105 protein-coding genes (2 of these 105 running past the window's edge) are annotated in these 115343 nt (G+C 56.5%); 51 read left to right on the forward strand and 54 right to left on the reverse strand.

Annotation, left to right across the window (positions count from 1 at the left end; all coding sequences use genetic code 11):
- The 15 genes from ABD735_RS13250 to glpD all read right to left on the reverse strand — a co-directional run.
- On the reverse strand, positions 1–430 hold the 5' end (the start) of the coding sequence (locus ABD735_RS13250) for an alginate O-acetyltransferase AlgX-related protein (protein WP_344807172.1). Its footprint begins 674 nt before the window's first position; the window shows 430 of its 1104 coding nt (coding positions 1–430); the start codon lies at positions 428–430; the stop codon falls past the left edge of the window.
- A 9-nt stretch (positions 431–439) separates the two neighbouring features.
- Positions 440–757, reverse strand: coding sequence for a hypothetical protein (locus ABD735_RS13255; protein WP_344807174.1), 318 nt, complete (start codon positions 755–757; stop codon positions 440–442).
- Between the two features lie 86 nt (positions 758–843).
- The gene (locus ABD735_RS13260; RefSeq protein ID WP_344807176.1) at positions 844–1860 is read right to left on the reverse strand and encodes an MBOAT family O-acyltransferase; all 1017 of its coding nucleotides are present in this window, start codon (positions 1858–1860) and stop codon (positions 844–846) included.
- Between the two features lie 18 nt (positions 1861–1878).
- Positions 1879–3267 (reverse strand): hypothetical protein, encoded by a 1389-nt coding sequence (locus tag ABD735_RS13265; protein ID WP_344807178.1) that lies wholly within the window; start codon positions 3265–3267, stop codon positions 1879–1881.
- On the reverse strand, positions 3264–4634 hold the full coding sequence (locus ABD735_RS13270; RefSeq protein ID WP_344807180.1) for an SEL1-like repeat protein: 1371 nt from the start codon (positions 4632–4634) through the stop codon (positions 3264–3266). Before ABD735_RS13270 ends, ABD735_RS13265 begins: the two co-directional genes overlap by 4 nt.
- Positions 4634–5860, reverse strand: a complete 1227-nt coding sequence (locus tag ABD735_RS13275; RefSeq protein WP_344807182.1) for a PilZ domain-containing protein — start codon at positions 5858–5860, stop codon at positions 4634–4636. The genes ABD735_RS13270 and ABD735_RS13275 overlap by 1 nt, the downstream gene beginning before the upstream one ends.
- Positions 5861–5870: 10 nt before the next feature.
- Entirely contained in the window at positions 5871–7403 is a 1533-nt protein-coding gene (locus tag ABD735_RS13280) for a glycosyltransferase family 2 protein (protein ID WP_344807184.1), read from the reverse strand.
- A gap of 39 nt (positions 7404–7442) precedes the next feature.
- Positions 7443–8753 carry a nucleotide sugar dehydrogenase gene (locus ABD735_RS13285; RefSeq protein ID WP_344807186.1) on the reverse strand — a complete coding sequence of 437 codons (1311 nt, stop codon included), beginning with the start codon at positions 8751–8753 and terminating at the stop codon, positions 7443–7445.
- A 535-nt stretch (positions 8754–9288) separates the two neighbouring features.
- Complete coding sequence (locus ABD735_RS13290; RefSeq protein WP_425548610.1) at positions 9289–11040, reverse strand: ABC transporter substrate-binding protein; 1752 nt, start codon at positions 11038–11040, stop codon at positions 9289–9291.
- A 68-nt stretch (positions 11041–11108) separates the two neighbouring features.
- The gene (locus ABD735_RS13295; RefSeq protein WP_344807188.1) at positions 11109–11399 is read right to left on the reverse strand and encodes a DUF2160 domain-containing protein; all 291 of its coding nucleotides are present in this window, start codon (positions 11397–11399) and stop codon (positions 11109–11111) included.
- Positions 11386–12192: a carbohydrate ABC transporter permease gene (locus ABD735_RS13300; protein ID WP_344807190.1), complete on the reverse strand. Its 807-nt coding sequence runs from the start codon at positions 12190–12192 to the stop codon at positions 11386–11388. Before ABD735_RS13300 ends, ABD735_RS13295 begins: the two co-directional genes overlap by 14 nt.
- Positions 12189–13076 carry a carbohydrate ABC transporter permease gene (locus ABD735_RS13305; RefSeq protein ID WP_344807192.1) on the reverse strand — a complete coding sequence of 296 codons (888 nt, stop codon included), beginning with the start codon at positions 13074–13076 and terminating at the stop codon, positions 12189–12191. The genes ABD735_RS13300 and ABD735_RS13305 overlap by 4 nt, the downstream gene beginning before the upstream one ends.
- Before the next feature lies 1 nt (position 13077).
- Positions 13078–14166, reverse strand: a complete 1089-nt coding sequence (locus ABD735_RS13310) for an ABC transporter ATP-binding protein (RefSeq protein ID WP_344807194.1) — start codon at positions 14164–14166, stop codon at positions 13078–13080.
- 4 nt (positions 14167–14170) lie between these two features.
- Complete coding sequence (locus tag ABD735_RS13315; RefSeq protein WP_344807196.1) at positions 14171–15370, reverse strand: ABC transporter ATP-binding protein; 1200 nt, start codon at positions 15368–15370, stop codon at positions 14171–14173.
- Positions 15371–15442: 72 nt separating this feature from the next.
- Positions 15443–17008, reverse strand: coding sequence for a glycerol-3-phosphate dehydrogenase (gene glpD, locus ABD735_RS13320; protein WP_344807198.1), 1566 nt, complete (start codon positions 17006–17008; stop codon positions 15443–15445).
- A 109-nt stretch (positions 17009–17117) separates the two neighbouring features.
- Here glpD and ABD735_RS13325 point away from each other — a divergent pair, with 109 nt between their 5' ends.
- The 3 genes from ABD735_RS13325 (at position 17118) to ABD735_RS13335 (ending at position 21345) form a co-directional block, all read left to right on the forward strand.
- The gene (locus ABD735_RS13325; protein WP_344807200.1) at positions 17118–19679 is read left to right on the forward strand and encodes an acyl-CoA dehydrogenase; all 2562 of its coding nucleotides are present in this window, start codon (positions 17118–17120) and stop codon (positions 19677–19679) included.
- A 33-nt stretch (positions 19680–19712) separates the two neighbouring features.
- Positions 19713–20150 carry a host attachment protein gene (locus tag ABD735_RS13330; protein WP_344807202.1) on the forward strand — a complete coding sequence of 146 codons (438 nt, stop codon included), beginning with the start codon at positions 19713–19715 and terminating at the stop codon, positions 20148–20150.
- An 85-nt stretch (positions 20151–20235) separates the two neighbouring features.
- The gene (locus ABD735_RS13335; protein WP_344807204.1) at positions 20236–21345 is read left to right on the forward strand and encodes an MBL fold metallo-hydrolase; all 1110 of its coding nucleotides are present in this window, start codon (positions 20236–20238) and stop codon (positions 21343–21345) included.
- Here the strand turns inward: ABD735_RS13335 and ABD735_RS13340 are convergent.
- On the reverse strand, positions 21328–22227 hold the full coding sequence (locus ABD735_RS13340; RefSeq protein WP_344807206.1) for a D-hexose-6-phosphate mutarotase: 900 nt from the start codon (positions 22225–22227) through the stop codon (positions 21328–21330). The two genes, ABD735_RS13335 and ABD735_RS13340, sit on opposite strands and share 18 nt — an antisense overlap.
- Before the next feature lie 18 nt (positions 22228–22245).
- A complete protein-coding gene (locus ABD735_RS13345) occupies positions 22246–23280 on the reverse strand; it encodes a GGDEF domain-containing protein (RefSeq protein ID WP_344807208.1) in 1035 nt (344 codons plus the stop codon).
- Positions 23281–23416: 136 nt separating this feature from the next.
- Between ABD735_RS13345 and ABD735_RS13350 the strand changes: the two genes are divergently transcribed.
- From ABD735_RS13350 to ABD735_RS13385, 8 genes are all read left to right on the forward strand, one after another.
- The gene (locus ABD735_RS13350) at positions 23417–24442 is read left to right on the forward strand and encodes a glycosyltransferase family protein (protein WP_344807210.1); all 1026 of its coding nucleotides are present in this window, start codon (positions 23417–23419) and stop codon (positions 24440–24442) included.
- Positions 24432–25184: a YrbL family protein gene (locus ABD735_RS13355; RefSeq protein ID WP_344807212.1), complete on the forward strand. Its 753-nt coding sequence runs from the start codon at positions 24432–24434 to the stop codon at positions 25182–25184. Before ABD735_RS13350 ends, ABD735_RS13355 begins: the two co-directional genes overlap by 11 nt.
- 2 nt (positions 25185–25186) lie before the next feature.
- Positions 25187–26278 (forward strand): glycosyltransferase, encoded by a 1092-nt coding sequence (locus tag ABD735_RS13360; protein ID WP_344807214.1) that lies wholly within the window; start codon positions 25187–25189, stop codon positions 26276–26278.
- A 195-nt stretch (positions 26279–26473) separates the two neighbouring features.
- Positions 26474–26965: a DUF2505 domain-containing protein gene (locus ABD735_RS13365; RefSeq protein ID WP_344807216.1), complete on the forward strand. Its 492-nt coding sequence runs from the start codon at positions 26474–26476 to the stop codon at positions 26963–26965.
- Between the two features lie 58 nt (positions 26966–27023).
- Entirely contained in the window at positions 27024–27950 is a 927-nt protein-coding gene (locus ABD735_RS13370) for an EamA family transporter (protein WP_344807218.1), read from the forward strand.
- A 31-nt stretch (positions 27951–27981) separates the two neighbouring features.
- Positions 27982–28527: an alkylphosphonate utilization protein gene (locus ABD735_RS13375; RefSeq protein WP_344807220.1), complete on the forward strand. Its 546-nt coding sequence runs from the start codon at positions 27982–27984 to the stop codon at positions 28525–28527.
- Between the two features lie 14 nt (positions 28528–28541).
- Positions 28542–32243, forward strand: coding sequence for a hydantoinase B/oxoprolinase family protein (locus ABD735_RS13380; RefSeq protein ID WP_344807222.1), 3702 nt, complete (start codon positions 28542–28544; stop codon positions 32241–32243).
- Positions 32244–33086: a glycosyltransferase family 25 protein gene (locus tag ABD735_RS13385; protein ID WP_344807224.1), complete on the forward strand. Its 843-nt coding sequence runs from the start codon at positions 32244–32246 to the stop codon at positions 33084–33086. It begins immediately after the preceding gene.
- Here ABD735_RS13385 and ABD735_RS13390 read toward each other — a convergent pair.
- Complete coding sequence (locus ABD735_RS13390; protein WP_344807226.1) at positions 33083–33988, reverse strand: hypothetical protein; 906 nt, start codon at positions 33986–33988, stop codon at positions 33083–33085. The genes ABD735_RS13385 and ABD735_RS13390 overlap by 4 nt on opposite strands.
- A complete protein-coding gene (locus ABD735_RS13395) occupies positions 33981–34250 on the reverse strand; it encodes an RNA recognition motif domain-containing protein (protein WP_344807228.1) in 270 nt (89 codons plus the stop codon). The genes ABD735_RS13390 and ABD735_RS13395 overlap by 8 nt, the downstream gene beginning before the upstream one ends.
- 296 nt (positions 34251–34546) lie before the next feature.
- Here ABD735_RS13395 and phoU point away from each other — a divergent pair, with 296 nt between their 5' ends.
- The 5 genes from phoU (at position 34547) to pstB (ending at position 40201) form a co-directional block, all read left to right on the forward strand.
- A complete protein-coding gene (gene phoU / locus ABD735_RS13400) occupies positions 34547–35272 on the forward strand; it encodes a phosphate signaling complex protein PhoU (protein WP_344807230.1) in 726 nt (241 codons plus the stop codon).
- Positions 35273–35437: 165 nt separating this feature from the next.
- Positions 35438–36490 carry a substrate-binding domain-containing protein gene (locus ABD735_RS13405; RefSeq protein ID WP_425548614.1) on the forward strand — a complete coding sequence of 351 codons (1053 nt, stop codon included), beginning with the start codon at positions 35438–35440 and terminating at the stop codon, positions 36488–36490.
- Positions 36491–36641: 151 nt separating this feature from the next.
- Positions 36642–38030: a phosphate ABC transporter permease subunit PstC gene (pstC, locus tag ABD735_RS13410; RefSeq protein ID WP_344807232.1), complete on the forward strand. Its 1389-nt coding sequence runs from the start codon at positions 36642–36644 to the stop codon at positions 38028–38030.
- Positions 38023–39300 carry a phosphate ABC transporter permease PstA gene (pstA, locus tag ABD735_RS13415; protein ID WP_344807233.1) on the forward strand — a complete coding sequence of 426 codons (1278 nt, stop codon included), beginning with the start codon at positions 38023–38025 and terminating at the stop codon, positions 39298–39300. The genes pstC and pstA overlap by 8 nt, the downstream gene beginning before the upstream one ends.
- A gap of 10 nt (positions 39301–39310) precedes the next feature.
- Positions 39311–40201: a phosphate ABC transporter ATP-binding protein PstB gene (gene pstB / locus ABD735_RS13420; protein ID WP_425548611.1), complete on the forward strand. Its 891-nt coding sequence runs from the start codon at positions 39311–39313 to the stop codon at positions 40199–40201.
- Positions 40202–40210: 9 nt separating this feature from the next.
- Here the strand turns inward: pstB and ABD735_RS13425 are convergent, their stop codons facing one another.
- The gene (locus ABD735_RS13425; RefSeq protein WP_344807234.1) at positions 40211–40708 is read right to left on the reverse strand and encodes a metalloregulator ArsR/SmtB family transcription factor; all 498 of its coding nucleotides are present in this window, start codon (positions 40706–40708) and stop codon (positions 40211–40213) included.
- A 64-nt stretch (positions 40709–40772) separates the two neighbouring features.
- Entirely contained in the window at positions 40773–42362 is a 1590-nt protein-coding gene (locus tag ABD735_RS13430) for a methyl-accepting chemotaxis protein (RefSeq protein ID WP_344807236.1), read from the reverse strand.
- Positions 42363–42453: 91 nt separating this feature from the next.
- On the opposite strand from ABD735_RS13430, the gene ABD735_RS13435 reads away from it, so the two are divergent.
- Genes ABD735_RS13435 through ABD735_RS13445 form a run of 3 tightly spaced genes read left to right on the forward strand, consistent with a single transcriptional unit; the run spans position 42454 to position 44983 of the window.
- Positions 42454–42933 carry a nucleoside deaminase gene (locus tag ABD735_RS13435; RefSeq protein ID WP_344807238.1) on the forward strand — a complete coding sequence of 160 codons (480 nt, stop codon included), beginning with the start codon at positions 42454–42456 and terminating at the stop codon, positions 42931–42933.
- Positions 42930–44153, forward strand: coding sequence for a hypothetical protein (locus ABD735_RS13440; protein WP_344807240.1), 1224 nt, complete (start codon positions 42930–42932; stop codon positions 44151–44153). The genes ABD735_RS13435 and ABD735_RS13440 overlap by 4 nt, the downstream gene beginning before the upstream one ends.
- Before the next feature lie 2 nt (positions 44154–44155).
- Positions 44156–44983 (forward strand): mechanosensitive ion channel family protein, encoded by an 828-nt coding sequence (locus ABD735_RS13445; protein WP_344807242.1) that lies wholly within the window; start codon positions 44156–44158, stop codon positions 44981–44983.
- Here the strand turns inward: ABD735_RS13445 and ABD735_RS13450 are convergent.
- Positions 44980–45462 (reverse strand): MgtC/SapB family protein, encoded by a 483-nt coding sequence (locus ABD735_RS13450; protein ID WP_344807244.1) that lies wholly within the window; start codon positions 45460–45462, stop codon positions 44980–44982. The genes ABD735_RS13445 and ABD735_RS13450 overlap by 4 nt on opposite strands.
- 64 nt (positions 45463–45526) lie before the next feature.
- Here ABD735_RS13450 and ABD735_RS13455 point away from each other — a divergent pair, with 64 nt between their 5' ends.
- The 4 genes from ABD735_RS13455 to proX all read left to right on the forward strand — a co-directional run bounded on the left by ABD735_RS13455 (position 45527) and on the right by proX (position 50167).
- Positions 45527–46585, forward strand: coding sequence for an NAD(P)-dependent alcohol dehydrogenase (locus tag ABD735_RS13455; protein ID WP_344807246.1), 1059 nt, complete (start codon positions 45527–45529; stop codon positions 46583–46585).
- 231 nt (positions 46586–46816) lie between these two features.
- The gene (gene proV / locus ABD735_RS13460; protein ID WP_344807248.1) at positions 46817–48007 is read left to right on the forward strand and encodes a glycine betaine/L-proline ABC transporter ATP-binding protein ProV; all 1191 of its coding nucleotides are present in this window, start codon (positions 46817–46819) and stop codon (positions 48005–48007) included.
- A 2-nt stretch (positions 48008–48009) separates the two neighbouring features.
- Positions 48010–49143: a glycine betaine/L-proline ABC transporter permease ProW gene (gene proW / locus ABD735_RS13465; RefSeq protein ID WP_344807250.1), complete on the forward strand. Its 1134-nt coding sequence runs from the start codon at positions 48010–48012 to the stop codon at positions 49141–49143.
- Between the two features lie 34 nt (positions 49144–49177).
- The gene (proX, locus tag ABD735_RS13470) at positions 49178–50167 is read left to right on the forward strand and encodes a glycine betaine/L-proline ABC transporter substrate-binding protein ProX (RefSeq protein WP_344807252.1); all 990 of its coding nucleotides are present in this window, start codon (positions 49178–49180) and stop codon (positions 50165–50167) included.
- Positions 50168–50224: 57 nt separating this feature from the next.
- On the opposite strand, the gene msrA is transcribed toward proX, so the two are convergent.
- Entirely contained in the window at positions 50225–51406 is a 1182-nt protein-coding gene (msrA, locus tag ABD735_RS13475; RefSeq protein ID WP_425548612.1) for a peptide-methionine (S)-S-oxide reductase MsrA, read from the reverse strand.
- Between the two features lie 213 nt (positions 51407–51619).
- On the opposite strand from msrA, the gene ABD735_RS13480 reads away from it, so the two are divergent.
- Both ABD735_RS13480 and ybaK read left to right on the forward strand, forming a co-directional pair.
- Complete coding sequence (locus tag ABD735_RS13480) at positions 51620–52075, forward strand: YaiI/YqxD family protein (RefSeq protein ID WP_344807254.1); 456 nt, start codon at positions 51620–51622, stop codon at positions 52073–52075.
- Complete coding sequence (gene ybaK, locus ABD735_RS13485) at positions 52072–52542, forward strand: Cys-tRNA(Pro) deacylase (protein ID WP_344807256.1); 471 nt, start codon at positions 52072–52074, stop codon at positions 52540–52542. The genes ABD735_RS13480 and ybaK overlap by 4 nt, the downstream gene beginning before the upstream one ends.
- 8 nt (positions 52543–52550) lie before the next feature.
- On the opposite strand, the gene ABD735_RS13490 is transcribed toward ybaK, so the two are convergent.
- On the reverse strand, positions 52551–53552 hold the full coding sequence (locus ABD735_RS13490) for a zinc-dependent alcohol dehydrogenase family protein (RefSeq protein WP_344807258.1): 1002 nt from the start codon (positions 53550–53552) through the stop codon (positions 52551–52553).
- A 251-nt stretch (positions 53553–53803) separates the two neighbouring features.
- On the opposite strand from ABD735_RS13490, the gene cynS reads away from it, so the two are divergent.
- The 3 genes from cynS to ABD735_RS13505 all read left to right on the forward strand — a co-directional run bounded on the left by cynS (position 53804) and on the right by ABD735_RS13505 (position 55554).
- Positions 53804–54244 (forward strand): cyanase, encoded by a 441-nt coding sequence (gene cynS, locus ABD735_RS13495; protein ID WP_344807260.1) that lies wholly within the window; start codon positions 53804–53806, stop codon positions 54242–54244.
- A gap of 117 nt (positions 54245–54361) precedes the next feature.
- Complete coding sequence (locus ABD735_RS13500) at positions 54362–54829, forward strand: GFA family protein (protein WP_344807262.1); 468 nt, start codon at positions 54362–54364, stop codon at positions 54827–54829.
- Positions 54830–54864: 35 nt separating this feature from the next.
- Positions 54865–55554 (forward strand): SDR family oxidoreductase, encoded by a 690-nt coding sequence (locus ABD735_RS13505; RefSeq protein ID WP_344807264.1) that lies wholly within the window; start codon positions 54865–54867, stop codon positions 55552–55554.
- A gap of 4 nt (positions 55555–55558) precedes the next feature.
- Here the strand turns inward: ABD735_RS13505 and ABD735_RS13510 are convergent, their stop codons facing one another.
- Positions 55559–57082, reverse strand: coding sequence for an ATP-dependent DNA helicase (locus ABD735_RS13510; RefSeq protein ID WP_344807266.1), 1524 nt, complete (start codon positions 57080–57082; stop codon positions 55559–55561).
- 104 nt (positions 57083–57186) lie between these two features.
- Positions 57187–58734 carry a ShlB/FhaC/HecB family hemolysin secretion/activation protein gene (locus tag ABD735_RS13515; RefSeq protein WP_344807268.1) on the reverse strand — a complete coding sequence of 516 codons (1548 nt, stop codon included), beginning with the start codon at positions 58732–58734 and terminating at the stop codon, positions 57187–57189.
- A gap of 119 nt (positions 58735–58853) precedes the next feature.
- Between ABD735_RS13515 and ABD735_RS13520 the strand changes: the two genes are divergently transcribed.
- The 4 genes from ABD735_RS13520 (at position 58854) to ABD735_RS13535 (ending at position 64635) form a co-directional block, all read left to right on the forward strand.
- Positions 58854–59906 carry a FecR family protein gene (locus tag ABD735_RS13520; RefSeq protein WP_344807270.1) on the forward strand — a complete coding sequence of 351 codons (1053 nt, stop codon included), beginning with the start codon at positions 58854–58856 and terminating at the stop codon, positions 59904–59906.
- Positions 59907–59972: 66 nt separating this feature from the next.
- On the forward strand, positions 59973–61241 hold the full coding sequence (locus tag ABD735_RS13525; protein WP_344807272.1) for a FecR domain-containing protein: 1269 nt from the start codon (positions 59973–59975) through the stop codon (positions 61239–61241).
- A gap of 24 nt (positions 61242–61265) precedes the next feature.
- Positions 61266–64016, forward strand: coding sequence for an EAL domain-containing protein (locus ABD735_RS13530; RefSeq protein WP_344807274.1), 2751 nt, complete (start codon positions 61266–61268; stop codon positions 64014–64016).
- Between the two features lie 88 nt (positions 64017–64104).
- A complete protein-coding gene (locus ABD735_RS13535) occupies positions 64105–64635 on the forward strand; it encodes a DUF4174 domain-containing protein (RefSeq protein WP_344807276.1) in 531 nt (176 codons plus the stop codon).
- Here ABD735_RS13535 and phnP read toward each other — a convergent pair whose 3' ends face one another.
- From phnP to ABD735_RS13610, 15 genes are all read right to left on the reverse strand, one after another.
- A complete protein-coding gene (phnP, locus tag ABD735_RS13540) occupies positions 64636–65430 on the reverse strand; it encodes a phosphonate metabolism protein PhnP (protein ID WP_344807278.1) in 795 nt (264 codons plus the stop codon).
- A complete protein-coding gene (gene phnN, locus ABD735_RS13545) occupies positions 65427–66095 on the reverse strand; it encodes a ribose 1,5-bisphosphokinase (protein ID WP_344807280.1) in 669 nt (222 codons plus the stop codon). Before phnN ends, phnP begins: the two co-directional genes overlap by 4 nt.
- The gene (locus ABD735_RS13550) at positions 66095–67297 is read right to left on the reverse strand and encodes an alpha-D-ribose 1-methylphosphonate 5-triphosphate diphosphatase (protein WP_344807282.1); all 1203 of its coding nucleotides are present in this window, start codon (positions 67295–67297) and stop codon (positions 66095–66097) included. The genes phnN and ABD735_RS13550 overlap by 1 nt, the downstream gene beginning before the upstream one ends.
- Positions 67294–68040, reverse strand: coding sequence for a phosphonate C-P lyase system protein PhnL (phnL, locus tag ABD735_RS13555; RefSeq protein ID WP_344807284.1), 747 nt, complete (start codon positions 68038–68040; stop codon positions 67294–67296). Before phnL ends, ABD735_RS13550 begins: the two co-directional genes overlap by 4 nt.
- Before the next feature lie 32 nt (positions 68041–68072).
- On the reverse strand, positions 68073–68888 hold the full coding sequence (phnK, locus tag ABD735_RS13560; protein WP_344807286.1) for a phosphonate C-P lyase system protein PhnK: 816 nt from the start codon (positions 68886–68888) through the stop codon (positions 68073–68075).
- Positions 68885–69757, reverse strand: a complete 873-nt coding sequence (locus ABD735_RS13565; RefSeq protein ID WP_344807288.1) for an alpha-D-ribose 1-methylphosphonate 5-phosphate C-P-lyase PhnJ — start codon at positions 69755–69757, stop codon at positions 68885–68887. The genes phnK and ABD735_RS13565 overlap by 4 nt, the downstream gene beginning before the upstream one ends.
- Entirely contained in the window at positions 69754–70956 is a 1203-nt protein-coding gene (locus tag ABD735_RS13570; protein ID WP_344807290.1) for a carbon-phosphorus lyase complex subunit, read from the reverse strand. Before ABD735_RS13570 ends, ABD735_RS13565 begins: the two co-directional genes overlap by 4 nt.
- A complete protein-coding gene (phnH, locus tag ABD735_RS13575) occupies positions 70941–71564 on the reverse strand; it encodes a phosphonate C-P lyase system protein PhnH (protein ID WP_344807292.1) in 624 nt (207 codons plus the stop codon). Before phnH ends, ABD735_RS13570 begins: the two co-directional genes overlap by 16 nt.
- Entirely contained in the window at positions 71561–72034 is a 474-nt protein-coding gene (gene phnG, locus ABD735_RS13580; RefSeq protein ID WP_344807294.1) for a phosphonate C-P lyase system protein PhnG, read from the reverse strand. The genes phnH and phnG overlap by 4 nt, the downstream gene beginning before the upstream one ends.
- Complete coding sequence (gene phnF / locus ABD735_RS13585; RefSeq protein WP_344807296.1) at positions 72024–72785, reverse strand: phosphonate metabolism transcriptional regulator PhnF; 762 nt, start codon at positions 72783–72785, stop codon at positions 72024–72026. The genes phnG and phnF overlap by 11 nt, the downstream gene beginning before the upstream one ends.
- Before the next feature lie 46 nt (positions 72786–72831).
- On the reverse strand, positions 72832–73629 hold the full coding sequence (phnE, locus tag ABD735_RS13590) for a phosphonate ABC transporter, permease protein PhnE (protein ID WP_344807298.1): 798 nt from the start codon (positions 73627–73629) through the stop codon (positions 72832–72834).
- A 13-nt stretch (positions 73630–73642) separates the two neighbouring features.
- Entirely contained in the window at positions 73643–74656 is a 1014-nt protein-coding gene (gene phnD / locus ABD735_RS13595) for a phosphonate ABC transporter substrate-binding protein (protein ID WP_344807300.1), read from the reverse strand.
- 50 nt (positions 74657–74706) lie between these two features.
- Complete coding sequence (gene phnC / locus ABD735_RS13600) at positions 74707–75534, reverse strand: phosphonate ABC transporter ATP-binding protein (RefSeq protein WP_344807302.1); 828 nt, start codon at positions 75532–75534, stop codon at positions 74707–74709.
- A 154-nt stretch (positions 75535–75688) separates the two neighbouring features.
- Positions 75689–76951 carry an aminoacetone oxidase family FAD-binding enzyme gene (locus ABD735_RS13605; RefSeq protein ID WP_344807304.1) on the reverse strand — a complete coding sequence of 421 codons (1263 nt, stop codon included), beginning with the start codon at positions 76949–76951 and terminating at the stop codon, positions 75689–75691.
- Positions 76952–76970: 19 nt separating this feature from the next.
- Positions 76971–78671: an FAD-dependent oxidoreductase gene (locus ABD735_RS13610; RefSeq protein WP_344807306.1), complete on the reverse strand. Its 1701-nt coding sequence runs from the start codon at positions 78669–78671 to the stop codon at positions 76971–76973.
- 125 nt (positions 78672–78796) lie between these two features.
- On the opposite strand from ABD735_RS13610, the gene ABD735_RS13615 reads away from it, so the two are divergent.
- From ABD735_RS13615 to ABD735_RS13625, 3 genes are all read left to right on the forward strand, one after another.
- Positions 78797–80302 carry a hypothetical protein gene (locus ABD735_RS13615; RefSeq protein ID WP_344807308.1) on the forward strand — a complete coding sequence of 502 codons (1506 nt, stop codon included), beginning with the start codon at positions 78797–78799 and terminating at the stop codon, positions 80300–80302.
- Between the two features lie 80 nt (positions 80303–80382).
- Complete coding sequence (gene wecB, locus ABD735_RS13620) at positions 80383–81513, forward strand: non-hydrolyzing UDP-N-acetylglucosamine 2-epimerase (protein WP_344807310.1); 1131 nt, start codon at positions 80383–80385, stop codon at positions 81511–81513.
- Entirely contained in the window at positions 81510–82616 is a 1107-nt protein-coding gene (locus ABD735_RS13625) for a glycosyltransferase family 4 protein (protein WP_344807312.1), read from the forward strand. Before wecB ends, ABD735_RS13625 begins: the two co-directional genes overlap by 4 nt.
- Positions 82617–82620: 4 nt before the next feature.
- Here the strand turns inward: ABD735_RS13625 and ABD735_RS13630 are convergent, their stop codons facing one another.
- Positions 82621–83598, reverse strand: a complete 978-nt coding sequence (locus tag ABD735_RS13630; RefSeq protein WP_344807313.1) for an SHOCT domain-containing protein — start codon at positions 83596–83598, stop codon at positions 82621–82623.
- Between the two features lie 186 nt (positions 83599–83784).
- On the opposite strand from ABD735_RS13630, the gene rluF reads away from it, so the two are divergent.
- Positions 83785–84552, forward strand: a complete 768-nt coding sequence (gene rluF / locus ABD735_RS13635; protein ID WP_344807315.1) for a 23S rRNA pseudouridine(2604) synthase RluF — start codon at positions 83785–83787, stop codon at positions 84550–84552.
- Positions 84549–86642: a diguanylate cyclase domain-containing protein gene (locus ABD735_RS13640; RefSeq protein ID WP_344807317.1), complete on the forward strand. Its 2094-nt coding sequence runs from the start codon at positions 84549–84551 to the stop codon at positions 86640–86642. Before rluF ends, ABD735_RS13640 begins: the two co-directional genes overlap by 4 nt.
- 6 nt (positions 86643–86648) lie before the next feature.
- On the opposite strand, the gene ABD735_RS13645 is transcribed toward ABD735_RS13640, so the two are convergent.
- The 4 genes from ABD735_RS13645 to ada all read right to left on the reverse strand — a co-directional run bounded on the left by ABD735_RS13645 (position 86649) and on the right by ada (position 91187).
- Positions 86649–87497, reverse strand: a complete 849-nt coding sequence (locus ABD735_RS13645; protein WP_344807320.1) for an ion transporter — start codon at positions 87495–87497, stop codon at positions 86649–86651.
- A 108-nt stretch (positions 87498–87605) separates the two neighbouring features.
- The gene (locus ABD735_RS13650) at positions 87606–88832 is read right to left on the reverse strand and encodes an RICIN domain-containing protein (RefSeq protein WP_344807321.1); all 1227 of its coding nucleotides are present in this window, start codon (positions 88830–88832) and stop codon (positions 87606–87608) included.
- Between the two features lie 62 nt (positions 88833–88894).
- Positions 88895–89833 carry a hypothetical protein gene (locus ABD735_RS13655; protein ID WP_344807323.1) on the reverse strand — a complete coding sequence of 313 codons (939 nt, stop codon included), beginning with the start codon at positions 89831–89833 and terminating at the stop codon, positions 88895–88897.
- A 277-nt stretch (positions 89834–90110) separates the two neighbouring features.
- A complete protein-coding gene (gene ada / locus ABD735_RS13660) occupies positions 90111–91187 on the reverse strand; it encodes a bifunctional DNA-binding transcriptional regulator/O6-methylguanine-DNA methyltransferase Ada (protein WP_344807325.1) in 1077 nt (358 codons plus the stop codon).
- Between the two features lie 160 nt (positions 91188–91347).
- Between ada and ABD735_RS13665 the strand changes: the two genes are divergently transcribed.
- Both ABD735_RS13665 and mtgA read left to right on the forward strand, forming a co-directional pair.
- Positions 91348–91806, forward strand: coding sequence for a GNAT family N-acetyltransferase (locus tag ABD735_RS13665; RefSeq protein WP_344807327.1), 459 nt, complete (start codon positions 91348–91350; stop codon positions 91804–91806).
- Positions 91803–92513, forward strand: coding sequence for a monofunctional biosynthetic peptidoglycan transglycosylase (gene mtgA, locus ABD735_RS13670; RefSeq protein WP_344807329.1), 711 nt, complete (start codon positions 91803–91805; stop codon positions 92511–92513). The genes ABD735_RS13665 and mtgA overlap by 4 nt, the downstream gene beginning before the upstream one ends.
- 147 nt (positions 92514–92660) lie before the next feature.
- Here the strand turns inward: mtgA and ABD735_RS13675 are convergent, their stop codons facing one another.
- The 5 genes from ABD735_RS13675 to ABD735_RS13695 form a co-directional block, all read right to left on the reverse strand.
- The gene (locus tag ABD735_RS13675; protein WP_344807331.1) at positions 92661–93581 is read right to left on the reverse strand and encodes a tetratricopeptide repeat protein; all 921 of its coding nucleotides are present in this window, start codon (positions 93579–93581) and stop codon (positions 92661–92663) included.
- Entirely contained in the window at positions 93581–93994 is a 414-nt protein-coding gene (locus ABD735_RS13680; RefSeq protein ID WP_344807333.1) for a hypothetical protein, read from the reverse strand. The genes ABD735_RS13675 and ABD735_RS13680 overlap by 1 nt, the downstream gene beginning before the upstream one ends.
- A gap of 15 nt (positions 93995–94009) precedes the next feature.
- Positions 94010–95317, reverse strand: a complete 1308-nt coding sequence (locus ABD735_RS13685; RefSeq protein ID WP_344807335.1) for an ATP-binding protein — start codon at positions 95315–95317, stop codon at positions 94010–94012.
- A 109-nt stretch (positions 95318–95426) separates the two neighbouring features.
- Positions 95427–95834: an NINE protein gene (locus ABD735_RS13690; RefSeq protein WP_344807337.1), complete on the reverse strand. Its 408-nt coding sequence runs from the start codon at positions 95832–95834 to the stop codon at positions 95427–95429.
- 66 nt (positions 95835–95900) lie between these two features.
- Entirely contained in the window at positions 95901–96773 is an 873-nt protein-coding gene (locus ABD735_RS13695; protein ID WP_344807339.1) for an AraC family transcriptional regulator, read from the reverse strand.
- 139 nt (positions 96774–96912) lie between these two features.
- Here ABD735_RS13695 and ABD735_RS13700 point away from each other — a divergent pair, with 139 nt between their 5' ends.
- The 7 genes from ABD735_RS13700 to ABD735_RS13730 all read left to right on the forward strand — a co-directional run bounded on the left by ABD735_RS13700 (position 96913) and on the right by ABD735_RS13730 (position 104046).
- On the forward strand, positions 96913–98406 hold the full coding sequence (locus ABD735_RS13700; RefSeq protein ID WP_344807413.1) for a CoA-acylating methylmalonate-semialdehyde dehydrogenase: 1494 nt from the start codon (positions 96913–96915) through the stop codon (positions 98404–98406).
- A gap of 15 nt (positions 98407–98421) precedes the next feature.
- Positions 98422–99588 carry an acyl-CoA dehydrogenase family protein gene (locus ABD735_RS13705; protein WP_344807341.1) on the forward strand — a complete coding sequence of 389 codons (1167 nt, stop codon included), beginning with the start codon at positions 98422–98424 and terminating at the stop codon, positions 99586–99588.
- Between the two features lie 47 nt (positions 99589–99635).
- Positions 99636–100415 (forward strand): enoyl-CoA hydratase, encoded by a 780-nt coding sequence (locus ABD735_RS13710; protein WP_344807343.1) that lies wholly within the window; start codon positions 99636–99638, stop codon positions 100413–100415.
- Between the two features lie 3 nt (positions 100416–100418).
- Entirely contained in the window at positions 100419–101507 is a 1089-nt protein-coding gene (locus ABD735_RS13715) for an enoyl-CoA hydratase/isomerase family protein (protein ID WP_344807345.1), read from the forward strand.
- Between the two features lie 28 nt (positions 101508–101535).
- Positions 101536–102435, forward strand: coding sequence for a 3-hydroxyisobutyrate dehydrogenase (gene mmsB, locus ABD735_RS13720; protein WP_344807347.1), 900 nt, complete (start codon positions 101536–101538; stop codon positions 102433–102435).
- Between the two features lie 109 nt (positions 102436–102544).
- Positions 102545–103015, forward strand: coding sequence for a transporter substrate-binding domain-containing protein (locus ABD735_RS13725; RefSeq protein WP_344807349.1), 471 nt, complete (start codon positions 102545–102547; stop codon positions 103013–103015).
- The gene (locus ABD735_RS13730; protein WP_344807351.1) at positions 103012–104046 is read left to right on the forward strand and encodes a cation diffusion facilitator family transporter; all 1035 of its coding nucleotides are present in this window, start codon (positions 103012–103014) and stop codon (positions 104044–104046) included. Before ABD735_RS13725 ends, ABD735_RS13730 begins: the two co-directional genes overlap by 4 nt.
- Here the strand turns inward: ABD735_RS13730 and ABD735_RS13735 are convergent.
- The gene (locus ABD735_RS13735) at positions 104021–105154 is read right to left on the reverse strand and encodes an acyl-CoA dehydrogenase family protein (RefSeq protein WP_344807353.1); all 1134 of its coding nucleotides are present in this window, start codon (positions 105152–105154) and stop codon (positions 104021–104023) included. The two genes, ABD735_RS13730 and ABD735_RS13735, sit on opposite strands and share 26 nt — an antisense overlap.
- Positions 105155–105334: 180 nt before the next feature.
- On the opposite strand from ABD735_RS13735, the gene ABD735_RS13740 reads away from it, so the two are divergent.
- Both ABD735_RS13740 and ABD735_RS13745 read left to right on the forward strand, forming a co-directional pair.
- On the forward strand, positions 105335–107374 hold the full coding sequence (locus tag ABD735_RS13740; protein ID WP_344807355.1) for a PhoX family protein: 2040 nt from the start codon (positions 105335–105337) through the stop codon (positions 107372–107374).
- Between the two features lie 162 nt (positions 107375–107536).
- Entirely contained in the window at positions 107537–108481 is a 945-nt protein-coding gene (locus tag ABD735_RS13745) for a CAP domain-containing protein (RefSeq protein WP_344807357.1), read from the forward strand.
- A 164-nt stretch (positions 108482–108645) separates the two neighbouring features.
- Here ABD735_RS13745 and ABD735_RS13750 read toward each other — a convergent pair whose 3' ends face one another.
- Positions 108646–109140: an Lrp/AsnC family transcriptional regulator gene (locus tag ABD735_RS13750; protein ID WP_344807359.1), complete on the reverse strand. Its 495-nt coding sequence runs from the start codon at positions 109138–109140 to the stop codon at positions 108646–108648.
- A 225-nt stretch (positions 109141–109365) separates the two neighbouring features.
- On the opposite strand from ABD735_RS13750, the gene leuA reads away from it, so the two are divergent.
- The gene (leuA, locus tag ABD735_RS13755; protein WP_344807361.1) at positions 109366–111072 is read left to right on the forward strand and encodes a 2-isopropylmalate synthase; all 1707 of its coding nucleotides are present in this window, start codon (positions 109366–109368) and stop codon (positions 111070–111072) included.
- Positions 111073–111091: 19 nt separating this feature from the next.
- On the opposite strand, the gene ABD735_RS13760 is transcribed toward leuA, so the two are convergent.
- Positions 111092–111601, reverse strand: a complete 510-nt coding sequence (locus ABD735_RS13760; protein ID WP_344807363.1) for a peroxiredoxin-like family protein — start codon at positions 111599–111601, stop codon at positions 111092–111094.
- A gap of 172 nt (positions 111602–111773) precedes the next feature.
- Here ABD735_RS13760 and ABD735_RS13765 point away from each other — a divergent pair, with 172 nt between their 5' ends.
- Both ABD735_RS13765 and ABD735_RS13770 read left to right on the forward strand, forming a co-directional pair.
- Positions 111774–114404 (forward strand): ExeM/NucH family extracellular endonuclease, encoded by a 2631-nt coding sequence (locus ABD735_RS13765; protein WP_344807365.1) that lies wholly within the window; start codon positions 111774–111776, stop codon positions 114402–114404.
- A 161-nt stretch (positions 114405–114565) separates the two neighbouring features.
- A protein-coding gene (locus ABD735_RS13770; protein ID WP_344807367.1) for a bifunctional metallophosphatase/5'-nucleotidase crosses the window boundary here: on the forward strand, positions 114566–115343 show its beginning. 1241 nt of this gene lie beyond the right edge of the window; 778 of the gene's 2019 nt are visible here — the first part of the coding sequence; its start codon is at positions 114566–114568; its stop codon lies off the right edge, out of view.

Here is a 115343-nt window from a genome sequence, read left to right on the forward strand (position 1 = left end):
AGACATCGACCTTCATCGGAACCGGCAGTAACACAAGCCGCTTGCCCTTTTGTCGGAGTGCCTCGGCAGCTTCTCTGACGGCTCGAAGCTCACGTTCTACTGCAGCATCGAGATCCTGGGGAAACAGATACTCCTGATTGGTAAACAACCAGCCTTCCTTGCCTATCATGACGCCGGAATGACCTTCTTCGAAGGCCCAGTAGCTCAGATTTGACCAGGCTTCGATGGCTGCTTGTCTGACGAAGAATTCCCCGTCGTAGGCCTTTTCAAATTTCCGTGACAGTTCCCCACTCAGGAAGAGTGAGGCTGCGTCTTTTTCCGTCGTGGCGAATCGCCAGAGCTGTGGTAGCGAATACACCACCATGCCGGTCATCATGATCAGAAAAAGAACGCCGTTGATCCTGCTTGCACTTTGCATGACTGGAAACATGGTCCTCTCCTAGAACTGGAAGTACAGAAATGGTGAAAAACTGCTTGCGGCGAGCTTCGTCACCGACAAACCGAAAGCTACCCAGAGCAGGACTGCCTGAGCGCCGCCGACGTGCTTCATGAAATACATCTCGGGCTTCAGACTATAGAAGCGCCTATTGATGACGCCTGCTACCACAATCCAGCCCAGGGCGATGAACACGAAAGCAAAGCTGGTCGCAGAGGTGTAGTAGAGGTAGTTGTCTATATTCCCAATGCCGTTCAGGCCAAGCGCGCCCGCATAAATTTCGATTGATTTGCCGAGGTCCCCGGTGCTGAACAGCGGCATTGCCATGACCACCATGACCACTGCGAGGACATTGCGACTGAGCTTGTAGGGCGCCTCGATATTGGTGACCCAGTTGTAATGGCGCTCTACATGATCAGGCCGAAGTAGAGACCGAAGAAGATGAACGAGAAGCTCGCGCCATGCCAGAAGCCGGACAGAAACATGGTGAGCAGGGAAGCTACTCCGGCACCCATCCATCCGGTCTTGATGAGAGGCACGAATACGTAGTCACGCAGGAAGCCCGAAAGGGTCATGTGCCACCGCTTCCAGAATTCGGTCATGCTCTGACACAGGAATGGCTGATTGAAGTTTTCGGCGAAGCGGAAGCCCATCATCATTCCCAGACCGATCGCCATGTCGCTATATCCCGAGAAGTCAAAGTAGAGCTGGAGTATGGAAACGGCACTGCCAAACCAGGCTTCGGCCATAGTGGGCTCACTGATCGCCAGGTAGTAAGCGCTGATGGGTGCGAGGGAATCCGCTATCAGCACCTTCTTGGAAAAACCGAGCATAAATCGGCATGCGCCGAGAGAGAACAGGTCGAAGGAATGAACTCGCGACCGGAGCTGGCTGGCAATGGCTTCGTAGCGAAGGATTGGGCCAGCTATGAGTTGAGGGAAGAGCGAGATAAAGGCTGCGAAATCGACAAAGCGATCGGTCGGTTCGGCATCCTTGCGATAGATATCGACTATATAGCTCAGCGCCTGGAATACGTAGAACGAGATCCCCAGCGGTAGAATGATGTTCTCCATCACGAAGGGATCGAGGCCGAACTCAGCCATCGCCGTGCCGATAACTTCCGCACCAAAGTTGGCGTACTTGAAATACCCCAGCGTAGCGATATTGCCGACTACGCCAACGGTGAGCCAGCGAAATGCCGCCTTCCGGTTGGTTTCGCGGAGGGCGTATATCTTCAGGCCAAACAGATAATTCCAGTAGGTGATGCCAACGAACAGAAACAGGAAGTCCGGGCGCCACCAGGCATAGAACATGTAGCTTCCGAGCACGATGACGTGGGAACGCCATGATGGCCTGACGAGGTAGTACAGGGCCAAAAACAGCGGCAGGTAGAGAAAGACGAATATATTTGATGTGAATATCATTTCGACGCCATCCCTTCGTTAATATTGGACATCAAGTCCGATTGCCAGGAGTGAGTCTGTGCCATCACTGGTCAGCGCGTTACCTGGGGTGAACACACTGGCAGTTACCAGCAGGCTGGTCGTCAGGTATTCCTGTCGAATGGCCCTGGGAAACATCGTCCAGTAGTATCTGAGCTCTACAATGTCGCCAATATCTTCGCCGTCAGCACTGGCGTAGCCGGCATCGATACTCGCAGAGACATCGATTGTTGTGCTGCGTCGCTGAAGGCTGAACCACGACAATTGCAACTGATTGCGTTCATTGATGGCCGCCTGTGCGAGCGCCCCGTAGAACAGCAGATTAGACATGCGCACGCCGAAGAAACCACCAGCGAGCCCGCTGTTGAAGTCACTCATGCGAGCCGAGCGGGATGATTGCAGATCATTCTGGAAAAATCCCTCGAATGGCTCGTCGGGCTTGTCTGTGACGGCTGCACGGATGGCCACTCTTGGTCGTAACGGCCAGTCAATAAAGCGCTGTCCAAGCTCTGCGAAAGCCATCCAGCCAAGGGTGTCCACTGTCTCATCTGTAACGCCTGGCTGGGTCAACTGTGCCTCGCCAGTCATCACTGCCGCTCCGACGTAGTAGTCATAAAGGGTTGGGCCAAGACTCTGCTGATCTGCCATGAGTTCCAGACCAACGGTGACACCGGTGAAGTCGACCTGATCCGTGGCATCGTCCCCGGAGGCGTCCGCGGAAGAATAATCATCCTGCACAATCAGTCGGCTACCGATCCATTGTCCATTCGCAAACTGATAGCGGTAGTGGCCCAGAAGGAACAGCAGATCCGCCTGCGACGGTGCCAGCTCATTATCCTTGGTGTTGTAACGGTATTGCTTCGACCCGAGTGTCAGCGAACCTTTCGCGAGCGTGTCATCGAGTTGCAGCCGCAACGATTCAAGGCTGTCGTCCCACCAGAATCCATAATCATCGGCCACTTGCTGGCGACCAGCTGACGCAGTCCAGTGCGGACGCCCGAACACGAAGTGTCGGGTGAGAAGAAATTCGCGAAGCTCTGCATAGCCGCCATCTGTCGAAACATCGGAGCGATTTTCATCGACCAGAAAGGGGGCTTCCGGATCGGTTCGGTAAGTGAGCCAGGGTCTCAGGCGCGCTGACCAGAGCGGTCGTTCACGGTCTGGTGAGACCCATTCGATAAAGGCCTCGTAGCGAGCCGTGCTGGAGACTCCGTCGAAGGTGGGTACGGTATCGTAGTCGGACAGTGCAGTATCCAGAGAGATCTGACTGTCATAGTCCCACTCACTGGCTTGGCTGTGCGATGAGACCAGAAACAGGCCTGCTGCGACGAGGGCGGCGCGGACCACGATCGGCCATCGACTGGCATGAACAGCGGAACGTGCGCTCATCTGAAGTGCCTCGACGGAAATCGCTCTTTCAGTTCGGCACGCAGGGAATCCAGGGAGGCCACCGCAGCATCATCGAGCTTCGGCCTGAGCTCGGCAATAAAGACTGACGCTTTAGCCTCTCCCAACTGCTGAGCAAATTCCGCGTAAGCAAAGGCCCTGGCGTGATCGATACAGATCGAGCGACCCTGCCGGTAAATCTGCGCAATTTTCTGAAAGGCTGCGCCGTTGCCGCGTGCCGCAACAGCTTCGTATTCCCGGATAGCCGCATACTGGTCCACCTCATCCAGACCACCCATGCTATAGAGGTCGCCCATGCCAACCCATGCCTCATCTGAGCCAGCCGCTTTCAGCTGTTCGAGGAGGTCACGCGCACTTTCCGGATCCAGCCTGTTCCAGGCCAGCGTAGTCATCAGCGTGGCCTTGAGCAGATCCGCCCGCACGGGATGGGTCTGTCTGACCTGTTCAATCAGTGCTGCAGTGTCGTCATAGCTGAATGCCTCGGGGAGGGCGAGCATGTATTCGATCCTGCTCAGCAATGCCTCACTTTCGCCCATGGCAATGGCTCGATCGAGCCACTGCACCACCAGAGGGCTGAAGCTTTCGTTCAAAGTCTGGAGCCGCTGCCCAATGCCGGCGACCACCTCCGATGGCAGGGTTTCGGCCTCTGGTTCGAGCTCTTGCACGAAGCTTTCGAAGCGCTCCTTGAGACCTTCACTTCGGCCAAGGAACTCGAAGTAGGCACTGAGGCCTCGCAGACTTTGTTGGGCAGCGCTGGCGTAGGCCTGCTCAGCCTCGTCGAGCAGGTTCCGGCGATCGGCAATGAGGCCGCGATAGTAGTCGCCCTGGCAGTCTTCGAGACAGCCCCGCATATATAGATCATGGAGTCGGTCTACAGCTTGCTCGGAAAATGGCTCCGGGAAAGTCGCGTAAACGTCGAGCGTATTGCGAACGCTGGAGAAAGATGCAAACCAGGGGTATTGAGGTAGCGCGCTTTTGAACCAGGCGGCCTTGGTCTCGATCATCGCAGGCCGTTTCATCAGCATGCGGGCGTAGTCTCCGAGTGCGAGCGAATAGCCTCCCTCGAATGCCAGCTGGTAATGCGTTGAAGCCGCTTCCAGATCCTGCCAGGTGTTCCGTCTGGCGTACTCGGCGGCCAGCATCACATGAGCCTCCGCCAGGCCAAATTCTGCCAGCGTCGTCAGCTCCTGCATGGCAGCCTTGCTCTCGCTAGTGTCTGCCCGCAGATACTCCCGATCCTGCGCGAGGGCGTCACGCAAGGCTGGTAGCCCTGCGGATGCCGGCGCCGAGAGCACTGCCAGCATAAGGACCAGGCGTGCAGATTGGCGAGGTGCGAGACGCCGGGCCATTACTGATTCACTCCATCCATGGTTGCAGAGACCTGCTTACCTAGCCTGCTGAAAAATTCGTAGAAGGGCACACCAGCGAGTATCTTGACATCCACAGGTTGCAGATATTCGTCTGCTGTCAGGGCTGGTTCAGGGCGAATGCGAAGCTTGACGGTGCCTTCCACCTGATCAACGTGGGTGCTGATAACCTCGCCTGATCTGGAGATGTCTGAATTGAACAACGACAGGCCTATGTGGTCGACCTGCTGCAGACGGGCCAGCTGGTCGAATCCGAAAGTGGCGTTGACGTAAGGGGCCTGATCCTTCGGAAGCAAGTGGATGAGCGGCTGCTCCTTGTAGGCAAAGCGATCCATCGGTGCTTCCGGGAAGTAGACGAGACAGTCACACGGGCTGCTGATCGTCGTTTCAATAAACGCTTTTCCAAGCAGCGTTTGTAGATTTTCACCGGACAACTCGTTGAGTGTCTGCAGATCTTCAGCAGTGTTGAAAGCTGTGTCGAGCTGGGTCGATACGACGGCAAGAGGTTCGCCGGTCGTGACTTCAGTGACGCCAGGGTCGATCAGAAAATTCACCTGTCCATTGGCTGGCATGCTCATCACGTAGGCTGAGCTATCGACATGGGCAGCCAGTGCGTCTGTCTGGAAGAAATAGAGAAACAGTTTCCAGAACAGTATGGACAGAACTGATAGGGCGATGGCGAGATAGAGCATGGTGCCAACGACTGCGCGTACACGTTCGCCAAACCGGCGCTCGAGTTCGACTTTCGTCTTTCGCTGTTTGATATGGTTTTCGCGCTGCATGACATTCAGGACGCCGTCTATGCTGACGAAATCTCCTGATAGCCATGACGACAGGAGGTATTTGAGGGTGTCCGACTTTTGTCTGTCCAGATCGACGAAAGCGATGCGAAGCAATTGCTTGCCGTGCTCGATAACCTTGCCCCCGACTTGCAGGTTCAGGCTGCAATGGCTCAGGTCCAGCCGCAGGGTGAGTTTGACGAGCGCGCCCTGAGTCATCATGGGTGCCACATTCGAAGCGGAAGAGGATTCGCCAGTTCCGCAGTCCAGGGCCATGCCCCCGAGTGAAAGGTCCACCAGCTTGCATTCGATTGTCTGCCCCTGGCTGCTGAGCAGCACACTGGCCGGCAATCTGGTTCTCACGTGCTGACGCTCGTCGATGGCTTCGTGCACCACGTTGAGCTTCGCCTCTGTTATTGGTGTAGCCATGTCTGCCACCTCATGTCGCTTGAATTGAAATGTCGAGTAACAGGGCAACTGCACCTGCAAAAATTGAAAAAGACGACAGCAGCATTGCCTTCGAAGACACCTTGTTCAGGCGCGCATCGAAACTGACTGTCGACTTGTTCAGCGTCGTTTTCTGCCTGGTCCAGCTCTGCTGATCAAGATGAAACATTGAATAGATCTTCATCGCGGAGCCGACGATCTGGTTGTAATAGAGCATCAGCGGGTAAATCGGTTCGACCGGGTGTCCTGAAAAGACGAACAACAAGGCGACAATCGTGCGCGAAATCGCGACCCAGAGGAGATACACGAGTAGAAACTGAATCGAATACAGCAGTCCGCCTGTCACGCTCACCGTCAGGCCAAGCAGGCAGGTCCACATCGACAGACGCTGGTCATAGAGCACATAGCTGGTGAACAGCCCGAGCCGGCGCAAGCCGAGAGCGCGTGTCGCGCGAAAATTCTGGCGCAGGGAGTTACCGTACCAGCGGTACATCAACTGGCGTGAAGCCTCGAAGAAACTGTCACTGGGCGGGTGCTCGATCGTCAATGTGAGACTGTCGGGGACGTAGAATGTGTCCCAGCCCTGACACATGAGGCTGAACCAGGATGACTTGTCGTCACCAGTCAGAAACTGGAAGCGTCCCAGGCGCCAGTGCTCCAGGAAATCGGCTTCGACGTCCTTGATGAAGTCGGGATGTGTGAGCACTGCTGACCTGAAAAAGGACAACCTGCCGGTCATTGTCAGGACGCGATGTGACAGCGCCATACTGCACATGTTGATATGGCGCTGAGCAAATCGCATCGAATGCCATTGCCTCATGACGCTACTGCCTTCAACTTCGCAGAATTCATTGGTAGTCAGGCCACCTACGTTTGGTAGCCGGGCAAAGCAACTGACAGCCTTGACGATGCACCCGGGTTCCATTCGGGTATCGCCATCGACCACACCAACCACAGCATCCGCAGCAGGCATACAGCGAGACAATGCCCGGAACGCGTGGGCAAGACCATCACGCTTGCCCGTACCCCGTGCGCGAACGAACTTGAGTGTCAGATGATCATGGCCTGCGGCGACGCTGCGAAAGATATCCTCGATAAGCCGCTCGTCTCCACGTTCCACGATTGAGGCAATAATCGTGATGGGCCGTGGAATACCGACACACTCTTCGAACACGGACCGATAAACGTCGTGAGTGGTGTGGACAGGTATGCGGAAGCTTGTGACCACCATGTAGAATTCGGAGGGCAGTGCATCGTCTCCGAGGGCGTCAGTCCGCCTGCGAAAACGGGGGAACGTGATATGCAGAAATATGAGCGCCCTCACGTAGTGAGTAATGGCATTCCCATATCGCCAGACACCGATGACCCCGAGCAGAAAAATGAACTTGCTCGAGTTCGAGTCGACATAGGCAGGGTCAACGGCAGCCGCCAGCAGGAGTATCGTGCCGAAGAGGCAGCCCCAGCCAAACAGCTGAACTGCCAGAGCACGACACCTGGCCGGTGGGCGAGGAGAGGTGAGTTCCATGAGGGATCCGATCTGCTCAGTATCGCGTCCGTCGAACCTCTACCAACATATCCCGAGCTTCTGGCTGCAGCTGACCTTGGTCATGAAGCCGACCAGGTCAATCACCTGCTTGCTGACATCCATAGAGTCTGCAACGGCCCTGAACTCTTCGCTGGCATTACCGAGTACGATCACGTCCGAACCATCCACAACTTCCTGTATGCTTGCCATGAGCATATTGGACACGTGGGGAATTCGCGTTTCGATATATTCCTTGTTGGCGCCGTGAACCCGAGCGTAGTCCACGTTCTTGTCGTAGATCTTGATCTCGTAGCCTTTGCCGAACAGCATTTCCACAAGCTCCACGACCGGACTTTCACGCAGGTCGTCAGTGCCAGCCTTGAAACTGATGCCGAGCACGCCGATGCGACGTTTGCCTGTACCTTCGATGATATTGAAGCCAGAGCTGATATGTGAGCTATTGCTGGGTAACAGCGACTCCAGTAGCGGCAGTTTCAGGTCCCTGTTTCGGCCGAGATACGTTAGCGCACGAACGTCCTTGGGCAGACATGAGCCACCAAATGCGAAGCCTGGACGCATGTAGTAGGGAGAAATGTTTAGTTTCTTGTCCTGACAGACCACTGTCATGACCTCTCGACCATCGACACCCAGCTTTTTCGCGACACTGCCGATTTCATTGGCGAAGGCCACCTTGGTAGCGTGCCAGGCATTGCAGGTATATTTGATCATCTCTGCGACTGAAATGGACTTTCGGATGATCGGCGTATCGAGGAAACCATAAATGCTTTCAAGCAGGTCACCAGAGCGCTGGTCAAACTCTCCGAGGACAGTGATTTCCGGCTCGTAAAAATCTTCGATGGCAGTGCTTTCGCGAAGGAATTCGGGGTTCATGGCCAGACCAAAATCCGGGCCTGCTTTTTTGCCGGAATACTGCTCGAGAATAGGCAGTACCAGGTCCATCACCGTGCCAGGTAACACAGTGCTGCGGATAACAACAAGGTGATAGCCGTCTTTTTCAGCCAGCACTTCTGCGATGTCTCGGCATACGGCCTCGAGATAATGCGTGGCGAGGCTGCCGTTTGGATTACTGGGTGTGCCAACACAGATAAAACTGACGGAGGTCTCGAGCACCGCATTTCTGACGTCGGTAGACGCCCTCAAGCGACCGTTCTCGACGCCCTCGGCTATCATTTCGCCGAGGCCGAGCTCAACGATAGGGGAGCGCCCATTATTGACCAGATCGACCTTCAGCTGACTCACATCGACGCCAATGATTCTGTGTCCGCTGTGTGCCAGGCATGCGCTGCACACTGCGCCTACATAACCTAAACCAAAAATGCTGATATCCATATTCTTCCCCTTCGACTGTTTGCAAGGCAACGAACCGGCTGGCTCGAAGGCATAGGACCTAGGAACTGCTACAACGACATCCTCGATCTGCGAAACCGGGCATTTTTGAATTTTTTTGGCCTCAGTACCGCAGGTCTGTCTGGCCCCAGCCTGAGTAAGACTGCGACGTAGTCGTTAACAATATGTTACAAATTGTGAAATATCGATATATTTTGTAATTTTTTGGGCAACTTTTGTAATTATTTCCAGAAAAGCAATTTCAGGGCCAATAAAAAACGGAGCTTTGATTATTAACGTATTAAATCGCAGGAATTTCTTAGGACTAGGCCGTTTGGGGATAAAAATTTATTTTTCAGCACCGTAGTAGTGCGTTATTTTTCAGGTGCACTGTTCGGGGTAGTGTCTGGCGGTTTTTTGATCAGGCTATTGCTAGAGGGTGTTAGGGGTCGATGTCCAGGCAAAAAAAAGCGCTCCAGGAAGGAGCGCTATCGTTGAGAAAAGCTCAGTGTGAAATCAGGCCCTCAGGGCGACTGATCTACTCGGTCCAGCTTTTCACCAGTTCGTCATAATTGACCGTGACAGGCTTGGGTTTTTCATTATCGAGCTTGGGCTTGGGTGCACCATCCTGCTTCAGCCAATGATCCGCACTCTTCTCTTCGTTCAGTTTTGGACCAAGTTCACCCTGGACACCGGCACGCTCCAGACGTGACAGGACCTTTTCCTGAGCTTCGCACAGCGCGTCCATGGCTTCCTGAGGCGTCTTTGCACCTGACGAAGCATCACCGATATTCTGCCACCAGAGCTGAGCCAGCTTGGGATAGTCAGGTACGTTCGTGCCAGTTGGAGACCACTGGACACGGGCAGGTGAGCGATAGAACTCGACCAGGCCGCCGAGTTTCGGGGCGCGCTCGGTAAAGCTCTCATCCTGAATGGTCGACTCTCGAACGAAGGTCAGGCCTACGTGTGACTTCTTAACGTCGACGGTCTTGGACGTCACGAACTGCGCGTAGAGCCAGGCTGCCTTGGCACGCTCGATCGGAGTTGACTTCATCAGGGTCCATGAGCCGGCATCCTGATAGCCAAGCTTCATGCCTTCCTGCCAGTATGCGCCGCGGGGTGAGGGGGCCATACGCCATTTTGGCGAGCCGTCCTCGTTCACTACAGGAATACCATCCTTGACCATGTCGGCGGTGAAAGCGGTATACCAGAAGATCTGCTGGGCGACATTACCCTGCGCAGGTACTGGACCGGCTTCACCAAACACCATGCCAGCGGCTTCGGGTGGCGCATACTTGTTCAGCCAGTCGATGTATTTCGCGATAGAGTAGACTGCGGCGGGCGAGTTGGTCGCGCCACCTCTGGCCATGCAGGAGCCGGTCGGTTGGCTCTTGTCGTTGACTCGAATCCCCCATTCGTCGACGGGGATGCCGTTGGGGATGCCCTTGTCGCCAGCACCTGCCATGGACAACCAGGCGTCAGTAAAGCGCCATCCCAGTGAGGGGTCCTTCTTGCCGTAATCCATGTGGCCATAGACTTTCTGCCCGTCGATCTCCCGACCTGTAAAAAATTCGGCGATATCTTCATAGGCTGACCAGTTAACCGGTACGCCAAGCTCGTAACCATACTTCTTCTTGAAGTCGGCCTTGTTCTTCTCGTCGTTGAACCAGTCATACCTGAACCAGTACAGGTTCGCGAATTGCTGGGTGGGAAGTTGATAGATCTTGTCATCTGGAGCCGTAGTGAACGAAATGCCCACAAAATCTTCAATGTCCAGCGTTGGCGAAGTGACGTCCTTACCTTCGCCCTTCATCCAGTCAGTCAGATTTCGAACCTGCTGGTAGCGCCAGTGGGTGCCTATCAGATCCGAGTCGTTGACGTAGGCATCGTAAATATTTTCACCAGACTGCATCTGGGTCTGCAGCTTCTCAACGACATCGCCTTCACCGATGAGGTCGTGAGTGATATTGATGCCCGTAATTTTTGTAAAGGCATCAGCGAGCACTTTGGATTCATATTCGTGTGTAGCGATGGTTTCAGAAACGACCTTGATGTCCATGCCCTTGAATGGCTTGGCGGCCTCGATAAACCACTGCATTTCCTTCTTCTGTTCTTCCTTGCTGAGCGAAGACAGCTCACCGATTTCCTTGTTGAGGAAATTCTCGGCGGCCTTCATATCGGCGATCGATGGCGTGGATAATGCCATGCAGATGGCCGCAGGGAGCAGTGCGCGTTTCAATATGCCCTTCTCCGGGCGTCCTTGGGGTTGTTGTGCATGTCGTTCTATCATTGTTGTTATACCTCTGACTTCCTCAGGAACGGGACGCCTGTGACATCCCGGGTTTGACTCTTTCAGTTCTACACATAAACGAATATCAGCACGGCTACGATGCCAGAAAGTCCTGTCGCCCACCAGAGATCAGCGGTCGTCGTCGCCAGCCAGCCAAGATGCACGAAGGCACTGGCCAGCAGTGAGAGGAACAGCCTGTCCCCCCTCGTGGTTTCAAAGCGGAGAATACCGACTCGCGGATTACCGCCTGGACTGAAATACTCCCACACGCTCATGGCAATGATGAGCAGGAGAATAACACCAAAAAATGTGGCCGTGGGCTGGGTCCACGCCATCCATGAGAGGTCAAACTCGTCCAAGTGCAAACCCCTTCGCTATGTAGTTGCGAACAAAGTAGATGACAAGCGCGCCAGGAATGATGGTCAGCGCACCGGCTGCTGCAAGCACGCCCCAGTCGAGTCCTGAGGCACTTACGGTTCGGGTCATCACAGCTGCTATCGGCTTGGCCTCGGTTACGGTGAGGGTACGGGCCAGCAGCAGTTCAACCCAGGAAAACATGAAGCAGAAGAAGGCCGCTACACCGATGCCAGAGCCGATGAGTGGCGTGAATATCTTTACGAAGAAGCGTGGAAACGAATATCCATCGATATAGGCGGTTTCATCGATCTCCTTGGGAATGCCCGACATGAAGCCTTCCAGTATCCAGACCGCCAGCGGAACGTTGAACAGGCAGTGAGCGAGTGCAACTGCGATGTGCGTGTCGATGAGGCCGAAGGCTGAATACAGCTGAAAGAACGGCAGGGCGAATACTGCCGGCGGTGCCATGCGATTAGTCAGCAGCCAGAAGAACAGATGCTTGTCGCCAAGGAAGCGATACCGCGAGAACGCATATGCTGCAGGCAGGGCAACAGCCACCGCAAGTATCGTATTCAGCACCACGTAGATGATCGAGTTGACATAGCCCATGTACCATGACGGGTCAGTCAGGATGTGCTTGTAGTTCGCCAATGTCGGCTCAGCCGGAAATAGCGTAAAACTGTACAGAATTTCCTGGTTGGTCTTGAAGCTCATATTGATGAGCCAGTAGATCGGCAGTAGCAGGAAGATAATGTAGAGCGTCGGCACCAGCCAGCGCAGCGATACCTTCTTCATGACTCATCCCCCTTGAGTGGCTTTTCAGCGTCGTAATTGGTCATGACGGTGTAGAACACCCATGACAGCAGCAGGATAATGAGGAAGTACACCAGTGACATCGCTGCAGCCGGGCCAAGGTCAAACTGGCCGATAGCCATCTTCACCAGATCAATGGAGAGGAAGGTGGTGGAGTTTCCTGGCCCGCCGCCCGTCAGTACGAAGGGCTCGGTGTAGATCATGAAGGAATCCATGAAGCGCAGCAGCACGGCGATCAATAACACGCGGTTCATTTTCGGTAGTTGTATGTAGCGAAAAACCTTCCAGCGTGAAGCGCCATCAATGCGCGCAGCCTGATAGTAGGCGTCCGGAATTGATGACAGGCCTGCGTAGCACAACAGTACGACCAGACTGGTCCAGTGCCAGACATCCATGACCACGATCGTGATCCAGGCGTCGAGCGCGTTGGTGGCGTAGTTGTAGTCGACGCCCAGGCTGGCGAGGGAGTAGCCCAGCAGGCCAATGTCGGCCCGACCGAACACCTGCCAGATAGTACCAACGACGTTCCATGGAATGAGCAGGGGCAGGGCCATGAGCACGAGACAGATCGGTACACCGATACCTTTCTTCGGCATACAGAGCGCTATCATGATACCTAGCGGTACTTCTATGGCGAGTATCAGGAAGGAAAACCCGAGATTGCGCAAGAGCGCATTGTGAAAGCGTTCGGATTGTAAAACATCACTGAACCACTCGGTGCCAGCCCAGAAGAACTGGTTGCCACCGAAGGTATCCTGAACAGAATAATTCACGACCGTCATCAGCGGAATCACTGCGCTCAGCGCGACGAGGATGACTACCGGAATAACGAGAAACCATGCTTTGTTATTGTAGGTTTGCTGCATATTAGCTGCCCTGCGCACTGACAATATGATTGTTCAGATAGACACCAACCTTCTCTGCGTTGAACAGCAGGTCGGCGTCAGCCGGAAGTGACTGGTCCTCTGGAACGAGGCTATTGATGATGGCGCCGCTGTCGTCCCCCTGCAGCGTTGCTCTCACGATTCTGAAGCGTCCAATGTCTTCGACTTCGCGAATCTGGACGGGCAGGCCCTGCCCCCGCTCGACCACACGAATGTATTCGGGCCGGATACCGAGCTCTACCTTGCCGGTCAGAGCCGGGTAGGACTGCGTGAGCATCGTCTCGTGCTGACCGAGCCTTGCACGATTGCCTTCGATGACCGTGGGCAGAATGTTCATGCCGGGTGACCCGATGAAATAGCCGACGAAGGTATGCGCTGGCTTCTCGAACAGCTCTTCAGGCGTGCCGATCTGAACGACTTCGCCTTCATACATGACGACGACCTTGTTGGCGAAGGTGAGCGCTTCGGTCTGATCGTGGGTCACATAGATCATGGTGTGACCGAACTGGGTATGCAGCTCGCGCAGCTTGCTTCTGAGCTGCCACTTGAGATGCGGATCGATCACCGTCAACGGCTCATCGAACAGAATGGCGTTGACGTCGTATCTCACCAGGCCTCGCCCCAGCGAAATTTTCTGTTTGTCATCGGCAGTCAGGTTTCGTGCCTTGCGATCGGCCTTACCTTGAAGCTCGAGGATATCGAGCATCTTATGAACCCGCGTTGCGATCTCATTTTTGGCCAGACCCCTATTGACGAGCGGAAAGGCCAGGTTTTCGCGAACCGTCATGGTGTCGTAGATGACCGGGAACTGGAACACCTGAGCGATGTCGCGCTGCTCCGGCGCCAGTCTCGTCACATCCTTGTCGTTGAACAGTATCTGACCGCGCGAAGGCACCAGCAGGCCGGATATGATGTTGAGCAATGTGGTCTTGCCACAGCCGGATGGGCCGAGCAGGGCGTAGGCGCCACCATCCTCCCAGACATGGTCGATCGATTTCAGTGCGAAATCCTGCGGACCTTTCGGGTCGGGATGATAGCTATGAGCGAGGTTCTTGAGCGTGATGCTGGCCATTGGATTAGTCCGGACTACTAGGCTGGATGGAGGACTGGCGGTCTGCTGTCCCGCGCGCGTGCAGAGCGGCATCTGGAGGGTCGAGAGGTGTCGAACCAGCCTGCCGGGTCTCGACGCCCGCAGCGACAAGAGCGCCATCCAGGCTGAAAATCAGCAACTTGCCGGTAGGAATACGCAATACCATTTCCGCGCCGGGGACGAGATGAACGATGCCGTGCAGCAGGGCTACCAGATGCTGACCACGGTAATCGCAGTGAACGAAGCTTTCAGAGCCGGTTATTTCGAACGTTTTAATAACCACCGGCAGTCTCAGAATAGCCTGCTCTGCAGTCTGGCCGGGGGTTTCGAAAGTGGCATGGTGCGGTCGAATGCCAAGACGATAATTGCCATCCTGCAGGCCCCCAGTGATCGTTCGTTCGGCGAGCTTCGTCAGTATGGCCTCATTGTCTCCGACGCTGACTGTCGATCCTTTGATGACGGCATCGAGCACGTTGAGCGGCGGTTCCGAAAAGGTCTGTGCGGTGATGAGATCTGCCGGGCGGTGGTACACATTGAGGGTCGGGCCGAACTGTGTCAGTCGTCCCTTGCTGAGTGTGGCGGTATTGCCGCCAAGCAGCAGCGCCTCCATCGGCTCCGTAGTGGCGTAGACGAACACGGCACCGGAAGCTGCAAACATGCGAGGCAGTTCGACCCTCAGCTCTTCACGAAGCTTGAAATCCAGGTTTGCCAGTGGTTCGTCGAGGAGGACGAGGTCCGCATCCTTCACCAGAGCGCGGGCGAGGGCTGTGCGTTGCTGCTGTCCTCCGGACAGTTCTTCCGGCTTGCGTTTGAGCATTGATTTGAGCTGAAGAAGCTCTGCGGCCTGTTCCACGCGCTTGTTGATTTCACTCGCATCCATGCCAGCAATGCGCAAGGGTGAGGCGATGTTGTCGTACACGCTAAGGCTGGGATAGTTGATGAATTGCTGGTAGACCATAGCGACCTTGCGCTTCTGGACCGGAACACCAATGACTGATTTGCCATCCATCATGATGTCACCAGAGGAGGGTCTATCGAGGCCGGCCATCAGACGCATCAGACTGGTCTTGCCAGCGAGCGTTGGTCCGAGTAGCACGTTGAGCGTACCGCGTTCCAGCGACATGCTGACATCACGAATATGATCTACGCGGTCAACGGTCTTGCACACCGAGTGCAGTTCGAGCATAAGCTTCTCCGCAAGACGGCAGCCTGCGCTGCCATCCATTTTATTGTTATTGCCAATGGTTCAGAACCATTGCTATCGGACGGCCTGTTCGCTCATGAAGCGTTCAAGCTCGTCAGATTGATCACCTGTCAACGAAAGCCCCAACTTGCTGCGTCGCCAAAGCACGTCATCGGCAACGCGTGCCCATTCGTGTCTCATGAGGTAAACCACCTCTGCGGCAGTCAAAATGCTGCCCGCACCAGCGTCACCGCCAAATTGCTGCCCCAGATCCTCAATACACACGGCGTCGCCCAACACCGTCGACACTCTCGTGCCATAGGCCCGAACGAGACGGCGGCACAATGACTCGACGAGGAACGGGTAGCGACGCTGGGTAAGCCTGACCTGTTCCTCATATCCCGTGGCGGGAAAATCCCCACCTGGCAACACGGCGTCGTGTGTCCAAGACGGGCCCTTGGCTCCGAGCACTTTTTCGATATCTTCCAGAGCTTCCTCGGCAAGACGTCGATACGTGGTCAGTTTCCCACCAAAAATGTTCAGAAGTCGAGCATCTTTTGTCTTTATTTTTTCTTTTTTGTTCGTATTCTTTCCATTTGTATCAGATTTTAACGGGGCAAGTCTAATAACGTAGTCTCGAGTGGCTTCCTGCGCTTTCGAGGCGCCGTCATCGAAAAGTGGGCGGACACCTGAGTAGGTCCATACAATCTGATCCTGGGTCACTGGCTCGCGAAAATACTCCGAGGCGGCACTGCACAGGTAGTCGATCTCCTCCTGACTGATCTTCACCTCGCCGAGATCCCCCTGGTAATCCTTGTCCGTGGTACCGATCAGGGTAAATTCGTTCTCGTATGGAATGGCGAAAATAATTCGATCGTCGGAGTTCTGGAAAATATAAGCCCTGTCGTGCTCGAAAAGTTTCTTCACCACGATGTGGCTGCCCTGAACCAGACGGACCTGTTGTCGACGACCGGGCGTCTGCACATTGAGTACACGGTCTACCCAGGGGCCAGCAGCATTCACTATCATTCTGGCGGTCACCGTCCGGGGCTCGGACTGATCTTTTTCCTGAAGCCGAATGTGCCACAGTGAGTCCTTCTGTTCCAGACCAATACACCGCGTGCGAGTCATAATTCTTGCGCCGCGTTCAGCCGCGTCTCGCGCATTCAGTACCACCAGCCTGGCATCGTTGACCCAGCAGTCAGAGTACTCGAAGGCACGCTGGAATTGTTTTTTGAGGGGTTTGCCGACTTCGTTGGAATCGAGTAGCAGGCTGCGCGTCGCTGGCAGCGCTTCTCGACCACCGATATGATCATAAAGAAATAGCCCGACCCGGAGCAGCCAAGCCGGTCGCAGACCTTCATGGTGGGGGAGAACGAAGCGCAGCGGCCAGATGATGTGGGGTGCGGAGCGCCAGAGCAGCTCGCGTTCCTTCAGTGCCTCGCGAACCAGGCGGAACTCGAAAAATTCCAGGTACCGCAGGCCACCGTGGATAAGCTTCGTAGACCAGGACGAGGTACCGCTTGCGAGATCATTCATTTCACACAGGCCTACCACATAGCCTCGGCCGGCTGCATCCCTGGCGATACCGCAGCCATTGATGCCGCCACCAATCACAAACACGTCGTAGTCGGGGTTCATTTGCTCTCCACTCACTGTATACGATCACCGGCTCATCCACAGGTCGAGCGTCGAGCGTAACCACCCTGACTCTTCCTCACCCCACCCAAATACTTCTGTGGAGATTTCTGTGACTGCGCTGCTACTGATCGTCGGTTTCTTATTCTTGACGCTGATACTCGCCTATTACGGTATCGGCGGTAAAGGCTGGGCTCTCTATCTCACAGCAATCATGGCCCTCCTGACTGTGACCGGGGCGCTCCACCCTGTACTGCTTATTCTGATGTGGATTCCGGTCATCGCTCTGGATCTGCTCGCATTGCTCCCGCCCTTACGCAAGAAGCTGCTGACCACGCCGATAATGCACGCCGTGAAACGGGTTCTGCCGCCACTTTCGCAGACTGAGCGTGAGGCTCTCGAAGCTGGCACGGTTTGCTGGGACGGTGAATTGTTCAGCGGCGTGCCGCAGTGGAAACGGCTCATGGATCTGCCCGCTCCCAAGCTGACCGCTGCCGAGCAGGCCTTTCTGGATGGACCGGTCGAGCAGCTCTGCGAGATGCTGGACGACTGGGAGATTACACAGAATCTCCACGATCTCACGCCAGAGACATGGGCTTTCATAAAGGAAAACAAGTTCTTCGGCATGATCATTCCGAAGCGCTACGGTGGCCTTGGATTCAGTGCCTTCGCGCACTCTCAGGTCGTCATGAAAATTGCGACCCGAAGCGTTACGGCCGGGGTTACGGTCATGGTGCCCAATTCTCTCGGGCCAGCTGAACTGTTGATGCATTATGGTACCAAGGATCAGCAGGACCATTATCTGCCACGCCTGGCGACGGGCGAAGAAGTGCCCTGTTTCGCGTTGACGGGCCCCAAGGCCGGTTCCGACGCAGGCGCGATCCCCGACAAGGGTATCGTCTGCAAGGGCATGCACAACGGAGAGGAGGTGCTTGGCTTCAGGCTTCGCTGGACCAAGCGCTATATTACCTTGTCGCCTGTCGCGACGGTGATCGGTCTGGCCTTCAAGGCCTACGATCCTGATAACCTGCTCGATCCTGAAATTCGCAGACATTGCCACGCCGACGAGGTCGTACCGCCCGGAGCTGACGACGACTACGCCGCAAGCGGGGTAGATTATGTGTCGACTGATGGCGCCCTGGGAGTCACCTGTGCTCTGATTCCGCGGTCTACCGAAGGGGTCAAGGTAGGCGCCCGTCATATGCCGATAGGCGCAGCCTTCATGAACGGACCGCTGTGGGGGGAGGATGTCTTCATTCCGCTGTCTTATGTCATTGGCGGCGAAGACTACATCGGCAAGGGCTGGATGATGCTGATGAACGCCTTGTCTGTCGGCCGGGCGATCTCGTTACCCTCGTTGGCCACTGGCGCGGGCAAGCTGGCCAGCCTGACGACTGGCGCTTATGCCAGGGTGCGTGAGCAGTTCGGTGTGCCCGTGGGGTATTTCGAAGGCGTGGAGGAAGCCATGGCGCCAATCGCCGGCCTGACCTACCTGATGGACAGCGCCCGCAAGACCACCTCCAACTATGTCGATCTGGGCGAGAAGCCAGCGGTGCTGTCGGCTATCCTGAAGTATCACAATACCGAAATGATGCGCAGTGTAATGGGCCACACCATGGATGTTCATGCCGGTCGGGCGGTCATCAAGGGGCCCCGGAATTATATCGCCAGCGTGTACAAGACGATTCCGATCAGCATCACGGTGGAGGGCGCCAATATTCTCACCAGAAGTCTGATGATCTTCGGGCAGGGTGCCATTCGCTGTCATCCATATCTGTTCGAGGAAATGGAAACGGCGACGGCAGGCAATGTCGAGGGCTTCGACGAGGCTTTTTTTGCCCATATGAATCGCAACGTGCAGCTGGTGGCCAGAGCGCTGGTTCATGGGCTCACTGGCGGAATGCTGAGTGAGACCAGAGGCTATGAAGCGACTGATCGTTTCTATCGTGATATCAACCGTTTTGCGGCAGGTTTTGCATTGATTGCCGACTTCAGCCTGCTGCTGCTCGGTGGTGAGCTGAAACGAAAAGAAAAACTGTCTGCGCGACTCGGCGATTGCCTCAGCCACCTCTATCTTGCCTCGACACTGCTCAAGCGCTATCAGGACGATGGCCGCCCAGTCGATGATCTGCCCCTTGTGGAATGGGGCATGGCGCATTGCATGTTCAGCTTCCAGACAGCCTTCTACGCGATTACCGGCAACTTTCCGAATCGCTTCATTGGTTGGACGGTGCGCCAGATGGTGTTCCCGTTTGGTCGTACCCAGAAGCGTCCGGACGACGAGTTGGAACATCGCGTGGTAGCCCTCATGCTAGAGCCGTCGGCTACGCGAAACCGCCTGGTAGACGGGGTCTACAGAAATGAGCGTCCCAATGATCCAACCGGTCGGGTAGAGCATGCCTTTCTACTCAAACTCAAGAGCAAGGACGAGGAAAAGAAAGTCCGCAAGGCCATCAAGTCAGGAGAGATCAATGCCGAGGTCAGTCTGGACGAACTGATACAGCAGGTTCTGGACAAGAAGGTGCTCACATCTGAAGAGGCCGCCCTTTACCGGGAGGCGCAGGCGGCAGCCGATGATGCGATCAAGGTCGATCATTTCTGGCCGGAGGAGGTTGACGACTTCGGGTCGTCCGAAACCGTATCAGGAACTGAAAAGGACAGCGCGCTCGTATAACCGACAGTAAGCGACGAAAACAAAGGAGTCAGTATGCAGACCACGAGATGGGTAGTTGTTGCCAATCGCGAGAAAGCCAAGATCTATCAGCGCAACAAACAGGCGACAGAGATGGAGCTCATCGAGGAACTGGATTGTCCGGATGCAAGATTGCATGAGCAGGAGCTCGCGAATGGTACTTTGGGAGAATCATTCGCGTCCGCCGGGGATGGTCAGCGAACCGTCCGGCCGGTACACACTGAGCATCAGAAGCTGCTTGTCGACTTCGCTGGCGACGTGGCCGAGAAACTGGAAAAAGGGCGCAAGGCACATCTGTTCGAGCATCTCGATGTCATTGCCGATCCCGGATTTCTCGGTGCGCTCCGCGATAAGCTGGCCTCGCCAACCCTGCAGCTCATCGAAAAGGAAGTGAGCAAGAACGTGGTTGACGCCGAGCCGAAGGCCCTGCGAAAGTACCTCGTGGATGCTTGACGCGGCGCCAGACAATTAGCAGATCGTCAGTGACCACAGCCATAGACTTTCTTGGTCCAGGCCGTCATTCAACCAGGAAGCCAATATGGTATTCAGTCGTGAGTCCTCAGTCCACGAGCCTGGCCAGAGCGGGCGTCGTTCGCCCATCTGGCTTCTCCTTGCCAGCGTTCTACTTGTGTCAGCCTGTACCGGAACGGATGAAATGAAGCCAGACGACCTCCCTCCGCATCACACCGCCAAAGGCTTCCGTAACCTTCATATCGAGGATCCCGACAAGACCTTTTTCTCCTTTCTCAGAATGCGCCTTTTCGGTGAAACGAAGTGGGCCGATCATGAGGAGACTGCGGATCAGGTGCCTGTACAGCCCCTGCCACCTGAGCGTCTGGAGGCGGGTCATGATGACACCAGAATCAGCTGGCTGGGACACTCGACCTTCCTCATTCAACGTGGCGGCATCAATATCCTGACCGATCCAGTGTTCAGTGACCGTGCGTCGCCATTGAGTTTCGCCGGGCCGGCACGCTACATAGCACATGTCATCGACTACAGTGAGCTGCCAAAAATCGATTACGTAGTCATCAGTCACAACCATTACGACCATCTGGACGAACGGGCCGTGAGTCAGCTTGCAGAGCGCACCAGCGACAGCACGGTTTTTCTCGTGCCGCTAGGTCTCGGCAGCTGGATGACCGATGCTGTTGTGGATGCCGACAAGGTTCGCGAAATGGATTGGTGGGAGCAGACTGATTTCGGCAAGCTCTCGATTCAGGCGCAGCCATCACAGCACTGGTCTGCACGATCGCTGTTCGACAAGATGGAAAGCCTGTGGGCGAGCTGGCTGATCGATTTCGATGGCCACACCATCTGGTTCGCCGGCGACACCGGCTATAACGACAAGCAATTCAAGGAGATCGCCGAGCGTAGCCCGCCTATCAGGCTTGCGCTCATTCCTATCGGAGCCTACTCACCGCGCTGGTTCATGAAGTACTACCACGTCAACCCCGAGGAGGCCGTGTTGATGCATCAGGATCTGAAAGCCCAGCAGAGCATTGGCATGCACTGGGGCACCTTTCCGCTGACCGCAGAACCGCCGATGGAGCCGCTGCAGCGCCTGAAGGACGCAAGAGCTGCCGCAGGTATAGACGCGGAGACCTTCGGCACCATGGCGGTAGGCGAATCAAGAATCGTCAGATGAGGTCGACGTGATGGTCAGCTGCAGGCTCGACTGTTCGCCAGGCGCCACGGTAAAGACATCGTCGAGCACCCGCGCAGTTTCGATACACACCATGCTTCGGTAGCTTTCTGGTCCGAATTGCGACAGCCGCTGACTCTTGTCGATCCACGGGTTCCACACCACGGTCGATCGACTACCGGGGGCGTTCAGTCTGATGCGCCGTCGCCAGCCTCTGTCGACCAGTGTCAGTTCAGGCGGGGTGTCCTGGTAGAGCCGGTCAGTCTCCTCGGAGAACGCTACCGAACCCGCCTGTTGATGTTGTGACCAGTTCGACAGGGCATCCACGTAATGGCAGCTGTCCAGACCATCGATATTGACTGCATCGATATCGCTCACCGGGAAATAGCTGTGTAAGGCCATACTGAGCGTGAAGGCAGTCCCGCCGGTGTTTTCGGTGATGAGTTCACAACTCAATTGGGTGCCGAAGCGATAACGAGCGCTCAACGCAATGCCATCTGGCGCCGATTCCAGGACCAGGCAGATCTCAGTGAATTCGTCGTGCTCATCGGCGCTCTGTAGTACCCAGTTGGCCGAGCGGGCGATACCATGGGCTTGAGTGGCTTGCCCTCCGATCAGGCCGGCAATGGACGCCTGAACTGCCGGCGGGTTCTTTCGAAGATCGCCGAACCATGGCCAGCAGACAGGTATGCCTTGGCGAAGAGGCTCTCCAGGCGCCCACACCAGGTCCGGATTGTGCCAGAGCACGGGCCGCTCGCCAGTTGGCTGAAACGACATGACCTGACCACCGAGCAGCGACACCAGCGCAGTGCACTCCCGCCGCCTGATTTGCAGGGCGGCGACACCATTGAAACTTGTTTTATTGATACTGAACAGATCAGACATTCAGACCCTCTGTCTTTGTTATGAATTGGCTTGCTCAATATCTTCGAACATGACGACCTGATTGCGTCCGCCGGCTTTGGCTGCATAGAGCGCCTTGTCTGCCCGCTGAATCCAGCGCTCTGCGTCATCGTTCGGACGCAGCAGGGAAGCGCCTATCGACACGGTTATTGGCGCATTATCTGCGGGAGATTTCAGCTCATCAGCAACAAGACGGCACAATACGGTGGCGACATGAAGCATGTTGTCGTGTTGCACATTGGCCAGTACGAGTACAAATTCCTCACCGCCATATCGAAACAGCCGATCTTCCTTGCGCAGTGACTCGCTCATCAATTCAGTAAAGTCCTTGAGCGCGGCATCCCCTGCATCATGACCGGCGGTATCGTTGACATGCTTGAAATGGTCGAGGTCGAGCAAAAGCAGACCGAAAGGTATGCCAAAGCGCTGATAATGGGCAAATACCAGCTCAAGCTCCTGGTCCAGCGCGCGCCGATTTCCAATGCCTGTGAGCGAGTCAGTCAGTGAAGTCTGCTCGAGCCAGCTCCGCTGCATATCGCTTCTGTATATGATGATGAAGGTAAAGCCGAACGTTGCCAAAGCGGACATGACGAAAGGAATGGTCTCATCATAAGTCGACAGCTCGCTCAGGAACAGTACCATGCCCATGGCTACGACGTTCAGCAAAAGTGCCCACTTGGCCCGCAGCATGCCGAAGTTGAACACCACCATCGCAAAGTACCAGTAGAGCCCCGGCGCACCGAGGCTCGGTATCATCACCACGAGGCCGCCGCTGACCATGAGTGCCAACACCACCGCAGGCGGTTCTATGTTGTCCGTCATCCAGGCGTAAATTGCCGCCCCCGTTACTGTCAGCATCAGGATGAGGTCGACGATGGCGACGAAAATATTCCCCGAAAAAAGGCGGAAAAGAATGATCGGCCCGATACCCACGAAGGCAAACACGCTCAGGCCCATGATGAGTGACAGCTTGTAGTTGCTCTGCAAACGCCGCTTGACGCCCTGGAATCGGCTGGTCTCTGTACCTGTTATCATTGTTTTTGCGAACTCTCCACGAGACGTGCTGACTATACAGTATAGCCGAGACGCCTGTTCTCACAGCCAAGCTGGTTGTCACCTGCCGCTTTACTGAGGCATCCTAGAGGCAATTCGGCCGTATAGATCTCATTGCATGCGAATTCTCCATATTGCTCATCAACAACTTCGAAAGTATGGGCACCTGCGGGTGAGCTGGGCTCAGAAACTGTATTTTGGTCTGATCCGCAATGGCTGGCTGGTGCAGTCTTTCAGCGAGCGTGACGTCGCAGCATTTGAAGCACCTTTTGGAATACGAGACCTTGGCCACAAGAAGGCCAACAAGCGTCTGCTGCAGACGATTGAGGCCTTCGAGCCGGACCTCATCATAATCGGCCACGCCGACATCATTACCAACGAAACGCTTGAGCAGGCCAGGGTATTGCGGCCAGGTCTCGTGATTGCAGGTTGTAATAACGATCCGTTGTTCGTGCCAGTAAATGCCGAGAAGATCAGGCACCGATGCAAGGTGGTAGATGCGATGTTCGTGTCTACCGGTGAACGTGAATTGCAGCAGTTTTCTGGAGATCGCGCGCGGCTCTGGCATATGCCCAACCCGGTCGACGAAGCGATCGATGTCTACGATGCTTCCAGCAGGAGCGCACTCGTCAACGATCTCGTGTTCTGCAGTAAGGAAACGGCGCATACCCAGCGCGGAGCGGTAGTGAAATATCTGCTGGATCATCTACCGGATGATTTCAGCTTTCTCACGCCGGGTAGTTTCGGTGAGCCTGGTGTGTGGGGGCGGGACTACGAACGAGTGCTGGCTGAAAGCAAGATGGGGCTGAACCTTAATCGCCAGGAGGGGCTGCACTGGTATTCCTCTGCACGCATGGCGCAGCTGGCCGGCAACGGGCTGCTCACCTTCACCCATGGCAGCGGCGATTTCCAGTCACTGTTTCCTGAAGAAACACTGGTGTATTTCAATTCGCGGGAAGAACTGCTGCAAAAGCTGATCGAGTTTCATCGGGATGACGCGAAAAGGCGTGACTGGGCAGCGCGGACCCGACAGTTTTTCCACGCGCATATCAACAGTAATCTCTACGCCAGCTACATTGTGGAAGCCGCCATGCAGCGCCCGCTGTCTCACGACTACGTCTGGCATGGTCAACATGAACGATAGCCCGACGCCGATGCCGAAACTCGATCTAGGCCCTGAAGACAATGCCTTTGCCCAGGGCGGCAACAGGCTGTGCTTCATTCATCCAGATGATCCCGTGAAATGTGTGAAGACGCTGCGCAAGGATCGGCTGCCCGAGCTCAAGCAGAAAGAGAAGGGTCTGAAGGGGCGACTGAGAAAACGCTCCTCTTTCGACGATAATCAGCAGGAGTACTCTACCTTCCTGCGTATCGCTGATCTCTACGGGCCCTCAGCCCTGAAGTTTATTCCACGCTGTTACGGCATGGTGGCTACCAATCACGGCCCAGGGTTGGTCACCGATCTCATTCGCGACTTCGATGGGGCTATCAGCATGACCTTGAAACAGTATGTCTGGATCCATGGCGACACCCCTCGGGTCAAGAACTGCATCGCTGCGTTTCAGCAGAGCTGGGAAAGTATCGGTCTGCCTTCTAGAAATCTGCTATTGCACAACATCGTGGTGCAGCTTTCAGCGCCAGATGTGATCTGTCGACTCGTGGTCATCGATGGTCTGGGATGGGCCGATGTACTGCCTTTTGGTTGGTGGTCCCGGACGCTGGCTCGTGCAAAAGCCGCCCGTAAGGCCGAGCGGCTGAACGAGGCCATAGAGGCGCTTCTCGACATCAGGCGTACCAACGGGGAATGGGGCTATCACGGCTGGATGGAGCCAGCACAGCGCTACGCTGGCGTCGGTGAAAGGCCGGCAAGCGAGCAGGAGAAGTGACAGTGAGTGGTCAGCAGGGTCGGATGCGCGTAGCTCAGGTATTGGCTGGAGCGCCTATCGGTGGCGCAGAAAATTTCTACACTCGCCTGGTATGTGCTCTGCAGACCGACGCCCAGCTGGATCAATGCGCCTTTACTCGCAGTAACGATTATAGGGAAGCGCAACTGGCTGCAGCTGGCGTGCCCGTGAGCCTGCATCGGCTCGGAGGCAAACTGGACCTGCTGGGGCATCGACAATATCGAAAGGCGCTGATCGACTGGCGCCCGGATATCGTCGCTACCTATATGAATCGCGCTTCAGGCCTGACGCCAAACAGCCGAAGTGGCTTCGACCCCAATGCCTCGCCAGATTCTGGTCAGGACTACACCCTGGTGGCGCGGCTTGGGCATTATTATGATCTCAAATACTATCGCCATTGCGACTACTGGATCGGTATCGCCAAGGGTATCTGCCAACATATGATTGATGGCGGGTTTCCGGCTGAACGGGTTTTTCATATTCCCAATTTCGTCGACGAGACATTGGTCCCGGCGCTGGATCGGCAGTCCCTCGATGCGGACGGTGGCCAGCCGGTTCTGCTGGCAGTGGGCCGGCTGCATGTGAACAAGGGTTTCGATACCCTGATCAGGGCACTGCAAGACGTGCCCGGAGTCATGCTCTGGTTGGCGGGCGACGGGCCTGAGCGCCTGTCGCTGGAAGCGCTGACCGCAGAGCTCAATCTGACTAATCGGGTACGCTTTCTCGGTTGGCGAAGAGACATCAATGCATTGATGCGAACGGCAGATGTCTTCGTATGCCCGTCCCGACACGAGGGGCTTGGTAGCATCATCGGTGAGGCCTGGTTCAACCGCGTACCCATTGCTGCCACGCGATCGCAAGGCCCATCAGAACTGATTGAACATGGCCGAACCGGATTGTTGAGTGATATCGATGATATTGATGCGCTGGCCAGCCATCTCAGACAGTTGTTCGAGCAGCCGGCTCTCCGTCAGACCCTGGTCGAAGCCGGGGCTGAGGAGTACGACAGGTACTATGCCAGGTCGATCGTCACGAAACAGTACAGTGAGTTATATCGCCGCCTCAGAGATCGTTAGAGAGTTGTGCCTAGCCAGAGCCATAGCCTGCCGGTGTCGACCTTGCCAGCGTTGTCGTCTTCAGCTGAATAGGTGACAGCCAGGTGTGCTTGCGCCAGCGCAGTCGCAACGGCACTATGTTCAGCCGCAACCAACAGCTTTGGTCTGGCGGCGAAGATAACCTCAGAAAAATGAAAAATCGAAAAGGAATGGATGATGAGTCAGTCGAGGAAAGCGGTTTACCCCTTCAGTGTTGAGACTGCGATGCAGTATTTCACGGATGCAGACTATACGCGCACTAAGTACGCGGCGCTTGGTGCAGAAGATGTGAATCTCAAGCCAGTCGAAAAGTCCGGCAGCACGGTCATCGTGTCCAATGAGCGTTCAGTGCCGGTTGAAGTACCGTCCTTCGCGAAGAAGTTCATCAGCCCCATGAGCAAGGTCTCGCAGAAAGATACCTATGAGACCAGTGGCCAGGGTTATCAGGGTAACTGGCGCATAGACATGAAAGGAGCGCCTGTAGTGGCCTCGGGTAAGATCAGTCTCATGCCGACCGCTGACGGCAAGGGTTGCGAGCATGAAGTCAGTGCGGATATCGACGTGTCGGTGCCGCTGGTAGGCAAGAAGATTGCAGCGGCGCTGATTGGCGACACACTGGATGCCATCGAAGCAGAGCTCGCTTACAACAAGGCGAATATTCCTGCCTGATGGCGGCGGTCAGGCTATTGACCGGCAATGAGAAGAGGTAAGGCCGAATAGGCAGCTCGTGGAAGACTGGATTCTGTTCACACTGATGGCTGCCTTTGCGCAGAATATTCGCTCTACGGTGCAGAAGGCACTCAGTGGCGGAATGGGCGTCTGGGGTGTGACCTTCACGCGCTTTGTGTACGCGCTGCCATTTGCCTGGCTGTACTGGTTCAGCCTCGACAGTCAGGCCAGTGTGGTGTGGTCGACAATGCCGGCGCTGTTCTGGCTCACCATCGCCACTGCGGGCTGCGCGCAGATTCTGGCGACCAAACTCCTGGTCCAGGTGTTCAGCCTTGGGCAATTTGCGGTTGGCACAGCCTATTCCAAGACTGAACCCATTCTCGCTGCCGTTGTGGGGTTTCTCCTGCTGGGCGACACGATGAACCTGCTTGGGCTGGTGTTGATCATGGTGACGGTAGCAGGTGTGATGATGCTGGCGACAGCACGGTCCTCATTATCGCTGGAGACTATCGTGGCAGCCCTCAGTCATCGTCCGGCGATGATCGGTCTGGCTTCAGGTCTGGCATTTGCCATCTGCACCGTGCTCTACCGTGCGGCCAGTCAGCAGCTGACTTCCCTGCAACCTGAGGGCGTCACCATCGCACCGATCGTAGCCGCCGGTACAGTGCTGGTGTCCGTTCTGAGCTTTCAAACCCTGCTCATGGGCACCTGGCTGTTCGTAATGAACCGGCGTGACCTTCTGGAAGCCTTTCGGCGCTGGCGGGTGGCCATCTGGAGCGGCATCGCTGGTTGCATCGCCAGCATTGGCTGGATCACTGCGGTGACCTTCGAGAATGCAGGCTATGTCAAGGCGCTGGGCCAGGTCGAACTGATCTTCAGTGTCGCCACCGGGTATTTCCTTTTCAGGGAAACCCCCAGTAGCAGAGAGTTGCTTGGTATAGTGGTCATTGCATCAGGCATTGTTCTGCTCGTCCTGGGCACCTGAGCCCTGAATCAACCCCAAGGAATCTGCGTTCATGACTACCCCTGTTCAGTGCGATCTGTGCTCTGCGTCAACGGATACAGCCGACTTCGAAGTGGCTGGCATGCCCGAGGGCAGCGATCGCCGTCTGACACTCTGTACATCATGCCGTTTGCAGATCGACGACCCTGACACGATCCAGCCAAATTACTGGCGTTTCCTGGGCGACACGATGTGGAGCCCGAGGGCGCCGGTACAGGTGGTCTCCTGGCGAATGCTCAAGCGCCTCGATGCGGAGCCATGGGCCCAGGATCTTCTCGACCTGCTGTATTTGGACGATGAGGTGAGGGGCTGGGCTGAGGCGGGCTCAGCGCTTGCTGAAGATTCGATCGTCGTGCACAAGGATTGTAATGGCAACGTGCTGTCTGCAGGGGACACCGTCATCATCACCAAGGATCTCGATGTCAAGGGCACCAGCTTCGTCGCCAAACGCGGCACAGCCGTAAGAAATATTTCGCTTACCGACAATCCCGAACATATCGAAGGTCGGGTCAATGGAACGCGTATCGTCATTCTTACCAGCTTCGTCAAGCTGAGCTGATCGGAGGTAGGCGCGTGGCGATAACATCTTCAACAGCGCTGGCACAGGACTGGCAGTTCTGGATCGACAGAGGCGGCACCTTTACGGATATTGTGGCCCGCAGACCCGATGGTCATATTCTGACACACAAGCTGCTGTCTGAAAGTCCCGGACAGTATGAGGATGCGGTCAGTACCGGTATACGACAGCTGCTTGATGTGCCGGCTGACGCGCCCATCCCGGAGCGTGCCATCAGTGAAATCAGAATGGGTACGACGGTCGCCACGAATGCGCTGCTGGAGAAGCAGTACGCACCGGCCGTGCTGGTCGTGACCAGGGGCTTTGCTGACCTGCTCGAAATTGGCTATCAGAATCGGCCACAGCTGTTTACGCTGGATATCGAACGCCCCGCCATGCTGTATTCCCAGGTCATAGAAGCCGACGAACGCCTGGCCGCCGATGGCACCGTGGTGCGGGCTCTGGATGAGGCTGGCCTGGCGGAGGACCTGGAGGCAGCTAGAAAGACTGGCATCGAGAGCTGCGCAATCGTATTCATGCACAGCTATCGCGACGCTGTCCACGAAGCTCGTGCTGCAGAACTTGCAGCGGCTACCGGCTTCAGCAATATTTCGGTCAGCAGTGAACTCGGGGCAGTCATGCGAATTGTCAGCCGTGGCGACACCACTGTCCTGGACGCGTGCCTGACACCAGTCGTGCAAAACTACATGCAGAAGCTGACGGCGCGTTTACCTGAGCGCCTGCGTGCGGCCGGTCGTCTCACCTTCATGCAGTCAAATGGCGGGCTGATCGGCGCGCGGGATTTTCGTGGCAAGGATGCGGTACTCTCGGGCCCAGCCGGTGGTGTGATTGCCATGACAGAACTGGGCCGAAGCGCAGGATATGAGCGGCTCATTGGCTTCGACATGGGCGGGACGTCCACAGACGTATGCCACTACCGGGGTGAGCTCGAACGCCAGACTGAAACCACTGTTGCAGGCTATCGGCTTCAAACGCCCATGCTGGCAGTGCATACGGTGGCCGCAGGTGGAGGATCGGTGCTGAAATTTGAATCCGGTCGCTTCGTTGTGGGCCCGGAGTCAGCTGGCGCTTCACCAGGACCCGCGGCCTATGGCAAAGACGGACCACTGACGATCACGGATTGTCAGGTGCTGCTCGGGCGTCTGCAGCCGGATATCTTTCCAAGCGTATTTGGCGCTGATGGTCAGCAGCCGATTGATGTCGACAAGGTGAAGACGGGCTTCCGGGCAATGGCGAGTCGCATGTGTGGCTCTTCAGCAGGCGAAGCGACAGGGCAGAGCGTGGAGTCGATCGCAGAAGGCTTTCTTGCGATAGCCATTGGACACATGGCTCACGCGATTGCGCACATCACTACGCAAAAAGGTCATGATGTCACAGACTACGCCTTGTTCAGTTTTGGTGGCGCAGGCGGTCAGCATGCCTGCCGGATCGCTGACACACTCGGCATCGGTGAAATACTGCTGCATCGCCACGCCGGTGTATTGTCCGCACTCGGGATGGGGCTGGCGGTACTTCGGGAAATCTCTACTTTTTCAGTCGGCGAGCGCTTGTCAAAACAGGCACTCGAAGCCTTGATCACGCGAACCGATGAGGCTCAGCTGCGCAACGAAGCTTTGCTGAAGCCGCAGCTTGAAGCCTCGCCGAGAGACAATGCGCTGGTTCACAAGGTGGCGCTGCAACTGCGCCTGGCGGGCAGCGATACCACGCTGGAGGTCCCCTTGGCTGACCTTGATGAAGTGAGGCTGGTATTCTGCCAGCGCTACCGTGCCCAGTTTGGTTTCGAACCCAGTCAGCCTGATCTCGTTATCGAAAACGTTCAGGTGGAAACCTGCTCTCAGACTGATACCGCCATGGCTTCAAGCCAGGAAGAAATAAAGACAAAGCCAGTTCCGCCTCCTGTACCACTCGATCGCCGTCAGGTGTTCTTCAACGGGCAGTATCACGACACGCCTTTCCATGAACGAGCCAATCTTTCTGCCGGCCAGAGGGTGGTCGGGCCTGCAGTGATTATCGAGCCTGCCAGCACAATAGTGGTCGAGCCGGGTTGGACCGCAGTATGCGTTGATGACGAGCTGCTACAACTCACGAGAGACAGCAGACCGCCGCGAGCTTCTGGGTCGGAATCGGCAGACGCTGACGTCCCGGCAGACCCTGTACGGCTGGAGCTATTCAATAACATTTTCATGTTCGTGGCCGAGCAGATGGGCATCGTCCTTCAGCACACGGCACTGTCGGTCAATATCAAGGAGCGACTGGACTTCTCCTGCGCCGTTTTCAATGCGCAGGGGGAGCTGGTCGCCAATGCCCCGCATATGCCAGTGCATCTTGGCAGCATGAGTCATAGCGTCAAACATCTGCTGCACAGTCTTGGGCCGGAGGGCGACAATAGCTTGCGGCCAGACACGGCCTTTGCCATGAACGATCCATACCAGGGGGGCACGCATCTACCAGACATTACCGTGGTCAAGCCCTTGTTTGCTGCTGATGGCAAGACGCTGATCTGCCTTCTGGCTGCGCGTGGTCATCACGCCGATGTAGGGGGTATTACGCCCGGTAGCATGCCTGCCTTTTCGCGGCATATCGATGAAGAGGGTGTCCTGCTCAGCCTGTTGCCTATCGTCAGAGCCGGGAGCTTTCAGACAGAAGCTATTCGATCAATATTCGAGCGCGGAGAGTGGCCCGCGCGAAATATCGAATGTACGCTGGCCGATCTGCAGGCGCAGCTGGCGGCCTGCGAACGTGGTGCCGGACTGATGCTCGATACGATCAGCCAGTACGGTCTCCAGGTCTGCGCTGCCTACATGGCGCACATCCAGAATAATGCGGAGGCTTCGGTGAGAGCGGCTATCAGCCGGCTTAAAGGTGGCGAATCCGTTCAGCATCTCGATAATGGAACCAGGGTCTGTGTCAGTATCGATATTGATGTCGATGCAAGATCGGCGCGCATTGATTTTACCGGCAGCAGTCCTCAGCATGATAGCAACTTCAATGCGCCGTTGGCCGTCGTGCATGCGGCTGTCCTGTACGTGTTCCGCTGCCTGGTCACGGAACAGATCCCCCTGAATGACGGCTGTCTCAGACCGTTACAGATCATTGTGCCCAAGGCTTCAATGTTAAATCCCGACTATCGGGCCGCCGTGGTCGCAGGCAATGTCGAGGTGTCACAGGTCATCGTAGACGCTTTGTTCGCCGCACTCGGCATCAAAGCGGCGGCGCAGGGGACAATGAACAATCTCACCTGGGGCACGGCTGAGTTCCAGTATTACGAAACGCTCTGTGGAGGTGACGGCGCAAGCTTTCAACGATACGGTGCGTCTGCTGTGCATACCCACATGACGAACTCGCGGCTAACGGATCCTGAGGTGCTCGAGCACCGATATCCTGTGCGGCTGGAGCGCTTCGGCATTCGCGCAGAGTCTGGTGGCGGCGGTCAGCATCAAGGTGGCGATGGTGCCATCCGTGCGATTCGCTTTCTGCAGCGCATGGAAGTGAACCTGCTTGGCAATCGGCGCCGGATAGCCCCGGAGGGCACTCTCGGTGGAGCTCCAGGGGCTTGCGGCCGTAACACACTCTATTCCGCTTCCGAGCCTGAGCGTGCGGTACCGCTGGACGGTCGGGCGCAACTGACGGTGGATGCTGGCGACATGATTGTAATTGAAACCCCTGGTGGTGCCGGATTTGGCAAGGAGAACGCTTAAGTGACAGCAGACAGGCCAGGGCAGCAGACCTTCAGTTGCCAGATCATTACGCTAGATCCCACCATGGAACGGGCGCAAATTCTGCGGGCCGAACTCGAGGCGGCCGGTATTGAAGCCGAGTTCTTTTCTGCAGTGGATGGTCGGCGTGGGTTTCCGGATTTGCGTCCAGACGAGCGGCTGGATCAGGATGCCGCCATGCATTACCGCATGACCCCACTCGGTTCGGCCGAGGTCGGCGCCTACCTCTCACATTTCAGGGCCATTAAAACTGCCTATGACGAGGGCATCGAACAGCTTTGTCTCTTCGAAGATGATGTTCATCTCGAGCCTGCCTTTCACAGTGTGCTCACGGAGCTCCGCGAGCTGCCCGTAGACTTCGAATTCATCCGTTTCATGGCGCTCAAGCGGCAGCCTCGAAAGCTGGTGCGCGGGCTGGCTGGCAGCGAGAACAGTGAGCAGGCCTATTGGCTCACACGCCCACTCAGGGGAACGCTTGGGGGGCAGGGCCTGCTGATCAATCGGCAGGGTATGGAGAAACTGATCAGCTACGGTCGTCGCATCTTCATGCCGATCGACAAGCTCTATGACCACTATTGGGAAACCGGGCTGCACTGTTTCGTGGTCGAGCCTCATATCATCTGGGAAACGGCCAAGCCAACAACGATTCCCAAGCCTGATTTCGAGCCAGTGACGCCACGGTTGAGGGGGAAGCTCAATCGCACCCTTATCAAGATGCAGCGCAGCGTCCATAGACGGCTATATCTCCTGAAGCATCGCGAGGCATTCTTTCCAACCAGCAAGAAACCGCCGGCCTCGATCGGGCGATCGCCTCGAATTCGCTAAGGTCTCTGGGTCAGCCGGGGCCAGAGCTCATAAGCGTCAAGAACGGCCTTGAGTTTGTCGTCGTTACCATCAACTTTGGACTTGTTCGACCGCTTGAGCGCATGGGTCTGCGACTCGGGAATAACGACAAAGCGTGTACCGAACTCCCTCGGATCCTGAATTCGCTGGCATAAGGTGCCGTTCTTGAGGCTCATCGCCTTCAACCAGATGTCATCAGAGGCCGGGCAGAGCGCCATGAACTGTTGTTCGTTGAGCACCTCCTCATCGAAAGCGCCAGGAAAATAAAGCACGCCACCGTTTCCAGTCGGAAACACCAGCGCCGAAGGCTCAGCCAGATCGGTCGATTTCTCCCAGGACTTATAAGGCAGCACACCACCTGTGGCGTCGCACAGCATGCGATGGGCTCTGTGGGCATGAATGACATCCGGTCGTGCCAGCCAGGCGCGATACAGCATGTCGACGAAATCGAAGGGATACATGAGATCGTCGTCTGCGGTAATGATCAGGCTGTCGGGATATTTCTGAAAGGTATGAAAGAATTTCTTGTAGGGGCCGAGGTCACGCTCGCAGAACAGGACTTCAAGCCCACGACTCTTCTGCAGGTGTAGAATCTCAGGGAGATTCGACTCAGTGACATCGGCCTCGGATACACACAGCACGATACGGTCCGGCTTCAGCGACTGCTGCATCAGGCTTTCGATGGTCAAATAGACATTGCCTATCCGTTTGTCGAAGGTAGTGAGTGAGACCACGATATCGTGCGGCTTGGCATTGCCGACCCCAGATCGCCTGGTCTTGATGGCTTCAAGAGTCAGCTGAGCACTCAGAATCTGCTGTCGCAGACGAAGACTCTCCGCCTGTGTGTCTCGAAGACGCCGTTGACGCCGCAGCGTCTTAAACATCCTTTACATCTGGTTCTGCTGTTGGCGCTTCCGCTTTCTTCACGCGAATCGCTCGTCCGTCCACCGTGAAACCATTCAGACGCTGTATGGCTGCCTTGGCATCCCCGACCTTCGGCATTTCGACAAATCCGAAGCCTTTCGACAGCCCGGTGTCCGCGTCGAGCACCAGGCGACAGGATTGTATGGCGCCGAAGGGTTCGAACAGCTCACGCAGGGCGGCCTCCGTAGTGGCGCGATCGAGATTGCGTACAAGCAGCTTCATGATCAGGGTATCCAGGTAATGACAGTGAGGTCGAGCAGGATTATACCGCTTCCAGCAGGGAAGTTGGGAGTCGCCACGAAGCAGATACGAAGTGGATGGCGAGTCAGTGTCAGCGACCTGTAGCAAAACCGTAACACGGCTCCTTTACCCTTCAACAAGGTACGGGATTCGACCATCCCGGCTACAGACGAGTTCTTCAAATGGACGGGTTGTCGACGCACCGACGACATCACCGGATGCTTTGGCTGATGACACGCTCGATTCATGACCCTTCACGCCCGTTTACGAGGTGCACAATGCCTACTGACAAAGATAGCCACCTGCAGCATATTTCAGCCCGTTTCAATAGCGATCTTGCCGCGATCAGACAGGATTTACTGGCCATGGGGGAAGTGGTCGAACAGCAACTGCAGGACGCTCTGAAAGCCCTGATCAACAATGATGGTGAACTGGGCAAGGCCGTCAAGATGCGCGACAAGGCAGTCGATGCCATGGAACTCGCCATCGATGAAGAGGCTTATCAGCTCATCGTCAGGCGCCAGCCCACGGCCAGCGATCTCCGCCTGGTCATGGCCGTCGTGAAGATGGTAGCTGACATCGAGCGCATCGGTGATGAGGCAAAAAAGATTGCCAAACTGGCCATGGTGCAGGCTCAGGAAGGCAAGAGCTCCAGAGGCTACCTTGAAGTTCGCCATCTCGGCATCCATGTTGGCAGAATGGTGCGCGATGCGCTGGACGCCTTCGCGACCTTCGATATGCAGAAGGCACTTGCCGTCATGAAGGAAGATGATGCAGTCGACAATGAGTATCGCAGCGCTACACGCGCCGTGATGACCTTCATGATGGAAGATCCTCGAAATATCAGTAGCTGCCTCAATGTCATGTGGGTCTTGCGAGCCCTCGAGCGGATTGGCGACCACGCAGGTAATATCTGCGAGCATGTCATTTTCATGGTCGAAGGCACTGACGTACGTCATTCACCCATGGAAGTCGCCGAAAACGTAGTAGAGAACCCTCGATAGTTGATATTCAGGCATCTTTCAAAAAACAAACACGTGCTTTCGCTGGCTTGATCCAAACAGACTGATAGACTGTAACAAAGTTGTCACATATTGCCTTTATCGTGCAGTCATCGGTGAAACAAATCCGAAAAATGAAGTCAAAGTGATAATTGGAGACGCAACGTGATCAAACTTAAAACAGCTCTTACAACTGTGGCACTGGCCGGCGGCATCGCTGCTGTCTCTGCACCTGCCATGGCTCGTGACACCATCAACATCGTAGGTTCGTCCACTGTTTACCCGTTCGCAACCGTCGTTGCCGAGCGCTTTGGTCGTAACACCGATTTCCCGACTCCCAAGCTCGAGTCCACCGGTTCAGGTGGCGGTCTGAAGCTGTTCTGTGAAGGTGTTGGTACTCAGCATCCGGATATCACTAATGCTTCGCGTCGTATGAAGAAGAGCGAATTTGAGAACTGCCAGTCCAAGGGCGTCAAGGCCATCACAGAAGTCCGCATCGGGGCAGATGGTATCGTAATCGCGAACTCTAAAGATGCTGAAAAGATTGATTTGACGCTCAAGCAGGTTTTCCTGGCTCTGGCCAAGGAAGTGCCTAGCGAAGACGGCAAGAAGCTGGTTGCCAATCCTTACCAGAAGTGGAGCGACATCGACTCCAGCCTGCCAGACTATGAAATCAACGTGATGGGTCCGCCGCCGACTTCCGGTACCCGCGATGCATTCGTCGAAATCGCCATGGAAGGTGGCTGTAAGGAATTCGACATGATCGCCAAAATGGAAGACGAGAATGAGGACAAGTTCAAGAGCGTATGTCACAGCATGCGTGAAGACGGTCCCTTCGTCGAAGCTGGCGAAAACGACAACCTGATCGTACAGCGGCTTGCCAAGGATCCTGAAACCCTCGGTATCTTCGGTTACAGCTTCCTGATGGAAAACACTGGCCAGATTCAGGCGGCCACTATCGGCGGCGTGGAACCGACTCCAGAAAACATCTCCAGCGACAAATACCCTGTTGCCCGTTCACTGTGGTTCTACATCAAGAACGCGCACGTGGGTGTAGTTCCAGGTATCAAGGAATATGCTGGCGAGTTCACTAGCGAAGGCGCCTGGGGTGACAATGGTTATCTGGTTGATGTAGGTCTTATCCCGCTCCCACGTGAGCAGCGTATGGAGATAGCCAAGAAAGTTAAGAGCCTGGAGCCAATGACTGGTAACGAGCTGTAAAACTCGATCACTGAGACGTCATGGATGACGACAAGGGGAACGCGGGGCAGCAGGGTCGCGTTCCTTTATTACATTTTGATGAATATTTTTGTGCTGCAAACTGGCAAGATAGACGCCCAGTAAACCTAAAGCCATTAATACAGAGACTGTTATGCAGACGGCCATTCTTCTGCCCCTTGTTCTGATTCTTGCCTTGGTTGCCTATGGACTCGCGTATATGCGATCCCGGGCTGTGGCAGCGCCCCTTGGCGGCATCCGGAATCTCAAGGCTCTACCCTTCTATTATGCGGCGCGCGCAGCGCTCTGGTGTGCCATTCCTGCTCTCCTTGTGTTGGCTATCTGGGCCGGTTTTGAGGGTAAGGTCATCCAGGGTATCGTCATCGCATCTTTACCTCAGGATGCCTGGCCCGATTCTCCCGGGGAGGCCAGCCTGATTCTTTCACAGATCAGCAACGTCGCAGCCGGAAAACTCAATCCGGATTTCGTGCCCGAGCATATTGTCGGAGCGTCGTCGCTGCTGGAAGCCATGCAGGAGCGGAGCGAAATCTTCAAGGCCGTCCTGGTCCTGCTCATAGCCGTGTCAGGTGCGATTTTTGCCTGGACTCGCGTAGCACCTCACATCAATGCCAGATTGAACGTAGAAACGACCCTCCGCCGCATCTTTTTTGTCTGTGCGGCACTGGCGGTCCTGACGACAGCAGGCATTGTCTTTTCGGTGATCCTCGAAACTGTGCGTTTCTTTGGGAAGGTGCCAATTTCTGACTTTCTGTTCAGCACGACCTGGAGCCCTCAGACTGCATTGCGTGCGGATCAGGTCGGTTCAGAGGGCGCATTTGGTGTTATCCCGCTGTTCACGGGCACACTGTTGATTTCGGCTATTGCACTGTTGGTAGCGGTTCCAATTGGACTGATGTCTGCCATCTATCTCTCCGAATACGCTAGCAAGCGTATGCGGTCGACGATCAAGCCAATACTCGAGATGCTGGCAGGCATACCGACGGTGGTGTACGGGTTTTTCGCCGCATTGACTGTTGCGCCGTTCATTCGTGACCTCGCTGAAATGGTAGGTCTGCAAGCCTCTTCCCAAAGTGCGCTAGCTGCCGGTCTGGTCATGGGTATCATGATCGTGCCCTTTGTATCCTCGCTATCGGACGATGTGATCAACGCGGTACCCCAGTCGATGCGAGATGGCTCCCTGGCGTTGGGAGCAACCCAATCAGAAACCATGAAGAAAGTCATTTTCCCTGCGGCGCTTCCGGGCATAATCGGCGGAATTCTACTGGCCGCATCGCGAGCCATTGGCGAAACCATGATTGTGGTCATGGCGGCTGGACTGGCCGCCAATCTGACAGCCAATCCGCTGGAGTCGGTCACGACAGTGACCGTGCAGATTGCCACCTTGCTCGTGGGTGACCAGGAATTTGACAGCGCCAAGACGCTTTCCGCTTTTGCACTGGGCATGTTGCTGTTTATTGTCACGTTGCTGCTCAACGTGCTCGCGCTTCACATCGTACGGAAATATAGGGAACAGTATGAGTGATCAAAGTTCTCAGGCAGAGATTGTTCGAAATTCCCTGAAACGCCGCTATCGGAAGGAGCGTCGGTTTAGAGTGTATGGAATGCTGGCAATCTTCATCGCCCTAGCTTCGCTGGTTATCCTGTTTGCCGATATCGTATCGAAGGGCCACACCGGGTTTGTGAAGACCACAATAACCCTGGATGTGGAGCTAGATTCCGAGCTGATGTATCTGGACGACCCCACGGATGCGGATCAGCGTTCGATGGCAGACTTCAATGCGCCGATTCTCGCTGCTTTGCAAAAGCATTTCCCGGACGTTGACAGCGCAGCCGAAAAGCGTGAGCTCTTGCGTATGGTGGGCAATTACGGGGCCAATACCATCAGTCAACGGCTGAAGAATAATCCGGAATTACTCAATACTACGCAGACCATCGAATTTCTTGCTCACGACCAGGTGTCTGTCTACGTCAAGCATGCGGATAACCCGAGCTACAGTATCAAGCTGTCGGAGCGGCAGCAGGGCTGGGTTGACGAGTTGATGGAGAAGGGCATCATAGATACGGGTTTCAACGACGTCCTCTTCAGCCGTGGTGATTCAAGGGAGCCCGCCAATGCCGGTATACTTGGCGCCATTGTCGGTTCACTGTTGACCATGTTGGTCACCTTGGCGATTTCGTTTCCCGTCGGTATAGCGGCGGCGGTCTACCTGGAAGAGTTCGCGCCCCAGAACAAGATTACCGACTTCATCGAGGTTAACATCAACAACCTGGCAGCGGTGCCATCCATCATCTTCGGCCTGCTGGGCCTTGCGGTATTCATCAGCCTGTTCGGCATGCCCCGTTCAGTCCCCCTGGTCGGCGGCCTTGTACTGGCCCTCATGACGGTGCCGACCATCATCATTTCCAGCCGCGCCGCCATCAAGAGTGTGCCACCCTCGATACGGGAGGCTGCTGAAGGTATCGGTGCATCCAAGATGCAGGTAGTGCTCCATCACGTGATACCGCTGGCGATGCCCGGCATGCTGACCGGAGCCATTATCGGCATGGCTCAGGCCCTGGGTGAGACAGCCCCGCTGCTGTTGATCGGTATGGTGGCCTTTATTGTGGATGTGCCGGAGGGCTTTCTCGATTCAGCCACCGTCCTGCCAGTACAGATTTACCTCTGGGCAAGCAGCTCTGAACAGGGCTTTGTAGAGCTGGCATCTGCCGGCATCCTGGTGCTGCTCACCTTCATGATCAGTATGAATGCACTGGCGATCTGGCTGCGAAAGCGGCTTGAGCGTCGCTGGTAAGGAGAACGATATGAATACGATGAATCCAAGTATTACCGCGGAAGCTGACAGGCAAGACCAGAGAGCAGCAATTCCGGTGCCGCAGGACAAGCCAGAAGATACCGTGCTTGAAGAAGGCAAAACAGTTGGAACACCATTTGCCGACGATCCCAAGTTCAAGCTGCGCAATGTGAGCGTTTCATACGGCGCTGCTCGGGCCATCAAGAACATCAGCCTGGATATTGCCAGGAATGAAGTGATTGCCTTTATCGGGCCATCGGGCTGCGGCAAGTCAACATTCCTACGTTGTCTGAACCGGATGAATGACAGCATAGATATTTGCCGGGTTGAAGGGCAACTGATGCTGGACGAAGAGGACATCTATCATTCAAAGAGGGATGTGGTTGAGTTGCGCGCTCGCGTGGGCATGGTGTTCCAGAAGCCGAACCCCTTTCCCAAGTCAATTTATGACAATGTGGCTTACGGCCCCCGCATTCATGGTTTGGCAAATCGAAAGACCGATCTGGACGACATCGTCGAGAACAGCCTCCGCAAAGCTGGTCTATGGGATGAGGCAAAGGATCGCCTGGACTCCATCGCAACCGGCATGTCCGGCGGCCAGCAGCAGCGCTTGTGTATTGCCCGCGCCATCGCTGTGAGCCCGGAAGTGATCCTGATGGACGAGCCATGTTCAGCACTTGACCCTATTGCGACAGCAAGAATCGAGGAGCTGATCTCCAATATGGCCGAGAGCTATACCATCGTGATCGTTACTCACTCCATGCAGCAGGCTGCAAGGGTGGCCCACCGTACCGCCTATTTCCATCTTGGGCATCTGGTTGAAGTAAACGAAACCAACAAGGTATTCACCGCGCCCGAGCACGAACTCACAGAATCCTACATCACCGGGCGTTTTGGTTAAGTCCTTGGCTCAGGCGGGTGCCAATTGTTCAGGACGATCGGTCATGGCTCCCAGCCTTTCCAATTCGCGCTCTATCATCGAACGGCTACTGGCTGAAGTGTGTTCCAGCGCATTCATCACCCATTGAGGCATATCTGGACTGAGCTTGCAGTAGGTCCATTGCGCCTGTCGTTCCATCTCCAATAGACCCGCTTCCCTGAGTGTCGCCAGATGTCGGCTCACTTTGGGCTGAGACGAATTCAGCGCAGTGGTCAGTTCATACACGCAGAGTCTTTTCTGGTCGCGAACGAGCATCATGATTGCCAGTCTCAGTTCATCCCCCAGGGTTCTGATAATGGTGACCGGGTTGTATTCAGTCGTCTTCAGGCCGGTGGCCTTCTGGTGCACAAGCGTGAAGAGGTTAAGGCGGTCCTTCAACTGCTTGAGCGTCAGCGCGAAAGTCGCGTGCCGTCCGCTCAACACCGGGTCGGGAAAATCCCAGGCAATTTGCTGAGCGGGGGCGCACACAGTGCCGCACTCTTTGGACGCCTTCTCGCACAACGTAATTACGTAGCGATAAGGTCCTATTCATTCAGCTGCCAAATTGACGAGTCATGGCATCCAGCCGTTGAATCGCTACGGCAAGCTCTTCATTCGCCTCACGGGTCTCATTCGTGGCCTCCCGCGTTTGCTGGGAAGCCTGATAGATCCTGCCCACGTTACTATCAATTTCCTCTGATACTACACTTTGTTCTTCTGCGGCCGTGGCAATCTGCATAGTCATTTCCATGGCTGTCGATACGGCTGCTCTGATGGCTGTGAGCGCTTCGCCTGCGGCATTGGCGCGTTCCACGCTCTCGTTGGCCACCTTTCGACCTTCGGCCATCGCATCACGTGCCTCGCCACTTGAATTCTGAATGCCCTGAATCATGTTCTGAATTTCTTCGGTAGAGGTCTGCGTCCGCGCAGCCAGACTCCTGACCTCGTCGGCGACGACTGCGAATCCGCGGCCTTGCTCACCGGCTCTGGCGGCTTCGATGGCGGCATTCAGCGCCAGAAGGTTGGTCTGGTCGGCAATGCTGCGAATCACCTCGACCACTGTGCTGATATGCTGGCTCTGCTCGCTGAGCTGACCAATGACACTTTCGATGCGGCTGACTTCACTGGCGAGGCGATTGATGCAGTGAACGGTATCCTCGACGACTCGGCTGCCCTGATCGACCTGGCTTTCAGCATCGCGAGCGGCCGTAGCGGTGGCGCTGGCATTTCGCGCGACCTCCTGCACCGTCGCAGCCATTTCGTTCATGGCAGTGGCGACCTGCTCGACTTCATTCATTTGGCCATCCATATCTTGGGCAGTCTTCCTCGTCATGGCTGTGGCCCGTCCGGATACACTGCTCAGTCCGCCGCTGGTGTCGGCGATACGCCAGATGACAGTTTCGAGCCGTGCTTTCTGAAACTGGATCAGTGCCTGGAGTTGACCAAGCTCGTCGTGTCTGCCGGTATAGATCCCCGTGGCCACTGGATTGTCGAACTGGCGCCGGGCTTCAGCCGCTGCACGTTTCCAGGGTGCGGCCAGCAGGGATGCGCAGATAATGGCCGCCAGTACTGCGGTGCCCAGGGCAGCGAAAGTCGGCCACAGCGAGCCTGCAACCATTGCGCCGACGGCGGCGTTTGCGGCGAGCGTGGCAGCTGCAGTCAGCAAACAGGCATACACGGACTTGCCCATGAGGCCGGGTCTCATGCGCGAGCGGAGGCTCTGCCAGATTGATGCTGGTCCCCACAGGCTCCTGTAGAGTGCTTCGGCCCGGCTGACGTTAATTTTGGCGGGTTTGAGCCTTACAGACTGGTAGCCGATGACCTGCTTGCCTTCCATGACCGGTGCAACAAAGGCGTCCACCCAGTAGTGATCACCGTTCTTGCAGCGGTTCTTGACGATGCCCATCCATGACTTACCGGCTTTCACCGTACCCCACAAATCCGCAAATGCGGCGGGCGGCATGTCTGGGTGTCTGATGAGGTTGTGCGGCTGACCTATCAGCTCATCATGATCGAAGCCGGCGATCTCGCAAAAATCATCGTTACAATGCTGCAATGTGCCATCGAGGTCCGTCGTTGACACGATCCGCATTGAAGCGGGATAGTCGTTCTCCCGGTTTGTGACTGGTACATTCTTTCTCATCTGGCGGGCGTCTCCGACGTAAACACAAGCGACGTAAGGCTGTCGGCGTAGCAGCGCTTGTTTGTATGAATATAACGAGTGAGTATAGTTCATGAGCAAAGTGTGCAAGGCGGGCGGAAATGAAGCGCAATTCATGCAGGCGGCGATAGCTGAGGCCGAGTTGGGTCTTTCCGAAGGTGGTATTCCGATAGGATCAGTGCTGGTGCACGATGGGGTCATCATCGGTCGTGGCCACAACCGGCGGGTTCAGCAGGGGAGTGCGGTGCTCCATGCGGAAATGGATGCGCTCGAAAATGCTGGCCGGCTTGCGGCCAGCATTCTGCGCGAGAGCACGCTGTATACAACGCTCTCGCCGTGTGCCATGTGCTCTGGTGCCGTGCTGCTGTACGGCATTCCGAGGGTCGTGATTGGCGAGCATGTTACGTTCACAGGTGAAGAGGCGCTGTTGTCGAGTCGTGGTGTCGAGCTCGATATCCTGGATAACGACCGCTGCAAGTCACTCATGCGAACGTTTATTGAAGCGAAGCCTGAACTCTGGAATGAAGATATCGGTCAGGCTGGTAACGAATGAGTGAAGACCTGAATCAGCCTCGCGAATTCAAGCCTCTCGGACAATACCGACTGCCTACTCTGCAAACGAAGGATGCGCTTCATTTATTCATAGCGCGGATCAGACGCCGCTTCGATAGTAGCAATGATAAACCCTATATCGCAGAGGACAAGCTGCACCACACGGCGCTGCAGATCCTCAACGACGTGGCGGACCCGCCAGCCTGGGGGCAGCTGCTTGCTGAGCTCGATGTCACGCTCCGGGACTGGGTGGCCGAAGAGAGGCCGTCTCAAGGCTTGAAGCTGATCGTGTTGCCGCCTGGCGAAGAGAATGGCTTGCTGGCCAAATGGGCGCGGCAGAATGATCATACCGTGCTTGCTCCGCCAGAACGCATAAGCCTGCTCGAATCGGATTCGCTGGCGATTCAAACCGTTCGCGAGCAGGTTCAGGCTCATGCGAAACAGCCTGGCGTTTTGGTGATCCCGGAACTCGATCGCTGGTTTCTGCGGCACCGGAATGGACTCGGTGTATTACGTGCGTTACTGGAATCTCTGGATGGCATCGAACGCCACTGCGTTATTGGGTGCAACAGTTGGGCATGGGTCTATCTGAAGAAAGCCGTCTCTGCAGACATGATCCTACCGGATGGCATGACCTTTCAGGCCTTTGATGCCGAGAGGCTCAGACACTGGTTTCATCAGCTAGGAGAGGCCCATGAGGACCATGACCTTACTTTTCGACTGACCCGAACAGGCGAAGACGTCATGGCCTTTCCCGAGAAAAATGTGGCACACGACTTTTTCCAGGGCTTGGCCGCACGCAGTTTCGGCATCCCCTGGGTGGCCTGGCACCTCTGGCGACGAAGCCTCAGAACCGGGTCAAGGTCAGACACGCTCAATGGTGAAAACGAACAGGCGCATGATCCGGAGGAGAAGCATCTGCTCGCTGCAGCCGACGATGACCGGACCTTGTGGGTGGCAGCGCTGGAAGAATATACCTTGCCCGGACGGGAACATGACATGGTGCTACAGATCCTTCATGCGCTATTGATTCATGGCGGCGCCAGCGCTGAAGAACTGAGTGCCGTGCTGCCCAGGCAGGTTGAGTCAGCATTGCTGGTGGCCTTGCGCAAGGCGGGCATTATCTATCGCAGCGGAAGCACTTATCGCTGCCAGCCAGCAGCCTATCCAGCCATTCGCAGCGGGCTGGCAGTGGCAGGCTTCCCAACAGACAGGTTATGACGATGGCAGCAGTAGACGAAGGCAGGCAGAAAGCGGCTCAGCTTCTCAACGATTTTCAGGATATCAGCCTGGCGAAGGTTGCACTCATCGTTGTGGGTACCTGGATAGCCATTCTCATTGTCAGACGGGTGCTCCCATACCTGGCAGAACGAGGGCCAAACCAGCTGAGACTGTATCTCCTCGGGGCAGTGCCCATCATCCGGCTATTTCTTCTCACCGCTGCGTTTCTCTGGGTCATCCCGATCATCTTCAATATCAATTTCCAGAACTTCCTGGTGATTGCTGGCGCCGCAAGCGTGGCGATTGGCTTTGCCTTCAAGGATTACGTCAGCAGCCTCATCGCTGGCATGGTCGCCATATTCGAACGGCCCTACCGACCGGGCGACTGGGTGAAAATAGATGGAGACTACGGTGAGGTGACCTCCGTAGGCATGCGAGCCCTGCGAATTCGTACGGCCGATGATGATGCGATTACGGTGCCCCACGACCGGCTCTGGTCGAACAACATCATCAATTCCAATGATGGCACCAGAACGCTGATGTGCGTTGCAGAGTTTTATGTGGCTCCGGATCATGATGCCGCGGTCGTTCGGGAGGCGCTCTCTGATGTCGCCCTCACCAGCGCTTATCTCGAATATGCAAAGCCGGTGGTCGTCATGCTGAAACAGAGTCCGTTGGGAACGCATTACAGGTTGAAGGCTTATCCATTCGACATGCGCGACCAGTTCTCTTTCATCAGCGACCTGACAGTCAGAGGGAAAAAGGCGATAGTGGACGCCGGTGGTGTTGAGGTGGCGACGGCGGGGAATGTGGCTGTCGGCGTGGCTTAGCCATCGGGCCCGCCCGGCTCCCTTGGATGGTGATGGCCGTTACTCATATGTTTAATTGGCGGAATCAGCATGAAGATCAGGAAGCTGACCAGGCTGAGCAGAACGGCAATTTCATATTGTCCCTGCGCTACCGACACGCCAATGGCGCCTGTATTCCAGAGCGCTGCCGCGGTGGCGGTGCCAGCCACGTGGGAAGAAGTCTTGAGAATCGCGCCGCCGCCGATGAAGCCCATGCCGGTGATGATGCCGTACATTATGCGGGCCTGCGCTTCAGGATCTGGGAATACGGCCTTACCAACCAGCATGTAGGCGCAGGATGCGATACACACGAGCGGAAATGTTCGCAGGCCCGCGCCGCGTGATTTTTCTTCGCGATTCCACGCGATTGGCAGTGACAGGATAAAGGCCACCGCCAGTTGAAAGGTCTGGTCGCCGACCTTATCCCAATCGATGCTTAAGGCGTATGCTATCTCGTTCATTTCACCTAGTCCCAGTCAATACAGCTGCAGAAGCTGATACCCACAGTTAAGAGGTTTAGATCAGATGACTCATTCCAAAGCCTACGCAGCCCAGGCCGCAGACAAGCCACTTGCACCGCTTGATATCGAGCGCCGTGAATTACGACCGGATGATGTGGCCATCGAAATCGACTACTGCGGCGTGTGTCACAGTGACATCCACACGGTCGAAAATGACTGGGGTGGTAGCCTGTATCCAGTCGTGCCTGGTCATGAAATCATTGGTCGTGTCCAGGCGGTCGGCGTAGACGTGCGCAAGTATCAGGTTGGCCAGGTCGTCGGCGTTGGTTGCATGGTTGATTCATGCAGAAGCTGCAGCGCCTGTGAAACCGGGCTCGAACAGTACTGTCTCAAAGGCATGACAGGCACTTACAACGGGCGAGACCGTCATGATAAGTCGGTGACCCTGGGAGGCTATTCGGAGAAGATCGTCGTCAGCGAGCGCTTTGTCGTGAACATCCCGGAAAAACTTGACGCGGCTTCCGCTGCCCCGCTCCTGTGCGCTGGCATTACGACCTATTCACCGCTCATGCACTACGGCGTGAAAGCCGGAGATCGTGTTGGTGTGATCGGCATGGGCGGTCTCGGCCATATGGGGGTCAAGTTTGCCAAAGCCCTGGGTGCTGAAGTCACGATCTTCACCCGCTCTGAGAGCAAGATGGAAGAAGCCAGAAGCCAGGGCGCCGACCATGTCATTATTTCGACTGACCCCGCGCAGATGAAGGCCGCGAGAGAAACCTTCGATGTCCTGCTCGACACCATCCCCGTGCCGCACGATATGAATCCATATCTGAATTGCCTGAAGTATGACGGCAAGCATATTGTGGTGGGTCTGCTGACTGCTGTTGAGCCGCCACTGCAGGCGGGCATGCTGGTAATGAAGCGCCGAGTGCTGGCAGGATCCTTGATCGGTGGCATGCCGGAAACGCAGGAAATGCTCGATTTCTGTGCAGAGCATGACATCACCTGCGACGTTGAAATGCTTGATATCCAGAATATCAACGAAGCTTATGATCGTATGAAAAAGGGCGACGTGAAGTACCGTTTCGTCATCGATATGAAGACGCTCAAAGACAGCGCTTGAAGGCCTTCTGGGCAGCTTCCTGCTGCGGAACCCCATCGGCGCGTCTGTGCCGATGGCTTGACTCCTCCCCTGCAAACCCTATAAGTTTGATCTAGATTAACTTCCATTAACGTACACACAAGTTCATCTCTGCTCAATAAACGCGCCTGCCAATCTTTAGCCTCGGCAGTGTGTTTTCGTTCCAGCAGTACACTGATGCCGCGCTGTCAGTAACGGAGACATATCGAATCAATGACACCTAAAGTCGTGGTAAAAAATGTCTTCAAGGTCTTCGGAGAAGACCCCGAAGAGGCCATGTCCCTTGTTCGCAAGGGCGTCGACAAAGCCGAAATATTCAAGACCACTGGTCAGACCATCGGTGTGATGGACGCCTCGTTCGAAATCTACGAGGGCGAGATCTTCGTCATCATGGGGCTGTCCGGTTCCGGCAAGTCCACCATGGTTCGCTTGCTCAACCGCCTCATCGAGCCGACCACTGGCGAGATCTGGGTAGGTGATCAGGACATTGCGAAACTTTCGCGCAAGGCGCTCAACCAGCTTCGTCGTAACAAGATGAGCATGGTGTTCCAGTCCTTTGCCCTCATGCCTCATCTCAATGTGATCGACAACGCAGCCTTCGGCCTCGAGCTGTCGGGCATGGCGCGCGGTGAACGTCATCAACGGGCGCAGGCAGCGCTTGCGCAGGTTGGACTCGAGGCCTATACGAACAGCTATCCTGATGAACTCTCGGGCGGTATGCAGCAACGGGTGGGGCTCGCCCGGGCGCTAGCCAACGATCCTGAAATCATGCTGATGGATGAAGCCTTTTCTGCGCTCGACCCACTGATCCGAACCGAAATGCAGGATGAGCTGGTCAAGTTGCAGAAGGACTCGAGACGAACCGTCGTGTTCATCTCGCATGATCTTGACGAAGCCATGCGCATCGGCGACCGCATCGCGATCATGGAAGGCGGGCGGGTAGTTCAGGTCGGTACGCCTGATGAAATCCTCAAGAATCCCGCTGATGATTACGTTAAATCATTCTTTCGCGGTGTCGACATCTTTACCGTGTTCACTGCGAAAGACGTGGCCCGAAAGCGCCAGGTCACGGTTGTGGAGCGAGAGGGTGCTGGCATTCCCGCCGTGCTCGAACAGCTCAGTGAATGGGAGCGCGACTTTGCCTATGTGCTCAGCCGCGATCAGAAGTTTCACGGGGTCGTCTCGGTCGACTCGCTAGCGCGGGCCAAGAAGGCAGGGGGCAATATCGCGAGTGCATTTCTGCCGGATATCGAACCCATCGCGGCCGATACGCCGCTCACACAGATCATCGGTAATGTAGCCGCTGCCCCTTGTGGCGTGCCGGTCATTGATGAAAAAGGGTGCTATCAGGGCGTGATATCAAGAGCCGTTCTGCTGCAGGCGCTGGACAGAGAGGGCGAATAGATATGGCTGAAGATGCCAATAATGCAGCCGCAGACCCGTGGGCGCAAGCTGAGAGCAGCGCGGTCGAGGTGGCTGATCCGAATGAAGTGGCGGCAGATACAGCTGCGAATCCCTGGGGCAGCACTGAGGTGCAACCAGGCAAGGGCGGAGAGTCTACTCAAAGCTGGCTGGATGCCGCGGAAGAGGTTGAAGTCGTCTCCAATACCTGGGCAGAGCCCTTTCGGACAGAGTGGTTCGATATCCAGTCTGGCGTGGACGTCGCTATCAGCTGGGTCGTGGAAAACTTTCGCGTCTTTTTCCAGCTCATCAAGCAACCTGTCGAAGCTGCCCTCAATGTGTTCGATGCTGCGCTATTAAACATATCCCCATTGCTCATGATCGTATTTTTCGGATTGGTTGCCTGGCAGCTCTCAGGTATTCGCCTGGGCATCGTCACGATCGCAGGCATGCTGATCATGGGTGCGATTGGTGCGTGGAACGAGGCAATGACCACCTTATCGTTAGTTATTACATCGGTACTGTTCTGCATGGTCATAGGCATACCCACGGGGATCGCCATGGCCAAGAGTGACCGTATTGCCGGTGTAGTGAGACCGGTACTCGACACCATGCAGACCACGCCAGCGTTCGTCTATCTAGTGCCCATCGTCATGCTGTTCGGCATCGGTAATGTGCCGGGAGTTATCGTCACTATCATATTCGCCGTCGCGCCAGTCATCAGACTCACCAACCTTGGTATACGACAGGTGCCAGCCGATCTCATCGAAGCCTCACGATCTTTCGGCGCGAGTTCGTCTCAGCTGCTGTTCAAGGTGCAGCTGCCACTGGCTACGCCGACGATCATGGCGGGCGTGAATCAGACCCTTATGCTGGCACTGTCCATGGTGGTCATTGCGTCCATGATAGCGGTGCCCGGATTGGGCCTGATGGTTCTGCGAGGTATTGGACGACTGGATATCGGGCTGGCGACAGTCGGCGGTATCGGTATCGTCATACTGGCCATCATTCTCGATCGCATGACACAGGCGCTCGGTAGAGACTCACGGGAAAGAGGAACGCGCCACTGGTATGAGTCCGGTCCCGTCGGACTGCTGTATGCCATGGTGCCTCGAAACAGGGAAGCTTCAGACAGATAGGCTCGACCCCATTTCAAACTACAGGATAACTGTTATGAACCTGAAAACGACAATTGCCGGCATCGTGCTGGCTGGCGGCGTGGCATTCTCCGCGCAGGCCGAGGAGATGCCAGGAAAGGGTGTTTCCGTACAGGCGATTCAAAGCCCCATTGCCGAAGAAACCTTTCAGACCATGCTGCTGAATCAGGCGCTCAAGGATCTCGGTTACGAGGTCAAGCCAATTCAGGAAGTCGATTACAGCGCCGGGTATACCTCTGTAGCCAATGGTGATGCCACCTATATGGCCGTTAACTGGTACCCCTTGCATGAGACCATGTACAAGAACGCGGGTGGCGACGACAAGTTCTATCGCAAAGGCAAGTACATCGATGGTGCCGCTCAGGGCTATCTGATCGACAAGAAGACGGCCGAGAAGCATGGCATCACCAATATTGGTCAGTTCACCGATCCAAAGATCGCCAAGATCTTCGATACCGACGGTGACGGAAAGGCGGATCTGACCGGTTGTCAGGCTGGCTGGGGCTGTGAAGGTGTGATCGAACATCAGCTTGACGCCTTCAAGCTGCGTGATTCGGTAGAGCACAGGCAGGGCGCGTATGCGGCCATCATTTCCGACACCATACAGCGTTACAAGGATGGTGATCCGATCTTCTACTACACCTGGACGCCATACTGGGTCTCGGGCATTCTCGTGCCAGGCAAGGACGTCGTGTGGCTGGAAGTGCCCTTCTCATCGAATCCAAATGATGCCGACACTGAAATGCCGAGCGGCAAGAACTATGGTTTTGAAATCAACAGCGAGCGAGTCGTTGCCAACAAGCAGTGGGCGAAAGACAATCCAGCTGCCGCCAAGCTGTTCGAAATTGCCAAGCTGTCGGTCAACGACGTCAGTGCGCAAAACATGAAAGTTCGTGATGGCGAAGATTCGCAGGAACAGATCATGAGCCACACCAAGGCCTGGATCAAAGCGAACAAGGACACTTATGACGGCTGGCTGAAGGAAGCCAGAGACGCCGCTGAGTAAACAATGAAAAAGCCCCGGCAGTGCAACACTGTCGGGGCTCAATCAGTCTTCGAGGCTTCAGCTTTTCGGGGGCTTTACCTGATCGACATACTCACCATAGCCGGCAGCCGCCATATCCTCTTTGGGAATGAAGCGCATGGCTGCAGAATTCATGCAATAGCGCAGTCCGGTCGAGTCTTTGGGGCCGTCAGAAAATACGTGGCCGAGGTGTGAGTCGGCAATCGCGCTACGGATTTCGGTCCGCTTTCCAAACAGGGAAAAATCACTGTCTTCCACGACTGCATCTGGCTTGATTGGCTTCGTAAAGCTGGGCCAGCCCGTCCCGGAGTCATACTTGTCATTGGACAGATACAGCGGCTCCCCTGAAACGATATCGACGTAGATGCCCGCGCGTTTTTCGTCATTGTATGGGTTGTCGAAAGGTCTTTCGGTGGCATCTTCCTGTGTCACCGAGTACTGCAGTGGCGTCAGCCTGGCTTTAAGTTCCGCCTTGTCCGGCTTCACGAAGCTTTGCAGGTCGGGCTGTTCAGTCTGGCCGTTTGACTGGGTCATCTTCTTGTCCTCATTCTGGTCCGGGCGATACTCGGCGTAGTCCAGTTCGCGATCTTCACCCCAGATCTTGTCGATGAACTGATAGCGCCCTGAGTTGAAGGTATAGAACTTATACCGCACGGGATTCGTCTTGTAGTAGTCCTGGTGGTAGTCCTCGGCCACATAGAAATGTTCGAATGGCACGATCTCTATGGCGACAGGATCTTCATAACGCCCCGATTCGTTCAGAGCCTTTTTCGCGGTTTCGGCAGCTTCACGCTGCGCATCGTCAGCATAGAATATGGCGGGTCGATATTGTTTGCCGCGATCGACAAACTGACCTTCCGTATCGGTTGGATCCATCATCCGCCACAGAGCCTGCAACAAGCCATCATAAGTGATCTGCTGAGGGTCGTAATAGACCTGTACGGCTTCAGTGTGTCCGGTTTGTCCCGACGCCACTTGCTGGTAGGTGGGATTGGTCTCTTCTCCACCGCTATAGCCCGAGACGACCTCGACTACGCCAGGCACTTCTTCGAAGCCTGCTTCGACACACCAGAAGCAACCGCCTGCGAAGGTAGCCACTGACAGACCAGGGTCCTTTGGTGCATATTGATTATCGCTTGCGTCGCTATCCATGGCGTTCAGCTTCACGCCGACAAAAGCCAGAACCAATAGAACTGCTGCGAATACGCTAAATCGCTTCATAACTCTGTCCTCTCGAGCCAGTGAGGGCATACTCACGATGGCTGATATTTCTGCCAACCTTCATGATAAAGGCAGAGGGGCGTGAAATGATGTGGATGACTGCCTTTTAATGCGGAAGTGGCTGTCTTTTAATATTCAGGATAATGATGGACAGCAGTATCAGCTGCCTTATCTAGATACGTCGTACATGAAGAAACGAGTTGGAGCACACACATGAATATCTGGGTCGACGGCGATGCCTGCCCCGTCGTGATCAAGGAAATACTCTTTCGTGCGGCGGAACGCACAAGCACTGTCGTGACTTTTGTGGCGAATCAGACCCTGAACCTGCCGAAGTCGAAATATCTCAGAATGCTGCAGGTGAGTGCCGGCTTCGACGTGGCCGATAACGAGATCGTCCGGCGGGTAGAGCCCGGCGATCTGGTGGTGACCAGTGACATTCCACTGACCGCAGAGATCGTGGAAAAGGGCGCTATCGGCCTGAATCCTCGCGGTGAACGCTACACGGCAGAGAACATCAAGGCGACGCTGAACATGCGTGACTTCATGGATACCATGCGCAGTAGCGGGGTCGATACTGGCAGCACTGCCGCCTTCAGTCAGGCTGATCGCCAGCGCTTCGCCAACAGCCTGGATTCATGGCTCGCGAAACGTGAGGGCGTCAGATGACACCAGCCATTCTCCTTGCCCGAAAGGCGAAGATTCCTCATACGATCCACGAATATCAACATGATGCGGAGGCCGAGTCGTACGGCGGCGAAGCGGCTGAAAAATTGGGGCAGTCGCCTGAGCGTGTCTTCAAGACCCTGGTCGTGCAACTCGACGCTGCTCTGGCCGTAGCCATCCTGCCGGTCAACAGAATGCTCAGTCTCAAGCAGATGGCGAAAGCGGCGGGTTCCAAAAAAGCCGCCATGGCGGACAAGGTGCTCGCGCAGCGCAGCACCGGCTATGTGCTTGGAGGCGTGAGCCCCCTGGGGCAGAAAAAACGATTATTGACAGTCCTCGACGATAGTTCGAAACAGTTTTCCACCATATTCGTCAGCGCGGGCAGGCGAGGACTCGAAATCGAGTTGGCGGCCGCTGATCTTCAGGCGCTGACGCAGGCGAGGCTGGCCTCGATCAGCGCTGAGGATTAGTGTCCTGCTCAGTCATGTTCCAGCACGATCTTGCCAATATAATCGCCACTGACAAAGAGCGAGTGCGCCTCATTCGCCTGGTCAAAGCTGAAGCGCTTGCTGTGAACCAGGGGTTTGACCTTGCCGGCATCTACCAGGGCGCTGAGTTCTCTCAGTATATCACCGTGGTGGGCACGGCCCTCGCCAGTCAGCAGCGGCAGCGCCATGAACACAAGGTGCAGGCTCAGTGCCTTTGAGTGCATTGGCGACAGGTCGTGCGTATTTCGGCCAATGGTCCCAGCCAATCGACCCTTGATGGCAGCCGCTTCAAACGAACGGTCCAGATTGTCTCCGCCGATCGTGTCGAACACGACAGAAAATCCGCGCCCCTCTGTCAGCCGCTGCACGTAAGCCTCTACTTGCTCCAGGGTATAGTCGATTACTTCGTCGGCACCAAGGCGCTTGGCAATGTCAGCCTTCTCCTTGCTGGACACCGTAGTAGCGACCCGACAGCCGCGGCTGGCCGCCAGCTGTACACCAAGATGGCCGACGCCGCCGGTGCCCCCATGTACGAGCACGGTATCGTCTGCGGTTACGGCAGCCTGATCGATCAGCGCTTCCCAGGCAGTTATGGCGACGAGCGGTAGCGCGGCGGCTTCGCCGAAGTCGAGCGACTTTGGCTTTAGGGCGATCAGATCGGCGTCTGCCAGCATGACATCAGCCAGTGCACCGTCGAGACTGCCAGCAGACCCCTTGAGGCCGCCGGCGCAGCCATACACTTCGTCGCCAGGCTTGAAGTTGCCTACGCCATCACCGACTGCGGTGACAATGCCGCTGACATCAATATGGAGAATGCCTGGCAGATCCGGGCCAACCGGCACCGCACCAGTAAGAATCTTGTGATCAATCGGATTCAGGCTCGTGGCCTTCACTTCGATGAGGACATGCCCGGGAGTCAGCTCAGGCTTGTCTACCTCGGTCCGTCTGAAACGTGCCTGATCGGAATATTCGTCCACCACCCATGCCTTCATGATCCTTGCTCCTTCATTGTTGTCCGGAATGATGGGTACGCGGTACGAGGGCGCCTGGGTTGAGATCGGAATATGATCGAAAAGGGGGCGTTCGCCTGGATGCCTCTGCACCTGTCTGGTGCGTGTTAACCGGCTTGCATCGAGGTCGATAGGTGTAGAAATAAGTACTACTTATAAAACAACGCTTTAAGAGATTCGCGTGTTTGGCACACTTATCGCAAAACCCAGGGCAACTTCAACGGAGCATGCACATGAAAAAAGTCGAACTGACGGAAGCCATCATCAACGCCAAGAAAGAAAAGGGCCTGAGCTGGGAAGCCATCGCAGACGCTGCGGGCAAGTCAGTGGTCTGGACCACTTCAGCCTGCCTGGGCATGAACAGTTTCCCTGAAGATACCGCTCATGCAGTGCTGGAGTTCCTGGACCTGCCAGCTGATCTGGTCGCAGACATGACAGCCTGTCCTCACAAGGCCTGGGAAAAGGCCGTACCGCAGGACCCACTCGTGTACCGCATCTACGAAATCGTCGGTGTGTACGGCGATACGCTCAAGGAAATCATCCACGAAAAGTTCGGCGATGGCATCATGAGCGCCATCGACTTTCATATGGATGTGCAGAAGGAAGAAAATCCGAAGGGTGATCGTGTCGTGATCACGATGAACGGCAAGTTCCTGAAATACTCGGTCTGGTAGACCCGGACATAGCTCTGGGCTTGGCACGATCGTCATTTTCATTCGCATCCAAATGCCCCGGCGGCCATCTTCGCGCGTACCTTATGTCGGTACCATGCGAAGCCCCCGGGAGCCTCAATGCCAATACAGCCTGTTCAGCCAACAGCAAAGCCACTGACGGGCGGCTGCCTCTGCGGTGGCATCCGCTATGAAGTCGATGTAATCAATGGCCGTATCGGCCATTGTCACTGTACGATGTGTCGCCGCTTCCACGGCGCGGCCTACGCCACCTTCGGCGAAGCCAGCGCCAATTCGTTCAGGTGGACCGCTGGTGAGTCTCTCCTGCAGGCTTTCAAGGCGGAAAACGGGACTGTAAGGCAATTCTGCCGCCAGTGCGGCTCCAGTCTGACGTTCACCTCCGCCAGTAATCCCGCTGGGATTGTGGAATTTGCAGCGGCCACACTGGACAACGAGAGCCTCGGCAGCCGTTGCGATGAACTTGTACCGGACGCGCATATCTTCGTAGCTGATAAGGCGCCCTGGGTGAACATCGATGATGGCCTGCCGCAGTACCGGGCTGGGCGACCCTCCGAGCGGCTTCGCTGAACACCACCACCGTCCATTTCACCTTGGAGAATTCAATGAGCGACAAAGTCATTCTCATCACCGGCGCATCCTCTGGCATAGGTGCAGCCACTGCACGCGCCGCCGCAAAGGCAGGGTACCGCGTGGCACTCGCGGCGCGCTCTGAAGACAAACTGAAATCCCTTCAGCATGAGCTCGGCGGTGAAAAACGTGCCATTGCGCTGACCTGCGATGTGCAGGATATGAACGCGCAACAGCAGATGATTGCGCAGACACTCGAGCACTTTGGACAGCTGGATGTTGTGTTTGCTAACGCTGGAAGGGGTGGCTCTTCAGGCGGATTCAGTGAAGCGGATCACGACAGCTGGCGGGATATGATTCTGACGAATGTCTACGGCGTAGGCTTGACCGTGCAGGCGGCGCTGCCGGCATTGAAGAAGTCGAAGGGGCATATGGTGCTGACGGGATCCGTCGCAGGACGTCTCACCATACCTGGGTCCATGTATAGCGCCACCAAATGGGCGGTGTCTGCCATAGGCTATGGTCTCAAGGAAGAGGTTCGCGGCACCGGCGTCAGGGTGACGCTCATCGAGCCCGGTATGGTCGACACAGCCTTTTTCGACGAAAAGCCCGATAATGCGCTGGCACCGGAAGATATCGCCGAAGCCGTCATGTATGCGATTTCTCAGCCGGCTCACGTCGACGTAAACGAAATCATGGTGCGGCCGACACCAAAAATCGAATAGGCAGCTAGTGCAGCTGCACGTTCGAGTCGCCCTCCAGCCAGGCGCGAGTCTGATCTGGGTCATTATCCTGCTCAGGCTCGACACTGATGCCGGCAGCCTTGTAGAACTGCAACACTTTCTGATCGACCCGAACATCGGACATGGCAATTGGCCTGACCAGTCTGATGCCATCGAGTGTCCGGCATCTTGAGAGCGCGACATAAGTCTGGCCTTCACAGAAAGCGCCACTGCCCAGATCAACCGTCACCTCATCCAGCGACATCCCCTGAGACTTGTGAATGGTAATCGCCCAGCCAAGATTTAGCGGGAACTGCCTGAAACTGCCGATGATTGTTCGTTCGATACGCATCGTTTCGTAATCATAGGTGTAACGATAACGATTCCAGCTCTCGCGACTGACGAGAACGACATTGTCGGTTCTGTCCTTTTTCACCCGAATCGAGTCGGCTTCAAACCCGACGACTTCGCCGGTATCACCGTTGATGTATTCAGGCAATTTGTTTTTCAGGAAGATGACCTTGGCACCAACCTTGAGTTCGAGCACGGGCGGAACGGCGAGGTTCCATTTATCTAGTGGAATATGGCCCGTCACACTGGCTTCGAAGCGCTGCGGCTCATTCTCGAGGGCGTTGAGCTGGCGCAGGTTGATCGCTGTAGCCACCGCATTGGTAGGCACCAGTGTCAAAGCCGATGATGCAGACGGCTTGTCCTCTTCCTGAAGTTTGTCTCGGTAGCAGTGGCGATTCAGCAGGGCGACCGAGTCTCGGTGCTCATGATTGAGCCGGATATGATCGAGTGCCTGAATGAAACGCAGATCACTCTGCCGACGAACGCGCTTGAGGACGACTGGCAACAGGCCAGCCTGCAGCGCTTCGGCGGAGAAGAAATACTGTGTGCGATAGCGGTGGGAAAAATAGACGGCCTCTTCTCTGGTCGATACCACCGGCGGCAGTTGCAGCAGATCACCGACGAAGAGCACACTGACGCCACCGAAAGGCGCTTCGTTGCGACGCGCGCTCTGCAGTATCCGGTCCATTGCATCGACCACGTTCGGCAGCACCATCGACACTTCATCAATGATGAGATACTTCAGCTTCGAGAGCACAGCCTTGCGCTCTGAACGTTGAACATATTCCCTGTCAGGGTCGATGGGCTCAGCCGGCAGACTGAACAAGCTGTGGATGGTGGCTCCGCCAATATTCACGGCTGCGATGGCGGTGGGCGCCAGCACTGCGCAGTCGGAGAGCTCCCGCACCAGCCAGCGCACGAGTGTCGACTTGCCCGTACCAGCCTTGCCAGTCAGAAAGAGGGCGGGGACGCCCTGGCGCATAGCCTCGGCAACAAACTCATATTCAGGCAGAATGTCGATATCGCCCAAGGGCTCATCACCATGTGAATAGCGTTTGGCTGCCGCCCTGCCTTTTTCCGGAATAATGCTGTTCTGCACGCTGGCGACGTCTATCCGTTCCAGTGCATTGCTGCCCAGCCTGGCCTTGGCCAGCTTGGCCATATCGTCCCAGATGCTCATTCCAGAGCCTCGTCAAATCGTCTGTCGCTTATCCGCTGTTTCATCCGGCAAGCATACCGGACTGCCGCAGAGATTGGCGGAATATTGCGCAGATTTATGCGGGCTTAGAAGTAGTAGGTGATCCGGCCAGTGGCGCGTGTATCCATACCTTTGTATTCGGAACGCTGGGTGAGCGGTTTGCCGAACTCCAGGAAGGCGGAGAAATCGTCGGACAGGAGTCGGAGGCCTGCGCCTGCGCCTGCAGCTGACTCGCTCGTATCCCTTATGTTTTCTCGTGCGGAGGCAATGCCGTAGTAGACGTAGGGCACCAGACGACCAACATGAGCCAGCTCGGTGTCAATACCGCGCCGTACTTCAATCCTGGTGCCGATGCCCGAGTCACCACTGAATTCACCCGCCTCATAGGCATGAAAGAAAGTGCCGCCGCCCATGGAGAATCGCTGTGAATACGGCAACTCCTGGGGCGAGAACTGACCTGAAACATCAAGCTTCAAAGAAAAGCCGGCCGGCAGACTCTGCCATATCGTGTAGTCGATATTCACTAACTGGAATGACAGGTCCAGGGTTTCGTCGGAGAAAATGTCCCTGCGACGTGCCCCGAACTCATCCAGGCCGAGCCGCAAGTTGACGTCGGTCCGGAATGCCAATGCCGCAGTCCCTGATATGGATCGCATACCAACATCCACCAATCTCAACTGCTCGTCCAGCGACACCAGACCAAACTCTTCTCGTTCGTAATCACGCATCGACAGAGCAAGGTAGAGATCGATTTCCTTTTCGCGAGTAGTGCGAAAATCGTGCACATACTGCAGGCGGCTCCAGTGCCGACGATAGCGCGTACCCTTTCTGGCGAATTCGTATTGAGGCACGGCACGTGCCTTGCTGAAGTCGAACTGAAACCGGCCAGTATCAGAAACAGGCACGGTGGTACCCGCTCCAAAGTTACCGTACCCATCCGTTTCAATCGTGTGCAGCGCCGTGAAATAAAGCTCACTCAGTTGTGGCAAAGGATTGGCCACCACCAGGGTAGCACCCGCCATATGCCGCCCGAGCGACTGACTGCCTTCAGCGGTGTAGATCAGCTCTCCGCTCACTTTCGGGCGAGGGGCGACGTCAAGTCGATATCCTGACGGGCTGTCGGGCAGGGGCGTCAATCTGGTGTCCAGCTGGATATCCAGGGTGGCTTGCGCATCGGCGCGGAAGCTGTCGATATCATGTGCTGATACTGGCTGCAACGATTGCAGGGCCTGAATCTGCCGCTGAATGTAAGACGTCTGTGAAGGACTCAAACCTGCGGTGCCAACTTCGACGACCCTGGGTTCGATGACCCGCAGGGTAATAATGTTCGAGGTGGAACCAGTCTGCTCGTCGGCCTGCATGACCACGGCGGGCTGCAGAAAGCCCGCCCCGGTATAAAAGGATCTCACGCGTCTCTGCAGAGCCTGCTCTTCGGCAGACGTTCTCGGTCGTCCAAGACTCTCGGCGTAAGCGGGCAGAAGCTCTTCACTGGAAAAGGCGGTGACATCACCAAGGATAACCGCTGCTATGACCGCAGACGGCTGTTCCAATTCTGCTGCAGCGGCCGCAGATGCGGATCCTACGGCAGCCATGGTCAGCAGCAAAGGGACACAATAAGAAACGAATATCTTCATGAGTGGTTCAGGTCGGTGGTTTATCCTTGCCCACAGACTAGCCATACCCGCAGCGAATCGCTGTAATGAATTGTTGTAGAAAGGAAAGCCGAAGTTTCAATCTTAATCTGGTATATCAAATGAGTTGTTCGAGCCTGGTCAGGATAGGTGTTCATGTGGCGCTGAAGAGCATCGCGGGCCTTTGCCTGTGGGGCATCTCCGTCCTGACCATAGCGGAAACTCTTGACGTGATAGCAGTCGAGAATCGCGTGGAATTCCGAGGCAACGCTTCTGTCAGCTGGACGGCTCTTGATAAGGGCAGTGAGCTTGAACTACCAGTGGAAGTCAGGACCACCGGTGATGCCAGCGTTGTACTCAAGCAGGCAGGGTCGACATTTACCTTGAAGCCCGACACGCGCCTGAGTTTTTCTGGCGCCAGTACAGGCGGTGATGGTCTCATCAGTCGCATCAAGCAATGGATTGGAACCGCATTTTATAAGATCGAGCGACAGCCCGACACGCTCAGCGTGGAAACACCCTTTCTCGTCTCGACCATCAAGGGTACCGAGTTTGTTATCGTCACGACCGAGCAGGAAAGTTTCGTCACACTGACTGAAGGCTCGCTGCAGGTGCTGGACCTGGCGACCGGAAAAAGGATGATGATTCTCCCGGGCGAAGTCACCGGATCTTCCAATGGGGGCAGCAGTGCCCGAACTTACCAGCCGAAGAACACCACCGAAGCTGCATCCAGGCTCGCTAAACCAGAGGCCGGTGGTCTTCGGGTCCCACCTGGTGATGGGCCGCCAGTGCTTCCGCGCGCTGGTGCAGGGCGCTCTGGTGAACAAGGCCTTGGACTTGGCAGCCGGGGGAAGGGCTTTGAAAATGCCTTGCAGGCCATTGACGCTGTCCGAATTGAACAACGAGCTACGGCGGAACAACGCAGCGATGGCCGAGGCGGACGCCCTTCAGACACCGGCCGTCCCAATGAACCAGGCGTTGGAAGCCGACCTGACAACACAGGCAGTGGTGGCGGGCAGAGGCCGGGTGATGGCGGTCGACCAAGTCCTCGGCCTGGGCCGCCCCCGGGCACTGGGGGGAACGATATGCCGGGTTCAGGGCAAGGTCCTGGAGCTGGCGGCGGCGATGACAATGAGAGGGATGATGACGACGGGGATGACGATGGGGACGACTAAGTGATTAAAGGTACCGTAATGAGCTCCCCGGGCGTTCACGCCAAGATTTTGGAATCCGGAAAACGGATGGCGGATTCTGTTCGCCCTACTCGTTCTTTTCCAGCCTTTTACAGTCGCTGGCTTGCCTGCCTGAGCCTGGCCTGTATGAGCATGCTCGCATCTGCCGAAGCGCTGTTTGTAGAGCGCGCCGGCGCGAATGTGGAGTATCGCCAGAGTGCAGGTGATCCCTGGGCCACACTCACTGCCGGTAGCAGTCTCATTCTGCCAGTTGAAGTGAGAACACTCGACGGGTCAGAGGCTGTCATCAGTCAGGCTGGTTCAACGTTTTCGCTCAAGTCGAATACGCGGCTGAGCTTCACAGGTCGCAGAGCCGAACAAGATGGCCTCGTAGCGCGTGTCAAACAGTGGATCGGCACCGCGTTCTACAAGATAGAGCGGCAGCCGGATGAGTTCAGCGTCGAAACGCCTTTTCTCGTGTCGACCGTCAAGGGTACGCAGTTTGTCATCGTATCGACCGAAGCCGATTCATTTGTGACACTGACCGAAGGGTCGTTACAGGTGCTTGATCTCGAAACCGGACGATCGCAGATGATCATGCCCGGAGAAATAGCAGGCTCCTCTGCCGGTCAGGCGGCCGCGAGGACCTACAATCAGCAGAGTTCCCAGGCAGCCGCCTCAGCGACAACCCGCAGCACGCCTGTAATTTCTGCCAGTCCGAACGCACAGGCGGAGGCCAGCCAACCACCTGTGGAGCCATCAGCTGAAGCGTCAGGTCAGGCGAAGGCGCCGGGCCTGACGTCGGCGCCAGGACTACAATCCGCGCCAGCTCGAGGAGCCGATCGAGGGCAGGCTACAGATCGTGGCAGAGGCTTTGCAGCGGCGCTGGAAGCCATTGATGAAGTACGCGCTGAACAGATTCAGACAAGGGACACGCGTAGCCAGCGTCCGTTGAGCAATGAGGACATCAGAGCAGCCCAGGCCAGAGCCGCGAAGGGCGACAACGGAGCGGGTCGGCCCGGGCGTGACGACAATGGCCCTGGCCGCGGCGGTGACAAGCCTGGTCGTGATGACAAGGGCCCCGGCCGTGATGACGGTCGCCCAGGAAATGGACCCGGGAATGGGAATGGCGACGGCAAAGGCCGCCCTGGCAGTAACGACATTACCCGTCCAGGCGGGCGTCCAGATAAGCCACCCCGTGCAGACCTGCCAGGGAGTAACCGTCCCATCCCGACTGCTCCGGGTCGGAGAGGCGATCGGGAAAACGACCGCGATGACGGTCGCGATGGTCGCCGTGGTGACAGAGACGATGACGACGACCGGGACGATGATGATTGATCGTCCGGTATCGCTGGGCCGAGTGTGACAGCTCCGGAGGCGTTTGCGGCCTCCAGCCGTCCGGTCAAAGCCTATATTGCGGCTGTGCTGGTTGGCTTTGTGGTTCTGCTGCTCTGGTTTGCAGGTATATTCGAGCGCGCTGAATACAATCTCCGTGACCGTTACGTTGCTGCGCTCGTACAAGCGGTGCCGAGCGAATTCGTCATCGTCGAGATAGATGCCTCCAGCATTGGCGTTATTGGTCGGTGGCCATGGTCGCGTGAACTCTATGCCCAGGCAGCGGATGTTCTTGGGCGAGCTGGTGTTCGCTCACTCAGCATCGACGTCGATCTCAGCGCCCGTGCCAGGAAAGAAGATGACGAGGCTCTGGCTATAGCCTTGCGGCGGCTGTCTCAAAAAGCGGATATACGCCTGCCAACCTTTCTTCAACACAGTTCGCTGACGACTCAGAACCTCGTGCTTCGCTCGCCACTGCCCGATTTCGCCGACAGCGTCGACAGCGTCTCAGTGAATATGCAGCCCGAGAGCGACGGCCTGGTGCGCTTTCTCACGATGGGATTCAGGTGGGAGGGGCGCCTCTATCCCAGTGCCTGGAATGTCATGGCCGGTAATCTGACCCAGGCTACATGGATCGATTTCAGCATAGCGCCAGAGTCATTTACCTACGTCAGCTTTGCCGACCTGATCGACGAAAAGATCGATCCAGCCCTGCTCAGCGGACGCGACATCATTATCGGGTCTACAGCCATCGAGCTTGGCGATAATCTGGCAGTACCGGTGTATCAGGTACTGCCGGGCGTTGTCATTCAGGCACTGGGCGCTGAAACACTCAAGCGTGGCGGTCTGTACAAGCTGGGTGACACGATGAATCTCCTGCTGATGTTGTTGTCCTGGCTCATGGCAGCGCTTGTGCTGCTGCGGCTGAGCTGGCAACGCAGTCTGCAGTTATTGCTTGCTGTAGGCCTCTTCTTCATCGGCGGCGCCATCCTGAGCTACAAATACGCAGCGCTGATGATTGACGTCGTCACGCCGCTGCTCATGTGGGTCAGCGTCTTCGTCGGTATCAATCTGGCCCGCCTTGATGCCGAGAGTGTCGAACGGCTCTGGTTACAGATCAGCCTACGTGACAATCAGAAACTGCTGGATCTCATTGTCGGTACTGCCAATGACAGCATCATCTGCGTCAACGCCGAGGGTATCATTACCCGTGTGAATCCTGCCGCACAGAAGTTGTGTGGCTCCGACGAGCGCTCGTTACTGGGCACATCGATCTTTCACAGTCTGCCGGCAATGACCCGCAATATTGCCATGCTGCCGCCCCGGCCTTTCGACACACTCCTGGTGCAGGCTCACTCGGTCTCCATTCCGGTCCAGGCTACAGTGAGCCGGGTGGACCTGTCGGCCGAGCCGCTGTTCACACTCCTCCTGCGTGACCTTCGTGAGCGCGTCGCCAGGGAGCAGGTGCTGCAGTATCAGGCGGATCACGACAAATTAACCGGTCTGCTGAACAGGGCTGCCCTGTTCCGCCAGATTGACAGTGACCTGGAAAACCAGCCGTCTGGCTTCCTGATTGCGGTGGATATCGACTACTTCAGGGAGGTGAACGACACCTACGGGCATGTTGTTGGCGATAGACTCCTCTATGCCGTTGGCGAGCGCCTGGTAGGGCATTTTGCCAGCATCGGTATTGCCGCAAGGGTGGGTGGAAATGATTTCGCGATCTGGTGTGCCGGTGCAGATTACGCCCAGGGCGGGCAGGCATTCTGCCGATCCCTGCTTGAAACGCTCGAGGGCAGGTTTGAGCTGGATACGAGCCACGGCATCGAACTGAATATCTCGGTCACGCTGGGGATATCGGAAAATAAATGCTCCAGGGAAGACGCTGAAAGTCTGCTGAGAAAAGCTGGCGATGCCCTCTTGATGGCCAGACGTGCCGGCCATGCCATGCGATGTTACAGCGAGGCGGACCAACAGGCTGCCAGCCGCCGCCTTGAACTCGTGCCTGCTATTCGAACCGCCATTCGTCAGAGCGATCTGACACTGATGTATCAACCGAAGGTAGACCTGCACACGCTCGAAATTTACGGCACCGAGGCCTTGTTGAGGTGGCCGCGGCGAAATGGCGCAGTGGTTCCGGTCGACGTGCTGATCGAGGTGGCCGAAAACTCGCGTCAGATCGCACCGTTGACGGGGTGGGTGGTCGAGACCATTCTAGGCAACGAGGCGGAGTGGGAGCGTGCAGGTCTGCCGAGGCACATTGCGATCAATCTCTCTGCACGGCTGTTTCAGGAAAAGAACTTCATTGCTGGACTCAAGGATCTTCTGGCCTCCTCCAGCGGCTATTACAAATTCGAGATGGAAATGACGGAAACGGCCCTCGCTGCCAATCCACAGCAGGCACTGGGGCTCATCACTGAACTACTCGATAGCGGGATGTCGCTTGCCATCGATGACTACGGCACCGGCTACTCGTCTCTGGCCTATCTGCGCGATCTGAGAGCGAACGTACTGAAGATCGATAAGTCCTTCATCACCAATATCGACCAGCGCGAAGAGAGTCAGGTCATCGTCCAGTCCACCATCAGGATGGCTCACGATCTGGGTCTGAAAGTAGTGGCTGAGGGGATTGAGACCATGGCTGACCAGAATTTCCTGTGCAAGGCTGGCTGCGACATCGGGCAGGGTTATCTTTATGCCAAGCCACTGACACAGGCCGATCTTGAAGTATGGTGTGAACAATGGCAGCAGCATGACAGGAAGGTTCGCCGCGGCTGAAAACTGGATAATAGGCGTTGCAAGCCCTGCCAGTAGAGGTAGAGTAGGGCAAGGGCGTTTATCCAGATTCAGCCATGAGGGCATACCCATGTTGAAGATCAAGTGGTTCAAGTACACCAATCTGAAAGGGCTCATCCTGTCCCTGATACTTGGCGGCGCGATGGCCACCCATGCCTTTGCCGAAGATTCCTCGGTGGAAGCCCTGCTGCAGGATCACGCCGGCGACAAGCGGCCCATCCTCATTTTTGGTGCTGATATCGATGACAAGGCGGTCGCACAGATCAGTGCACTCTGGTCGCAACGGGCCGAACTGGCAGAACGTGACATTCTCATTGTAAGAGTCCAGGCGCGGCAGGTCGTGGTGCAGCGTGCCGGCAGAAACGATGATGGGCGCAGCAGGGACGTCGAGACCTATACCGAACCTGCGCTAGCCAATGCCTTCAGGGAGCGCTTCGATGTGCCGTCCGATGACTTCGCAGTTATTCTCATTGGCAAGGACGGTGAGGTGAAGCGTCGCTCTGACATGGTATTGGACGCATCAGACATATTCAGCCAGATCGATGGCATGCCGATGCGGCAGATTGAAATGAGTCGCAGCGACACCGACAAGTCAGAGTAGTCAGTCGGCATGATGTGACAGATCGAGCTCCAGTCCATCCTCTGCCAGCCGCACGTTCGCCGGCAGCGCAGGATGCTCGATGAAGTAGTTATCGAGCTCGTGCCCGATATGGGTGAGGAAGGCCTGGGGGGGCTGAATGGCTTCGATGATCTTGAGAGCCAGGCCGAGATCATTGTGATTCTGAGGATCGGGTCTCGGCGGGTGGCTGCAATCCAGGGCCATGATGTCTGGCCGGTGGGTTATCAGATAATCATGCGTGTCTGTTGGCAGCCCGAGGGTATCAGTGAGGTAGGCAATCCGCCTGGCCCCATCCACCTTAGTGCTCTGCGCTGGACAGAGGAAGCTGTAGCCGATTGTCGGTTTTGAATGGTTTAAAGGCAGCGCCGTGACCTCGATCGGGCCGATGGATCGCGTCTCGAAAGCTTGCATTGGTGGCTGAAACGCCAGCACTCCGGGGTGCTTGAACAGGTCATCACAGCCTTGAGCATCGTCTGGCCCATAGACGGGAATTTCGCAGTTCTTCCCCCAGCGAAGATGGAACAGACCCATCACATGGTCCATGTGGTAATGCGTCAGCAAGATGGCGTCGATGTCAGCAGGGAGATAACGCTGGCAAAGGTCAGATTGCCCAGCATCGATCAGAACACGAAAGCCGTCGACTTCGAGTACGGCGCTGCAGGCACCTCTCTGGTGACGGCTCTCCTGCCGCGCCCGTTCACAGGCGCGACAATGGCATCCCCAGACTGGAACGGTACGGGCATTGCCAGTGCCGATGAATTTGAACCGACCGCTCATGATCGATCAGACATTGCCGTGGAATGACTGCTGATGAGGTCCAGCAACTGTCGCACCGCCGTATCGATGTCCTGATTATTGTCGATTAGAATGGTGCCAGGGGGAATACTGCCTTTCATTGATGCTGCGCGAGCTACTCGGCGTTCAATGTCAGCAATGGACTCCCTGCCGCGGTCCAGGAGCCTCGCCTTCAGGATCTCTGGCGCTACATCGAGTACCAGCGGTATGAGCCTGTCGCCGTACTGCTTTCTGGCGTCTTCTGCATAAGCACGTGAGCCGTTCACAAGAACATGCGAGCCGCTGGCCAGCCAGTGATCGATCTCCTGACCAATCCCATACCAGTAGCCATTGGCCTCCCAGCTCATGGCAAACGCCCCGAGTGCCTTTCGCGCCTGAAACTCATCAGGGGCCAGCCAGACATGGTTCTCGCCCCTGAGTTCAGGCGGACGGGTGATATATCGGTGGGCAGTCAGGCAAGGCAAACCATTGAGGCGCTCCCTGACGAGCCTGAGCAGACTGTCCTTGCCTGAGCCGGATGCGCCCATGAGGTAGAACAGCCGCGTACTCGAGGCCAGCGTCAGCGCCGAACGATGAATTCTGCCAGCATCGTCTTCTGGCACCTGCGAAATACGGTCACCGCTGCGGCGAAGCTTCTGGTTCTGCATTAGAAGACCCTGGTGCCCCTGGTCCACACCGAGCGGATGAGTGGCTGCGACTGGCGTTCGGTAACGAGCAACAGGTCGGCCCGTTTGCCGATGCTGATCGTGCCCCTGTCAACGAGGCCGGCACTGGCAGCCGGCGCGGCAGTTACCGTGGCAATTGCACGGCAAAGATCGTAAGCATTGGATTCCATTCTGGCCAGCATGAAAACACCATCGAGCAGACTGGAGGGATAATAGTCAGAAGAGAGTATGTCGAGCAGCCCTTCATCCGCAAGTGCAGCGGCGGCGATATTGCCGGAGTGTGAGCCGCCGCGCACGATGTTGGGGGCCCCCATCATGACTTTCAGGCCGAGGTCATTGGAAGCTTGAGCCGCTTCCAGCGTAGTTGGAAACTCTGCGATACTCATGCCGTAGTAGGCCGACTCCGCCACATGTTCAACAGTGGCGTCATCATGGCTGGCCAGCGGAATGGACCGTTCATGGCAGATCTCGGCGATGGCCTTGCGGTAACGATCGCTGAAACGGCGACTCCACTCGATGCGCTCGCTGATGAACTTTTCCATATCAGCGCCCTTGATGCCATGCTTGCCACCGTAATACTCCCGATACTTGTCGATATTCACAAACTGCCGCTGGCCGGGAGAATGGTCCATGATCGACACCAACCGTAGCGCATCTTCATCCACTAGCGAAGAAAACATCTCAAGGGCTTCCGGGTGACTGACTTCACAGCGAAGGTGGAGAAAGTGCTCGGCACGTTGGGTGCCCTGCTTGCGAGCCTCAGCCAGCGCCTTGATCATGATGCTCAGGTATTCAAGACGTGTACTTCCGGCCATGATGTCCCCGACCGAAATGGCATCGAATACGGTAGTGATACCGGAGGCAGCAATTTGCGCATCATGTGTGACGACGGCAGAGCTCGCGGGCCAGATAACGCCTGGACGTGGTGCAAAATACTTCTCGAGATTGTCTGTGTGCAGCTCCACAAGGCCAGGCATGAGCCAGGCGCTTTCGCAGTCAATGGCCCCAGGCAAGCTGACATTGCCACTGTCGATATTCGCTATGAGACCGTTCTTCACCTCAAGGCTGCCGGAAAAACATTCTGTCTCGGTGACGACCATTGCATTGGTCAGTACAAAGCTATTTCCGGCCAGCAAATCCGGAATGGTCTTTTCGGTTCTTTCTGTTGTAAGCACGGCATTCATGCAAGTCTCTCCATGGACTGTAGCGGTCTTTCGTTCTGGCTTTGCTGTGTTGCGGCAACATCCTGTTGCATCGGAATTAGTCGATCTGCCAATCGTTCGCGAATGGCACTGTCGTGGAAAATGCCAACGATGGCGGCGCCGCGTTCCCGCGCCGCTTCGATAAGGCTCATGACAACGGCACAGTTGTCGGCGTCGAGCGAGGCGGTCGGCTCATCGAGGAGTAGCACTGGGTAGTCGACCATGAAGCCTCTCGCAATATTGATGCGTTGCTGCTCGCCACCCGAGAAGGTCGAGGGTGCGAGTTGCCAGAGGCGCTCGGGAATATTGAGCTGACGTAGAAGATCTTCAGCCCGCGGCCTGACTGTCTCTACAGGCATACCCAGCAATCGTGCAGGCTCCATAACCACGTCGAGCGCGGTGACCCGGGGGATGACCCTGAGGAACTGGCTGACATAGCCAATCACCTGGCGACGCAGCGCCAGTACCGCTCGCGGCGATGCAGTAACGAGATCAATGGTGCTGTCGTTCGCTGATATTCTGATGCTGCCCGAGTTCGCCTTATAGTTACCGTAAAGGGTCCTCAGCAGGGTGCTTTTGCCCGCGCCTGAATGTCCGTCCAGCACGACACATTCGCCTGCATGTACTTCGAAATTGATGTCGTGGAGCACATCGATAACCACGGCGCCCTGATTATGCAAGGTGAAGGTCTTGTTCAGCTTATCAACCTGTATTCTGAGCGGCATTCGGGCTCTCCTGTTTTCAGTTGGCTTGATGCTCATGGTGTCAGCACCGACGACACAAGCAGCTGGCTATAGGGGTGCTGTGGATCATCAAGGATCTGGTCGGTCAGGCCCTGCTCGACCAGTTCCCCATCTTTCATGACCAGCAGCCGATGCGATAACAGCCTGGCAACGGCCAGATCGTGAGTGACCAGCACCACGGCGAGCCCAAGCTCAGCCACCAGATTGCGCAGCAGGTCGAGCAGTCGAGCCTGTACCGATACATCCAGTCCACCTGTTGGCTCGTCCATGAACATCAGCCGGGGATGTGTGACCAGGTTTCGCGCAATTTGCAGCCGCTGCTGCATGCCGCCTGAGAATGACGTCGGCTTGTCATTGACCCGCGTTGCGTCTATTTCAACTTCGCTGAGCCAGGCCTTGCTGGCGTTGTGCAGATTGCCGTAATGCCGAATCCCCGTCGCCATCAGGCGCTCGCCGATGTTGGCTCCGGCGCTGACATTCATGCGCAGGCCGTCGCTCGGATGCTGATGCACCAGGCCCCAATCGCTGCGCTGGAGCTCACGGCGGAAGCGCTCTGAGACGCTATAGATATCCACGGTACTGAGATCAGCCTTGCGGTAGACGATCGAGCCCTGCTGTGGTTCGAGCTGTCCGGACAGGCACTTCAGCAGCGTCGATTTACCCGAGCCGGACTCGCCGACGATGCCGAGGACTTCGCCCTGATAGATATCGAAGGAAACATCATCGATACCCCGTCCGTTGGCATAGTGTTTAGTGAGACCGGACACCGTTAGCAGAGGCAGTTCGCTCGCGGCAAAATAGTCGGTCGCCATCGTGCTGTGCTGGTTCATGCGCTGGTCTCCTCTGGCATGTTGCTGCGACAGAAGTCAGTGTCGGAGCAGACGTAGATGCGCTTGCCTTCGTCATCGACCACGACTTCGTCGAGGAAGGTGTTACCGGAGCCGCAGAACTCGCAGTGCTGAGTCCAGGTCTGCACTTCGAAAGGGTGATCTTCGAAGTCGAGGCTGCGCACTTTGGTATAGGGCGGCACGGCATAGATCCGCTTTTCCCGACCTGCACCGAACAGCTGCAGCGCAGGGCTGTTGTCCAACTTCGGGTTGTCGAACTTGGGAATGGGCGATGGATCCATGATGTAGTGGTCGTTCACTCGCACCGGGTAGGCGTAGGTGGTGGCAATATGGCCGTGATGAGCGATGTCTTCATACAATTTGATATGCATGACACCGTATTCGCGCAGGGCATGCATGGTACGCGTCTCACTTTCCCTCGGCTCGATGAAGCGCAAGGGCTCGGGTATCGGCACCTGAAACACGATGATCTGATCCGCCTGTAGTGGCGTTTCCGGAATACGATGCCGGGTCTGTATCACGGTTGCATCGCGGGTCCGCTCTGTGGTCTCGACGCCGGTGGTGCGGGCAAAGAAGCGCCGTATACTGACAGCGTTAGTCGTGTCGTCTGCACCCTGGTCGATGACCTTCAGCACATCATCGATGCCGATGATGGCAGCCGTCACCTGAATGCCGCCGGTACCCCAGCCATAGGGCAGAGGCATCTCGCGGCCAGCAAATGGCACCTGATAGCCCGGGATGGCAACGGCTTTGAGCAGGGCTCGGCGGAGCATGCGTTTGGTCTGTTCGTCCAGATAGGCGAAGTTGTAGCCGGCTTCAGTATTGGCGTGGGTGGCCTGATGACTGGTCATGACTGAGGCTCCGTCAGCACGGCATCTGGTTTATTCTGCCGACCGGCGTATGTGGTTCTGTCTGCTTCGGCCTGGGCGGCTTGCGCCGCTTTGCGGTCTTCATACTCCGCGCGCAGGCGTCGCAGTAGCACCAGTTCGGACTGGAAATCGACGTAGTGCGGCAGCTTGAGGTGCGACACAAAGCCGGACGCGTCGAGGTTGTCACAGTGGGCGAGTACAAATTCCTCATCCTGAGCGGGTGATTCCGCTTCTTCTCCAAGTTCCCGCGCACGCAAGGCCCTGTCGACCAGCGCCATGGCCATCGCCTTGCGCTCGCTTCGGCCAAACACCAGACCATAGCCCCGCGTGAAGCGTGGTTTGGTGGTACCGTCGCCAGAGAACTGGTTGATCATGTCGCACTCGGTGACTTCGATATCGCCGATAACCACCGGGAAGCCGAGCTCCTCAGGGACAATCTCGACGGCGACATCACCACTGCGGATTTCTCCGGCAAAGGGGTGATTGCGACCGTAGCCACGTTGGGTGGAGTAGGCCAACGCCAGCAGGAAGCCTTCGTCACCTCGCGCCAGCGCCTGAAGGCGGACGTCGCGAGGGGCTGGAAAGCTCAAGGGGTCTCTGGTGAGATCGCCTGGTACTTCAGGCTCATCAGAGGCGGGGCGCGCTGCAGAGGCTGCCTCGATCAAGCCTTCACGATTCAGCAACTCGAGAATCTTGGGGCAGGGCTCAACCGTCTCATCGGCCATGGCGGCAGACTGAACACCTGCGTCAGCTGAGTTCGGGTCGGTCTCGGCGTCTGCCAGCAGCGTGAAATCAAGCAGCCTGTGGCTATAGTCATAGGTAGGGCCGAGCACCTGACCGCCAGGAAGGTCCTTGAAGCTGGCAGAAATTCTACGACGAACGCTCATATCACTGCTCTCCATGGGCTTCGTACCATAGAGTCTTGGCAATGTGCTGCGGTAGGCCCGAAGCAGAAAGACGGCTTCGATGGGATCACCACTCGACTGCTTCAGTGCCAATGCCGCCAGCTCAGGATCGTACAGCGAACCTTCGGTCATGACCCGGTCGACCGCAAGGCGAAGCTGTTCGCGAATCTGGTCGACCCGCAGGACGGGAATGCTGCGATCTCCGCGGCGATTATCAGCCAGCCAGCAGTGGGCGGCATCAATGGCCTGTTCGCCACCTTTTACTGCGACGTACATGTTGCCTCCTTCGAAACAGATTCGGTGATAAGGGACAGGCGGGTAGTTCGAGGCAGCGCCATCAGTTGATGCCCAGCTGTCAGAATGAGATCCACCCCACAAGGGAAGGCCGCGCGATTGCTCTGCCACTGCGCAACCCATTCGGCGCCAATGCCATCCACAGCGATGCTTCGCTCGGTATCGATACCCGGTCCTTCGAGTCGCAAGGGCTCCCCATGGGCCAGGGAGTCCAGCTGAACAATCAGGGTGCACGACCGATCTGGATACTCGTCAGACCCCTGGTCGAAGGTGCTCAGCGGCGTCGAAAGTGCTGGACCGACAATCGCAAAATCCGCTTCTGCAGCCTGTTCGGTATAAGGGCAGCCAGTATGAAAACGCAGCGCTTCGATGCTTGCATCCGTTCGCAGAGTCGGCTCGATCCAGACTTTGGTATCGAGATCTGCCAGCGCAAGACAGGCTTGCCAGGCAGCACTGTTCAGACCCGTTGGCGCCTCCAGATTCTCCAGGTCGAACGTGCGTCCTGGTTCAGCCATTGCACCGAGAATATGACGGAAAATCTGCTGCGACTGTGTACAGGCATCCTGCAGGCCACTGACCATCGTGCTCATTCTGATTCCCCTCTGACCATGGTCATGAAGTTGACTTTCGTGGCGGCGGCACGCCGTGACTCATCGTCGCGCTGAGCCAGCCAGGCTTGTTCGAGTGGTGCGATGAGTGCGGCTTCATGAGTAGCCGGATCAAGCTGTAACAGAAGGTCGAATATGGCAGCCAGTTCGGCATGACGGCGCTTTCGCCCGGACACATAGCCGAAGCCACGGACGCCCGACTCGTCTTCGACTGCGCAACGTGTCATGGTCATCTCGCCGACGTTGAAGGCGTCTCCAGTGCCCCCCATGCGGCCACGGACCAGCGCGAGCCCGCATTCCGGTTGACGGATAAACCTGAATTCAGGCAACTGTGGGAGTGTGCTGTAGTAGCGCTCCAAGGATGGTGTATCGGCTCGTGCGAGCACGCTGATCACGCGCTGTCTCTGGCGCGTCTCAGGGCTGCTCTCGCGCAAGGCGGAATCATTGCTCATGACAGGATTCTCTGATTGATGAAGTGTCTACCGCCGCTGGGGCGGAGTGCTCAGCCGTCGGCTGAACGCGATATTCAAAAGCGTCGCAGCGGCTGCGTGCGACGCTGTACTCAAGCACCGCACCGGTGCTGACACAGACGTTGTTGGAGCGGACTTTGAGTAAGGGCATGTTGCGAGGAAACTGCAGCAGTATCGACTCGCGCCTGGTCGGCATGACGGCCGAGATAAGGCCCTGACGCCGACTGAGGCGCCGCCCGAGATGTGTGCCGATACAGCCATGTAGCGATCCACCCTGATATAGCCGAGCGATATCGGGTAGTTCGGTGGCATTCAGGTAATGGCTGATCAGTGTGACCGGGCGACCGTCCACGCTGCGAAGCGTCTCGATCAACTGCACGGGACTACCGGGCGCGATCCACATGGCCTGGGCCAGCGCCTCATCGGCCGTCATCAATTTTCGATCGACAATACTGGCTTCTGCGTGATGGCCGGAGGCTTCGACTGACTCGGTAAATCGTGCTCTTGCCGCGATATCGTATTCCACCGCATGTTCGATAATCTGCGTGCCTCGCCCGTGCTGGCGCAGCAGCATGCCGGCGTCAATCAACTCATCCACGGCTCGGCGGAGGGTATGTCGGTTGATCGAGAAGCGTTGTGCCAGAACAGCTTCCGAGGGCAGATAATCTCCGCTACGAAAGTTCTGTCTGATCTCCTGCTCGAGTGCACGGGCAACTTCCTGATACACAGCCATCAGTAGCTCCCTGCTTGTCTAGACAAGGCTGAGCAAAAAAACAGGCTCATATGAACCTCTTGCGTATGGCCTGTGAAGCGACATCGAGGGCCGACACCACCAGGATAATGATGATCATGATCGCGCAGGTTTGGGCGAACTGAAAACTGCGAATGTTCTCCCAGAGAAGCACGCCAATGCCGCCGGCACCGACCATCCCGACCACCGTGGCCGACCTGACATTCGATTCGAAACGATAGAGCGCGTAGGAGATCCAGAGCGGCATGATCTGCGGAATGACACCAAAGATGACTTCCTGCAGCGCATTCGCGCCAGTGGCCCTGACGCCTTCTACCGGGCCAGGTTCAATCGCCTCGACAGCCTCGGCGAACAGCTTCGCAAGTACGCCGGTCGTGTGAACGAACAGCGCTAACACGCCTGCGAAAGGTCCAAGTCCGACTGCCACCACAAAAAGCATGGCAAAGACGATTTCATTGATGGCCCTGAATGAATCCATGACTCGACGCAGTGGCTGATGAATCCACCACGGGGTTATGTTTTCAGCACACAGAATACCGAAGGGTATGGCGAGAATTACTGCGAGCAGTGTGCCCCAGAGGGCGATTTGCACAGTGGCCACCATTTCTTCCAGATACATCCGCCAATAAGTGAAATCTGGCGGAAAGAAATCAGCCGCAAAGGTGGCCATGTTGCCGCTGTCCGTGATGAGGTCCATCGGCCGCATTTCGGCGCCATTCCAGGACCAGACCAGGACCGCCAGCAGCAGACCCCAGCCCAGCAGGCGGAGCCAGCTGGTTTTCACTGGATCTTTAACGATCGGTGTGGGGGCTGTTACTGGCTGCATGCTGTTTCCCCGACTACTGAATAGCAGCTTGCTGTTTTTCAATCACTGCCTGACGCTGACTCAGCTCATTGAGCTGCTTGTCGATCTCAGCAATCTTTCCGGCTTTCTCGTCTTCAGCCAGGTTGGCATTCTGTTCGAGTTCCTGCTTGGTCTTGAACAGTTCAAGCTGACGGATTGGGAGCAGCTGATAATTGCTTGATTCGATGAAGGGTGCCCACTGAAGAGCAGCCAGAACTTCTTTCTCGGCAGCATCTTCAGTGCCGTAGGTGAGAAAGAAGTCCTTGATCTTCGCCTTCACGTCTTCGGGCAATTCCTTGTTCCAGACAATTGGGTCAGCCGGAATGAGTGGAGACTTCCAGAGAACTTTCAGCTTGGCGTATTGCTCAGGATTGGTGATTTCGAGTCTGCGCATGCTCTCAGTATTGTTGGTCGCTACGTCGAGCTGACCATTGGCAACAGATAGCAGGTTGACTTCGTGGCTGGCATTGACCGTCCGCTTGAACGCTTTCTTGGCATCTACGCCATTCAGGGCAAACACGTAATAGCCTGGGACCAGATAGCCTGATGTAGAGTTTGGATCGCCATTACCGAAATTCAGGTCTTTAGCGTTATCGAGCACGTCCTGCATCGTGTTCAGCTTCTCGTTGTCCTTGCGGGCAATAAGGAGTGACCAGTAGCCAGGATTGCCTTCACTATCCACTGTCTGAGCAAAGATCTCGCCATTGGCACGATCAACGGCTTCCATGGCTGACTTGTTGCCGTACCAGGCCACATCGACCTTGCCGAAGCGCATGCCCTGGATGATGCCGGCATAGTCAGAAGCAAAGAAAGCGTTGACCTCTATGCCCAGCTCTTCCTGCATATCGTCGAGGAAGGGCGTCCAGGTGGACTTGAGGTTCTGTGATGACTCTGTCGAGATGATGCCGAAGTTGATTTCCTCTACCTTTTTGTCTGCAGCCAGTGCAATGCCGCTGGTGGCCACTGCGATGCCGCTGGCGAGTGAAAGTGTGCGAAGCCAATGTTTCATGTCAGTTCTCCTGAACCTGGGTTGAGTCGATTTCTTATGGTGCGAAGTGATCAGGCGATCGCCAGACCACCAGCAATTTTGAGCGGAGCTCTAGCCGGTAGTGCCGGTTCGTCGTTGAAAGTGGTCGTGCCGTAAATGGCGTTAAGGCGTGCGGGGGTCAGCATGGCTGAGGGGCCATCGAACACGATATGGCCGTCCTTCAGTGCTATCGCCCTGGGGCAGAACTTGCAGGCGTAGTCGACTTGATGCAGCGTCACGACAACCGTCTTGCCATCACGCTCGTTGATGTCTGCCAATATCTCCATCACCTTGCGCGAAGATTCCGGGTCGAGCGATGCAATGGGCTCGTCAGCCAGTATCAGTTCAGCTTGCTGGGTGAGGGCGCGGGCGATGGCGACGCGCTGCTGCTGCCCACCGGATAGTCGAGAGGCTCGTTGATTGACGAAGGCATCCATACCGACGCGACGCAATGACTCCAGCGCCAGCGCCTGCTCTTCCTTGGTAAAGAAGCTGAGGCAACCCCGCCAGGTAGAAATCCGTCCCAGCGCTCCGATAAGCACGTTGCTCATGACACTCATGCGATTGACGAGGTTGTATTGCTGAAAGATGTAGCCAATCTTCGAGCGCGTCTGACGCACGTCGGAGTCAAGTTTTCCCTTCACCTGCACCGGGCTGCCGAGTACGTCTATGCGACCCTGTTCGCGGTCACCCTGCGAGAGTCCGGAAAGATGTCGAAGCAGGGTAGATTTGCCGGAACCGGATGGGCCGATAAGGGCCACCATTTCGCCAGGTGCAATAGACAGACTGATATCGTGTAGTGCCTTTCCACCCTTGCCGAAGGTTTTGGATAGATTGGTGACGCGAATAACTGATTCCATAGAGCCTCTCGATGCCAGGCGTCAGATAACGCGACCGGCGTATTGATTCGAAGGGCCCCAGTATCGGGACGGGATGTGACACTGCCATGTCGTCTAGATGACTCATTTATGACAGTGAGATGAAAAGGCTGGAAGTGGGGCGGACAACTCGCGGCTAGAGGCTGGCGGCCAGGCCTCTGCCAGCGAGATAGCCACCGGTCCAGGCGGCCTGAAAATTGAAACCACCGGTCAGGGCATCGATGTCGATGACTTCGCCAGCCAGGTAGAGCCCCGGGAATCGCCGGGCGGCGAAGCTGCGGAAGTCGACTTCGGAACGTGCAACACCGCCAGCGGTCACGAATTCGTCCTTATTGGTGCTCTTGCCGTTGATCTTCAGAAGACTGTTGGTGAGCATATCAGCGAGCCGCTTCGCCTCCTCGCGCCCGAGATCCGCCCAACGTTGATCAGGGGCGACGCCGGCGTGCTCCGCAAGACTGGCAAAGAGTCGCGAGGGCAGCGAGAATGGATTGTTGCCAATTATTTTCTTTTTTGCCAGGGCAGGTCTGGCGAGATTGATCTGATCGATGGCTTCGGGGGTTGAGCATTGGCCAAGCCAGTTGATTCGTAGACCGAATTGATACTGGCAACCAGCCAGTTCTTTGGCGCCCCATGCCGACAATCGCAGGATGGCGGGCCCACTGACCCCACGATGTGTGACGAGGAGTGGGCCATTCGCCTCGATCCCCGACCGTTTATCGGCTGATTCAATCTGCACGTGAGCATTCTGCACGCTCACGCCAGCAAGATCCCGCAAACGGGTATCACGGGTATCGAAGGCAAACAGTGATGGCACCGCCGGCACGATGTCGAGACCCAGCGCCGTCAATGATCGCCAGATGTGGGGACTGCTTCCGGAGCAGACGATGACGGCATCGCCCTCAAAGCGCTCGTGCCCAGCAGTAGAGACACACCAGCTCGATGCCGCATTTTCTGACGTTAATGGTAGCGCCTCGATGCTGCCGACCCTCTGGTTCATCAGCTGCCTGATGCCCAGACGATCAGCAGCTGAGATCAGTGCGTCGATTATTGTCTGGGAAGAATCGGTAACAGGGAACATCCTGCCGTCCGCTTCGGTCTTCAGTGCGACGCCTTCTGCCTCGAACCAGGCGACGGTATCCATGGCGCCGAAGTGGTAGAAGGGGCCGAGCAGTTCTTTTTCGCCACGTGGATAAAAAGCGACGAGATCGCTCGCATCGGGGCAGTCGTGGGTGACATTGCAACGGCCGCCACCAGATATCTTTACCTTGCCCAAGGGTGATGAGCTGCCTTCGAGTATAGTGATGCGCGCTTCGCGTCCTGCCTCTTGAAAGGCAGTCGCCGCAGCAATCGCGGCGAAGTATCCGGCTGCCCCGCCACCAACGATCAGAATTTCCTTCATACTACTTATGCACCGAACATCAGTCTGTCGAATCATTCAGATAACTGTGCACATGCTGAACGCACACAGAACCCTCGCCCACCCCGGAAGCCACCCGTTTAACCGATCCCGAACGCACATCGCCCACTGCAAAGATCCCTTCGATTGAACTTGTGAATGGCGACGACGGCTGCGAACCGTTGACCGCAGCACCAGTCAGCACGAAGCCCTCCTTGTCCAACTGCAGGCAACCGCCGAGCCAGTCCGTATTCGGCACGGCGCCTATCATCACGAATACATTGCGGATCTCATGCGTTTCAGGTGATGCCTGCCCGCGTTTCTGCCAGCTGACCTGTTTCAGAAATCGGTCCCCATCCAGCGCCGTCAATTCGGTCGCAGTATGAACGCTAATGGCTGATGAGTCTTCTATGCGCTGGATCAGATAGTCCGACATGGTCTCGGCCAGCGTGTCGTTCCGAACCAGCATATACACATGCCTGGCGTGTCGTGACAGAAAGACGGCAGCCTGGCCGGATGAGTTTCCTCCGCCGACCACGACCACGTCTTCACCGGTGCAGAGCTGGGCTTCCATCGCTGTGGCAGCATAGTGGATGCCCTGGCCTTCATACTGGCTATAGTTCGGCAGGTCGAGGGTCCGGTAGGTCGCACCCGAAGCAATTACGATGGCTCGGGCCGTCACCGAACATTCGTCTGCGATATGGATGGCAAAGGGACGTGTCGAGCAGTCTAGGCGGCTGGCGGCACGCGAGACAGCAAACCGTGCACCGAATTTCTGCGCCTGAATCCAGGCCCGGCCCGCCAGCGCCTGGCCCGAAATCCCGACCGGGAACCCAAGATAGTTTTCAATTTTGGAGCTGGTGCCCGCCTGACCGCCGGGTGCTTCGACCTCGATAACCAGCGTATTGAGACTTTCGGACGCAGCATACACGGTGGCTGAAAGGCCCGAGGGGCCGGCGCCGACCACTACGAGATCATACACCTCGTCTTTTTCCAGGTGTTCAGTGAGGCCCAGCTGATCGGCAAGTTCCGGATTGCTCGGCTGGTAAAGTACTGCCTGACGGGGGCTGACGACGACCGGTAGCCGTGACATGTCGATGCAATGACTGCTGGCAAACCGTTCAGCCTCGGGCGACCCGTCGGCAGGCAGCAAGTGGTTCGGATAGCCGTTGCGCTCAAGAAAGCGTCGAATCCGCAGGGCTTCGCCCTCGTTGTCTTCAGCGAAAACAGTTACGCCTGCCTGTTCATGATTGATAACACCGGTACGGCGAAGAATCAGCGCGCGCATGATCTTGTCGCTGATAGCCTGCTCAGTGCTCATCATCCTGTAGAACTGACTGCGCGAAATGCGCAAGAGCTCACTCGGCTCAGCTGCGCGGCCGCCCACGAGCACCATGCGGTCATTGAACAGATCGAGTTCGCCGCTGAACTGTCGAGCCGTGTGCAATGCGAACACGTGCGGCACGTTTTCGGTATCGAGCTCGAAAATCTCAATGGCGCCGCTCAGTACCAGCAGGAAATCGACCCCACGGTCGCCGCGCGAAAACAGGATGTCGCCCTGGCCGTAATGTTCAACGCAGCCATACGGCCTCAGACGCTCGATCTCTTCATCATCGAGTTGGGGGAATGTCTGCTGCTCTCTTGCATAAGGGTCGCTTGGATCGAGCGCATCATGCAAGTTCGCATCAACCGTTCTCGCCCGGGAATCGTTGTTGCGGGTCATGACCAGGCCTCTCTTGAGCATTGTTGTATGTGCCGATGACTGGCAGACGGCCTGCATGGTAGCATTCGCGCCCGAGTTGGCGAGGTAAATGCCGCAAGCCAGCGCCTAATTTCTGCAAGGTCGACATGCGTACGATGCGAGCAAAGCAAAGTCTTACTATCCTCCTGAATCGAAGTATTGAACATCCCTACGTCACCACCTTCGTGCTCTGCCTGCTTGGCGCGCTGATCAAGATACTATTGGTGAGCTATCCGCTCAGTAGCGATGGTGCCCTGTATCTGACCGTCGCCAGAGTCTTCTCCCAGGAAGGCTTCGATGCTGCCCTCGCGCTGTACTATTACCCGTTTCTCTCGATACTGATCTCGCTGGTGAGCGATGTTACCGGAATGAGCCTGCTCCATGCAGGGCAGCTGGTTTGCGTGGGGCTGGCTACGCTGACGAGTCTGAGCTTCGTTTATATAGTCAGGCAGCATGATCGCGGATGGGCGACGACCCTGGCGGCTATATTGCTCATCGTGCTGCTCCCCCAGCTCAATGAACTCAAGGAGCAGGTCTACCGGGATTTCGGGCTATGGGCCTTTACACTGGCTGCGCTTGCCAGCCTGATTCACTTCGAGCGGGGGGCAACCAGATGGTTCTTCCTGCTGTGGTTCGTGTTGCAGTGTCTTGCAGGTCTGTTCAAGCAGGAAGGCTTCGTGCCCCTGTTGGCGCCATTCGTACTGGCCTTTACGGGCGGCAGCCGGACCCGTGTGTTCCGTTCCCCCCTCGTGTTGATGAGCGGACTGATCATTGGTGCTGTCGTTGGCTTGCTGTATTACCTCAATCGCCATGATCTGCACTGGGCACTGCAATACACCGATCGACTCGGCAGCATCCCGGAACACATTACGAGCCAGGCGGCGATCCTTGGTGAGACTGTACTCAACCAGTATTCGGATCGCCACGCCACAGGTCTCTATCTCTGGATGCTCGCAGTTCTGCTGCTGCTATCTTTGATCAAGGCCTTCAAGACTGCAGTCATCATTCCGGTCTTGTATCTGCTGTCCATGGCTTGGCGCAACAGTTCAATAGCGCCTGCCCTGAAAGCCTACATCGTGCTGGTAGCACTACCGGTCATCATGTTCTGCATCGAATATCAATTCGTGGCAGCGCGCTACATGATGCTTCTCGTCCTGTTGATACTGGCGGCCGTGCTCCCCGGGCTGATTCAGCAGTGGAGCAGGTTTCCCAAAACTGCCAGGGTGATCGCCATCCTCCTGGGTCTTTCCCTCACGGTGGAAAGCTTCTCGGTCTCGGTCTTCAACGACGGCCATTTGAAATCGGCAGAGCGCTGGCTGGAGGAGAATACTGCGCCGGAAGCAAGAGTCTTCAGCAACGCCCGGGCCATTACCTTCGTGCTTGACCGCCTGGATGAACCACGTGACGCCATGAGGAATAGACCGAAATCAGCAGAGGATCGCTATGATTACTATCTGCATCTCAGCAGCCGTAAGCACCCAAGCGCTCCTCCGTTCGAAACAGGCCCCGCGCTAGCCACATTCACGGCTGAAAAAGGCAAGCAGGCAGACATTTTCTATCTGGGCACACCGGCTGACCGCGAACCAGTTCAGCCGGAAGCGCAAGGCCACTAGATGCACCAGGTTGTGGCGGAGCGCGTGCGAGGTTAACCTCGAGCTTTGAAGCTGAATAATCTGTAGAGGATATGAGTCGGATGCGAGTGCTGCTGGTCTTTGGAACGCGACCTGAGGCCATAAAGATGGCGCCATTGGTGCATCGCCTGAAATCGACTGACTGTGACGTGCGTGTCTGTGTGACAGCGCAGCACAGATCCATGCTCGATCAGGTGCTGGCGTTGTTTAACATCGAACCCGACTACGATCTCGATGTGATGCTGCCGAACCAGGATCTGACCGACCTCACAGCCAGACTCCTGCCTGGCTTGAGGGACGTGCTGGTAGATTTCCGTCCCGACTGGGTGGGGGTTCATGGTGATACTTCGACCACACTGACGGCGAGCCTGGCTGCCTTTTATCAGCAGATCCCGGTATTTCATGTCGAGGCCGGACTTCGAACCGGTAATATGCGGTCTCCCTGGCCGGAAGAGATGAACCGCCGTTTGACGGGCGCGCTTGCCCAGCTGCATTTTGCGCCGACAGACATGGCCAGGCAAAACCTCCTGAAAGAAAATATCCCGGACTCGCAAATCCTGGTAACCGGCAACACGGTCATCGATGCGCTCCTGTCAGTCGTGGCACAGCTGGAAAATAATGAGAGCATTGCTGGCGAATGCCGGGCAGCCTTGCCGTTGTCGGATAAAGTCATGTCTGCTCAGATCCTCCTGGTGACCGGACATCGCCGTGAAAACTTCGGCAGTGGCTTCGATAGCATCTGCGAAGCACTGAAATCGCTGGCCGCTGCAAAACCAGACTTGCACATCGTCTATCCAGTGCATCTCAATCCTAATGTACGTGAGCCAGTGAACCGGATTCTGAGTGGGGTAGACAATGTTCATCTCATCGAGCCCTTGGAATATCTGCCCTTTGTCTACCTGATGATGGCGTCACACCTTGTTCTGACGGATTCCGGTGGTGTGCAGGAGGAGGCGCCGTCGCTTGGCAAGCCAGTGCTGGTCATGCGGGATACCACGGAGCGTCCGGAGGCTGTGGCGGCCGGTACAGTCAGGCTCGTCGGCACCGATGGTCAAAAGATTTCGCAGGGTGTGCTTGAACTGCTGGATGACGAAGCGCTCTATCAGAGCATGGCCTTCGCTCACAATCCCTATGGCGACGGGCAGGCATCCGCACGAATTACCGATCGATTGCTCAAGGAGTCCGGATCATGAGGGCGATGAAAGTCGTGATGGTGTCCAATGAGTTTCCTCCCAGCGTAGGCGGGGTGCAGACGCATGTGCACGAACTGGCCAAGGCGATGGTCCGAGGCGGAAACCGTGTCGTCGTGGTGACCCGACAGTCGGATGGGGCCCTGCCTGATTCCGAAATCATGGATGGCATCGATGTTCGCCGATATCCACTGCCGAACAGCCATCTGTTCTATGACTTCAAGCTGCGCCGAATTCTGAAGAAGCTCATATCTACCGAGGGTTTCGAAGTCGTGCACATTCACGGCATGCGTCCACTGTCAGCGGCCAAAGGCCTGGGTGTGCCGGTAGTCTTTACCAATCACACCTCGTCCTTTCTGAAACGGGCGACCCAGGGCCCCAAGGTATTGGAAAAGATGCGTCGACAACTGGTGATCGCCGATATGGTACTGGCCCCCAGCGACGAACTCGTCCAGGCCACCCTGGCAACTGGCTACGACAAGCCCCCGCGTTTCATTTCCAATGGGGCGGATACTAACCGTTTCTATCCGAGATCATCAGACCTGAGGTCCCGTCTGAATATTCCGGTAGATGCTTTCGTAGTCGTACTGGCCAGGCGGCTCGTTGAGAAGAACGGTGTCCTGTATTTTGCCAAGGCGATTGCTGACCTCGACTTGCCCAAACTGCATGTGCTGGTCGCTGGCGATGGCGCGGAACGGGCCGAATTTGAACGCATCATCAAGGCGGCGGGACGCTCCGAAAACGTGCACATGCTTGGTGCCGTGGCGAATACGGATATGCCTGGGGTTTTCAGTGCCGGAGACGTGGGCATCCTCCCGTCACTGATGGAGGCGACCAGTATTGCCGGTCTCGAAGCCATGGCCTGTGGCCTACCATTGATTGGCACCAGGGTAGGTGGGATACCAGTCATCATCGATGACAGGCGCTCAGGCATTCTGGTCGAGCCGCGCTCACCCGAAGCGCTGGCCGAGGCGATTTCCGAGCTCTACCATGACCGGGACCTCGCCGCTGCCATGGGTAAAACCAGCCTCGAGCTGGCCAGACAGAAATTCTCCTGGGACGTTATCGCGGCAGAGACCGTGGCCTGTTACCGATCGGCTCGCTAGGGCTCTACAGGCGCTTGAGCAACTCGGTTTTCTTCGTCGAGTACTCATCTTCGCTGATGTAGCCCTTGTCTTTCAGACCGGCCAGTTTTTCAATGGCGGCGAAGACATCGCTTTCCGCGAGGCTGGACGAGTCGGACTGCTGCGAGAAAGGCTGCGGCTGATTGGTGTTCTGCTGGGGTGTCTGCTCAAGCTGATTGTTCTGAGTCGACTGATTGTTCTGGTTCGAGTTCTGATTGGTATTCGAATTCTGATTTGAGTTCGAATTCTGGTTCTGACTCGATCCATCAGGCGAAACGATTGGCAGCTGGTTTGCATTCACCAGGCCATACTGGCTGGAGAAGGTCAGCGAAGTATCACCACCCTGTTGCTGCGACACGCCGCCGATCTGATGATCCAGTGTGTCGTACACGGTCACCTGACCATTGAGTTCAACCGCCAGGCGATGGGTCGCCGGGAATACGGCATAGCGAATGTTGTTCTGCCCGCCGGTCGATGACGCTGCACCGAGACCATCCGGCCACCAGTTGTTGCCACCGAAATTACCGCCCTGAGCAAAGTTGCCCTGCTGCTGGGAGTTGCCCTGACTCTGATAGCCACCGCCCTGGCCCTGCTGCTGAAAACCACCGCCACTACTTTGCTGCTGACCGGAGCCACCAGTGTTCTGCTGCTGCCCGGAATTGCTGTAACTCTGCTTCTTCACTGGCACGAAGAGTTGTTCCTGCTGCTGAAGCAGCCGCGACAACTCGCCGCAGACATTGTCTACTGAGGCCTTCAGGCCATAGTTGAACATGTCGCCCACCATGGTCATGCCGCCCTGCATCCACTGGCCACCACCGCCGAATTCTGGGCAGTTGAACTGTGCCATGGTGCCGTTGCCGTTCATGACGGCATAGAGCATGCACATGATGGCATCGGTAGACACGCCGTAGCGGGAAGCCATATCGTTGATGGTACGTTGGCCGTATTCGGTAAGGGTTTGCATTTCAAATTCTCCATGGATTGCAGTGGTCTGTTTCGGCAGAATGTCAGTTAGTGATGCCGTTTCAGAGTGACTACGGGATAAACTGAAATGGGACGAGCTGTTCGCTGAAAAGGGGCAGACTGTCCACCCAGTCTATCAGATCCCGCCGGTCAACATTCTTTATTCTGGGTTAAGGATGCAAATAGATTGACGAGTCCCGAAGGCAAGCGCCTCAACAAGTTCATCAGTGAGTCTGGCTATTGTTCCAGACGCGAAGCCGACAAGCTCATCGAACAGAGTCGTGTCCTGCTGAACGGGAAGATTCCGGAACTTGGCACCCGGGTGATGCAGGGTGATCGTGTGCAGGTCGACGGTCGGCGAATAGGCGCCATCGATGCGAACCATGAAGATCGCGTCTATATTGCCTATAACAAGCCCGTGGGCATTACCTGTACGACGGAGCGCCATATCCGGGGTAACATCATCGACGCGATAGGCCATAAAGAACGGATCTTCCCCATCGGGCGGCTCGACAAGCCATCCGAGGGGCTCATATTCCTCACCAGCGATGGCGATATCGTCAACAAGATCCTGCGGGCGGAAAACGCGCACGACAAAGAGTATCTGGTGACCGTGGACAAGCCGGTGACGCCTCGCTTTGCCGAGCAGATGGCTCAGGGCGTGCCCATACTCGACACCGTCACCCGCCCCTGTACTGTGGAGCTACTGGGCCGCCACGAATTCCGCATCATCCTCACTCAGGGGCTCAACCGGCAGATTCGTCGCATGTGTGAGTACCTTGGCTACGAGGTCACCCGGCTCAGGCGAACCCGCATCATGATGGTGGATATCGGTAAACTGAGACCAGGCCAGTGGCGGGATCTCACGCGAGCCGAACTATCCCAGATCCGCAAGGCAGTGGCTGGCTCAAGTAAGGTCGCCATGCCAGGCAAGAGTGTTTCATCGTCACCATGAGTATACGAGTCAAGACCGGCCTGACGCTGACCTTTGGCGCGATCATGCTTGTGCTGACGCTGCTATTGAGCCTGGTGCTTGGCTACAGTGCGGGTAAGCGCGTAGTACAGGAGCGGGGCGTTGCAATGGCTGATCTCGCGAAACAGGTGGCTAGCCAGTTGAATAGCGGGCTCGAGTCGCGCCTTGATGATCTCACTGTGGTGGCATCCGTATCGACGACGACGGGGCTGTTCCTGCAGCGAGTGGGTGCAACGCGTATCTGGCTGGACGAGCTTCAGACCGTTTTTCCTGGTTATGTCTGGATTGGATTCGCCGACCCATCCGGCCAGGTGGTAGTCAGCACGGGGCAACTTCTTGAAGGTGCCGATGTCTCGGCTCGACCCTGGTTTCAGGAAGGCCAGAAAGACGTGTATTTCGGCAATGTTCATCCGGCTGTCCTGCTTGAGAAACTGCTGCCGCCCCGCAGCGAGCCGAGGCGATTTCTGGATGTTGCGCTTCCGGTGAAACTGTCGACTGGCCAGAATGCAGTCCTCGGCGCCCACCTGGATTGGGAGTGGGCAAAAGGTCTGAGTAATTCCGTGGTGTCTGCTGTTTCGATGCATGGGCCTGTAGAGGCCCTGATTCTCGATAGTGATAACCAGGTATTGGTAGGTCCCGAAAGTCTGGGTGGCACCCGGGTCGAGGGCCTGAAAAAGGCTGCAGATAAGAGTGGGGACAACTTCTTCCTGCATCAGTGGCCTGATGGCGAGTCGTATCTCACCGGCTTCACAGATACCGAAGCATACCCGGCCCTCAAGACCTTCGGTTGGCGAATCATCGTTCGGCAGAATAACGACTTTGCCATGGAGTCTGTGGATGAGTTGCAGTCACGGGTACTCCTCATCGGCCTCACGCTCGCCCTGCTGTTCATGTTGTTGATAGGCTGGACTGCGGGGTGGATCACAAGACCGCTTGAGGTGCTGACCGATATTGCCGAACGCTTGCGACGCGGCGATCGTCTCATCAAGTTTCCGGAGCGCGTTCTCTATGAGGAAGGCCAGCATCTCGTCTCCTCGCTAGAGTCTCTGTTCAGGGAGTTGCTTGAGCATGATGCGGAGCTTGAAGCCGCAAACCAGCATCTCGAGGCCCGGGTGAATGAGCGCACCGCCAGGTTGCAGCAGACGCTTGACGCCCTCGAAGCCAGTGATTTCCGGCTCAAGACCATTACCGACAATCTACCGGTGCTCATTGCGTATGCAGATGCCGATGAGCGGTACCAGTTCAACAACGCGACCTTCAAAGACTGGTTTGGTGTAGATGCCGACGGCCTTAAGGGTATGACGATTGAAGCCTTTATCGGCGCTGAAAACTATCAGATTGCGAAGCCACATATCCGCCGTGTACTGGCTGGCGAGCGCGTAAGCTACGAGCGCCGGGATGTAGCGGCGGACGGCAGCGAGCGATTCATGGAGTTTACGTACGTCCCGAACTTTGCCGATAGTTCGCCTGATCACGGCACACCCGGCAACGAGGCTGGCGTGCTCGGCTTCTACATCTTGGTGCAGGATATCAGTCTTGCAAAACAGGTCGAACAGTCACTGCAGTTTCAGGCTGCGCACGATGGTCTGACCGGCGCCCTGAATCGGCGAGGCATGGAAGACCTGCTGGGTGTGGCGCTGGCGCGCAGTAATCGGAGTCGTCTAGCTCTGGCCGTGACCTTTATCGACCTCGACCATTTCAAACAGATCAATGACACATATGGGCATAACGCGGGCGATCTTCTGCTCAAGGCTGTAGTGGAGAGGCTGCGTGGGGTCATCAGAAAAACGGACAGTATTGCCCGCATTGCTGGCGATGAGTTCGTGGTGGTACTCGAAAGCCTGTCCGAAAGTGACCAGGATTATGATGCGCTTGCACAGAAGATGTTGAATGCCATAGGCGCGCCGGTCGAACTTGATTCAGGCGACACCATCACGGTGACGGCCAGTGTAGGCATGGCCATCACCTATGATAGTGAGCTGACTCCGGAGGAACTGATCAAACGGGCAGATCTCGCCATGTACGAAGCAAAGCGGACTGGGCGAAATCGATACCATATTGAGTGTCAGTAACCTTGTTCAATCGTTCGATTGCGATCGCTCGGCTTTACCGACACCGTTCAGGCTTCGTTGCAGTTCAGTCAGCTGAGCCTGGATCTGCGCCAGCTGCAGTGCCATGTTGTCCCGCTCCTCTTTCGCCTCGCCCAATGCCTGCTTGTTGGTTTCAGCTGTCATGACTTCGAGTATGGCGCCCACCATCATATTCAGGAAGATAAATGCGGTCAGAAAGATGAAGGTGAGGTAATAGATCCAGCTTAAGGGATGGAGGGCCATGGTTTCATACATGACGTCGGTCCAGTCCTCGAAGGTCGCTATGCGGAAGAGTGTCAGCATTGAAATCGAGACATCTCCCCACAGCTCAGGATTGATTTTTTCGAAGAGAAGAGAGCCTACGGCACCGTAGATGTAGAAAATGATGAACATCAGCAGCGCGATGTAGCCCATTCGCGGGATGGCCTTGAGCAAGGCTTCGATCAGGAACCTCAATTCCGGCACGACCGAGATCAAACGAAGCACCCTGAATACGCGCAGCAGCCGCCCTATCAGAACCGATCCAGCCTGTTCGAGTGGAATAAGACTGCCTACCACGATCACCGTGTCGAACAGGTTCCACGGATCGCGGAAAAAGCGCTTCTTGTCCGGATGAACGGCGAGCCTTAGGAGGATTTCGATCAGAAAGAACATCGTGATGGCCCAGTCCAGCACGGTGACCGCCTGTTCCATGAACGGGGGGATCGCGTAGGTTTTCGCCCCTATCGTCAGCGCGGAAATGATGATGATCGTAATGACGGTTATCTGGAAATAGCGGCTCGACTCGATGGCGGACAGCCATCTTACAAGCGGCGAGGTGAAAGTCGTGTTCGGCATGAGTGTGAAGTTCTCGTAGCTTGGGAGCGGCAGATTCTATTGTGAGTGAGCCAAATGACAAGCATAAAAAAGCCCGGACTGGCCGGGCTTGTTCGTTTTAGCGTCTATTTATTTTGCGACGAGCGTGAATCGCTGGTTGTCGCCGCCGTTGCTGCTGTACTGCTGCACTGCCGCGCGGTTTTCGGAGTTATTGCCGCGAATGTCGAGATACTTCGAGCTGCGCTTGTTGACCATGGATACCGTGCTGCCTGAAGTCTTGAATGTCCATAGCTGGCTGCCGTCGCTGGTGTTGCAGCTAGCCTGAACCAGACGCGCACGATCGCCGGTGCTGTTGTTCTCGATCGACAGACACATGTCAGAGTGCTTCGCCTTCAGGCTCATGTAGTTACCGACCGGTGTGGCCGTGAACTGCTGATTGAGGCCGCCATGACAGCTCCACTGTGCCAGTGTTGCGCCGGCATTTTTCTTGAGGCCGCTGACATCAAGACATTTTCCGCTATGGGCTGCCTTGAAGCTGTAGGTCTTGCTGGCAACAGGAGTCGGGTTTGTCGGCGTTGGTGCGGCGACCGTTGTGGCTACAGCCGCTTTGAAGCCGGCAATTTCGCCTTTGACATTGTTGATGGCGCGGGCCGCATCGGATTCGCCAGGTTTGCCGGCAGGGATACCGCAAGGTTGACCGTTGCACGACACGTCTGGATTGGAGAACTTACCCATGCGTGAGGTCGAGTAGACGTGAGCATAAGCCATGATGGTACTGAAGGAGTAGTCGACACCATGACCCAGGCCGTAGCCGTAGCGATAACCGCCAGTATTACCCTGCTTGCGGGAGTGGTTCAGACCCATGTTGTGACCCAGCTCGTGAGCCATGGTCATCGGACCACACTGTGGGCCGGAAATGCTGTAGGCATATGATGCAAGTACGGAAATATAGCCGATACCACAGCTGGCCTTTGGGCTCACCATGGCTACGAAGTCGGCGCCATACTTGTCCCGCTCTGCACGGATCTTGGTGTTTGCCTGCAGGCTGCGGAGCATGGTCGACATGTCTGAAGAGGATTCTTCGTGGTACACGGTGCCGGCAAGACGGAGCTGGATGTCAATCTTGGAGTTGGCATAGTAACCATTGATCTGGTTGACCCAGCTCTGCATGGCCACAGCTGGCTCACCACCAAGCTTGGATTTCGCACCGCTGTCATAGACGACGAGAACGTCGACAGTCGCGGCACTCGCGGCTGCTGACATGAGCAGACCGCTGACGCAGGCTGCTGAAATAAGGGTTTTTCTGAAGCTCTTCTGGGCGGTCTGGCTTCGTGTGTTGGCTATGGCTGGGTACATCTTTTATAAACTCCAATCTACTGCAAGGTTTGGCTGACCGGCGAAAGGACAGCTTCATAAAATCAGGAATTCGTGTTGTCCGGAGGTAATATTCCGTCTTCTTCTTCCGTGTTCTTGAACAGGGTGCCAGTGGGTACTATCCAACCGGCTTCTGCTCTGGACTCCACCATGTACACGCCATTTGGTGTCGTGATGCCGCCTATGGTGATGGCTGCACCCTGCGTGATGGAGACCTGGTTTTCTTCCTCAAAATCTGTGATTCGACCGTGCCAGGTCACTGCACCTGCAGTGCCGACTTCGACGCGCTCGACTTCCATCTGCATGGTGCCGCCTTCGAATGCCACTGGCAGTTCGACGACATCACCCGGTACCAGCGATTCGATCTTCATGCGATCGACGCTGAGAAATTCGCGGCCGTCATGCTGCTCTTCGGCTGTGAGTTCCAGCGCAGCTACAGCACTGTCATTGACAGCCCACGGTGCCGGTGCAGCGATTGCCGCCAATACGGTCTCTGCATCAAAAGGCTTGCCATCTCTGCGCGCCTGCATTTCGATCATGCGTGTCTCAAGGTCTGGATAGCTCGCATTGGTATTGATGGCCTTGTAGCGGGCTTCCTGTTGTGGCGTCACTACAAACCCGAAATCTCCATTCTCATCAATCAGATGCTCGGCAGCGAAGGCATCGACTTCAGGGTTGACGTCTGCGCTTGCTTCGATAGTTGGCATCTTGGCGAGGGGCAGCGCCGGCGACTGTACAGTCACCGCTGCAGCTGAAGTGCCCCAATCGCTGGCATAAGCCATGCCGGCGCCGATCTGCTGAACCGGCACCACTTCACCAGTGGCGGCCAGCTCAAACTGCTCGAGTTCACCAAAGCTTGCCACGGTAATAGCCACTGCAATAGCCGTTAGAGAAACGGTCGATGCCACCCAGAAGGCTGGCTTGCGCAGTAGTTGCTCGCTGGCGCTTGATTTGGCTGATCTCTGCTTGCTTGATCGAGTCATGTCGGTCGCTTACCCGTCTGGCTGAATTTTGAGCATCTGCAAAACATGTTCAAATACTAGACTGGTTCGGCGACGTAAAAGTGGCGGGAGTAGGCGGAAATTCGAAAGTCTACATTTCCACGCTTGCTGAAATGGAAAAACAACAGACAGTTACAGCTTTTCAGTCAATAAAGTGACGGTCAGAGATGTGCGAGGCGCAAGTGGAAGCGAGTGTCAAATATCTAACGGCTTGGGATGGGTGTTTTGGTGTCAGAGCGCGAGTTTTTGCTAAGCGCGCCTACTTTAGTAACAAAGCGTTCTCCTGTTCCCGTTGCAGCAGCGACTTTTTGCGCGCAAGCCCCCAGCGATAGCCCCCGAGTTGACCGTCGCCTCGAAGAACTCGGTGGCAAGGCACCAGCAGTGCGATCCGGTTCGCAGCGCAGGCCGAGGCGGCGGCGCGAACTGCCCGCGGCTTTCCGATGCCGCTAGCCAGTTCTGTATAGCTGATGGATTCGCCGCTCGGAATCGTCGTGAGGAAGTTCCAGACAGTCATCTGAAAAGCGGTGCCTCGAAGGTCAAGCGGTAAGTCCGGTGCGGGTGCATGACCATTCATGTGCGATTCAAGCGCTAGCATCCATTCATCGAGCTCCGGCCTATCCTGAGCGCAGCTCGGCAGCAACTCTGCTCTGGGGAAAGTACGCTGAAGGTGTAGGCGCAGCGCCTCATCCGACTCACCAAATTCTACCAGGCAGAGGCCTCTGGAGGAGGCCGCCATCATTATGAGGCCGAGACTGGTCTGGCGACAGGCAAAATGAATGCGCTCGCCGCGGCCACCTGCACGAAAGGTAGAGGGCGACATGCCCAGGCCACGTGTCGCATGCAGGTGGACTCGGCTGGCTGAACCATAGCCAGCTTCATGGCTGGCCTCGGTGACTGACTCGCCTTCTCGCAAAGCCACTTTAAAGCTATGTGTTCTGCAGGCTTGCTGGAACGCTCTTGGCGAGACGCCAAACTCGGCTTTGAAGGCTTTTTGAAATCGTGAGGGTGAAAGGTCAGCGTGAGTCGACAGAGATTTCAGCGTCAATGGGGTACTGGCCTGGTCCCGGATGAGCCTCGCGACGTTTTGAAGTCGACTTCGAAGACATGCCTGGTCTGGCTTGCATCGCTTGCAAGGCCGGAAGCCAGCGGCTTTGGCGTCTGCAGTATTGCCAAAGAAGCGCATGTTGTCTGGCTGGGCGCTTCTGGAGGGGCAGGATGGATGGCAGTAGATACCTGTCGTCAAAACACCATAGACAAACAAGCCATCCATAGTCGTGTCTCTGGCCATCACTGCCGCCAGCATGCCTGCTTCATCTAAAAGTTCTCGGGCAGTCATCAATAGTGTCTCCTCCAGCATTTCGAAATATACCTTTTCATGGCTCATGATAGCGTCAGTTGCAAAGCAATACCTTCCGTTTCCTGCCGCTAACCTTTGCCGCGTCGAGCCCGGTTCGTGTATCGTTTCGGCATCTGAAATTTAATTGGGAACAGCCGCCATGACAGAGTCAGACTCTCGTGAACCGGTATATCGAGAGATGAAGATTGCCGACTATGATCGGGTTATCGGGCTTTGGCAAAAGGCCGAGGGCCTTCGTCTTCGCCAGGCAGACTCGCTGGACGGAATCCGGCGTTATCTGACGCGGAACCCGGGTCTGAGCTTTGTGGCCGAGCATCATGGCGCGGGCATTGTCGGCACTATAATGGCGGGCCACGACGGCAAGCGTGGCTATCTGCAGCATCTCACGGTGGCGCAGGCTTATCGCGGGATAGGGGTAGGCTCGGAGTTGACGCGTCGATGCCTGGCGGCACTCAAGGTCGAAGGTATTCTGAAAACGCATCTCTTCGTACTCGATGAAAACGCCGCTGCCCGGCGATTCTGGCAGAATCGAGGCTGGCAGAAGCGTGACGACTTCTCGGTATATTCCTTCATCAACTCCACGGAGCACGACGTTTGACGATCAATCGTGGCGCGAGACGAATCGGACGCTGGCTTGTCTGGCTTTGTCTTTCAATGCTGCTGATCGTGACGGTGGTTATCGCTATTCTCCGCTTTGTCGATCCGCCTGGCTCAGCTGTGATGCTCGCGGAGCGTCTGGCCAACGATCAGCGTCCCATCCGTCATGAGTGGGTGGACATGGATGATATATCCCCATGGATGCCGCTAGCCGTCATCGCCAGCGAGGACCAGCGCTTTCTGTCCCACTGGGGCATAGACCCTGGCGCCATTGCCACGGCCGTCGATGATTACCGGCGTGGCGGTTCGCTCAGAGGCGCCAGTACCATTACGCAGCAGACTGCAAAAAACCTGTTTCTCTGGAATGGTCGCCAGACCATACGCAAGGTCCTGGAGGCGCCGCTGGCCGTGGGTCTCGAAATTCTCTGGTCGAAGCGACGCATCATGGAGGTCTATCTGAACGTGGCCGAATTCGGCCTCGAGGGCGGGCTGTCGATCTATGGCGTGGAAGCGGCCAGTCAGCACTTCTTCGGTATTAGCGCCAGCAGGCTGTCGATCAGTCAGGCAGCACGCCTGGCCGCCGTATTGCCAAGTCCGAAACGTTTCAGCGTGGCGCGGCCCACGCCTTACGCGCTCAGTCGAATCGAATGGATACAGGAGCAGATGGGCCAGCTTGGTGGCATTCAGCACGTCGCCTCACTGCGCTAGTCGACACTTCAGGCGCTGAGGACCTCCCAGAGCCCAATCGCGCTGATCAGCAGAAGCACAGAGCCGAGCCAGCGGAAAAAGGTTTTCGTCTCGGCCCTGAGCATGCGCGCATGAAACTTCAGCCCGATGACATGGCCTACGTTCAGCTTAGTAATCCTTCCTGAAGCTGAATTCTTCAAGCTCCTTTTTCAGCGCACGGTGATACATCGGGATGCTGATCCACGAATACAGCACCAGGGCGACCCAGCCCAGCGACAGCACCAGCGAAGTGGTGGGGTATCCCATATCGAGTATCGCCCTCGCAAGTAGGTTGAAGAAGAGAAAGGCCATGATGATGACGAAGGCGCCTTTGGTGTTCCCAAGTGCTGCGATCTTCGAATTCAGACGCCACCAGAGCCCCAGGAAAGGGTTACGGCGCATCTTGACGTGACTGAACAGTCGCAGGGCTTCTTTCGAGGAAGGATTGTTGCTGATAACGAACTTGGCGTGATATTCGGCATCGTCACTGTTGCCAAGGGCGAGCTGGAGTTTGCCCATGAGCAGGTTGGCATCGGCATCACCAGCATCGGCGCGCAGCGCTTCACTGGCGTGCTGCAGGGCCTGATCCAGTTTGCCGCCTGAGAAATAGAATTCGCCGAAAGCGATCTCGAGTCGGCGGGAGTCGGGGTCCAGTCTGGCCGCTTCCTTGAGGCAGGCTTCGGCGGCCTGACGCTCATCCAGCTGAAGATATATTTCGCTCAGCATGAACAGTGGTTCGGGATTAGACGGCTCCAGCGACTGGGCCTGCTCGCAATATTGTATCGCCTCTTTCAGGCGGTTTTTCAATGTGCACAAACGGGCGTAGGTCAGGTAAAACCAGGCAGTATTCGGGTCCAGGCTGAGTGCAATCTTCAACTCATGTTCGCCCGCATGCAGTCTGCCCTGAGCAATCAGGTTGGAGGCCAGTAGGGCATGCGCCACGGCGCTCTGTGGATCATCCGCCAATACCTGCTTCAACAGATCGATGGCGTGAGTGTGCTGGCCAAGGCGCATCGCCCGCCAGATCGAATCGATTCGATAGCCGTCCATCAATGGCTGGCCTGCTCTTTGACGTAACTGTACACGGCGTATGGTGCCGACTGCTTCAAGACGACGAGGTAGAGCGCCAGGAAAAAGATACCTTTCGACAGGATTCTGATGTACGGCGCAGTTGCTTCGAGCGCAAAGCCGCTGAGCTGGGTAAGGTATACCGCGCCGATGGAAAACCCGAGCCAGAGCAGGATCCCGGCAATACTGATGCCGATTTCCTTTTTCAGCGTGGGGCTGCCGAGCAGATAGCCATTTGCGATCACCCATACGAAGGGGAGCCAGTACTGCCCCTGAAAAGGTGGTACCCAAAGCAGGGGGAGAAAGATGCTGACGAAGAAGATCACCGTTGGATCGACGATGAAGTTTTCCTGCAGGCGAGGTTTTGGCTCGTCTATGATGTCGTAGCCAGCCATCAGTGCTTCACCATCTCAGTTGCCGTTTTTCTGGAGGAAGTCGACGACCTCATTATACCGGCCGCCATCGTTGGCGTAGCGCGCATAATTCCTGGCCGTGGTCATCCACTCGGTCGTGGTAGGTCTGCTTTCACCGACAGCCTGCTTGAAGTGCTGCATGCCGATGGCCACCTCACGGTCCCCCTCCATCGACTCGTCGATGGCTTCGTCGGCCGCCATATCGATGAGGTTCGACAGATCTGCACCGGAATAGCCGACGGTCTTGGAAGCAATCAGCTCGAAGTCGATATCGTCTTCGCTGGGCCGGCCTTTCATCTCATGTCGCAGAATGGCGGCACGGGCGAGCTTGTCCGGTGGGGGCACGAAGAACATGCGATCAAACCGACCGGGCCGCAGGAAGGCGGAATCTATGGCCCATGGCACGTTGGTGGAGGCCAGTATCAGAACGCCTTCGTTGTTCTGCGAGTAGCCGTCGAGTTCGGTCAGGAACTGGCTGACGGTATTGCTGCTCGAGCTGCTGCGCGCATGCTCACGCTTGCCAGCCAGTGCTTCGAGTTCGTCGAAGAACAGCACGCTCGGCGTCTCATTGCGGGCCTTTTCGAAGATGGCGTGGAGTTTCTGCTCCGACTCGCCGATATACATGTCGAGCACATCGGAGATTTCGATGTTGAAGAACGACGACTTGCACTCGCCGGCGGTAGCACGAGCCAGCAGGGTCTTTCCGCATCCCGGCGGTCCGTACAGCAGAACGCCCCCGCCGACTTTCTTCTTGAAACGCTGAAACAGGGAAGGTTTCTGGAAGGGCAGGATGATTTTCTTGTGAATCTGTTTCTTGATATTCACCAGACCTACCACATCATCGAAGGTCGTGGTGGCCTGACGGTACCGGGACAGCTGGGTTACTTCTGCGAAGTCCGTTTTCTCGACGATCTTCAGTTTGGTCTTGGTATCCTGCAGTTCAAGGCGGGCATCGAGTTCGTCCGAGCGAATACCCGGGTCCTTGCGAGCCGCCTTGAGATAAAGTGTTCGCGCCTCCCGGCCATGCCCCTTGTCGAGCAACGCTTCGATCAGCAGAGTGAACTGGGGTCCTTTCAAGGTATCGGCGTAAGTGTCGAGCAACGCTTCATCGCTGGCACTGGCGACAGCGCCAGCAATTTCTAGAACTTCGCTGTCATCAGGTGTGGGGTCGAGAGCATCTACGAAACGAAGGGCTTTCTGGGGCTCGTGTCGACTCAGATAGGCCAGCAGGATCACCTTGGCCAGATGTGGCGAAGGGGCTGCGTCGAAGGCTGAAACGAGGCTGTTGAGCGTAGACTGATCCATGAAACTCCTGCACAGGGCGCTGAGCAATGATTCGAGAGAACAAGTGCTCGGATCATACCCCACTTCACTTGTGCCCTCATAGCCTCAGCGCCCGGCACGATGCGCCACGTCAGTGCAGAAGCTGGTTCTCCTCCGACACCTGTTCGTTCAGTGTCCAGAAGTCGTACAGCACACCCAGCAAAAATAGCCCGCCGGTCAGGAAATACAGGATGGCCGTGATCCACTTGCCCAGGTAGAGCCGGTGCAGACCAAAAATGCCGAGGAAGGTGAGCAGCACCCAGGCGATGGTGTAGTTGGTGCTACCAGCGGTATATCGCCTGTCAGCGGAACGGTCCATCGACGGTATGAGAAAGAGATCGATCAGCCAGCCAATGCCCAGCAGGCCAAGAGTGAAGAACCAGATTGTTCCTGTGATGGGGCGACCGTAGTAGAAGCGGTGCGCACCGAGAAAGCCGAAGATCCACAGCAGATAGCCGATGATCTTGCTATGGGTATTCGAAGGAACCGTGGTCTGCATGCTTACCTCGTCTGCTGTGATCGATAGACAGTGCTACGCCATGAGCAGCCGCTTGGCTCTCTGAGTCTAATGCCGGTGACTCTGGCGATAGGCCTGTGGCGAGTGCCCCATGATCTTCTTGAATAGCCGCGAAAAATAATAATTGTCGTCATAGCCAAGTTGATGACTGATAGCTCTGAAGCTGAGGCTGGTGGTGTCGAGTAGCTGACAGGCCTGTTCGACCTTGAGATGCAGGAAGTGCTGGATGGGCGATTCGCCAGTGAGCGTCCTGTAACAGGTGGCAAAGTGAGCGCTGGACAGGCCAGCAATGTCCGCGAGCTGTGCCAGTGTCAGCCGTTCGTCGAGGTGCTCCCGCATATAGGTGTGGATATCATCTATCGCTAAAGCAGGCTTCGATGCTTCCACATCGCCGCTGAGTGGAATGGCGGTCAGCAGCTGACGAAGCCGGTTTGAAGCATGAATCAGCCGCGTCAGGCGATAGCCCGTGTGCTGCACTGCCAGCAGGCCATTGAAGTCTACCAGTAGCCGTGACTGCTGGCCGATATGACGTACCCAGCGCCCACCAAAGCCGAGCTGTTCGGAGAAGAGATCAGCCTGTGCGCCAGCAAAGTGAACCCAGTGTACGGTCCAGGGCTGTCCGGGGTCGGCTGTATAACGGTGTGAAACGCCGCGAGGCAGCAGGAGCAGGTCGCCAGGGGTGACAGTAAGTGGCTCGCCTTCGACGTTGAGCCAGGCCTGTCCATCGCTGCAATATATCAAAAGATTGTCGGAATGCTGTTGCCGGTGCATATGATGCCCTGCGGCATGGCGGTAATGGCCGAAAGCGAGGGGATAGAGCTCACGCGTCAACGGGTGTCGGGCCAGTTCCTGCACCACGGGTGCCGGTACGAGGTAGCGGGTACTTCCTGGCGGCAGTGGCCACTGCGAGGTTCTCGTCATAGATTTAGCGTCTTTGTGGCCTCGACTAAAATAATGGTCTGCTCCGAAAGATAGTCCATCATCGCCGAAACTTAGTCAATCCACCCGCCCCTGTGCACCATGCTAGCATCGTATGCTCAGACAGATATTCAGGTGAATGATCATGAAGCAGGTGCCCCTCTTCCTCGAAGGCGAATTTGTCCAGAGCCAGACGCAGAACTGGATAGACGTGACCAATCCAGCGACGGCGGAGGTGATAGCCCGTGCGCCTGCCACCACCGACGCTGAAATGGATCGAGCCATTGCGAGTGCCGCCGAGGCATTCAAAACCTGGCGGGAAGTGCCAGTACCCGAGCGGGCGCGTCTGATGATGCGCTACCAGGCCCTGCTCAAGGCACATCATGATGAGCTGGCGGAAATCCTGTCGCAGGAAACCGGCAAGACTTTCGAAGATGCCAAGGGCGATGTCTGGCGCGGTATCGAGGTCGTCGAGCATGCTGCGAATGCGCCTTCGTTGATGATGGGAGAAACCGTTGGCAATGTGGCACGCAACATCGACACCTACACCTATATACAGCCGCTCGGCGTGTGCGCGGGCATTACACCGTTCAACTTCCCGGCGATGATTCCGCTATGGATGTTCCCCATGGCCATCGTGACTGGTAATACCTTCATCCTGAAACCTTCGGAGCAGGACCCGCTCACGCCGATGCGGCTGGCTGAGCTGTTCGAAGAAGCCGGCGCGCCGAAGGGCGTATTGCAGGTGGTGCACGGCGGCAAGCAGCAGGTCGACAGACTCTTGACCGATCCAGCGATCAAGGCGATTTCCTTTGTCGGCTCCGTGCCGGTGGGGCGCTATATCTATGAAACCGGTACGCGCCATATGAAGCGGGTACAGAGTTTTGCAGGCGCCAAGAATCACATGGTCATTATGCCGGATGCAGACAAGGATCAGGTGCTGAGTGCGCTGGTGGGCGCATCGGTTGGTGCCGCCGGTCAGCGCTGCATGGCGATTTCTGTAGCCGTTTTCGTGGGTGAGGCAGAGGCGTGGATACCTGAGCTGAAAGAGCGACTGGCCCAGATTCGACCCGGCGCCTGGGATGACTCAGGCGCAAGCTATGGGCCACTCATCAGTGCGCAGGCCAGGACACGGGTTGAAACGCTGATCGGAGAAGGTGAAGCGGCTGGTGCGAAACTTCTGCTCGATGGTCGCCACTGTAGTGTAGACGGCTTGCCGAACGGCTACTGGGTCGGACCTACGCTGTTCGCTGGCGTACAGGCAGACATGAGCATCTACAAGGAAGAGATCTTCGGCCCGGTGCTGTGCTGTATGGAGGTGGCTTCTCTCGACGAAGCGCTGGAGCTTGTCAACGCGAGTCCCTATGGTAATGGCACGTCGATCTTCACCAGCTCCGGCGGTGCAGCCAGGCGTTATCAGCAGGAGGTCGAAGTGGGTCAGGTCGGTATCAATATCCCCATTCCAGTGCCCATGCCATTCTTTTCGTTTACCGGCTGGAAGGGCTCGTTCTACGGTGATCAACACGCCTACGGTAAGCAGGCCGTAAAATTCTATACGGAGACGAAGACAGTGACTGCGCGATGGTTTTCCAGCGACGCCGTAGCTGGTACCAACTTCTCCATACAGATGCGATAAGCAGAGGGCAGCCGGATGGATTTTGCACTGAACGATGATCAGCTGGCCTACCGTGAGGCGGCCAAGGCCTTTGCGGACAAGGCCATGGCGCCTTACGCGAGCCAGTGGGATGTCGACCATACCTTTCCGGTCGACGTCATTCGAGAGGGTGGGGACCTTGGCTTCTGTGGACTCTACACGCCGGTAGATCTCGGAGGGCTTGGGCTCTCCCGGCTGGATACTTCGATTATTGTCGAAGAGTTGGCAGCGGCCTGTCCATCCACCGCAGCCTTCTTCACCATTCATAATATGGCTACGTGGATGGTGGCCAATTTCTCGACCGATGGCGTTCGCGCCAGCCTCACGCCGCGCATGGCCAGCGGCGAATTGCTCGGCTCCTATTGCCTCACCGAGCCCGGTTCAGGGTCCGATGCCGGCAGTCTGAAAACGAAGGCAGTCCGTGAGGGCGATGAATACATACTCTCCGGGTCGAAGGCTTTTATTTCCGGCGCCGGCGCCACACAGATACTGGTAGTGATGGCGCGCACGGGCGCAGCCGATAGCGGTACGAACGGCATCAGTGCTTTCGTAGTGCCAGCCGATAGCCATGGCGTTCACTACGGCAAGCTGGAGCACAAGATGGGCTGGCACAGTCAGCCCACCGGGCAGATCAGCTTCGATGAAGTACGGGTGCCTGCAGCGAACCTGCTGGGCCAAGAAGGCGAGGGCTTTCGTATTGCGATGAAAGGGCTTGATGGTGGACGGCTCAATATTGCGACCTGCTCACTGGGCGGAGCTCAGGCCACGCTGGAACGGGCGCGCGACTATCTGCACGACCGTGAACAGTTCGGCAAGCCACTGGCGACCTTTCAGGCACTGCAGTTCAGACTGGCCGATATGGCCACCAACCTGGTGGCGGCGCGACAGATGGTTCGTCTGGGGGCCTGGAAGCTGGATAACGGCGACCCTGAGGCCACGCTGCACTGCGCCATGGCCAAACGCTTCGCGACGGATGCCTGTTTCGATGTCTGCAATGAAGCGCTTCAGCTTCACGGTGGCTATGGCTACATTCGAGAATACGCCATTGAGAAGTATGTTCGGGATCTCAGGGTTCATCAGATTCTGGAAGGCACGAATGAAGTCATGCGCCTCATCATCGCCCGTCGCTTATTACTCGAAGGTGTGGCCGAAGCCATCCGCTAGCGCTGGCTCGTAGCCACCATGATCCACAATCTCAGGAGGTCCTCCACATGAGCGATCTGATTCGAATTGAAAAGGATGATCACGTTGCCGTGATCACGATCGACAATCCACCAGCCAACACATGGACCCGGGAATCGCTTGAGGCACTGGCGGCCAACATCGAGGACCTCAACGAGGATGCGTCAATCCAGGCACTGATCATCACCGGGCAGGGTGGCAAATTCTTTTCGGCTGGCGCGGATCTCAAGACCTTCGCTGATGGTGATACCGCGAAGGCGAATCAGATGGCTCAGGCCTTTGGTCGGGCCTTCGCTGCCCTGACGAACTTCAGGGGCGTCTCCATCGCGGCCATCAACGGCTACGCGATGGGTGGTGGCCTCGAGTGCGCGCTGGCCTGCGACCTGCGCATTGCCGAAGAACACGCCCAGATGGCACTGCCTGAAGCCAGTGTCGGCCTGTTGCCCTGCGCCGGTGGGACCCAGAATCTGCCCTGGCTGGTTGGGGAGGGTTGGGCCAAACGCCTGATTCTCTGTGGGGAACGCATCGATGCTGCGAAGGCCGAAAAGATCGGTCTGGTCGAAGAGGTGGTCGCTACGGGTGAGTCCATGAGCCGGGCCCATGAGCTGGCGCTGGCCGCCAGCAAGCAAAGCCCCTGTTCAGTGTCACGCTGCAAGCAACTCATCATGAGCGCTCGTGATAACCGATCCCAGGCCGACGGCTGGCGAATGGAGCGAGAGCTGTTCATTGAATTGTTCTCCACTGAAGATCAGAAGGAAGGCGTACAGGCCTTCCTTGAAAAGCGACCTGCTGAATGGAAGGGCCGTTAGATCATGACGGCTTCCCAGGACCCAGTCGTATTCGACACCCGGCCCACCGCCGATGACCACCTGCTTGGCATTGCCAGGCTCAACCAGCCGCGATCCCTGAACGCGCTCTCGCTCGACATGATTCGCCTGCTGCATAAGCAGCTGTCACGTTGGGCCGAGGACGATCGCATCGTCGCGGTATGGCTCGAAGGTTCAGGCGAGAAAGCCTTTTGTGCCGGTGGTGATATCGTGGCGCTCTACAAGGCGATGACCGGCGATAACGAAAACAGCCTCGATGCTGGCGTGGCCTTCTTCACCGAGGAATATCAGCTCGACTATCAGATCCATGATTATCCCAAGCCCATCATCGCCTGGGGCCATGGTGTGGTGATGGGTGGCGGTATCGGACTGTTTGTTGGTGCCTCCCATCGAATCGTGACCGAGACCGCCCGCATCGCCATGCCGGAAAGTTCGATTGGGCTGTATCCCGATGTCGGTGCGAGCTGGTTTCTCAATCGGATGCCAGGCAGGACTGGTCTTTTTCTGGGCATTACCGGCGCAAGTATGAATGCCGCCGACGCGCTCTATGTCGGTCTGGCTGATCACTATATCGAACAGGGGCAGCGCGAGGCACTGCTGGAAGCAATTTGCCAGAGTGAGGCGCTCGCCGCTCACCCGCGTGCCACCATCGATGAAGCCTGTGCAGAGATGGCGAAGCTGGCGTTACGAAGTTTGCCGGAGTCGCCACTGTGCAGCGCTCGTGATGAGATCGATGAACTGACTGACGCAACGGAACTGAAGGCGGTAACTCAGCAGTTGGCAGGATACAGTGGGGAAGCGACGATATTGCAGAAAGCCGCCGAGGCAGTTCGCAAGGCTTCGCCGACCTCAATGGCCATCTTCTGGCGGCAGTGGCAGCGTGCGGCCCATGAGGATCTCGAAACCGTGTTTCAGCAGGAACTGCAGCTATCGATTCGTTGTCTTCAGTTGGGCGAATTTGCCGAAGGCGTGCGCGCACTCCTCATAGACAAGGACAAGAACCCGAAGTGGCGATATCAGACCGTGGCTGAACTCGAGCCCGAATGGATCGACCGTTTCTTTGCAACTGCCTGACCCGGAGTCAGCCTTATAGGAGAGTACGATGGCCACTATAGCCTTCATAGGACTGGGTAACATGGGCGCGCCAATGGCGACGAATCTGCTCAAGGCCGGGCACAAGGTCTGTGTGTTCGATCTGTCAGAGACCGCAATGGCGGGGCTGGCAGAAGCAGGCGCGACACTTGCCGAGAGCCTCCACGATGTCGTCAAGGATGCGGAAGTGGTCATCTCGATGTTACCGGCCGGCAAGCACGTCGAACAGGTCTATCTGGGCGAGGCGGGCCTGCTGGGAGCACTTCCGGAAGGCACCCTGGTGATCGACTGTTCGACCATCGCCCCCGAAACCGCCAGACGCGTTGCTGGTGAAGCCCTTCATCGGGGCATCGATCTCCTCGACGCACCGGTATCCGGCGGGGTAGGTGGTGCAAAGGCAGGTACCCTGACCTTCATCTGTGGCGGCGAAGTGGATGCTTTCGACAGGGCCAGTCCTATCCTCAACGACATGGGGAAGAACATGTTTCACGCCGGGCCTCATGGCGCCGGTCAGGTAGCCAAGATCTGCAATAACATGCTGCTGGCCATTCTGATGAACGGCACTTGTGAGGCGCTGGCGCTCGGTGAGAAGAATGGCCTGGACCCGGCAGTCCTTTCCGAGATCATGCGTCAGAGCTCTGGCGGAAACTGGGCGCTCAACGTTTATAACCCGTGGCCTGGTGTCATGGATGGCGTGCCGGCTTCTAACGACTACAAGGGTGGCTTCCTTGTTGACCTGATGAACAAGGATCTTGGTCTGGCTTTCGATAATGCCGACCGAAACAAAGCGCCTATTCCCATGGGGGCTCTGGCTCGCAACATGTTCCTGCTCCATGCCCAGCAGGGGAATGGCCAACTGGACTTCTCCAGTATCCAGCGGATGTATCGCGGGGCGGAAAAAGGTGAATAAAGCTGACTGGCGCCACAGTTTCTGGCGCTAGATTACCTGGCAGGTCTGATTGGCAGCATACGACGTACCTCAGCTTCAGTAGTCACCAAAGCTGTTGGGGGTGTATCTGATGGCCAACATTCGCAGCTCTGTGCATACCCTGTTTTTTCCTGTTCTGCTTCTTCTGATCGCCTGTGACATGCCTCAGGACCCTGAGGACACCTTCGAGCGCGCCACTGATGGCCCTGTCCGCGTAGGGCTGACCGGGCACTCGCCGTGGGTAATCATCGAGGACGGCCAATACTCGGGCACGGAAGTTCAACTCGTACAGGCCTTCAGCGACAAGATTGGTAGCCGTATCGAGTGGCATGAAGGCTCAGAAAGTGTCCTGCTCGAATCACTCAAGCGACATGAGCTGGATCTGGTGATTGGTGGCCTGAAGAAGTCCATTCCGTGGAAAACCGTTGCCTTCACCAAACCCTACATGACCATAGGCCAGGACAAGCATGTCATGGCCGTACCACTCGGCGAGAATCGTTGGTTGCTGGAGCTGGAGAAGTTCCTCAATAGTCCACCTGCAAAGGAGATTATGGAGCGATGAAAAAAGGCACCGGGTTCGAGTTTCCCCCTGAACAGACCGAGGCGATGCGGAAGGCTCGCCGCCTCGAGTGGTGGACGATCGCCTATCTCCTTTCCGTGATCGTACTGATGTACCTGACGATGGGTTCTTCACAGGCCATGAAGACAGCCTGGATGGAAGATATGCTGAGCCTGATCCCGCCGGTCGTTTTGCTTGTTGCCAGCCGGTTCGCTCACAAGACGCCCGATGCCCGCTTTCCCTATGGATATCACCGCGTAGTGTCCATCGCCTTCCTGTGCGCATCGATAGCCCTGTTCACCATGGGTTCGCTGCTACTGTACGACGCGTTGAGCAAGCTCGTAATGCAGGAACATCCAACGATCGGCGGCATGACGATTGCCGGCACGACCTTCTGGCAAGGCTGGGCGATGTATCCCGTGCTGATCTGGGGGGCTATTCCACCATTCTTTCTCGGGCGGGCAAAAATGCCGCTGGCGGAAAAGATTCACGACAAGGTGCTATATGCCGACGCCGATATGAACAAGGCCGACTGGATGACGGCTGCCGCGGCAATGGTGGGTATAACAGGTGTCGGGCTGGGCTACTGGTGGGCCGACGCCGTTGCGGCTGCCGCCATTTCCACGTCTATTCTCAGGGATGGCTGGAGCAATCTGAAGCAGGTTGTACTGGATCTGATGGATGAGTCGCCCGAGCAGGTCGACCGTTCGGGTAGCGATGACCTGCCCAGCCAGGTCAGTCGACATCTGAAGCAGATGGCCTGGATCGATGATGCTCAGGTGCGGATGCGTGAAGACGGCCATGTCTACTTTGGCGAGGCCTTCATTCGAATCAATGACGACACACAACTGACCCGAAAACTCCACGAGGCTACGATCAGCTGTCGAAAGCTGAACTGGCGCGTCCATGATATTGTGCTGGTGCCGGTCGTCTCTCTTGATGCGCCTATCGGCACATTAAAGGACGTTGACCGGCCAAGTGGCGAGGATCAAAAGGCGGGCAGTCGGATCAGAGGCCCAGCTGTTTCGCAATGATCTCGTTCATGATCTCACGGGTACCGCCGCCGATTGACAGGATTCGGGAGTCACGATAGAGACGCTCCACCAGTGTCCCACGCATGTAGCCCATGCCACCAAAAATTTGCACGGCTTCGTGCGTGACTGAGTCGGCCGCATCAGTGGCGAGATTCTTGGCCATCGAAATCTCCTTCACCGGGTTCTTGCCGGCCTGAATGAGTTCGGCGGCGTAGTAGGTGTACTGGCGGGCAATTTCCACCTGCGAAGCCATGTCCACCAGCTTGTGCTTCAGCACCTGAAAGCGACTGATCGGTCTGCCGAAAGCCTGCCGTTGCTTCGCATAAGCGAGGGCTTCGTCGTAGGCCAGCTGAGCCGTCATGTAAGCCATGATGGCCAGTGACAGGCGTTCCATCAGAAAGTTCGCCATTATCGCCACGAAGCCTGCGTTTTCGACGCCGATGAGATGGTCGGCAGGCACTAGGCAATCGTCGAAGAACAATTCTGCGGTATCGCTGGCCCACCAGCCCATTTTTTTCAGGTTTTGGCCGCGTGTGAAGCCCGGTGTGTCGCGTTCTACGACAATCAGACTGATGCCGCCATGACCTTCGCCTCCGGTTCGCACGGCCACCGTGTAGTAGTCAGCGCGGATTCCGCTTGTGATGAAGGTCTTGCTGCCGTTGATGCGATAATGATCGCCTTCCCGTACCGCTCGGGTGGCCAGGCTGGCCACATCCGAGCCGCCACCAGCTTCAGTGATCGCCAGCGCGGCAATTTTTCTGCCGGCCAGCACTTCGGGAACGATGCGTTCCTTCAAGGCAGGCTTCGCCCACTTGGCTATGGGCGGTAGTGCAATGTCGAGCGAACCCAGACCAGCTACCAGGCCGCCCGAGCCGGACCGCATGAGTTCTTCGGAGGCTGCGATCTTCATGAAAACGTCATTTTCCCCACTACCACCCCACCGTTCTGCATAGCCAATACCAAGGATGCCAGCCTCACCTGCCGTCTCGTAAAGCTCACGAGGGAATGTACCAGCCTCTTCCCACTCATGGACAAAGGGCAGAATGTGCTGCTGCACGAATCGGTTGACGGTGTGCCTGACCTGGCTGTGGGCGTCATCAAATGGCATGGGGCGGAAGTCCTTCATCGTCGAAACAGGTGAGTCGCAGCTTATCAATCACCCAAAAACCAAGCAAGCGCTTGGTTTGTATTTGCCATGAAAATGTCACATTAACTCAACCGTTCTGTCACTTTCGCTACCTACTCTGGCTCCTCCAATACACTAGATATCGCCCCGTCGGAGCTGTTCATGAGCAAGGCAACCTTTGATCCCAAGACTTATAACCTCAGCGGTAACGAAGCATTTGCGTCGGTACTCGATAAGCATCTGTCCCGCCGCGGCCTCATCAAAGGTGGTCTTGGGGTAGCTGGCCTTTCACTGCTGTCAGGATTCGGCCTGACCGGCTGTAGCGATGACGACAAGTCTTCAGCAGTTCGCGGCACGCTCGGTAGCAGCAGCGAGACGCTTGGCTTCAACTCCATTCCTGGCTCGAAGACCGATGCCGTGGTCGTTCCTGAAGGCTACAATGCCCGCGTGCTTGCGCCGTGGGGCACACCACTGAACAACACTGCTCAGGCGTTTAAGGCTGACGGCACCAACTCTGCATCTGACCAGGAAAATGCGGTCGGCATGCACCATGACGGCATGCATTTCTTCCCCATCGACGGCAGCTCCACAGACGGTTTGCTTGTGATCAACCATGAGTATATCGATGCCAACGCGCTGCACCCCGACGGACCTACCATCGATCCGGTAACAGAGCTGCGTACCAGCGCCGAAGAGATCCGCAAGGAAATCAACGCTCACGGTGTATGCGTCGTTCGTGTGCAGTTGGTCAACGGCGAATGGCAAGTGGTAGAGAACGATCCACTGAACAGACGTTTTACCCACGCTACCGAAATGGATATCGCAGGCCCGCTACGTAACTCTCCAGTGCTCCAGACACGATACTCGCCAGCTGGTGATGTGACCCGCGGCACCTCCAACAACTGTGGGAATGGTGCGACCCCATGGGGCACGTACCTGACCTGTGAAGAGAACTGGCCTGGCTATTTCATGAACTCGGCGTCAAGCCGACCCGCTGACCAGGATCGGCTTGGCCTGCCAGATGACGGTACCCGCTACGGCTGGCACCACCTGGCAGGAGATCCATCAGAAGTGGATCAGGAGTTTGCCCGCTTCGACAACACGCCGACAGGCGCTTCCGCGCTCGAAGATTACCGCAACGAGGCTAATGGTTTTGGCTATACGGTCGAGATCGATCCTTACAATCCGACAGCCAAGGCTGTGAAACGTACTGCCCTGGGCCGCTTCAGACAGGAAAGCCGCAGCTTCGGACCGCTGGTCGAAGGCGAGCCTGTAGTCAGCTATGCCGGTCACGATGCCCAGTTCGAATACATATACAAATTCGTTTCTGATGCGCTGTGGACGGCCGCTGACGCAAACCCCGCTGATCGCCTGGCAACTGGTGCGAAATATATGGATGCGGGCACATTGTATGTGGCGCGTTTCAATGCAGACGGCACAGGTGACTGGTTGCCCTTGACGCTCGATAGTGTCACGACTGATGGCCAGACTTTAGGTAGTCTGTTCGCCACTCAGGCCGATATTATCCTGAATACACCTGGCGCTGCTGATGCCGTAGGTGCCACGCCAATGGATCGACCTGAGTGGGTGGCAGTCGATCCCATCAACGGTACCGTCTACTTCACCCTTACCAATAATACCGATCGTGAAGAGCCCAACTCGCCGAATCCAAGGATCCAGAACGAGTTCGGTCATATCGTTCGCTGGAACGAAGATGGCGTCGACCGCTTCAACTGGGATATCTTTATCTTCGGTTCGCCAGCAGATGGTGACGCTGACACCAACCGGTCCGGTCTCACCGATGCCAACCAGTTCGCGAGCCCAGATGGCCTCATCTTTGATCCGCGCGGCATCATGTGGATTCAGACCGACAACGGCGCCGATGCGGTGACAGAAGAGACCAACGATCAGATGCTGGCGGTCATCCCTTCCAAGCTGCGTGACGGCAATAACGATCAGCGCGTAGTAGACAGCTCGAATCAGAGTGAAGTACGCAGGTTCTTCGTTGGCCCGAACGGCTGTGAAGTAACAGGCCTTGCTTACACGCCTGATTACACGACTTTCTTCGTCAACATCCAGCATCCAGGAAACTGGCCATTCAGCGACAATGCAGCGGAAGTCACGCCAGAGGGCGTCACCGTAAGGCCACGTGCTGCCACAGTGGTTGTACGCAGGAACGATGGCGGACCAATAGGGGTTTGAGTAGGTACTGGTGCTGAAGGCCATCCGGCAGATGCACCAGTTCACAATTTGACCTAATATTCGCCGCGAGTAGCCGGACACCGTTCATACGAAGCCTATACTCAGAATATGATCATATTTCATTCTTGAGGGTTGGCTTTGTTGAACATGTGGAGAAAGCGTTTGAGCGCGGTCGCGCTGCTGTCTGCGCTTCAGTGGCTCACGGCTTGCGGTGGTTCCTCTGCTGGCGGGTCGGATGACCTGTCCGGCTCAACGCCAACCGTTCCCGGCGATGGTTCTGGCAGCAATTCGGCGGTGCCTGTCGATGACAGACAGGTCTCCACCGGCAGCTTTTCAGTCACATCCTCCAGCCCCGCCCGTGACAGCACAAATCGCGCCCTGAACGCTGGCGTGAAAATCCTGTTCAACCAGTCCCTCATAGCCAGCACTGTAACCGGCCAGCATATTCGACTGAGCAACGGTGTCATCCCAGTGATCATTGACCTTCAGTATGAGGCCGGCGAGCGGGAAGTCACCCTCGTGCCAAGTGTGTCGCTAGCAGCTGATACGCGCTATACAGTCAGCCTTTCCGATGGCTTGATGGCGGAGAACGGAGAGTCCATGAAGGCCCACGAGTGGACCTTTCGCACTGCCCCGAACGTGGGTTCGACCAGTCAGAGCACAATTGATGACTGCATGAACAGTACCGATCTTGCGATGCTCGACGCCGTGAACAAGGCGCGTGCGGCGGCCAGGTCCTGCGGTGGCACAAGTCATGGTGCCGTGCCAGCCCTCAGCTGGAGCTGCCAGCTAGATAGTGCAGCCACCAGACATGCCCGTGACATGGTCAACAATAATATCTTCAGCCATACCGGCAGTGACGGGTCGAGCATGAGTGAGCGGATTACCGCCGCTGGCTACAGTTGGAGCGCAGCGGCAGAGAATATAGCTGCGGGACAGAGTAGCGTCGGTACGGCCATGAATGGCTGGCTGGCCAGCGAAGGGCACTGTCGGAATATCATGAGCAGCGGTGTCACGCAGTTGGGAGCCGCCCTTGCCACGGCGGAACCGGGTACTGCAGCGTACAGTCGTTATTGGGTGCAGAATTTCGCGCGTCCCCGACCATAGGGCCAGATAGTCTTCATACGCCTATTCGCGTGTAGACAGTTTAAATGGCGTCGCCCAGGCATGCCGGTGACAGTATTGCTGCCCTTGAGGGACATGCGCCCTTGCTTAGTCGAGTGAAAGGTGTGGCGACCGGCCTTCAGCAGAATTTGAAGAGCTTTCACTATTCAAGGTAGGTAACTCAGTGGGAGGCTCGTCCTGTCCAGCACCCGCTGCAGGACGAAGCTCGAATGCACGCCGCTGACGCCAGGAATTCGGGTGATCTTGTTCAGCAGAAAATCCTGATAGTGGTCCATGTCCGGTATGGCGACCTTGAGCATGTAGTCGGCCTCCTGTCCGGTAATGAGATAGCACTCCTGCACTTCCTCAAGTACCTCGATCTGCTTTACGAACGCCTCGAAACGCTCTGGTGTATGCCTGTCCATGCTGATCAGAATGATGACCGTGAGCGAAAGTCCCAGTTTCTTGCGATCCAGCAGTGTGACCCGACCAAGTATGATCCCGGCTTCTTCGAGCGCCCTTACTCGCCTCAGACAAGGCGAAGCTGAGAGGCCAACCTGTTCTGCGAGCTGCTGGTTGGTCAGGCTGGCATTATCCTGTAATGCCGAAAGAATTCGTCTGTCGATTCGATCGAACTTGTGAATCGTCTTGCCTGGAGTCATAAGTTGCTCGAAATCTCTAGTAATTGGCGATTAATTGCTATGATTTTTAATCATAGACGAACTTTGCAATAAAAAACCGCTACAACTTGGTTATAGTAGGTGCCATCGAACTGGCCGCGAGCTTCCATGAGAGTGAAACGGCCGATGCTTCACAAGAGCATGTATATTCGATAAGGGGCTCCGGCCCCATTTCTTCAAATTCTTCGGAACAGGGATCTCGCTGGTATGGCATTCGATCATCGCAAGTATCAGGCTTTCAAGCCGATCAGAAAGACAGACCGTAAATGGCCGGACAAGGTCATTGAACAGGCGCCGCTATGGTGTTCGGTCGATCTTCGGGATGGCAACCAGGCGCTGGTCAATCCGATGAATGTCGAACAGAAGACGCGGCTCTTCGATCTGCTGGTCAAGATCGGTTTCAAGGAAATCGAGATTGGATTTCCGGCAGCCAGTCAGCCTGACTTCGATTTCTGCCGTAAGCTGATCGAAGAGAACCGCATACCGGACGATGTGACCGTACAGGCCCTGACACAGGCGCGGCCAGAATTGATCGCGCGCACCTACGAAGCCCTGGCTGGGGCAAAGCGTGCGGTGGTCCATCTGTACAATTCCACTTCCACCGTGCAGCGCGAGCAGGTGTTTCAGCTGGACAAAGCCGGCATCAAATCAATCGCCGTGCGTGGCGCAGAGTGGGTACTCGAGCATGCCCAGCAGCACCCCGACACCGACTGGACTTTCCAGTATTCCCCGGAAAGCTTTACCGGCACTGAACTAGACTACGCCGTTGAGGTCATCGACGCGGTTTCTGCCGTGTGGCAGCCTCAGAATGGCCAGCGCATGATCATCAATCTGCCGGCTACGGTCGAAATGGCGACGCCAAATGTCTTCGCCGATCAGATTGAGTGGGTCTGCGAGAACATGCAGCACCGGTCACATATCGAAATCAGTCTGCATACCCATAACGATAGAGGGTGTGGCGTAGCTGCGGCCGAGCTTGGTGTCATGGCTGGCGCCGATCGGATAGAGGGTACATTACTGGGTAATGGTGAACGAACCGGCAATATGGATATCGTGACCATGGCGATGAATCTGTACTCACAGGGCATTGATCCGCAGCTTGACCTGAGCGACATGGCGGACATCATCAGAACCGTCGAAGCCTGCACGGAAATCAATACCCATCCGCGGCATCCCTACGCCGGCGAACTGGTGTTCACTGCGTTTTCTGGCAGCCATCAGGATGCCATCCGCAAGTGCCTCAGCCGCTATCACGAGGGCGATATCTGGCAGGTGGCGTATCTGCCAATCGACCCGCGCGATCTGAACAGACGCTACGAGGAAGTGGTCAGAATCAACAGTCAGTCGGGCAAGGGTGGTGTAGCCTATGTGATCGAGCAGAGTATGGGCATCACACTACCGCGCTGGGCTCAGATTGAAATGAGTCGGCTCGTACAGCTGGAAACCGAACGCAGTGGCAAGGAAATTTCAGCTGCCGATATCAAGGGCGTGTTCGAGCACAACTTCATGGCCGTGAGTGATGAGTGGATCCTGCACACTTATGATATCCACCGAACCGATGACAGCGTCGTCGCTGAGCTCGAGATTGGCACAGGGCAAAAGCTGCAGGGAGAGGGCCATGGTGTCATCGAAGCAGTCGTCGCAGCCATTCAGAGCAACTTCGATCTCGCGATCAGCATCGAGAATTACGACGAATTCGCTATCGGTCTTGGCACCACCGCCCAGGCCATCTGTTGCCTGAGACTGAGAAACGCCAGTGACGATGGGGCAGGACAGATGTGCAGTGCGGCGGCCATCGCCGAGGATACAACGTCGACCGCGATTCAGGCGCTACTGACTGGCGCGGCCCGCCTGCAGGGCCAGATTTCAGCTGCAGGCTTCAGACAGTTGACGTCCGAAGCTGTGCTCGTATAGCAAGGTTGTGCGGGGCTGATCAGGCTTCGCCACGCGCCGGGTAATTCTTCTCAACCACAAAGTCGATGGCCTTGAGCAAGTCGTCCAGTGCTGGCCGCGCAAAAGGCATGCTCTGGATCGATGAGGCATAGATCGTGTTGTCGGGTCGGACCAGATGCAGAGCGGGCTCGCTGAAACGGTCGGGTTCCTTGTCGCTGACAGCCTCTGAAATATAAAGATCCCAACCTCTCGCGGCCGCTTCGGTGAGTCCATAGCCGACCGTCAGCGCCTCCAGCCCCCAGTCCTTCACACTCTGCTCGGCGCGCTCCTTGTCATCCATCGACACGGCAATGACGTTGACGCCACGATTCCTGAAGTCGCCCAAATTTTTTTCCAGTGTCTGCAGGTAGGTCTTGCACACGGGGCAATGCATTCCCCGGTAGAACACCAGCAGGGTAAAAGTGTCCGGTGTCTGATCGGCAAGGGACCACGACTGGCCACCAACGGTATCCAGGTTCAGCTCGATGGCTTGCATGCGCGGTTGGGTCATCTCGTTCTCCTTGTTCAGGGTTCAGGTGATACCTTCTGCATACGTGGGGCGGAAACAATGGTAGCAATCCCCGAGTTAACTACCACCTGTCATCTTTCTGTTACTTAAGGTCGCCAGACTGTGCTGCTCGTGCCTCAGCGGCAAGACCAGAAACAATACACAGGCAGTCACCATGAAACAGACCTTCCACCCAGCACTGCGGCCACTCACCGTCGCTGTTCTTTTAGCGCAGACCTTTGGTGTCTCTGCAGCCGATGACCTCTATATCTCGGAATATATCGAGGGCTCGAGCAATAACAAGGCGCTCGAAATCGCCAATACCACCGGCGCAGACATCGATCTGGCTGCCTATGAAGTGCAGTACTTCTTCAATGGCTCACTCACAGCAGGCACGACGCTCAATCTGACCGGCACCGTACCTGCCGGTGAGGTCTACGTGGTGGCTTCGTCAGCAGCCAACGACACAATTCTGGGCCAGGCTGATTTCACCAGCGGCTCCAGCTTTTATAACGGCGATGATGCCATCACCTTGCTCAATGGCGGCGTTGTCGTGGACTCGATCGGCCAGATCGGTACGGATCCCGGCAGTCAATGGGGCGATTCGAACAATGGCACCCAGAACCAGACGCTACGTCGAAAGAGCAATGTTACAGCTGGCGACACCAATGCCGACGATGCGTTTGATCCATCCCTCGAATGGGATGCGTTTCCCCAGGATACGTTCGACGGTCTGGGCAGCCTCGATGGCGCGAATCCGGGCGATGGCGATGGCGACGACGGCGATACAGGTGGCGTAGCCGCTGGACAGTGTGGCGAGACGGCTACATTCATTCACGTGGTTCAGGGCAGTGGCAACAGTTCACCACTTGTCGATAGCGCTGTCATTGTTGAAGGTCTTGTCACCGCCGTTCGTGAAGACGGCTTCTTCATTCAGGAAGAAGTCGCTGACGAAGATGGCGACCCTGCCACTTCTGAAGGCCTCTTCATCGTCTCGGCCGAGGCGCCAGTTGTTGGCAATATCGCACGCGTGGCCGGCTCTGTAGGCGAATTCTTCGGCCGTACCCAACTGGCTGATGTCAGTGATATCGTTGACTGTGCAGTCACGGCAGAGGCAAGCTCAACATTGATTTCTCTGCCGCTTCAGGCCGGAGCAGATCTGGAGTCTCTCGAAGGCATGCAAGTTCGCGTGGCGGATCTGAAAATAAGCGATGTAAACGATCTCTGGCGTTTCGGTGAAGTGGGTCTGAGCAACGAGATCAAGCGTCAGCCAACGGATGTGTATGCACCGGGCACCAGCGAGTACGAAGCCCTCGTCGCGGCCAATGCGGAAAATCAGGTCTACCTGGAAGACACCAGCGCAGCCAGCTTTCCACCGGAGCTCAGTTTCTATACGCAGTTCAGCTACAGCAACACGATCAGAATTGGCGATATCGTTTCTGCAGCGGGTCCGCTGAATTTCAGCTTCGGCAAATACAAGATCAACCCCACTGAACCCGTCGTAGTCATCGGTACTCGTGAAGCGCTGCCAGAACTTCAGTCAGGCAATCTGACCATCGCGAGCTTCAACGTGCTCAACTACTTCAATGGTGAAGTGCAGGCCGATGGTACCGTGTCCTTCGACTACTCGGCGAATCGTGGCGCCAGTAGTCCTGAAGCCTTTGAGTTGCAGCAGGCGCGTATCGTCGATGCCATCCGAAAACTCGATGCGGATGTCATCGGTCTGATGGAAATCGAGAACGATGGTTACGACCAGTCGAGTGCCATTCAGTCGCTCGTCGATGCCGTCAATGCCGATATCCCCGAAGCGGAGCAGTTCGCTTTCGTGGCTACCGCTGATGGGGGCCTGCTGGGCACTGATGCGATAGCGGTCGGCTTGCTGTATCGGCCTGCTGTCGTGACACCTGATGGTATTGCAAAAGAGGTCCCGATGCCGATTCAGACCCTTGAAAACGGCAATCTGGTACAGATGCGAACGGCGCTTCTGCAGAGCTTCAGTCATGTCGACACCGAAGAGCGTTTCGCAGTGGCCGTCAATCACTTCAAGTCGAAGGGCTCGCAGTGTCTCGAAGATGGCGCGTCACCTACCTTGATCGACACGGCTCAGGGCAGCTGTAACGCGCTGAGAGTGTCTGCAGCGATCACGCTTGGCGAAGCGATGACATCCGCTGACCTGCCAGAGCGGCTCATGATTCTGGGCGATCTCAATGCCTACAGTGCAGAAGACCCAATCGCGATACTGACCGAATATGATCCTGCGGAGCGGGGTTACACCATCAAGACTGCTATGAATACTGCAGCTGACGGTGGCGCATCGGTCGAAGTGACAGAGACTTTCGGCTACACGAATGTTGCCGAGCAGTTCGACCCGAATGGCTTCTCGTACTGGTTCTTCGGTAGCGGTCAGGTAGGCAGTCTCGACCATATTCTGGTGAACGACGCGATGCTCGACGATATCGTCGATGCAACGCACTGGAATATCAATGCGCCTGAGCCCTATCAGCTGCAGTACGACCAGGCCCTGCGATTCTACCCTGACTCAGAAGGCTACAGCTTCACGGAAGTCGGGCCATATCGCAGTTCGGACCACGACCCCTTCCTGGTGTCCCTGAATCTGGAAGCGGCTGCACCAGCCACGCCAGTCGGCGACTTCAACAAGGACGGTCGTATCACCGGCAAGGATCTCGCTGCGCTCATTGGTCAGCTGTATCGCAAGGTCACTGACACCAATGCCCAGTTCGATCTGACTGGTGACGGCAGGATTACGCTGAAAGACTTCTTTGCCTTCCTGCGTCTGCTTCGCTAACAGTTCGCTGTATCAACACTGTAATTAAAAGCCTCTTCGGAGGCTTTTGTGTGTGCGTCATGGAATCGTCATGAAGGTGCAACAAAACCGTCACAGCGCGTCCGCACACTCTGCGCTTTAGCAGATCATAAGGTTTGCGCAAGGTCTTTACGGAGTAGACGATGAACTATCTGAATTTCAGAACATTTGGCATGAGCGCACTGCTCGTTGTCGCGCTGAGCGCCTGCAGCGACGACGACGATGACGATAAGCGCCCGGCGCCTGATACCGAAGAAACAGCAGGCTTTACCCTTCAGCTTCTACATATGGCCGATATCGACGGCTCTAACGCCGATGCGCTGGCGAACGTCAGCAGCTTCGCTGCCATCGTGGCTGGCCTCCGCGCCGAATACCCTGAAAAGACCCTGTTCGTCAGTTCAGGCGACAACATCATTCCAGGCTCGCGCTACACGGCCTCAAGTGATGAATCATTTGCTGGCGTGCCTGGTGTAGCCGAACCTGGCAATGGCCGTGCAGATATTGCTTTCCTCAACGCCATGGGTGTGCAGGCTTCTGCCGTAGGCAACCATGACATGGACGCAGGTCCCGGCGAATTTGCGACCCTGTTGCTGGCCGATGGCAACTACCCCGGCACTCAGTTTCCCTACCTGAGTAGCAACCTGGATTTCTCCACTGATAGCAACACTGCGCCACTCGTTGTCGCTGATGGTCAGGCTGCTGATACTATTCCGAACGCGCTGGCAAAATCAGCCGTCATCACCGTTGACGGCGAGCAGATTGGTCTCGTCGGGGCAACGACGCCAACTCAGGAAGTCATCACATCCACAGGTGATGTCACAGTACTGCCAGCCAGTGACGCCATCCCCGAGCTGGCTGCCATCATCCAGAGTTCAGTGGATGCACTGACTGCAGCGGGAATCGACAAGATCATACTGCTGT

Origin of the sequence: Allohahella marinimesophila, assembly GCF_039538005.1 — a bacterium.
Lineage (GTDB): Bacteria > Pseudomonadota > Gammaproteobacteria > Pseudomonadales > Oleiphilaceae > Allohahella > Allohahella marinimesophila.

Coding starts and splice junctions, on each gene's coding strand:
- ybaK (WP_344807256.1), top strand. CDS start 52,072: ATGACACCAGCCATTCTCCTTGCCCGAAAGGCGAAGATTCCTCATACG.
- pstB (WP_425548611.1), top strand. CDS start 39,311: ATGAATACGATGAATCCAAGTATTACCGCGGAAGCTGACAGGCAAGAC.
- ABD735_RS13725 (WP_344807349.1), top strand. CDS start 102,545: ATGGCCAACATTCGCAGCTCTGTGCATACCCTGTTTTTTCCTGTTCTG.
- ABD735_RS13730 (WP_344807351.1), top strand. CDS start 103,012: ATGAAAAAAGGCACCGGGTTCGAGTTTCCCCCTGAACAGACCGAGGCG.
- ABD735_RS13735 (WP_344807353.1), bottom strand. CDS start 105,154: ATGCCATTTGATGACGCCCACAGCCAGGTCAGGCACACCGTCAACCGA.
- ABD735_RS13445 (WP_344807242.1), top strand. CDS start 44,156: ATGGCAGCAGTAGACGAAGGCAGGCAGAAAGCGGCTCAGCTTCTCAAC.
- ABD735_RS13645 (WP_344807320.1), bottom strand. CDS start 87,497: ATGCCGAACACGACTTTCACCTCGCCGCTTGTAAGATGGCTGTCCGCC.
- phnE (WP_344807298.1), bottom strand. CDS start 73,629: ATGCAGCCAGTAACAGCCCCCACACCGATCGTTAAAGATCCAGTGAAA.
- ABD735_RS13605 (WP_344807304.1), bottom strand. CDS start 76,951: ATGAAGGAAATTCTGATCGTTGGTGGCGGGGCAGCCGGATACTTCGCC.
- ABD735_RS13680 (WP_344807333.1), bottom strand. CDS start 93,994: ATGGCTGGCTACGACATCATAGACGAGCCAAAACCTCGCCTGCAGGAA.
- phnL (WP_344807284.1), bottom strand. CDS start 68,040: ATGCCGCTCAGAATACAGGTTGATAAGCTGAACAAGACCTTCACCTTG.
- ABD735_RS13525 (WP_344807272.1), top strand. CDS start 59,973: ATGGCGGATTCTGTTCGCCCTACTCGTTCTTTTCCAGCCTTTTACAGT.
- ABD735_RS13695 (WP_344807339.1), bottom strand. CDS start 96,773: ATGACGAGAACCTCGCAGTGGCCACTGCCGCCAGGAAGTACCCGCTAC.
- ABD735_RS13760 (WP_344807363.1), bottom strand. CDS start 111,601: ATGACCCAACCGCGCATGCAAGCCATCGAGCTGAACCTGGATACCGTT.
- ABD735_RS13675 (WP_344807331.1), bottom strand. CDS start 93,581: ATGGACGGCTATCGAATCGATTCGATCTGGCGGGCGATGCGCCTTGGC.
- phnC (WP_344807302.1), bottom strand. CDS start 75,534: ATGGAATCAGTTATTCGCGTCACCAATCTATCCAAAACCTTCGGCAAG.
- ABD735_RS13355 (WP_344807212.1), top strand. CDS start 24,432: ATGAACGATAGCCCGACGCCGATGCCGAAACTCGATCTAGGCCCTGAA.
- glpD (WP_344807198.1), bottom strand. CDS start 17,008: ATGAACCCCGACTACGACGTGTTTGTGATTGGTGGCGGCATCAATGGC.
- phnD (WP_344807300.1), bottom strand. CDS start 74,656: ATGAAACATTGGCTTCGCACACTTTCACTCGCCAGCGGCATCGCAGTG.
- ABD735_RS13705 (WP_344807341.1), top strand. CDS start 98,422: ATGGATTTTGCACTGAACGATGATCAGCTGGCCTACCGTGAGGCGGCC.
- ABD735_RS13625 (WP_344807312.1), top strand. CDS start 81,510: ATGAGGGCGATGAAAGTCGTGATGGTGTCCAATGAGTTTCCTCCCAGC.
- phnN (WP_344807280.1), bottom strand. CDS start 66,095: ATGCAGAACCAGAAGCTTCGCCGCAGCGGTGACCGTATTTCGCAGGTG.
- ABD735_RS13615 (WP_344807308.1), top strand. CDS start 78,797: ATGCGTACGATGCGAGCAAAGCAAAGTCTTACTATCCTCCTGAATCGA.
- mmsB (WP_344807347.1), top strand. CDS start 101,536: ATGGCCACTATAGCCTTCATAGGACTGGGTAACATGGGCGCGCCAATG.
- ABD735_RS13610 (WP_344807306.1), bottom strand. CDS start 78,671: ATGACCCGCAACAACGATTCCCGGGCGAGAACGGTTGATGCGAACTTG.
- ABD735_RS13750 (WP_344807359.1), bottom strand. CDS start 109,140: ATGACTCCAGGCAAGACGATTCACAAGTTCGATCGAATCGACAGACGA.
- ABD735_RS13365 (WP_344807216.1), top strand. CDS start 26,474: ATGAGTCAGTCGAGGAAAGCGGTTTACCCCTTCAGTGTTGAGACTGCG.
- wecB (WP_344807310.1), top strand. CDS start 80,383: ATGCGAGTGCTGCTGGTCTTTGGAACGCGACCTGAGGCCATAAAGATG.
- ABD735_RS13280 (WP_344807184.1), bottom strand. CDS start 7,403: ATGGAACTCACCTCTCCTCGCCCACCGGCCAGGTGTCGTGCTCTGGCA.
- ABD735_RS13290 (WP_425548610.1), bottom strand. CDS start 11,040: ATGATAGAACGACATGCACAACAACCCCAAGGACGCCCGGAGAAGGGC.
- ABD735_RS13275 (WP_344807182.1), bottom strand. CDS start 5,860: ATGGCTACACCAATAACAGAGGCGAAGCTCAACGTGGTGCACGAAGCC.
- ABD735_RS13330 (WP_344807202.1), top strand. CDS start 19,713: ATGCAGACCACGAGATGGGTAGTTGTTGCCAATCGCGAGAAAGCCAAG.
- ABD735_RS13260 (WP_344807176.1), bottom strand. CDS start 1,860: ATGATATTCACATCAAATATATTCGTCTTTCTCTACCTGCCGCTGTTT.
- ABD735_RS13450 (WP_344807244.1), bottom strand. CDS start 45,462: ATGAACGAGATAGCATACGCCTTAAGCATCGATTGGGATAAGGTCGGC.
- ABD735_RS13345 (WP_344807208.1), bottom strand. CDS start 23,280: ATGATAACAGGTACAGAGACCAGCCGATTCCAGGGCGTCAAGCGGCGT.
- ABD735_RS13285 (WP_344807186.1), bottom strand. CDS start 8,753: ATGGATATCAGCATTTTTGGTTTAGGTTATGTAGGCGCAGTGTGCAGC.
- phoU (WP_344807230.1), top strand. CDS start 34,547: ATGCCTACTGACAAAGATAGCCACCTGCAGCATATTTCAGCCCGTTTC.
- ABD735_RS13665 (WP_344807327.1), top strand. CDS start 91,348: ATGACAGAGTCAGACTCTCGTGAACCGGTATATCGAGAGATGAAGATT.
- ABD735_RS13715 (WP_344807345.1), top strand. CDS start 100,419: ATGACGGCTTCCCAGGACCCAGTCGTATTCGACACCCGGCCCACCGCC.
- ABD735_RS13395 (WP_344807228.1), bottom strand. CDS start 34,250: ATGAAGCTGCTTGTACGCAATCTCGATCGCGCCACTACGGAGGCCGCC.
- ABD735_RS13265 (WP_344807178.1), bottom strand. CDS start 3,267: ATGAGCGCACGTTCCGCTGTTCATGCCAGTCGATGGCCGATCGTGGTC.
- ABD735_RS13505 (WP_344807264.1), top strand. CDS start 54,865: ATGAGCGACAAAGTCATTCTCATCACCGGCGCATCCTCTGGCATAGGT.
- ABD735_RS13305 (WP_344807192.1), bottom strand. CDS start 13,076: ATGCAGCAAACCTACAATAACAAAGCATGGTTTCTCGTTATTCCGGTA.
- ABD735_RS13335 (WP_344807204.1), top strand. CDS start 20,236: ATGGTATTCAGTCGTGAGTCCTCAGTCCACGAGCCTGGCCAGAGCGGG.
- proW (WP_344807250.1), top strand. CDS start 48,010: ATGGCTGAAGATGCCAATAATGCAGCCGCAGACCCGTGGGCGCAAGCT.
- ABD735_RS13435 (WP_344807238.1), top strand. CDS start 42,454: ATGAGCAAAGTGTGCAAGGCGGGCGGAAATGAAGCGCAATTCATGCAG.
- ABD735_RS13350 (WP_344807210.1), top strand. CDS start 23,417: ATGCGAATTCTCCATATTGCTCATCAACAACTTCGAAAGTATGGGCAC.
- msrA (WP_425548612.1), bottom strand. CDS start 51,406: ATGAAGCGATTTAGCGTATTCGCAGCAGTTCTATTGGTTCTGGCTTTT.
- ABD735_RS13390 (WP_344807226.1), bottom strand. CDS start 33,988: ATGTTTAAGACGCTGCGGCGTCAACGGCGTCTTCGAGACACACAGGCG.
- ABD735_RS13740 (WP_344807355.1), top strand. CDS start 105,335: ATGAGCAAGGCAACCTTTGATCCCAAGACTTATAACCTCAGCGGTAAC.
- phnK (WP_344807286.1), bottom strand. CDS start 68,888: ATGAACCAGCACAGCACGATGGCGACCGACTATTTTGCCGCGAGCGAA.
- ABD735_RS13300 (WP_344807190.1), bottom strand. CDS start 12,192: ATGAAGAAGGTATCGCTGCGCTGGCTGGTGCCGACGCTCTACATTATC.
- ABD735_RS13255 (WP_344807174.1), bottom strand. CDS start 757: ATGCCGCTGTTCAGCACCGGGGACCTCGGCAAATCAATCGAAATTTAT.
- ABD735_RS13690 (WP_344807337.1), bottom strand. CDS start 95,834: ATGCAGACCACGGTTCCTTCGAATACCCATAGCAAGATCATCGGCTAT.
- ABD735_RS13440 (WP_344807240.1), top strand. CDS start 42,930: ATGAGTGAAGACCTGAATCAGCCTCGCGAATTCAAGCCTCTCGGACAA.
- ABD735_RS13650 (WP_344807321.1), bottom strand. CDS start 88,832: ATGTACCCAGCCATAGCCAACACACGAAGCCAGACCGCCCAGAAGAGC.
- phnP (WP_344807278.1), bottom strand. CDS start 65,430: ATGAGCGGTCGGTTCAAATTCATCGGCACTGGCAATGCCCGTACCGTT.
- proV (WP_344807248.1), top strand. CDS start 46,817: ATGACACCTAAAGTCGTGGTAAAAAATGTCTTCAAGGTCTTCGGAGAA.
- ABD735_RS13765 (WP_344807365.1), top strand. CDS start 111,774: ATGAAACAGACCTTCCACCCAGCACTGCGGCCACTCACCGTCGCTGTT.
- ada (WP_344807325.1), bottom strand. CDS start 91,187: ATGACTGCCCGAGAACTTTTAGATGAAGCAGGCATGCTGGCGGCAGTG.
- ABD735_RS13500 (WP_344807262.1), top strand. CDS start 54,362: ATGCCAATACAGCCTGTTCAGCCAACAGCAAAGCCACTGACGGGCGGC.
- ABD735_RS13630 (WP_344807313.1), bottom strand. CDS start 83,598: ATGCAAACCCTTACCGAATACGGCCAACGTACCATCAACGATATGGCT.
- ABD735_RS13685 (WP_344807335.1), bottom strand. CDS start 95,317: ATGGATCAGTCTACGCTCAACAGCCTCGTTTCAGCCTTCGACGCAGCC.
- ABD735_RS13375 (WP_344807220.1), top strand. CDS start 27,982: ATGACTACCCCTGTTCAGTGCGATCTGTGCTCTGCGTCAACGGATACA.
- ABD735_RS13490 (WP_344807258.1), bottom strand. CDS start 53,552: ATGAAGGCATGGGTGGTGGACGAATATTCCGATCAGGCACGTTTCAGA.
- ABD735_RS13570 (WP_344807290.1), bottom strand. CDS start 70,956: ATGTACGTCGCAGTAAAAGGTGGCGAACAGGCCATTGATGCCGCCCAC.
- ABD735_RS13310 (WP_344807194.1), bottom strand. CDS start 14,166: ATGGCCAGCATCACGCTCAAGAACCTCGCTCATAGCTATCATCCCGAC.
- pstC (WP_344807232.1), top strand. CDS start 36,642: ATGCAGACGGCCATTCTTCTGCCCCTTGTTCTGATTCTTGCCTTGGTT.
- ABD735_RS13535 (WP_344807276.1), top strand. CDS start 64,105: ATGTTGAAGATCAAGTGGTTCAAGTACACCAATCTGAAAGGGCTCATC.
- ABD735_RS13550 (WP_344807282.1), bottom strand. CDS start 67,297: ATGAATGCCGTGCTTACAACAGAAAGAACCGAAAAGACCATTCCGGAT.
- ABD735_RS13565 (WP_344807288.1), bottom strand. CDS start 69,757: ATGACCAGTCATCAGGCCACCCACGCCAATACTGAAGCCGGCTACAAC.
- ABD735_RS13655 (WP_344807323.1), bottom strand. CDS start 89,833: ATGACTCGATCAAGCAAGCAGAGATCAGCCAAATCAAGCGCCAGCGAG.
- ABD735_RS13315 (WP_344807196.1), bottom strand. CDS start 15,370: ATGCTCGAACTGCACTCGGTGTGCAAGACCGTTGACCGCGTAGATCAT.
- pstA (WP_344807233.1), top strand. CDS start 38,023: ATGAGTGATCAAAGTTCTCAGGCAGAGATTGTTCGAAATTCCCTGAAA.
- ABD735_RS13710 (WP_344807343.1), top strand. CDS start 99,636: ATGAGCGATCTGATTCGAATTGAAAAGGATGATCACGTTGCCGTGATC.
- ABD735_RS13270 (WP_344807180.1), bottom strand. CDS start 4,634: ATGGCCCGGCGTCTCGCACCTCGCCAATCTGCACGCCTGGTCCTTATG.
- ABD735_RS13430 (WP_344807236.1), bottom strand. CDS start 42,362: ATGAGAAAGAATGTACCAGTCACAAACCGGGAGAACGACTATCCCGCT.
- ABD735_RS13640 (WP_344807317.1), top strand. CDS start 84,549: ATGAGTATACGAGTCAAGACCGGCCTGACGCTGACCTTTGGCGCGATC.
- phnH (WP_344807292.1), bottom strand. CDS start 71,564: ATGAGCACGATGGTCAGTGGCCTGCAGGATGCCTGTACACAGTCGCAG.
- ABD735_RS13340 (WP_344807206.1), bottom strand. CDS start 22,227: ATGTCTGATCTGTTCAGTATCAATAAAACAAGTTTCAATGGTGTCGCC.
- ABD735_RS13455 (WP_344807246.1), top strand. CDS start 45,527: ATGACTCATTCCAAAGCCTACGCAGCCCAGGCCGCAGACAAGCCACTT.
- leuA (WP_344807361.1), top strand. CDS start 109,366: ATGGCATTCGATCATCGCAAGTATCAGGCTTTCAAGCCGATCAGAAAG.
- phnF (WP_344807296.1), bottom strand. CDS start 72,785: ATGGCTGTGTATCAGGAAGTTGCCCGTGCACTCGAGCAGGAGATCAGA.
- ABD735_RS13515 (WP_344807268.1), bottom strand. CDS start 58,734: ATGAAGATATTCGTTTCTTATTGTGTCCCTTTGCTGCTGACCATGGCT.
- cynS (WP_344807260.1), top strand. CDS start 53,804: ATGAAAAAAGTCGAACTGACGGAAGCCATCATCAACGCCAAGAAAGAA.
- ABD735_RS13510 (WP_344807266.1), bottom strand. CDS start 57,082: ATGAGCATCTGGGACGATATGGCCAAGCTGGCCAAGGCCAGGCTGGGC.
- phnG (WP_344807294.1), bottom strand. CDS start 72,034: ATGAGCAATGATTCCGCCTTGCGCGAGAGCAGCCCTGAGACGCGCCAG.
- ABD735_RS13520 (WP_344807270.1), top strand. CDS start 58,854: ATGAGTTGTTCGAGCCTGGTCAGGATAGGTGTTCATGTGGCGCTGAAG.
- ABD735_RS13480 (WP_344807254.1), top strand. CDS start 51,620: ATGAATATCTGGGTCGACGGCGATGCCTGCCCCGTCGTGATCAAGGAA.
- proX (WP_344807252.1), top strand. CDS start 49,178: ATGAACCTGAAAACGACAATTGCCGGCATCGTGCTGGCTGGCGGCGTG.